General features: G+C 39.4%; 103 protein-coding genes, 1 pseudogene and 1 other annotated feature (2 of these 105 running past the window's edge). Of the genes and pseudogenes, 81 read left to right on the top strand and 23 right to left on the bottom strand.

Translation table 11 applies throughout. The annotated features are described in order from the left end of the window. The 3 genes from IGK53_RS02115 to IGK53_RS02125 all read right to left on the bottom strand — a co-directional run. Positions 1–317, bottom strand: the 5' portion of a protein-coding gene (locus tag IGK53_RS02115) for an S-ribosylhomocysteine lyase (RefSeq protein ID WP_002289439.1). The gene continues 142 nt to the left of window position 1, outside the view; only the first 317 of its 459 coding nucleotides appear in the window; it begins with the start codon at positions 315–317; its stop codon lies beyond the left edge, outside the window. A gap of 171 nt (positions 318–488) precedes the next feature. Next, a complete protein-coding gene (locus tag IGK53_RS02120; RefSeq protein WP_002292688.1) occupies positions 489–1,634 on the bottom strand; it encodes a cystathionine gamma-synthase in 1,146 nt (381 codons plus the stop codon). Positions 1,635–1,646: 12 nt separating this feature from the next. After that, positions 1,647–2,564 (bottom strand): PLP-dependent cysteine synthase family protein, encoded by a 918-nt coding sequence (locus IGK53_RS02125; RefSeq protein ID WP_002292689.1) that lies wholly within the window; start codon positions 2,562–2,564, stop codon positions 1,647–1,649. 426 nt (positions 2,565–2,990) lie between these two features. On the opposite strand from IGK53_RS02125, the gene efp reads away from it, so the two are divergent. From efp to IGK53_RS02200, 15 genes are all read left to right on the top strand, one after another. Next, on the top strand, positions 2,991–3,554 hold the full coding sequence (gene efp / locus IGK53_RS02130) for an elongation factor P (protein ID WP_002289434.1): 564 nt from the start codon (positions 2,991–2,993) through the stop codon (positions 3,552–3,554). Between the two features lie 197 nt (positions 3,555–3,751). Then, positions 3,752–4,519, top strand: coding sequence for a J domain-containing protein (locus IGK53_RS02135; RefSeq protein WP_002292693.1), 768 nt, complete (start codon positions 3,752–3,754; stop codon positions 4,517–4,519). Between the two features lie 127 nt (positions 4,520–4,646). Further along, positions 4,647–5,570, top strand: coding sequence for an MBL fold metallo-hydrolase (locus tag IGK53_RS02140; RefSeq protein ID WP_002329591.1), 924 nt, complete (start codon positions 4,647–4,649; stop codon positions 5,568–5,570). After that, entirely contained in the window at positions 5,548–6,543 is a 996-nt protein-coding gene (locus IGK53_RS02145) for an alkyl sulfatase dimerization domain-containing protein (protein WP_002329590.1), read from the top strand. The genes IGK53_RS02140 and IGK53_RS02145 overlap by 23 nt, the downstream gene beginning before the upstream one ends. A 287-nt stretch (positions 6,544–6,830) precedes the next feature. Then, positions 6,831–8,090 carry a diaminopimelate decarboxylase gene (gene lysA, locus IGK53_RS02150; RefSeq protein ID WP_002291394.1) on the top strand — a complete coding sequence of 420 codons (1,260 nt, stop codon included), beginning with the start codon at positions 6,831–6,833 and terminating at the stop codon, positions 8,088–8,090. Beyond that, positions 8,077–8,877, top strand: a complete 801-nt coding sequence (gene dapF, locus IGK53_RS02155; RefSeq protein ID WP_002291395.1) for a diaminopimelate epimerase — start codon at positions 8,077–8,079, stop codon at positions 8,875–8,877. The genes lysA and dapF overlap by 14 nt, the downstream gene beginning before the upstream one ends. 2 nt (positions 8,878–8,879) lie before the next feature. Next, positions 8,880–9,761: a 4-hydroxy-tetrahydrodipicolinate synthase gene (dapA, locus tag IGK53_RS02160; protein ID WP_002291396.1), complete on the top strand. Its 882-nt coding sequence runs from the start codon at positions 8,880–8,882 to the stop codon at positions 9,759–9,761. After that, positions 9,758–10,474: a 4-hydroxy-tetrahydrodipicolinate reductase gene (gene dapB / locus IGK53_RS02165; RefSeq protein ID WP_002291397.1), complete on the top strand. Its 717-nt coding sequence runs from the start codon at positions 9,758–9,760 to the stop codon at positions 10,472–10,474. Before dapA ends, dapB begins: the two co-directional genes overlap by 4 nt. A gap of 5 nt (positions 10,475–10,479) precedes the next feature. Beyond that, positions 10,480–11,175 (top strand): 2,3,4,5-tetrahydropyridine-2,6-dicarboxylate N-acetyltransferase, encoded by a 696-nt coding sequence (gene dapD / locus IGK53_RS02170; RefSeq protein WP_002314500.1) that lies wholly within the window; start codon positions 10,480–10,482, stop codon positions 11,173–11,175. 15 nt (positions 11,176–11,190) lie between these two features. Continuing rightward, the gene (locus tag IGK53_RS02175; protein ID WP_002291401.1) at positions 11,191–12,192 is read left to right on the top strand and encodes an aspartate-semialdehyde dehydrogenase; all 1,002 of its coding nucleotides are present in this window, start codon (positions 11,191–11,193) and stop codon (positions 12,190–12,192) included. Between the two features lie 8 nt (positions 12,193–12,200). Continuing rightward, complete coding sequence (locus IGK53_RS02180; RefSeq protein WP_002314502.1) at positions 12,201–13,550, top strand: aspartate kinase; 1,350 nt, start codon at positions 12,201–12,203, stop codon at positions 13,548–13,550. Next, positions 13,510–14,661, top strand: a complete 1,152-nt coding sequence (locus tag IGK53_RS02185) for a M20 family metallopeptidase (RefSeq protein WP_430604939.1) — start codon at positions 13,510–13,512, stop codon at positions 14,659–14,661. Before IGK53_RS02180 ends, IGK53_RS02185 begins: the two co-directional genes overlap by 41 nt. Beyond that, on the top strand, positions 14,636–15,805 hold the full coding sequence (locus IGK53_RS02190) for a pyridoxal phosphate-dependent aminotransferase (RefSeq protein WP_002291405.1): 1,170 nt from the start codon (positions 14,636–14,638) through the stop codon (positions 15,803–15,805). Before IGK53_RS02185 ends, IGK53_RS02190 begins: the two co-directional genes overlap by 26 nt. A gap of 173 nt (positions 15,806–15,978) precedes the next feature. Next, on the top strand, positions 15,979–17,358 hold the full coding sequence (locus tag IGK53_RS02195; protein ID WP_002291406.1) for an FAD-dependent oxidoreductase: 1,380 nt from the start codon (positions 15,979–15,981) through the stop codon (positions 17,356–17,358). Positions 17,359–17,879: 521 nt separating this feature from the next. After that, a complete protein-coding gene (locus IGK53_RS02200) occupies positions 17,880–18,548 on the top strand; it encodes a DUF421 domain-containing protein (protein ID WP_002291407.1) in 669 nt (222 codons plus the stop codon). A 121-nt stretch (positions 18,549–18,669) separates the two neighbouring features. Here IGK53_RS02200 and IGK53_RS02205 read toward each other — a convergent pair whose 3' ends face one another. From IGK53_RS02205 to IGK53_RS02225, 5 genes are all read right to left on the bottom strand, one after another. Continuing rightward, positions 18,670–19,056, bottom strand: coding sequence for a hypothetical protein (locus IGK53_RS02205; RefSeq protein ID WP_002291408.1), 387 nt, complete (start codon positions 19,054–19,056; stop codon positions 18,670–18,672). Beyond that, the gene (locus tag IGK53_RS02210) at positions 19,028–20,410 is read right to left on the bottom strand and encodes a Y-family DNA polymerase (RefSeq protein ID WP_002291409.1); all 1,383 of its coding nucleotides are present in this window, start codon (positions 20,408–20,410) and stop codon (positions 19,028–19,030) included. The genes IGK53_RS02205 and IGK53_RS02210 overlap by 29 nt, the downstream gene beginning before the upstream one ends. Positions 20,411–20,563: 153 nt before the next feature. After that, positions 20,564–21,751, bottom strand: a complete 1,188-nt coding sequence (locus IGK53_RS02215) for a galactokinase (protein WP_002291411.1) — start codon at positions 21,749–21,751, stop codon at positions 20,564–20,566. Positions 21,752–21,757: 6 nt separating this feature from the next. Next, entirely contained in the window at positions 21,758–22,789 is a 1,032-nt protein-coding gene (locus IGK53_RS02220; RefSeq protein ID WP_002291413.1) for an aldose epimerase family protein, read from the bottom strand. A gap of 15 nt (positions 22,790–22,804) precedes the next feature. Beyond that, on the bottom strand, positions 22,805–24,259 hold the full coding sequence (locus tag IGK53_RS02225; RefSeq protein ID WP_002291415.1) for a glycoside-pentoside-hexuronide (GPH):cation symporter: 1,455 nt from the start codon (positions 24,257–24,259) through the stop codon (positions 22,805–22,807). 174 nt (positions 24,260–24,433) lie between these two features. Here IGK53_RS02225 and IGK53_RS02230 point away from each other — a divergent pair, with 174 nt between their 5' ends. From IGK53_RS02230 to IGK53_RS02245, 4 genes are all read left to right on the top strand, one after another. After that, complete coding sequence (locus IGK53_RS02230) at positions 24,434–25,339, top strand: AraC family transcriptional regulator (RefSeq protein WP_002291417.1); 906 nt, start codon at positions 24,434–24,436, stop codon at positions 25,337–25,339. 91 nt (positions 25,340–25,430) lie between these two features. Further along, the gene (locus IGK53_RS02235; protein WP_002291422.1) at positions 25,431–26,108 is read left to right on the top strand and encodes an NAD(P)H-dependent oxidoreductase; all 678 of its coding nucleotides are present in this window, start codon (positions 25,431–25,433) and stop codon (positions 26,106–26,108) included. After that, the gene (locus IGK53_RS02240) at positions 26,105–26,275 is read left to right on the top strand and encodes a hypothetical protein (protein WP_002291423.1); all 171 of its coding nucleotides are present in this window, start codon (positions 26,105–26,107) and stop codon (positions 26,273–26,275) included. Before IGK53_RS02235 ends, IGK53_RS02240 begins: the two co-directional genes overlap by 4 nt. Before the next feature lie 113 nt (positions 26,276–26,388). Beyond that, complete coding sequence (locus IGK53_RS02245) at positions 26,389–27,285, top strand: LysM peptidoglycan-binding domain-containing protein (protein WP_430604941.1); 897 nt, start codon at positions 26,389–26,391, stop codon at positions 27,283–27,285. A gap of 50 nt (positions 27,286–27,335) precedes the next feature. On the opposite strand, the gene IGK53_RS02250 is transcribed toward IGK53_RS02245, so the two are convergent. Beyond that, the gene (locus IGK53_RS02250; RefSeq protein ID WP_002314512.1) at positions 27,336–28,706 is read right to left on the bottom strand and encodes an amino acid permease; all 1,371 of its coding nucleotides are present in this window, start codon (positions 28,704–28,706) and stop codon (positions 27,336–27,338) included. A 238-nt stretch (positions 28,707–28,944) separates the two neighbouring features. On the opposite strand from IGK53_RS02250, the gene IGK53_RS02255 reads away from it, so the two are divergent. From IGK53_RS02255 to IGK53_RS02285, 7 genes are all read left to right on the top strand, one after another. After that, positions 28,945–29,691 (top strand): metal ABC transporter ATP-binding protein, encoded by a 747-nt coding sequence (locus tag IGK53_RS02255; RefSeq protein WP_002329588.1) that lies wholly within the window; start codon positions 28,945–28,947, stop codon positions 29,689–29,691. Further along, complete coding sequence (locus IGK53_RS02260; protein ID WP_002308137.1) at positions 29,688–30,527, top strand: metal ABC transporter permease; 840 nt, start codon at positions 29,688–29,690, stop codon at positions 30,525–30,527. Before IGK53_RS02255 ends, IGK53_RS02260 begins: the two co-directional genes overlap by 4 nt. Then, positions 30,528–31,478 carry a metal ABC transporter substrate-binding protein gene (locus tag IGK53_RS02265; protein WP_002329587.1) on the top strand — a complete coding sequence of 317 codons (951 nt, stop codon included), beginning with the start codon at positions 30,528–30,530 and terminating at the stop codon, positions 31,476–31,478. It abuts the gene before it with no gap. A gap of 140 nt (positions 31,479–31,618) precedes the next feature. Further along, entirely contained in the window at positions 31,619–32,371 is a 753-nt protein-coding gene (locus IGK53_RS02270; protein WP_002286840.1) for a hypothetical protein, read from the top strand. Positions 32,372–32,389: 18 nt separating this feature from the next. After that, positions 32,390–33,541: a tRNA epoxyqueuosine(34) reductase QueG gene (gene queG / locus IGK53_RS02275; RefSeq protein WP_002329586.1), complete on the top strand. Its 1,152-nt coding sequence runs from the start codon at positions 32,390–32,392 to the stop codon at positions 33,539–33,541. Positions 33,542–33,923: 382 nt separating this feature from the next. Beyond that, positions 33,924–34,532, top strand: coding sequence for a LysM peptidoglycan-binding domain-containing protein (locus tag IGK53_RS02280; protein ID WP_002314516.1), 609 nt, complete (start codon positions 33,924–33,926; stop codon positions 34,530–34,532). A gap of 164 nt (positions 34,533–34,696) precedes the next feature. Beyond that, a complete protein-coding gene (locus tag IGK53_RS02285) occupies positions 34,697–36,334 on the top strand; it encodes a phosphoenolpyruvate carboxykinase (ATP) (RefSeq protein ID WP_002329585.1) in 1,638 nt (545 codons plus the stop codon). Positions 36,335–36,405: 71 nt separating this feature from the next. Here IGK53_RS02285 and IGK53_RS02290 read toward each other — a convergent pair whose 3' ends face one another. Both IGK53_RS02290 and IGK53_RS02295 read right to left on the bottom strand, forming a co-directional pair. Then, positions 36,406–37,518: an NAD(P)/FAD-dependent oxidoreductase gene (locus tag IGK53_RS02290; RefSeq protein ID WP_002314518.1), complete on the bottom strand. Its 1,113-nt coding sequence runs from the start codon at positions 37,516–37,518 to the stop codon at positions 36,406–36,408. 74 nt (positions 37,519–37,592) lie between these two features. Further along, on the bottom strand, positions 37,593–38,966 hold the full coding sequence (locus IGK53_RS02295; protein WP_002329584.1) for an MFS transporter: 1,374 nt from the start codon (positions 38,964–38,966) through the stop codon (positions 37,593–37,595). Positions 38,967–39,186: 220 nt separating this feature from the next. Here IGK53_RS02295 and IGK53_RS02300 point away from each other — a divergent pair. From IGK53_RS02300 to IGK53_RS02340, 9 genes and pseudogenes are all read left to right on the top strand, one after another. Beyond that, positions 39,187–39,806, top strand: a pseudogene (locus IGK53_RS02300) (GyrI-like domain-containing protein). 97 nt (positions 39,807–39,903) lie between these two features. Further along, the gene (locus IGK53_RS02305) at positions 39,904–40,359 is read left to right on the top strand and encodes an arginine repressor (protein WP_002314521.1); all 456 of its coding nucleotides are present in this window, start codon (positions 39,904–39,906) and stop codon (positions 40,357–40,359) included. 17 nt (positions 40,360–40,376) lie between these two features. Continuing rightward, positions 40,377–41,879, top strand: a complete 1,503-nt coding sequence (locus tag IGK53_RS02310) for a phosphoglucomutase/phosphomannomutase (RefSeq protein WP_002329582.1) — start codon at positions 40,377–40,379, stop codon at positions 41,877–41,879. Positions 41,880–41,973: 94 nt separating this feature from the next. After that, positions 41,974–42,180 carry a hypothetical protein gene (locus IGK53_RS02315; RefSeq protein WP_002308156.1) on the top strand — a complete coding sequence of 69 codons (207 nt, stop codon included), beginning with the start codon at positions 41,974–41,976 and terminating at the stop codon, positions 42,178–42,180. An 84-nt stretch (positions 42,181–42,264) separates the two neighbouring features. Continuing rightward, entirely contained in the window at positions 42,265–42,666 is a 402-nt protein-coding gene (locus tag IGK53_RS02320; RefSeq protein ID WP_002286825.1) for an organic hydroperoxide resistance protein, read from the top strand. A 156-nt stretch (positions 42,667–42,822) separates the two neighbouring features. Then, entirely contained in the window at positions 42,823–44,151 is a 1,329-nt protein-coding gene (locus IGK53_RS02325; protein ID WP_002341996.1) for an FAD-containing oxidoreductase, read from the top strand. 21 nt (positions 44,152–44,172) lie between these two features. Continuing rightward, entirely contained in the window at positions 44,173–44,799 is a 627-nt protein-coding gene (locus IGK53_RS02330) for a cysteine hydrolase (RefSeq protein WP_002329580.1), read from the top strand. Positions 44,800–44,982: 183 nt separating this feature from the next. After that, positions 44,983–45,564, top strand: coding sequence for a TetR/AcrR family transcriptional regulator (locus IGK53_RS02335; protein WP_002329579.1), 582 nt, complete (start codon positions 44,983–44,985; stop codon positions 45,562–45,564). A 724-nt stretch (positions 45,565–46,288) separates the two neighbouring features. Further along, on the top strand, positions 46,289–46,864 hold the full coding sequence (locus IGK53_RS02340) for an SOS response-associated peptidase (RefSeq protein WP_002291256.1): 576 nt from the start codon (positions 46,289–46,291) through the stop codon (positions 46,862–46,864). A gap of 205 nt (positions 46,865–47,069) precedes the next feature. Here IGK53_RS02340 and IGK53_RS02345 read toward each other — a convergent pair whose 3' ends face one another. After that, positions 47,070–47,672, bottom strand: coding sequence for a flavin reductase family protein (locus IGK53_RS02345; RefSeq protein ID WP_002291254.1), 603 nt, complete (start codon positions 47,670–47,672; stop codon positions 47,070–47,072). 73 nt (positions 47,673–47,745) lie between these two features. On the opposite strand from IGK53_RS02345, the gene IGK53_RS02350 reads away from it, so the two are divergent. Beyond that, a complete protein-coding gene (locus IGK53_RS02350) occupies positions 47,746–48,429 on the top strand; it encodes an ArsR/SmtB family transcription factor (protein WP_002291252.1) in 684 nt (227 codons plus the stop codon). 72 nt (positions 48,430–48,501) lie between these two features. Here IGK53_RS02350 and IGK53_RS02355 read toward each other — a convergent pair whose 3' ends face one another. Further along, on the bottom strand, positions 48,502–49,332 hold the full coding sequence (locus tag IGK53_RS02355; protein WP_002286789.1) for a manganese catalase family protein: 831 nt from the start codon (positions 49,330–49,332) through the stop codon (positions 48,502–48,504). A 207-nt stretch (positions 49,333–49,539) separates the two neighbouring features. Here IGK53_RS02355 and IGK53_RS02360 point away from each other — a divergent pair, with 207 nt between their 5' ends. The 13 genes from IGK53_RS02360 to IGK53_RS02420 all read left to right on the top strand — a co-directional run bounded on the left by IGK53_RS02360 (position 49,540) and on the right by IGK53_RS02420 (position 66,884). Continuing rightward, entirely contained in the window at positions 49,540–50,874 is a 1,335-nt protein-coding gene (locus tag IGK53_RS02360) for an ABC transporter substrate-binding protein (RefSeq protein WP_430604948.1), read from the top strand. Positions 50,875–50,914: 40 nt separating this feature from the next. Further along, the gene (locus IGK53_RS02365) at positions 50,915–51,826 is read left to right on the top strand and encodes a carbohydrate ABC transporter permease (RefSeq protein WP_002291248.1); all 912 of its coding nucleotides are present in this window, start codon (positions 50,915–50,917) and stop codon (positions 51,824–51,826) included. Beyond that, complete coding sequence (locus tag IGK53_RS02370; protein ID WP_002329578.1) at positions 51,823–52,677, top strand: carbohydrate ABC transporter permease; 855 nt, start codon at positions 51,823–51,825, stop codon at positions 52,675–52,677. Before IGK53_RS02365 ends, IGK53_RS02370 begins: the two co-directional genes overlap by 4 nt. After that, complete coding sequence (locus tag IGK53_RS02375) at positions 52,674–53,294, top strand: YesL family protein (RefSeq protein ID WP_002291244.1); 621 nt, start codon at positions 52,674–52,676, stop codon at positions 53,292–53,294. Before IGK53_RS02370 ends, IGK53_RS02375 begins: the two co-directional genes overlap by 4 nt. A gap of 1 nt (position 53,295) precedes the next feature. Then, on the top strand, positions 53,296–53,814 hold the full coding sequence (locus IGK53_RS02380; RefSeq protein WP_002291243.1) for a phosphatase PAP2 family protein: 519 nt from the start codon (positions 53,296–53,298) through the stop codon (positions 53,812–53,814). Between the two features lie 300 nt (positions 53,815–54,114). Further along, positions 54,115–58,623, top strand: coding sequence for a VWA domain-containing protein (locus IGK53_RS02385; protein WP_047928386.1), 4,509 nt, complete (start codon positions 54,115–54,117; stop codon positions 58,621–58,623). Continuing rightward, positions 58,623–59,936: a pilin N-terminal domain-containing protein gene (locus IGK53_RS02390; protein WP_002340984.1), complete on the top strand. Its 1,314-nt coding sequence runs from the start codon at positions 58,623–58,625 to the stop codon at positions 59,934–59,936. The genes IGK53_RS02385 and IGK53_RS02390 overlap by 1 nt, the downstream gene beginning before the upstream one ends. Beyond that, positions 59,929–61,647 (top strand): SpaH/EbpB family LPXTG-anchored major pilin, encoded by a 1,719-nt coding sequence (locus IGK53_RS02395; protein WP_002291236.1) that lies wholly within the window; start codon positions 59,929–59,931, stop codon positions 61,645–61,647. Before IGK53_RS02390 ends, IGK53_RS02395 begins: the two co-directional genes overlap by 8 nt. Before the next feature lie 74 nt (positions 61,648–61,721). Further along, entirely contained in the window at positions 61,722–62,615 is an 894-nt protein-coding gene (locus IGK53_RS02400) for a class C sortase (RefSeq protein WP_002291235.1), read from the top strand. A 183-nt stretch (positions 62,616–62,798) separates the two neighbouring features. Next, positions 62,799–63,473 (top strand): two-component system response regulator SapR, encoded by a 675-nt coding sequence (sapR, locus tag IGK53_RS02405; RefSeq protein ID WP_002291233.1) that lies wholly within the window; start codon positions 62,799–62,801, stop codon positions 63,471–63,473. A gap of 17 nt (positions 63,474–63,490) precedes the next feature. Further along, positions 63,491–64,516, top strand: a complete 1,026-nt coding sequence (sapS, locus tag IGK53_RS02410; RefSeq protein WP_002291231.1) for a two-component system sensor histidine kinase SapS — start codon at positions 63,491–63,493, stop codon at positions 64,514–64,516. 88 nt (positions 64,517–64,604) lie between these two features. After that, positions 64,605–65,471 carry a GRP family sugar transporter gene (locus IGK53_RS02415; RefSeq protein ID WP_002291228.1) on the top strand — a complete coding sequence of 289 codons (867 nt, stop codon included), beginning with the start codon at positions 64,605–64,607 and terminating at the stop codon, positions 65,469–65,471. Between the two features lie 36 nt (positions 65,472–65,507). Continuing rightward, entirely contained in the window at positions 65,508–66,884 is a 1,377-nt protein-coding gene (locus tag IGK53_RS02420; protein ID WP_002312044.1) for an amino acid permease, read from the top strand. 99 nt (positions 66,885–66,983) lie between these two features. Here IGK53_RS02420 and IGK53_RS02425 read toward each other — a convergent pair whose 3' ends face one another. Both IGK53_RS02425 and IGK53_RS02430 read right to left on the bottom strand, forming a co-directional pair. Next, positions 66,984–68,180 carry a toxic anion resistance protein gene (locus IGK53_RS02425; protein WP_002291224.1) on the bottom strand — a complete coding sequence of 399 codons (1,197 nt, stop codon included), beginning with the start codon at positions 68,178–68,180 and terminating at the stop codon, positions 66,984–66,986. Positions 68,181–68,302: 122 nt separating this feature from the next. Then, positions 68,303–68,965: a 5-bromo-4-chloroindolyl phosphate hydrolysis family protein gene (locus IGK53_RS02430; RefSeq protein WP_002329575.1), complete on the bottom strand. Its 663-nt coding sequence runs from the start codon at positions 68,963–68,965 to the stop codon at positions 68,303–68,305. Between the two features lie 227 nt (positions 68,966–69,192). Between IGK53_RS02430 and IGK53_RS02435 the strand changes: the two genes are divergently transcribed. The 5 genes from IGK53_RS02435 to IGK53_RS02455 all read left to right on the top strand — a co-directional run bounded on the left by IGK53_RS02435 (position 69,193) and on the right by IGK53_RS02455 (position 74,855). After that, positions 69,193–69,756, top strand: coding sequence for an NUDIX hydrolase (locus tag IGK53_RS02435; RefSeq protein ID WP_002329574.1), 564 nt, complete (start codon positions 69,193–69,195; stop codon positions 69,754–69,756). A gap of 12 nt (positions 69,757–69,768) precedes the next feature. Continuing rightward, positions 69,769–70,053 carry a cell wall synthase accessory phosphoprotein MacP gene (gene macP, locus IGK53_RS02440; RefSeq protein ID WP_002291219.1) on the top strand — a complete coding sequence of 95 codons (285 nt, stop codon included), beginning with the start codon at positions 69,769–69,771 and terminating at the stop codon, positions 70,051–70,053. Positions 70,054–70,071: 18 nt separating this feature from the next. Then, positions 70,072–70,764: a 5'-methylthioadenosine/adenosylhomocysteine nucleosidase gene (locus IGK53_RS02445; protein ID WP_002329573.1), complete on the top strand. Its 693-nt coding sequence runs from the start codon at positions 70,072–70,074 to the stop codon at positions 70,762–70,764. Between the two features lie 11 nt (positions 70,765–70,775). Beyond that, positions 70,776–71,321, top strand: coding sequence for a cysteine hydrolase family protein (locus IGK53_RS02450; protein WP_002314540.1), 546 nt, complete (start codon positions 70,776–70,778; stop codon positions 71,319–71,321). 270 nt (positions 71,322–71,591) lie between these two features. Beyond that, positions 71,592–74,855 carry a right-handed parallel beta-helix repeat-containing protein gene (locus IGK53_RS02455; RefSeq protein ID WP_207718864.1) on the top strand — a complete coding sequence of 1,088 codons (3,264 nt, stop codon included), beginning with the start codon at positions 71,592–71,594 and terminating at the stop codon, positions 74,853–74,855. 175 nt (positions 74,856–75,030) lie between these two features. Here IGK53_RS02455 and IGK53_RS02460 read toward each other — a convergent pair whose 3' ends face one another. After that, positions 75,031–76,938 carry a M13 family metallopeptidase gene (locus IGK53_RS02460; RefSeq protein ID WP_002329570.1) on the bottom strand — a complete coding sequence of 636 codons (1,908 nt, stop codon included), beginning with the start codon at positions 76,936–76,938 and terminating at the stop codon, positions 75,031–75,033. 131 nt (positions 76,939–77,069) lie between these two features. On the opposite strand from IGK53_RS02460, the gene IGK53_RS02465 reads away from it, so the two are divergent. The 4 genes from IGK53_RS02465 (at position 77,070) to IGK53_RS02480 (ending at position 81,049) form a co-directional block, all read left to right on the top strand. Continuing rightward, entirely contained in the window at positions 77,070–77,945 is an 876-nt protein-coding gene (locus tag IGK53_RS02465) for a hypothetical protein (RefSeq protein ID WP_002329569.1), read from the top strand. Positions 77,946–78,024: 79 nt separating this feature from the next. Beyond that, positions 78,025–78,999, top strand: coding sequence for a ribose-phosphate diphosphokinase (locus IGK53_RS02470; protein WP_002286741.1), 975 nt, complete (start codon positions 78,025–78,027; stop codon positions 78,997–78,999). 423 nt (positions 79,000–79,422) lie between these two features. Further along, positions 79,423–80,568 carry a cysteine desulfurase family protein gene (locus IGK53_RS02475; RefSeq protein WP_002344559.1) on the top strand — a complete coding sequence of 382 codons (1,146 nt, stop codon included), beginning with the start codon at positions 79,423–79,425 and terminating at the stop codon, positions 80,566–80,568. Between the two features lie 136 nt (positions 80,569–80,704). Further along, a complete protein-coding gene (locus IGK53_RS02480; RefSeq protein WP_002286736.1) occupies positions 80,705–81,049 on the top strand; it encodes a DUF1831 domain-containing protein in 345 nt (114 codons plus the stop codon). A gap of 108 nt (positions 81,050–81,157) precedes the next feature. On the opposite strand, the gene IGK53_RS02485 is transcribed toward IGK53_RS02480, so the two are convergent. After that, the gene (locus tag IGK53_RS02485) at positions 81,158–81,940 is read right to left on the bottom strand and encodes a hypothetical protein (protein WP_002329567.1); all 783 of its coding nucleotides are present in this window, start codon (positions 81,938–81,940) and stop codon (positions 81,158–81,160) included. A 190-nt stretch (positions 81,941–82,130) separates the two neighbouring features. Here IGK53_RS02485 and IGK53_RS02490 point away from each other — a divergent pair, with 190 nt between their 5' ends. Both IGK53_RS02490 and IGK53_RS02495 read left to right on the top strand, forming a co-directional pair. Then, the gene (locus IGK53_RS02490) at positions 82,131–83,408 is read left to right on the top strand and encodes an MFS transporter (protein ID WP_002308213.1); all 1,278 of its coding nucleotides are present in this window, start codon (positions 82,131–82,133) and stop codon (positions 83,406–83,408) included. Positions 83,409–83,537: 129 nt separating this feature from the next. Beyond that, positions 83,538–84,125: a metallophosphoesterase family protein gene (locus tag IGK53_RS02495; protein WP_002329566.1), complete on the top strand. Its 588-nt coding sequence runs from the start codon at positions 83,538–83,540 to the stop codon at positions 84,123–84,125. 269 nt (positions 84,126–84,394) lie between these two features. Here the strand turns inward: IGK53_RS02495 and IGK53_RS02500 are convergent, their stop codons facing one another. After that, a complete protein-coding gene (locus IGK53_RS02500) occupies positions 84,395–86,326 on the bottom strand; it encodes a YiiX/YebB-like N1pC/P60 family cysteine hydrolase (RefSeq protein ID WP_430604955.1) in 1,932 nt (643 codons plus the stop codon). Between the two features lie 1,038 nt (positions 86,327–87,364). On the opposite strand from IGK53_RS02500, the gene IGK53_RS02505 reads away from it, so the two are divergent. The 4 genes from IGK53_RS02505 (at position 87,365) to IGK53_RS02520 (ending at position 92,107) form a co-directional block, all read left to right on the top strand. Beyond that, positions 87,365–87,982, top strand: a complete 618-nt coding sequence (locus IGK53_RS02505; protein WP_002329562.1) for a hypothetical protein — start codon at positions 87,365–87,367, stop codon at positions 87,980–87,982. Positions 87,983–88,188: 206 nt separating this feature from the next. Further along, positions 88,189–89,310, top strand: coding sequence for a tRNA 2-thiouridine(34) synthase MnmA (gene mnmA / locus IGK53_RS02510; protein ID WP_002313365.1), 1,122 nt, complete (start codon positions 88,189–88,191; stop codon positions 89,308–89,310). A 243-nt stretch (positions 89,311–89,553) separates the two neighbouring features. Then, a complete protein-coding gene (arcD, locus tag IGK53_RS02515; RefSeq protein ID WP_002329561.1) occupies positions 89,554–90,975 on the top strand; it encodes an arginine-ornithine antiporter in 1,422 nt (473 codons plus the stop codon). A 13-nt stretch (positions 90,976–90,988) separates the two neighbouring features. Next, a complete protein-coding gene (locus IGK53_RS02520; RefSeq protein WP_430604957.1) occupies positions 90,989–92,107 on the top strand; it encodes an aminotransferase in 1,119 nt (372 codons plus the stop codon). Positions 92,108–92,166: 59 nt separating this feature from the next. Here the strand turns inward: IGK53_RS02520 and IGK53_RS02525 are convergent, their stop codons facing one another. Further along, on the bottom strand, positions 92,167–93,459 hold the full coding sequence (locus IGK53_RS02525; RefSeq protein WP_002329559.1) for a multidrug efflux MFS transporter: 1,293 nt from the start codon (positions 93,457–93,459) through the stop codon (positions 92,167–92,169). 149 nt (positions 93,460–93,608) lie between these two features. Here IGK53_RS02525 and IGK53_RS02530 point away from each other — a divergent pair, with 149 nt between their 5' ends. The 3 genes from IGK53_RS02530 to IGK53_RS02540 all read left to right on the top strand — a co-directional run bounded on the left by IGK53_RS02530 (position 93,609) and on the right by IGK53_RS02540 (position 96,680). Further along, the gene (locus IGK53_RS02530; RefSeq protein WP_002325115.1) at positions 93,609–94,169 is read left to right on the top strand and encodes a TetR/AcrR family transcriptional regulator; all 561 of its coding nucleotides are present in this window, start codon (positions 93,609–93,611) and stop codon (positions 94,167–94,169) included. Positions 94,170–94,297: 128 nt separating this feature from the next. After that, the gene (locus IGK53_RS02535; protein WP_002329558.1) at positions 94,298–94,675 is read left to right on the top strand and encodes a DUF1033 family protein; all 378 of its coding nucleotides are present in this window, start codon (positions 94,298–94,300) and stop codon (positions 94,673–94,675) included. Beyond that, positions 94,608–96,680, top strand: a complete 2,073-nt coding sequence (locus IGK53_RS02540; protein ID WP_080032454.1) for a DNA topoisomerase III — start codon at positions 94,608–94,610, stop codon at positions 96,678–96,680. The genes IGK53_RS02535 and IGK53_RS02540 overlap by 68 nt, the downstream gene beginning before the upstream one ends. 337 nt (positions 96,681–97,017) lie before the next feature. Here IGK53_RS02540 and IGK53_RS02545 read toward each other — a convergent pair whose 3' ends face one another. Next, the gene (locus tag IGK53_RS02545; protein WP_002329556.1) at positions 97,018–97,965 is read right to left on the bottom strand and encodes a glycosyltransferase family 2 protein; all 948 of its coding nucleotides are present in this window, start codon (positions 97,963–97,965) and stop codon (positions 97,018–97,020) included. Positions 97,966–98,210: 245 nt separating this feature from the next. Between IGK53_RS02545 and IGK53_RS02550 the strand changes: the two genes are divergently transcribed. Then, positions 98,211–98,675, top strand: a complete 465-nt coding sequence (locus IGK53_RS02550; protein WP_002291193.1) for a methylated-DNA--[protein]-cysteine S-methyltransferase — start codon at positions 98,211–98,213, stop codon at positions 98,673–98,675. 61 nt (positions 98,676–98,736) lie between these two features. Here IGK53_RS02550 and IGK53_RS02555 read toward each other — a convergent pair whose 3' ends face one another. Beyond that, positions 98,737–99,780 carry a YeiH family protein gene (locus tag IGK53_RS02555; RefSeq protein ID WP_002291191.1) on the bottom strand — a complete coding sequence of 348 codons (1,044 nt, stop codon included), beginning with the start codon at positions 99,778–99,780 and terminating at the stop codon, positions 98,737–98,739. 499 nt (positions 99,781–100,279) lie between these two features. Continuing rightward, positions 100,280–101,245: a TDT family transporter gene (locus IGK53_RS02560; protein WP_002291188.1), complete on the bottom strand. Its 966-nt coding sequence runs from the start codon at positions 101,243–101,245 to the stop codon at positions 100,280–100,282. 233 nt (positions 101,246–101,478) lie between these two features. Between IGK53_RS02560 and IGK53_RS02565 the strand changes: the two genes are divergently transcribed. The 12 genes from IGK53_RS02565 (at position 101,479) to sufB (ending at position 112,738) form a co-directional block, all read left to right on the top strand. Beyond that, positions 101,479–102,324 carry a LysR family transcriptional regulator gene (locus IGK53_RS02565; protein ID WP_002291186.1) on the top strand — a complete coding sequence of 282 codons (846 nt, stop codon included), beginning with the start codon at positions 101,479–101,481 and terminating at the stop codon, positions 102,322–102,324. Positions 102,325–102,514: 190 nt separating this feature from the next. Further along, the gene (locus tag IGK53_RS02570) at positions 102,515–103,702 is read left to right on the top strand and encodes an FtsW/RodA/SpoVE family cell cycle protein (protein WP_002291183.1); all 1,188 of its coding nucleotides are present in this window, start codon (positions 102,515–102,517) and stop codon (positions 103,700–103,702) included. A gap of 5 nt (positions 103,703–103,707) precedes the next feature. Next, positions 103,708–104,064 (top strand): arsenate reductase family protein, encoded by a 357-nt coding sequence (locus IGK53_RS02575; protein ID WP_002295166.1) that lies wholly within the window; start codon positions 103,708–103,710, stop codon positions 104,062–104,064. 1 nt (position 104,065) lies between these two features. Beyond that, entirely contained in the window at positions 104,066–104,404 is a 339-nt protein-coding gene (locus IGK53_RS02580) for a glycine cleavage system protein H (protein ID WP_002291179.1), read from the top strand. A 75-nt stretch (positions 104,405–104,479) separates the two neighbouring features. Continuing rightward, positions 104,480–104,736, top strand: a binding site (T-box leader). Between the two features lie 62 nt (positions 104,737–104,798). Next, complete coding sequence (locus IGK53_RS02585) at positions 104,799–105,833, top strand: methionine ABC transporter ATP-binding protein (RefSeq protein WP_002304234.1); 1,035 nt, start codon at positions 104,799–104,801, stop codon at positions 105,831–105,833. After that, a complete protein-coding gene (locus tag IGK53_RS02590; protein ID WP_002287674.1) occupies positions 105,826–106,512 on the top strand; it encodes a methionine ABC transporter permease in 687 nt (228 codons plus the stop codon). Before IGK53_RS02585 ends, IGK53_RS02590 begins: the two co-directional genes overlap by 8 nt. A gap of 23 nt (positions 106,513–106,535) precedes the next feature. Next, on the top strand, positions 106,536–107,384 hold the full coding sequence (locus tag IGK53_RS02595; RefSeq protein ID WP_002291174.1) for a MetQ/NlpA family ABC transporter substrate-binding protein: 849 nt from the start codon (positions 106,536–106,538) through the stop codon (positions 107,382–107,384). Between the two features lie 196 nt (positions 107,385–107,580). Beyond that, positions 107,581–108,354, top strand: a complete 774-nt coding sequence (gene sufC, locus IGK53_RS02600; RefSeq protein ID WP_002287679.1) for a Fe-S cluster assembly ATPase SufC — start codon at positions 107,581–107,583, stop codon at positions 108,352–108,354. A 12-nt stretch (positions 108,355–108,366) separates the two neighbouring features. Continuing rightward, a complete protein-coding gene (gene sufD, locus IGK53_RS02605; protein ID WP_002287681.1) occupies positions 108,367–109,653 on the top strand; it encodes a Fe-S cluster assembly protein SufD in 1,287 nt (428 codons plus the stop codon). Next, positions 109,650–110,885: a cysteine desulfurase gene (locus tag IGK53_RS02610; RefSeq protein ID WP_002325111.1), complete on the top strand. Its 1,236-nt coding sequence runs from the start codon at positions 109,650–109,652 to the stop codon at positions 110,883–110,885. Before sufD ends, IGK53_RS02610 begins: the two co-directional genes overlap by 4 nt. Further along, entirely contained in the window at positions 110,872–111,342 is a 471-nt protein-coding gene (sufU, locus tag IGK53_RS02615; RefSeq protein WP_002287684.1) for a Fe-S cluster assembly sulfur transfer protein SufU, read from the top strand. Before IGK53_RS02610 ends, sufU begins: the two co-directional genes overlap by 14 nt. Before the next feature lie 4 nt (positions 111,343–111,346). Then, a complete protein-coding gene (gene sufB / locus IGK53_RS02620) occupies positions 111,347–112,738 on the top strand; it encodes a Fe-S cluster assembly protein SufB (RefSeq protein ID WP_002287686.1) in 1,392 nt (463 codons plus the stop codon). Positions 112,739–114,123: 1,385 nt separating this feature from the next. Here the strand turns inward: sufB and IGK53_RS02625 are convergent. Beyond that, a complete protein-coding gene (locus IGK53_RS02625) occupies positions 114,124–114,789 on the bottom strand; it encodes a helix-turn-helix domain-containing protein (protein WP_002291169.1) in 666 nt (221 codons plus the stop codon). Between the two features lie 125 nt (positions 114,790–114,914). Here IGK53_RS02625 and IGK53_RS02630 point away from each other — a divergent pair, with 125 nt between their 5' ends. After that, positions 114,915–115,343, top strand: the 5' end (the start) of a protein-coding gene (locus IGK53_RS02630) for a DUF1430 domain-containing protein (RefSeq protein ID WP_002329542.1). Its footprint extends 1,608 nt past the window's final position; only the first 429 of its 2,037 coding nucleotides appear in the window; it begins with the start codon at positions 114,915–114,917; its stop codon lies off the right edge, out of view.

Consider the following 115,343-nt stretch of genomic DNA (forward strand, 5'->3'; position numbering starts at 1 on the left):
TTCATTGTTGCTTCCAGAACATCTAAAATATCTTCGTAACTTTCATGATTCAATACAGTCAAGTAAAATCCTGTTTGGCATCCCATTGGTGACCAGTCTACGATATAATCTGCATGATTACGGATTAGTTCAGCAGTCAAGTGTTCCAATGAATGCAGACTTGGCATATCCATGTGTTCTTTATTTGGTTGTTTAAAGCGGACGTCGTATTTAATGATGACATCGCCATGTGCACCTGTTTTTCGATCGGCTACACGTACATAAGGTGCTTTGACTTTTGTATGGTCAAGATTAAAACTTTCGACATTCATTCTCATTTGTAAGACTCCTATCTATTTGTTCATTTGTTTTGATGTTTTCCACTAAAGAATTATTTAGTGAAATTTACAAAAACGTCTTTCTACTTGATTCTAACACTTATCGTTTCCAAGGTGTAGCAATCTGAAATATTTTTTAGATTTTTCTGCTAAACCGTTTATGCGGACTTTCTAGTTCTTGATTGTGTCAAATGCCTGAGCTAAATCGTTTATGAGATCCTGACCATACTCAATTCCTACAGAAAGACGGATCAAGCCGTCCTTTATGCCAGCCTCTTCACGTTTTTCTTTTGGAATAGACGCATGAGTCATGACAGAGGGAATTTCTACTAAACTTTCTACGCCACCTAAACTTTCTGCTAAAGTAAATAGTTGGAGAGATTCAACAAAAGGAATAGCAGTTGCTTCATTTTTTAAAGTAAAAGAAACCATTCCGCTAAAGCCACTCATTTGTTGCTTAGCAATTCCATAAAGTTCATGATCGGGTAATCCTGGATAGTAGACCTTTTCTACTGCTGGATGAGAGAAAAGAAAATCAGCTACTGCAAAAGCATTTTTTTGATGTTCCTCCATACGAACACTTAGAGTCTTGATTCCACGCTGAAGTAACCAGCTATCTTGAGGACCAAGAACGGCACCGATAGCATTTTGATAAAATCCGATCTGCTCAGCCAGCTCTTTATGTCTAGTAGTCACTAGACCAGCTACTACATCGCTGTGTCCGCCTAGATATTTGGTGCCGCTGTGGACAACGATATCAGAACCAAGATCTAATGGTCTTTGAAAATAAGGAGTAGCAAATGTGTTGTCAGCAATAACTATCAATCCATGTCGATGAGCCAGAGTGGCACTTTTTTCTAAATCAGTAATCTTTAGAAGCGGATTGCTAGGTGTTTCAAGATAAAGTGCTTTTGTATTGGGTTGGATGGATTGTTCTATTTTATCAAGATTGCTCGTATCTATGATCGTGTACTCGAGACCATTTTTAGTAAGAACCTTGTCAAATAGACGGAATGTTCCTCCATAGACATCATCTCCTAATAAGATATGATCGCCAGCTTCAAAAAGAGAAAAAACGGCATGAATCCCAGAAAGACCAGAAGAAAAAGCGAATCCTCGAACACCCCCTTCCAAATCAGCAATCAGTTCTTCCAATGCAAAACGAGTAGGATTACCAGATCTTGAATATTCATATTGTTTAGGATGACCGACTCCATCTTGCCGATAAGTGGATGTTTGATAAATAGGTACACTGACAGCTCCTGTTGTGGAATCTTCACTGATGCCTCCGTGGATCAATTTTGTTTGAATGTGCATGTTTCTTTCCTCCTATAAGTAAATGTTTTTTGATAAATAGCGGTCTGCTGCGTCTGGAAAAATCGTAACGACACGATGACCAGGTGGTAAACGACGAATTTCTCTTAATGCTGCTGCAAAAGCCGCACCACTCGAACTTCCAACTAATAGTCCTTGTTCTCGTGCTAATTGCCTAGTATAGTTAAACCCTTCTATATCAGAGATTGTCTCGATCTGATCGATTGAAAGGGGAGAAAGAAACGGCGGAATGAATTCTACACCGATACCCTCAATTTCATGAGGGGCTGGATCTCCGCCATTTAACACAGAGCCCTCTGGTTCTACACCGATTATTCGAATGTCGGGATATTTTTCTTTCAAAAAGGTAGAAGTTCCAGCAAAGGTTCCACCGCTACCGATCCCCGCCACAAAACTATGGATATCTTCTTTGATTTCATGAAAGATTTCCGGTCCTAACGTATGATAGTAAGCAGCGGGGTTATCTTTATTTTCAAATTGAAGAGGCAGATAGCTGTTCGATATCTCTTCTGCAAGTTTTTTACTTTTGCTGATGGCACCGACGATTCCTTTCTCACTAGGAGAATGGATGATCTTTGCTCCCAATGCTTTCATCAATTGTTGTTTTTCTAAGCTGAACTTCTCTGGAACAACAAAAATCGTTCTTAACCGATGTGTGAGTGCGGCCAGAGCAATCCCAATCCCTGTGTTTCCGGCAGTCGGTTCGATGATCGTCGTTTTTTCATTGATTTTTCCTTGGGCAAGTCCTTCTTTGATCAAATAACTGCCCAATCGATCTTTGATACTTCCTCCTGGATTTAAATATTCCAGTTTTGCATAAATAGCAGAACCTTTAGGCATAGAATAGTGCTGATTGTCAAAGCGATAAAGCGGTGTAGAACCAATAGCTTCTGTAATTGTCGAGATAATCATATGGACCTCCTAAAAAAGATAATAAAAAAAGGAGCTGACTATTAAATCAGCTCCTTGAAAGACATAGAGAAAAATTGAGTAGACAAAAAGGTAAGTTACCTGGTACTCATTCTATGAAGGGCAATTAATAGACATGACAAATAGTATGCTGCTTTTACGCACCATACAACAGCAACGATTCCATTGTTTTTGGTTGCTGACTGTCATGTGTATCCCTCCAAGTAAAATTTTTATTAACGATAGCATGAAAAAAAATAAAAGTCAAATGCTTGAAAGGAAAAATTTTTTGATAGTATCGTTTACCCGTATTTACTTTTTTTGTCAAATAGTCATGAAACCTTAAAAGATAGAGAATACTCTAGTTTTCTGACCGGTTGTCTGATACAATAAAGTTGATTATGATAAAGAAAAGAAGGAGCAAAAATAATGATCTCAGCAAGTGATTTAAGAGCCGGTATGACATTCGTTCAAGACGGTAAATTGATTAAAGTTCTGGATGCAAGCCACCATAAACCTGGTAAAGGAAATACAGTTATGCGTATGAAACTGAAAGATGTCCGTTCAGGCGCAACATACGATACAACGTTCAGACCAGAAGAAAAATTTGAAAAAGCACATATCGACACAAAACCTGTGCAATATTTGTACACGATGGACGATACAGCTTTCTTCATGGATTTGGAAACATATGAACAATATGAAATTCCTGTAGAAACAGTAGAAGAAGAAATGAAATATATCCTAGAAAACATGGAAGTAAAAATCCAATTCTTCGGTAGCGAAGTTATCGGTGTTCAATTACCAACAACTGTCGTGTTGCGTGTCGTGGAAACACAACCTTCAATCAAAGGTGCAACAGTTACTGGTTCAGGTAAACCAGCGACAATGGAAACTGGCTTAGTGGTCAATGTTCCTGACTTCATCGAAACAGATGAATTATTGGAAATCAATACAGCAGAAGGTTCTTATGTAAAACGTGCGTCAAAATAATGAGCTGACGAATTGATAAGAAGTTGAAAAACATAGCTTGGCCTCTTGAAAAGTGGATCATCCGATCTGCCTTTCAAGAGGTTTTTTGTAGAATCAGCCGATTGAAAAATAAAAAAGTATTTGTTTTATTTACACTTTGAAATACAATTTAATTGAAAGATGTGATCTGTCGAATATTTTGAAAGAGAGGAATCTTTATGGGATTCATCCTATTACTGTTTTTTTATCTTTTGATTTTTTTGTTGTGGGCAATAATTGTAACGCTTGCATTTCCAGAAGTGGCTTTGTACATAATTGTTGTTTTGTTTTCGATGTTCCTTCCGAATGAAATAGGTGGGCGATATATTGAATTATTGGAATTTTTTCAGCCTATCATCCATTATTTTCAACGATTTACAGAAGCGCATCTATCTGTAAAATTATTTATTCTTTTAAGCATTCCACTGAGTTACCTGCTGTTGTCTAGTCTATTACAATTTTATGGTATTTATCCATTGCAGATCATAGGATCATGTATGACGATCATTACTGTTTTTTATTTATTAAATGTTATTTTTCAATTAGCTTTGATTTGGAATATTTTGTTGACAGTTCCGATCTCTCTCGTAGCAATTGGTATCCGTTTAGTTGTTTATCATTCTTTGAATAAGTATTTTCGTAAGTGTACGTATTTATTCACTTTTTTACTCAAAGAAAAAAATGAAAAGAAAGATACTTCTGATCATACGCAACAATCATCTGATCAAAATAGGAACAACGAAAAAACTTCTTTAGTAATCAACGAGCCTTTTGAACTGGAAGCTTATTTTAGGCTGATCTTAGGTGTAGATGAACAGGCAACAAAAGAAGAGATCAAACATGCCTATCGACAAAAAGTCATGAAGTATCATCCAGATAAATCCGTAGAAGAAAATGCGAAAGAAAAGTACGAAGAGATTATCGAAGCCTATAAATATTTGAAATAGTTTCAAATTGCCATGTTTCCTTTTATTTTCCTACTGCTTGTATAACCAAGACAGCGTTTTCTTTCTCTTTATATTAAAATAATATTATAATTAAATTAGTTTAAAAAGAGAAAACGGAGGCTGAATAATGGAGAAGCATACGACGAAAGAGACACAGAAAGAAAATAGCAACGTAAAAAAACAATTGAACTTTGCGGATAATCATGAATTTATGTTAGCTAGCCAGAATTGTGTCGCTCCCTTTAACCATTTAGAGATTATTCAAGACGGAAAAGTTATATGGAGCCAGAAAGCTTATGCATTTTTAGAAGAGGAATGTCCAAACTGTGCGAATCCAAGTCTTTGGGAAAATGCGCGATGTAACCATCAAACGGGTCTCTTTCGTGTCACTGAGCAAATCTTTCAGTTACGGGGATTTGATATGGCCAACCTCACACTGGTTCTTACTCCAAACAATAAATGGATTGTCTTTGATACATTGATGAGTATCGAATGTTCAAGAGCAGCGATTGAGTTTGCGGATCGCTGGTTTAATGAAAACGGGTATCCAGAAGTGGAGGGGAATCTTGCAGGAATCATTATCAGTCATTCCCATGTCGATCATTTTGGTGGCATACGCGGTTTGTTTAAAGACTTCAAAGTAGATCCTTCTGTTCCGATTTATGTACCTGAAGGATTTACGGAAGCTGCTATTTCTGAGAACCTTATGGTAGGGAAGGCCATGGGAAGAAGAGCAGTCTTTCAATATGGCTCTTCCTTAGAAAAAAGTCCATTTGGTTCCTTATCTGTTGGGATTGGACAAGGACAATCTACAGGCACGATCAGTTTTGAGCTTCCTACTTGTGAGATCACTGAAAATAAAATAATCGCTATCGATGGATTAGATCTGGATTTCCAATTGACCCCTGGCACAGAAGCCCCTGCCGAAATGAATACGTATATTCCAGCATATCAAGCGCTTTGGATGGCAGAAAACTGCACTTGTACGATGCATAATCTTTATACTCTGCGAGGGGCACAGATACGAGATGGAAAAAGCTGGTCGAGATAACCTTATCGAGGCACAACGGCGCTATGGACCAAAAGCAAAAGTATTGTTCCATGCGCATACTTGGCCGCGGTACGCCACTGAGGAGGAACCAGATGCTATTAACAGGTATTTACTAGACCAAGCACGGTTATATAAAGGAATTCATGATGAATCACTTAAAGCTGTCAATGCCGGGTATACCATAAACGAATTAGCAGAACAAGTCGCTTTGCCAGAAGAGCTGACAAACCAGTGGTATCTAAGACCATATTACGGAACGATTGCTCATAATAGCAAGGCGGTTTATCAAAAGTATATCGGTTGGTATGATTCAAATCCGGTGAATTTAAATCCGCTTCCTCCTGAACGGGAAGCGAAACAAATGGTAAAGTACATGGGTGGAGCAGAGGCCATCTTAGAAAAAGCACATGAAGATTATGAAAAAGGAAATTATCAATGGGCGGCAAAAGTTACGAATTTGGTCATTTACGCAGATCCTGAAAATAAAGAGGCAAGAGCGCTTTGCCGACGATCGTTGACACAATTGGGGTATCAATCGGAATCTGGGGCTTGGCGAAATGAGTACTTGACTGGAGCACTGGAATTAAAGGAAGATGTGGACTTGTTTTCAATTGAATCGGCTGATTCGTCAGAGTTATCGGCACAGATGAATGGAGAAATGTTGCTGGATTATTTAAGCATCCATACTATCTCGACCAAAAAACAACAGACGGGCATGGTAAAGTTCACAGATGATTGGCAACTTTCAAATGGTCAAATCCATTCATTGACAACGACTTATTTCATCGATTACTGGCAAGGAATTTTGACTTATTATCCTATTTCTTCAGACAAAGAGGAGGTCACGCTCATTTATGAAGGAAAAAGATTAGCATTCCTCCAGCAAATGCTTGATTCCTCGGGTGAACCACGAAACTGGTCCATGCTTTTTAAAGCAGATACAAACAACTATTTCAATATCATGGAACCGTGAAAATAGTTGAAATAACTCATAAATTTAAGATATCCGAACGATATGGAAGTAAAAAGGGTTTATCATCGCTAAACAGCGATAAACCTCTGCTGGTATGCAGGAATATTCTTCTGATAGTTCGGATATTTTATTTTTTGTACCCATTTTTATTTTTGTTTTAAAAAAATGTTTCGAAATATACTAGACAATTCAGAAAATTTTGTATAATATTATTCCAATAAAATTCAAATCTTTATCAAATGAAATTCCAATAAAAACGGAAAAAATGTGAAAAGAGGAATGAAAAAATGACAGAATTGATAATTGGCGGAGTCACAGCAAGCACATTAGCAGAAAAGTATCAGACACCTCTGTATGTGTATGACGAAGAAAAGATGAGACAAACGATGCTGTCATTCAAGCGAGGCTTTGTATCGAAGCATTTTGATACAAAAGTGCTTTACGCCTCTAAAGCATTCCAAACGATTGAGATGCTACGTTTAGTCCATGAATATGGATTTGGGCTGGATGTTGTCAGCGGTGGGGAAATCTATACCGCTTTGCAAGCTGATTTTCCTAGAGATGCTATTTATTTCCATGGTAATAACAAGACCCCAGAAGAACTGATCTATGCACTTGAAAATGAGTTGTTGCATGTTGTTGCCGATAATTTGATGGAAGTCGAGTTATTAGAAGAATTAAGCCAACGCTATTCTAAAAAAGTCGATGTCATGCTTCGGTTGAATGTCGGTGTAGAAGCCCATACTCATGAATATATCGTCACTGCACATATTGATTCAAAATTCGGCATGAGCTATGAAAGTAAAGAGTGTCAGCAAGCTCTCCAATTGATAAAAGAAAGCAGCTATCTAGAGTTAGAAGGTTTTCATGCCCATATTGGGTCACAAATTTTTGATGTTACTGCTTGGCTAGCTGAAATCGACAAATTGACGAGTTACTTAACCGATTTTGAGCAACCACTTTCCTTGAATCTCGGGGGAGGATTCGGGATTCGTTATACACAAAATGATCAGCCAATCCCAATCGAAGAGGCACTAAAAAAGCTGATTGAATATACGGAAGAAGCTTTGGACAAACGAAAACTGACGATTCGTCAACTACTGATCGAACCAGGAAGAAGTATTGTTGGGGAAGCTGGTACAACACTATACACGATTGGCTTCATCAAAAAGACACCACATAAAAAATATTACTTTGTAGATGGCGGGATGACAGATAATATCCGCCCAGCTCTGTATCAGGCAGCATACGATTGTGATTTAGCAGAAAAATTGTCGGAAGAAAAAACAGAAAAAGTGACGATTGCAGGAAAAATGTGTGAATCAGGAGATGTGGTAATCAAAGAAACTTATTTGCCGAAAGCAAAATCAGGTGATCTTTTAGCTGTTTATTCCACGGGGGCTTACGGATACTCAATGAGCAGCAACTACAATCGAGCGACACGACCAGCAGTTGTTTTTGTCAATAATGGTCAATCAAGACTGGTTGTTCGCAGACAAGCATTTTCTGATCTACTAAGGGGGGAAGTTTCTTATGATCCTTCATAAATATAATGGCTGTGGAAATGATTTTATCTTATTAGATTACACAGAGGATACGAATTATAGTCAATTAGCCGCTTCTTTATGCGCAAAAGAAAAATATGACACAGACGGATTGATCGCCGTAAAAACCGATCCGTTGGAAATGATCTATTACAACAAAGATGGTAGCCGTGCCCCTATGTGCGGAAATGGTATTCGCTGTTTTGCTCGATATGTGAATGATCAAAATAGGATGGATGAACAGGAATTCAACGTAGAGACGTTAGCAGGCACAAGAAAAATTACGGTGTTGGATCCCTCACCTTTTTATTGCAGCGTAGATATGGGAGTGCCAGATGATTCTCCAGAAAAAATCAAAGCTGCACAATCTTATCCAATAAAAAACCAGGAAATAGAAATTGGTGGCGAAAAAGTAACGATCACTAGTTTATTTTTAGGGACGATCCATACCGTTGTTTTTGTTGAAAATGCGCGTGAGGAAGTTTGGAAAAAAAGAGGCGAACTGATCTGTCATCATCCTTTATTCAAAGAAAAAACCAATGTCAACTTTGTAGAAGTAGTCAATGAACAAGAATTGACCGTCCGTACCTATGAAAGAGGAGTAGGTTGGACACTTGCTTGCGGTACAGGTTGCTGTGCCTCTTATGCGGTTGCGAAGGAAACTGGGAAGATTTCAGCAGATCAGGTAGTCGTTCACTTGGAACAAGGAGACTTGATGATCTCTGGTGAGGATACGATACAAATGGCTGGTCCAGCAGTTCATGAATGGACAAGAATATTGGAGGAATGAAGATGATAAAAGGTTCGATCGTGGCGCTGATCACGCCGATGAATGAAGAGGGATCAGTAGATTATGCTGGTTTGGAAAAATTGATCCAATTCCATTTAGATGAACAAACAGACGGATTATTAGTTTTGGGTACAACAGGAGAATCTTCTACACTCACACAATCTGAGGAGGAGAAGATCCTTCAACTGACAGTAAAGAAAGTGGCTGGCCGTGTGCCGGTGATTGCAGGAGCTGGAACGAATAATACGAAAGAAACGATTGAAAAAGCGAAGCATTTTGCTTCTTTGGGCGCAGATGCACTTTTGGTCATCACTCCTTACTACAACAAAACAAGTGATGCAGGATTAGCTGCTCATTTCACAGCAATTGCAGAAGCTTCACCAATTCCGCTTATTTTATATAATGTCCCTTCTAGAACAGGCATGTCGATTCCAATCCATGTACTAGTAGATTTAGCAGAACATCCTAATATCATTGGTTTGAAAGAAGCCTCAGGAGATATGGCTTATGTGATGGATGCCGCTCGATTGATTAGCGAAAAATTCAGCCTTTACAGCGGAAATGATGATTTGATCCTGCCAGTAATGAGTGTAGGAGGGAGCGGTGTAATCAGTGTATGGGCAAATATCCAGCCTAAAATAGTCCATGAGTTAGTAAAAGATATGATGGACGGAAGATGGCAGCAAGCAAAAGAAAAACAATTAAATGCACTTGAGCTGATCCATGCCTTGTTCAGTGAGACCAATCCTATTCCTGTCAAAGCAGCTATGTCATTATTAAATTTACCTTCAGGACCTCTACGCCTGCCTTTAGTGTCCCTTTCGGAAGAGAAAAAGAAACAATTAGCTCAGCTTTTGCTAAGGGAAAGGACGGTTGAAAAATGAAAATCGGACTGATTGGCAGTGGACAGATGGGGAATAGAGTCGAAGAAGTTGCACAAGAAAGAGAAGACACGGTCCTTCTTTTACGGACGGCACCTAAAGAAGCAACTACACTTGCTTTTACGGAACTGCCAGAACTGCTTATTGATTTTTCTCATCCAGATAATTTAGAGATGATCCTTTCGTATAGCTTGTCTTATCAACTTCCGTTAGTCATTGGCACGACAGGTTATACACAATCACAGTTCCAAGAAATGGAAGAACATGCCAAGCAGGTACCTGTGATGTATAGTGCTAATTTTTCGTTAGGCATCATGGTGATGAACCAACTGATCAAGCAAGCAGCTGCAATGTTGCAAGGCTGGCAGATCGAACTGATTGAAAAACATCATAGTCGTAAAAAAGATGCACCATCTGGTACCGCGAATATGCTTCTTCAAACAATCCAAGAAGTACAAAAGCTTCAGCCTGTATACAACTGGCAAGGACAAAAAAGAGAAGAAAATCAAATTGGTGTACACAGTATTCGTGCAGGTTCTTTACCTGGTGAACATGAGGTAATGTTTGCAGCTCCCGATGAAGTATTTACGGTCAAACATGAATCTTTTTCTAATCGAATCTTTGCTGCAGGTGCAGTAGAAGCAGCGGACTGGTTGAAAAATCAGCCACCAGGTTATTACAAATTAGAAGATTTATTAATGGATAAAGGGGTGTAAGAAACGTGGAAGCTCAAGAAATCATCCGCTACATTCAAACGGCATCTAAAAAGACGCCTGTGAAAGTCTATCTGAATGTAACCGAGCCAATCAAATTTAAAGACAGCAAAGTTTTTGGTGAAGGAAACAGCTTCGTTGTTTTTGGTGACTACGAGTCGATTGCTCCGGTTTTAGAAGCTGAAGCGGAAAAAATCATTGAAATCGAAATCGAAACTGCTGCAAGATACAGTGCAGTTCCTTTGCTGGATATCAAAAAAATTAATGCCCGTATCGAACCAGGTGCTATTATCAGAGATCAAGTGTCCATCGGCAACAATGCCGTGATCATGATGGGAGCGATTATCAATATCGGTGCAGTAATCGGTGAAAACACGATGATTGATATGGGTGCTGTCTTAGGTGGACGAGCGACAGTGGGCAAAAACTGCCATATTGGTGCAGGAGCTGTCTTAGCGGGTGTAATCGAACCCGCATCGGCTAAACCGGTTATCGTAGAAGATGGCGTGCTGGTAGGTGCGAATGCAGTGATTGTTGAAGGTGTCCATATCGGAAAAGATGCAGTCGTGGCAGCAGGAGCAGTGGTTTTAGAAGATGTGGCAGCAGGCACTGTTGTCGGTGGAATACCTGCACGTGTCTTGAAAATAAGTGATGATCAGACAAAAGAAAATACAGCATTGATTGCTGCGTTACGCGAATTATAGAGGAGATGGAGAAAAATGCGCGAAATAGATACCTGTATTGTGGGGGCAACCGGATTAGTCGGACAAACGATGCTCAAAGTGTTAGAAGAATATGATTTTCCAGTAGGACAATTGAAATTATTAGCGTCAAAACGTTCAGCTGGCAAAGTTTGTGTATTCAAGGGGAAGAAACACACTGTACAGGAATTGACAGAAACTTCATTTGAAGGATATGATTTAGCGCTATTTTCTGCAGGTGCTTCTGTATCCAAAGAGTTTGCGCCAATCGCAAGAAGTCAAGGATTATTTGTTATAGATAATTCCTCGGCATGGCGAGAAGATTCGGATATTCCATTGATCGTTCCAGAGGTCAATCTTGAAGACTATACATTGAATCGGCTGATTGCGAATCCAAATTGTTCAACCATTCAAGCGGTACTACCGCTTAAAGCTTTACAAGAAGCCTTTGGAATCCAACGAGTCAATTATTCGACCTATCAAGCAGTTTCTGGTTCTGGACAGAAAGGTATCCAAGATCTTTACCGCACGCAAAATGACGAGGAACCAGCTTTGTATCCTTATAATATTAGTCAAACGGTGATTCCAGAAATCGATCAGCCTTTGGAAAACGGCTATACCAAAGAAGAACAGAAAATGATAAATGAGACCCGTAAGATTCTGCATCAGCCTGATTTGCCAGTATCAGCAACCTGTGTACGTGTGCCAATCGAGAATGGACACGGAGTCTCGGTGGCCGTTCAGTTGCAAAAAGAGTTTACGATTGAAGAAGTTAAAGAGTGTCTCAGTCAGTTTCCAGGAATCCAATTAGAAGATGATCTAGCAGCACATAAATATCCAACGAGCATTCTTGCTAGAGGAACAGATACGGTTTATGCTGGGAGGATCAGAAAAGACACCTCTTTAGAGAACGGACTGTTGTTCTATACAACTGCCGATAACATACGCAAAGGAGCCGCTGCGAATGCCGTACAGATTGCTGCAGCTTTAATGCAGAAAATAGCGGAGGTGGCAAGATGAGTAATACGCTGAAAATAGCAAAATTCGGCGGAACATCGATGTCTCATGAAGAACAATTCAAAAAAGTCCGTACAATTGTTCTTTCAGATCCCAATCGTCAAGTGATCGTTGTTTCTGCTTTAGGCAAACGTACATCAGATGATGACAAAGTAACAGACTTACTTTATTTGATTTATGCCTACCTTCAGCATCATGTTGATTGGACACCCCTTTGGGAAAGGATCTGTGAACGTTTCATTCAAGTAAGAGACCTTCTTGACCTGCAGTTACCTATGGAAGAGGAACTGGCACGCATACAAAAACAACTGGAAGATGAAAAGATAACTGAAGATTATTTAGTAAGCAGAGGTGAATATCTGACTGCTCGACTGATGGCTGAGTATCTTGGTTACCAGTTCATTGATGCAAAGGACCTGCTGTTCTTTGACTATGATGGAAAAATCGATGAGGAAAAAACAGCACAGGAAATCACAAAAGCATTTAAAAGATATCCGAAAATGGTTGTTCCAGGATTTTACGGGGCAAACCCTGCAGGCAAAGAAAAATTATTGGGACGTGGGGGAAGCGACATTACTGGCGCGTTACTGGCGAAAATGCTACAAGCGGCGAGTTATGAGAATTGGACAGATGTTTCAGGAATCATGATGGCTGATCCGAGAATCATCGATCATCCTAAAATCATCGAGGAAATCTCTTTTAGAGAACTGAGAGAGATGGCTTATATGGGGGCTAATGTTCTTCATGAAGCAGCTGTTTTCCCAGTTCAAGAGGCGGATATCCCCATCCAAATAAAAAATACCAATGATCCTTTCGCTCAAGGAACAAAAATATCGAATCACGAAGTGGAAAAGGAAAATGGACTGACAGGAATAGCTGGACGCAAGGATTTTCTTTCGATCACTTTATTCAAACGTCATATGTCCGATGAAATCGGGTTTATCTGGAAAGCAATGAGCATTTTTGCTAAACATGAGATATCAATCGAACATATTCCTTCAGGGATCGACAATATCGGAGTGATCGTCTCAGCAGAAGCGATTGCCGATAAATTATTTCTCATCACGAAAGAATTAAAAGAAACACTTGGCGTGGAAGAAATCGTCGTGATCGAAGACTTAGCTTTGATCTCTGTCGTTGGCGGACCGCATAAAGAATTGATCGGTTTATCTGGAAAAGTGTTATCGATATTGAATAAATTAGAAATTCGCACATCGATCTTATCACAAGGAGCACAGGAGTTGAATCTAATCATCGGTGTACCGAATGATCAGTATGAAACCGTAGTGAAGGGTATCTATGAAGGGATGGTGAATACGGATGCTGAAAGAATATCGAATGGCACTCCATCAAATTCCTGAAATCGGATTTCATGAATTCAAAACAAAAAAATATTTATATGAACAAGTAAAAAATAGTGGAGCCGTTATCCATGAAATCGGCGAAACAGGACTGCTTCTTTATTTTGATAATCAACAAGAAGAAACGATTGCTTTTCGAACAGATATCGATGCACTGCCAGTCAAAGAAGAAACAAATCTCTCTTTTGCTTCTAAGCATGAAGGGTATATGCATGCATGTGGTCATGACGGACATGTGGCGATGCTTTTAGGGTTGACCGACTTTATAACTGAACACATCGAGGAGCTTATTTATAATGTAGTACTGATCTATCAGCCATCAGAAGAAATTTCCGGCGGCGCACAAAGTGTTATTCAGTCAGGATTGTTAGATAAATATGAAGTACAAGCAATATTTGGCTTTCATCTATGGCCTGGACTAGCGAAAGGAGAAGTTTTTTCTCGACCAGGACCTTTGATGGCACAAAGCAGTGAAACAGACATTATCATCAAGGGCCAGTCCGCGCATATTGCTTCTAGTGAAAAAGGAATCGATAGTCTGGAGGCAGCTGTACGATTTTTGAAAAATGTTTATGATTTTGATCGGCAATTACCGGCAGAGTGGAATCATCTAATGAAATTTGGTCAAATCCAAGGTGGAACGATCCGAAATGTTTTAGCTGGAGAAGTTATTGTATCCGGAAGTATCCGTTCTTACAGTTCAGATATGCAAAATTATTTGAAGAGGGGATTAGCCCATTTAGCAGAACAGTTTCACTCTGCAGCTACTATTTCTTTCCGCTATAATGACGGCTATCCAGCTGTAATCAATCATAGAGGCTTATACGCAGCATTGTCGGATTCAAACAAACTACATGAATTAGAGGATCCAGTTCTTCAAGCCGAAGATTTTGGCATATATACGCAACAATATCCATGTGTATTTTTCTTTTTAGGTGTCGGTGATACCCCTGCTTTACATGATCCGACGTTCGATTTTGATATGGATGTTTTAGAAAATGGTGTAGAATGGTACAAAACGATTCTTTTTACAGAAAATCTTCTTGAAGAAATCGATAGCAGTTCAAAAGAGGAGCGAGTAAATAATGATGAATTTATCCAATCGATTTAATCCTAGGCTTTCTAGAATAGAAGTATCTAAAATACGGCAATTCGATCAGCAAATATCGTCGATACCAGATGTGATCAAGCTCACCTTGGGAGAACCGGATTTTCCGACTCCCGAACATGTCAAACAAGCCGGAATAACAGCGATTGAAGAAGACTTTTCTCACTATACCGGAATGAGAGGACTGGAGGAACTGCGGGAAGCTGCTTGTATGTTTCAGCAGCAGCGTTATGGATTAACTTATGATCCGCAAACGGAAGTTTTGACGACGGTTGGTGCAACGGAAGCGATTGCTTCTGCATTGTTATCTGTTTTAGAAGAAGGAGACAAGGTTCTTATTCCAGCGCCTGCTTATTCAGGATATCAGCCATTAGTGGAACTAGCTGGTGCTGAATTGATCCCGATAGATACTTCTGACACAGGGTTTGTCTGTCAGCCGGAACAATTTGAACGAGCATTTGAACAATATGGATCAGCTATCAAAGCAGTCATTTTAAATTATCCTAACAATCCCACTGGGACGACATTGTCTGCAAGCCAGTTGGAAGCAATCGCTGAAGTTTTAAAAAAATATCCGGTATTTGTTATAAGTGATGAAGTATATGCTGAATTGACTTACAGTGGAACGCATATGTCCATAGCTGCTTATCTTCCGGAACAAACAATCGTGATAAGCGGGCTATCCAAGTCACATGCGATGACTGGTTGGCGAGTGGGGTTTATTTTTGCTCAAAAAGCCCTTATTGACGAACTAATTAAAGTCCATCAATATCTGGTGACTGCGGCTACAACGATGTCGCAAAAAGCTGCGGCTGAAGCGCTAATAAATGGAGTAAAAGATAGCGAGAACATGAAAGAGCAATATCAAACACGAAGAGACTATCTGGTCCAGCAATTGGCGCCTTTAGGATTTGAAGTGACTCAGCCAAACGGTGCATTTTATTTATTTTGCAAACTCCCAGTTGTCATTCAAACCGACTCTTGGCAGTTTTGTGTAGACTTAGCGGAACAGGCAAAAGTTGCGTGTATCCCTGGCATTGCATTTGGCCCAGAAGGAGAAGGCTATATACGAATTTCTTATGCTAGCAGTATGGAAAACTTACATGAAGCGTGCAAACGGATCAAAGACTTTTTAACAGAACGGTGATTCATGAATTTTCTCAAAAAACAATCGGCATCTTCGCGGTATATTCTGCAAGCTGCCGATTGTTTTTTAAATTTGGTTCAAATGAACGCGTTTCTTTTGATTCATAACTGATGTAATGTTAAGTTTAAATTGTTTAGAATGATTTTAAAAGAATATTCAAGGAGGTTTCATCAATGGAAAAAATCAAAGTTGTCATTGTAGGTGCATCTCATGGAGGGCATCAATCGATCTTGGAACTATTGACACGATACGGTGAAAATGTAGATATCACGCTATTTGAAGCAGGAGACTATGTTTCCTTCATGTCATGCGGTATGGAGCTGTATCTAGAAGACAAGGTAACAGATGTAAATGATGTACGTAATTTCAGACCAGAAAACTTTCCGCAATCCAATGTTCATATTTTAAATAATCACGAAGTAAAAACGATCGATGCAGATAAAAAAACAGTAACGGTTACTAGCGCATCAGATAACGAAACAAAAGAATATCCTTATGATAAATTGATCTTGAGTTCTGGTGTCAAACCAAACAATTTGCCAGTACCAGGGGCAGATTTAGAAAATGTCTACTTGATGCGTGGATACAATTGGGCAACCAAAATCAAAGAAAAATTAAATGATCCGGCTATTAAAAAAATCGCTGTCGTAGGTGCTGGTTACATTGGGATCGAAGCAGCAGAAGCAAGCCGAAAAGCTGGGAAAGAAGTCGTCTTGCTTGATGTGATCGACAGACCCTTAGGCACTTATTTAGATGCTGAGATGACAGACATTTTAGAACAACACCTAAATGAAAACGGTATTGAAGTTTTGACAAACGCCAAAATCGAAGCCTTTACCGGAAACGGAAAAGTGGAAGCAATCAAAACAAGTGAAAAAGAAATCCCAGCAGATTTAGTCATCCAAGCTGCTGGTGTGAAGGCAAATACTGAATGGTTAAAAGGGATCGTCGACTTAGATGAACGTGGCTGGATCCAAACGAATGAATACTTGCAAACAAATCTTCCAGATGTGTATGCAGTAGGAGATGCTACACTTGCTTATTCTATCCCAGCACGCAAAAAAATGCCGATCGCTTTAGCGACTGTTGCACGTAGAGAAGCACGTTATGTAGTAAAACATCTTTTTGAAGAAGTACCAAACAAACCGTTCGGCGGAGTCGTAGGTTCCTCCGCATTAAGTGTCTTCGACTACCATTTTGCAGCAAGCGGATTGAATAGCTTCACTGCAGCAAAAGCAGGAGTAGATGTACGAGTGTCTTATTATGAAGATACGTTACGACCAAAATATGTACCAGAAGAACAAGGAAATCCAAAAGTGTCCATCCAATTATTCTCAGATCCAATGACCCATCAATTGCTAGGAGGAGCAGTATTATCTACCTATGATGTTACAGGTCAAGGAAATGTGTTGGCACTAGCGATACAAAATAAACTGACTTTAGAAGAACTGGCAGAAGCCGACTTCTTCTTCCAACCAGGTTTTGACCGACAATGGAGCATGTTGAATCTAGCCGCTCAACAAGCACTAGGAGAAGAACCATTTGTAGAATAAGGAAACGAAATATTTGAAAAGAGGTTGTGACAGAAGTGGTCAGCTTCAAGAAATAAGAAGGAATTGACGGAAATTGCTTCTCAAATTTTTGTGAAATTTCGGCTTATTTCCGTAGAAGCTACTTCTGGAACACCGTGTATCAGAGGTTGTGAAAAAGCTGCCCTGCATCAAGTAATAAGAACAGTCAAGTAAAAACAGCTTCTTATGTTTTTAACTTGGTTGGACTTATTACCGCAGATGCAAGCTTTTGAACACCGTTTACCAAGAGGTTGTAAAATCAGTGTTTTGAACTGAGTATTAGAGAAACAAACGGCAAAATAGTTCCTCATATTTTGCCGTTTTTTGAGCGAATATCGAGGGGCAGTTGATTGAACACCCTTTGTTCGGAATAAGGAACTGTGACACGACTCGTGTCACAGTCCTTTTTTTAGTGAAAGGATACATTTCTTCCTTGTATATTCCATGCGTGTTTGAGAGAAAGCATATATAATTTAATTAACAGATAGTTAGGGGGAGAAAGAATGGTTTTTTCAATCACAATGAAACTGGTATTCGGATTGATCGGCTTGTTATTAGTGGTGCGTTTGCTTGGGAAGAAATCCATGTCGGAAGTCACACCATTTGATTTAGTCTATACGCTTGTTTTAGGGGGGATCTTAGAAGAATCAACCTATGATGACAATGTCCATGTAGGTCATGTCCTATTTGCCATTGCGCTTTGGGCAGTAATGATTTATGGCATCGAACGTATCGTCCAAAAAAATGAAAAAGTCAATCGCTGGGTTAAAGGCGAGCCCTCTGTTTTAATCAAAGACGGCGTCATCAACATGACAGAGTTGGCAAATAACCATATCGAGATGGAGCAGTTGCGAGCAATCTTAAGACAGCAGGAATGCTTTTCTCTTGAAAATGCCAAACATGTTATCCTAGAGAATGCCGGTCAAATGAGTGTATTGAAAAAATCAGATGATGACAAAGCTTTGTCGATCTTGCTAGTGGATGAAGGACAAATCCAGCATAAAGTACTTCAATCCAATCAACTAGATGAATCGTGGCTTCTGGAGAATTTGAAGAAAGAAGGCTATGCAGACGTAAAACAGCTGATTTATGTCGAATGGTCAGAAGAAAAAGGGTTCTACGTACTAAACAAAGAAGATGTGATGCATGAGTCTTACCGGATAGATGGATAGACAGAGGTTGTGAAATCAGCGCTTTGACTTGATACTCAAAACTAAGCGACTTTTTCGCAACCTCCACTAAACGGTGTTCAATCAGCTAATAATAAGATCAAAACGCTGATTGAACAGCCTCTCATGTCACAAACCATTTTTTTGTTTCTTTTAACTCAATATGCCGTACATCTTCCCAAACTATCGGCTGATGGTCGATCATAAAATAATCTTCATAGGCTTCACCAATGAAATGACCTTCAACCTCATCTAAGAGTCTTCCAAATTCATCTGTTAAATTGAGCTGGATGATTACTGCTTTACGAGATAAAAAAGCTTCTGTCAGTATACTATCGATTTCTTGTAATGTCATTTGTTGTTTAGGGAGAGGTTGTTTGCGTGCTTCTTCTTCATTTTTTTTGATACCGTTGACTAGTTCTTCCATCGCAAAAGCGGTCCCCCATTTTAATCCAAATGGACGATCTCGATACTCGTTATAGTCAATGAATTTTTTTGCTGTCCGTCTCATCTTTTCCACCTTCTAATCCACTCATACCACCTGCATGCCCACCAACGAGAGAGCTACGTGCGATGGCGCGTCCTCCTTGCAAGAGACTATGCGCATGGATGATTGATTTAAAGCCGTATTTTTTTCTGATCGTATCGACTACAAAATCAACTTTCGCTTCATTTATCTGCTTCTCAGGATCTTCAAAAAGGTTAAGCTGTAAACCTGTCGCGTATACGAGGTTGGAACAGTTCACACCTATACGCCGAATATCCTGACAGCGGTAATGCTGGTGGAAAATGGTCAATAAAGCCTCTGCTAGATCTCTGCTAGCATTTGTCGCTTCGATTTTTATTTGCTGGTGAAAACCGGTCTTACCATTTGGATCAAGATAACCTAAGGAGTATCCTACCCATAAGCTGACTACTTGTGCTTTTGCTGCAGATCGTCTCAAGCGGGTGCCGACTTGATCGGCCATTTCTTTGATAACAATCTCGATTTCTTCTTGCCTCGTATAATCTCTATCTAGAATTTGACTATTTCCGATACTTTTTGATTTCGGTATATATTCTTGCCCTAAAAAACTTCGATCGATTCCCCAAGCATGGGCATAAAGCTGAGTACCGATGATCCCTAACGTGCTTTTCAAGTGATAATAATCCGCGTGAGCTAAATCATAAACCGAATGTATACCCATTTGTTTCAGTCGTTTTGCTGTTCGTTTGCCGATTCCCCAAAAGTCAGTGATATCTGAGATTGTCCATAACTTTTCTGGGACATCTTCATAACGCCATTCAGCAATCATTTGTTTTCCGTCTTTTGAGCCATTATCTAAGGCTAGTTTAGCAAGTAGTGGGTTATCGCCTATTCCTATAGTCGTGTAGATTCCGGTCTGTTCAAATACATCTTTATGGATCAGTTTAGCCATGTCGTACGCATTCGTTTTACCAAAGAGTGCCATGCTATTTGTTACATCAAGGAAGCTTTCATCAACGGAATAGACATGATGGTTCGCTTCATCTGCATATTTTTTATAGATAGTATTGATTTCTCTGTTTTTTTCCATATAATAGGCCATCCTTGGAGCAACAATATATAAATCACTTGGATAGGGGAAGGGTAAATCTCTGGCACGACTGATATTGGTGATGCCGTACGCTTTTTTTGCTGCAGGACTGGAAGCCAAGATTAATCCGCTACCCCGTGTTTCTGTCGAATCAGACGGATAGGACATTACTACTAATTTAGTTGTAAGGGGATCAAGATCCTTTTCCACGCACTCTACGGAGGCGTAAAAAGATTTGCAGTCAATACATAAAATATCTCGTGAAGGTTCTTTTTCATAAACAAATACTGGATTTTGATTCGCCCACATAACAATCACCTCTTCTACATAATTAGAACATATGTTCCCTTTTTGTGTCAATAAAAAACAGCAATTTTCAAATGTGAGCCTTTTGCTCATGTTTGAAAATTGCTGAGAGGTTTTTTGTATCTGTTTATTTAGCTGTGTTCATTGATTTTTCTATCAAACATGAACGGCTTCTGGATCAATCTTTGTTGTCCCATTTCCAATGTGTGCAACATAAAATTCTGGAGCATAGCCGACAACTTTCATATATTCATCATAGACATTGTTTTTGAAGGCAGGTATATTTTCTTCTTTGACAAGAGCAATCGCACAGCCACCAAATCCAGCTCCTGTCATTCGTGCACCTAAGACACCTGCTTGTTTTTGAGCAGCGTCCACTAGTGTATCTAACTCGATCCCAGTCACTTCATAATCATAGCGAAGAGAGTGGTGAGAATCATTTAGCAGTTGTCCAAATGCTTCCAAGTTTCCAGCTTCTAATTCAGCTTTTGCTTTCAAAGTACGTTGATTTTCATAAACAGCATGACGAGCTCTGCGTATCAATGTATCATCACCGATTTGGTCAATAGTTGATTCAAATTCTTCTTCATCTAAGTCTCCTAAAGAAGAGATAGGTAAAGTTTTTTGCAAACGTGCCAAGGCTTCTTCGCATTCGCTGCGACGTTCATTGTATTTTGAATCTGCCAATTCCCGACGTTTATTCGTATTCATGATGACGATTGCATAACCATCTAGTTTCACTGGGACCATTTCATATTTCAGCGTATTTGTATCTAACAAAATCGCATGATCTAGCTCACCGAAGCCGATGGCAAACTGATCCATGATACCTGAATTGACACCGATGAATTCATTTTCTACTTTTTTACCCGTTTGGACTAGTTCCAAACGATCCGTTTTTAAATCAAACAGATCTTCTAATACAACACCTACCAATAATTCTAATGAAGCACTACTGGAAAGTCCTGCACCGTTAGGAATTGTTCCTTCCACCAACAACTCAAATCCATGATCAATTGGGTGTCCAGCTTCTTTTAATTTAAGGACCATTCCTTTTACGTAGTTTGCCCAATTTGCTTTTTTATCATATTCTAGCTCATCTAAAGTAAAACTGATGACGCCGATATCATCAAAGTTTGTGGAATAAACTAATATTTTATTATCGTCTCTAGGTGCGGCGACACCTTGCGTTCCATAAGTGATGGAAGCAGGGAAGACATGACCGCCATTGTAATCAGTGTGCTCACCAATCAAATTGATGCGACCTGGCGAGAAGTATTGTGTCGTTTTTTTAGGGCCGAATGTTTCGGCAAATTTTGTGTTTAAGCTTCTTTTGATTTCCATGATGAGTTATTCCTCTCTTGTTTTGATTTTGAATTCTGTCACTGTTTCAAATGTTGTTCCGGCTTTTAAATGAATCGAACCAAATGCTGAGAAGCGCTCTGCCCCTGGAGCTGTTTGAGTCTCAAATGTGATGCCGCCGTGATGTGCCAGTTTTCGACCACGCATTTCTGGTGTTTCTGGACCGAAATTTGCAGTGAAAATAACCATACTAGAAGCATCTGTAGCGATATCTACTTGGATTTTTTTATCCGGACTAGTCAAGCGAGCAGCTTCTTTATCCAAGCCAGATTCTTTTAAGAAAAATGGATGATCGATTCCGTCAACGAGTTCTTTTTGATCCAAATCACTAGCAAAAACGGACGCTAGTTTTTTAGGCGTTTGAAAATCGAAAGCATTTCCTGCAGTATTTTCTTTTACTCCTATAGGAATACTGTCTGCTCGTAAAGGAGCGTAAGCTTCACTATTGAGCCAAAGCTCATGTTGATCGATCGTTTGAGAAGCATCTCCCGTCAAGTTGAAGTAGACATGATTTGTCGGATTGAATAAAGTATCTTGATCACTGATGCCGCGAGTGGTCACCCGCCAGATATTATCTTGTGTCAAAGTATAACGGACTTCCACATCCAATGTACCTGGAAAACCATGTTCTCCGTCGGGACTTGTAGTAGTAAAAATGACAGAAGCTTCATTTTCGCCATTCAAAATGACATAAGACCATTTTTTTAATTCAAATCCAGGAGAACCACCATGCAGATTATGCCCAGTTTTTGGATCTATAGCTAATTGGTAAGTTTTTTCATTGAGAGAAAAGCGGCCATTTTCGATCCTCCCTGCGGTGCGACCGATAGATGCGCCGATATACGGGTCTTTTTCGATATATTCTTCAGCGGTGTCAAATCCCAAAACTAATTCTTGATCATTTGTTTTTAAACGAACGATCCTAGCACCTAAATCAGAGACAGAAAGTACTAGCTTGTTTTTATTCTCAAAGGTTATCAAATGATAACCTTGGCCGAAATCTTTTTCTGTAATCTTCATTTTCAAGATCCTTTCTTAATGTGAAGGAACTACTGCATCGTGAAGTTCATCTTCCATTGTATCAGCTGGAGCCAATTTGTTTTCTAATTCCTCAACGATTTGTGCATGTTTTTTCTCTGTCAATGTAATCTTCCAAGCAAAAATAATAGCGGAGAAAATCATCAAAGCAGCAGGAGCATAGAATGCATAAGCTTTGAAAGTCGTTACGCCATGAGCAGTGATATCAGCAGCAGTAGCATTACCAGTCATCCCAGAAGCGATAGCGACAAACCCTACGATCCCGTTAGACAAAGCACCAGCAATTTTATCTAGTAAAGGACGAATAGAGAGAGTAACAGCTTCATTACGGATACCATTTTTCCATTGACCATATTCAACAGAGTCTGTGATTGTCATCAAAGCGGATAAGAAAATCAATTGTTGAGGGAAGTAGAACAATACTAACCCGATGATAACGATTGGCAAACTTGAACCTGCGATCGTAAAGAAAAAGTAGGAAGAAATCATCATTGCAATCCCGCCAAGGTAAACATAGCGACGAGAGATGACGCGTGTAAGCATTGGGAATAATGGGACAGCTATTAAACCAAGTAAGGCAGCAACTAGACCAACGATCCAAAATTCAGTTGGTTGGCCAAGTACATATTTGAAGAAGTAGAACAATACGGCAGTCGTTGTTACATTAGCAATCGCATAAGCGATATAAGCAAGGGCAAGCCACATCAATTGATCGTTTTGAGCAACTGCTTTGAACACATCTTTGATTCCGGCTTTTTCATTTTGTTGACGGATCGCAGTATCGACTTCTTTTGTTCCCAAGGCAGTGATAATCGCAGTGCCGCCTGAAATAACAGCGGCAATCACACCGAACCAGAACCAACCTGAAGCGCCTTCAATATGTTTATGAGTAACAAGATAGGTAAAGAAAGTAACGATAGGGACAACGACTAGTGTAGTACCATTTGCACCTAGAGAAGAGCCGAAACGAGCAAACGTAGCAAATTTTTCACGTTCCTTTGTTTCCGTGCTCAAAGCAGGAATCATTGACCAAAAAGCGATATCCTTAAATGAATAAAAACTATCCAACAAGATGAAAACGATTGCAAATAATATGATAAATAAAGTCGTATTATGAGTAGCTAAGCCAAAGAAATTGGTAAAGATTGCTACCAAGAGTACAGAACTAACAATACCACCGATAACTAACCATGGTTTGAATTTGCCATATTTTGTACGGGTATTATCAATAACGCCACCAATTAAAGGATCAAAAATAATTTCAACTAAGCGAATACCTACAACTAAGCTTGTAACTGTAGCAATCATTTTTGCATTCGTTGCCTTATCTGTTCCTGCAAACATCTGGCTTGTCACGAATACCATAAAATAAGTGCTTAATGTAACATAGAATGTGTCGTGTCCAAAAGCGCCTAAAGCGTAGGACATACGTTGGATCATTTTGCTTTTCATAATCTGTATTCCTCTCCTGTTCAATATATAATACTAAGTAAACCGGTTACAACGAATAACAAAGATCTTTTAATGACTTAAACTTAACAAGAAATCGCTTCCTTTTTAATATATTTCTGTGACTTTTATTTAACTTTTTGTTGCATTATACTAAAGAAGTAAGGAGGGGAAGAAATGGAGCAATCGATTTTTTTAAAAAAGGAACATCAACAAGTAGAAAAAGAATTGTATTTTGATTTTTGCGGCTTCTCTAAAACGATGCCGTTTCATTCTTTTGGTCCTGCTATTCGCAATGATTACATCTTACACATCGTGATGGAAGGTAAAGGATCTTATCATGTGAAAAACCAACAGTTTCAATTGAAAAAAGGAGATCTATTCTTGATTCGTCCAGGAGACTCGACATTTTACTTATCAGATGGGGAAGATCCATGGATGTATTGCTGGCTTTCTTTCGGTGGACATGCGGCAGAAGAAATCATCCGGCAGTCGCTTTTCAGAGAAGACCAGTACACGATGGTCTCTTCCGATATACAAAAATATATCGACATTATTTTAGAATGCATGAAAGATACGGAAGAAACCTTGGAAAATGAATTACAGTTAACAGCACTAACCTACCGTTTTTTATCAGTCCTTTTAAAAGACGGCGGAAAGATCAGCGGTGGCATACAAAAAGTTCATTCCTCTTTAGCTGTTGAGACAGTCAAATACATCGAGGCACATTACGCGGAAAATTTATCTGTTGAGGAAATCGCCCAGCATTTAGCTGTCAACCGGAGTCACTTGTCACGAGTATTCAAAAATCATATGGGTACCAGTATCAAGGAATATTTGATTGGGGTACGGATTAATCGAGGGGCGTTTCTTCTTTCCCTGACGGATGAATCCGTGGAAAGCATTGCCTATCAAGTAGGGTTCAATAGTCTAGTCGTATTTAGCCGAATGTTCAAAAAAAGTACCGGAGAAACGGCTACGAACTATCGTAAACGGATGAAAAACGAAAATTTCAAGAATATTGCTTTGGATACTTTGAAAAAACAGTTGGAAAAACAAACTGCAGTCTCTTGGACGACCTAATTTGCTTGGACAAAAGGACAAGCATCGGCAAAAGAAACTTGTGGCGGTTATGCTACACTGTAAAACGAAGACTAAAAAAGGAGGAGAAGGGATGCGTACACTTATCATCATCAGCCATCCAACGATGGAGGAATCTCTGAATCAGCAATTTTTCAAAGAAGCTTCTTCCGGTTTATCCGTTACTTGGCATCATTTAGAATCAAGTTATCCAGATGGAAAGATAGATGTAAAGGCTGAGCTACAGCTTCTGGCACAGCATGATCGAATCATTTTCCAGTTTCCATTTTACTGGTATAGTTCCCCTGCTCATTTAAAAATTTGGCAAGATAATGTTTTGGAACAAGCAGCACATGTATTAGAAGGAAAAGAATTAGGAATCGTATTGACAACAGGTGTGGCGGAAAAGGAATACCAAGCTGGAGGGAAAGAAGAATATACGATCTCCGAATTTTTGAGACCATATCAGCGAATCGCAAACAAATTCCATATGACCTATCTTCCGCCATTCGTTTTAGCACAATTTATGTATTTATCCCAAGAAAAACGTTGGGAGAAGCTAATTGCTTATCAGCAGTATCTCTCATTGGAAGGGAAGCCATCGCTTACTCAACGGATTGACTGGTTTATTCAAAGAGTACAGGGAAATCAGAAAATGCAGGAAGAAGATTCGGAAAAACAAACATATATCATAGAAGCACTGACTGACGCAAAAGAGCAAATCGAAGACTTGACCTTTACACTGCAAGAAATGAAAGGAACTTCATTATGACAAATGAATGGTTGATCCAACAATTAGATGAATTAAGTGAAAAATCAGAATATCAAGACCGTGCACTCTTATATGAGATAAAGAAACTGATGGCTGAGATAGATGAACGAACAACACAGTTGCAAGGAGAAATCGACGGACGATCTTGGAATCATCTCAACTGGTGAAATTTTCTTATAAATAACAAGGATAAAAATGTGCACAATGACAATTATTTGCTACAATAAGAATATGAAGCGTTTGATAACGCTGTTATACATAAAAATTGGTGGTGAAAAAAATGTATGATGAAAATGAGTGGGGAGAAAATGTTCGGATGACCCGAAGAAGACAGCAAAAACAGGCAGCACGTAAGCGGATGATCATGATTGGGGCAGCAATTGCCGTTTTTTTGATCATAGTAGGAGGAATAGCGGGGCTGTATTTTCACGGGAAAAATTCGTCAGATGCAAAAAGCACGACCGTAACGGAAACAACGACAAAGAAAACAGATGCGAAACAAACAAGTGAGGCATCGACTGAAACAAAAGAAACACAAACTTCTGAAGAAAAAACAGCAGATGATTTGTCAGAGCAACTCCAAGCAATCGTCAATGATTATTCGAAAAAGATGGAAGAAAAGACGCCTGTGTTGATTGAAGAATACCAAACAGAAATCCAGGGAAATCAGGAGGGCATAGCTGGTTTATCCGCAGTTGCTAACCAAAAAGCACGTGAGCTCCAAGCTATCTCCGACGAAGGGATCGGAAAGTTACGTGCAGCGTATCAGTTAGCAGATAATAAAGACGGTGTAGCCTTAGATACCTTGATCAATCAGCTATCGGCTAACTATACGAATCATGTCGCTAAGATTTCCGACATATATTTGCAGACGAGCGCTTCTCTTCAAGCAGAGTCAACAAGCACACAAGAAACAGCATCTTCTGAGTCTGAGACGATAGAATCAACAGAAGCTTCTGGAATGCAAGCTCGAACAACGCAAGACACAACAGAAAACACTGAAACGACTACTAGCAGTACGACGTCACAGGCTGCGACAACTGTTGTTTTGGAAGGAGAAGGCCCAAATCAAATAGCCGAACGAACTGGCGTACCAGTAGAAACGATTTTGTCACTGAATGGGATGAGTATGGATGACTATTTCCTGACTCCCGGTGAGACACTAAAATTGAATTGATAAAAGCAATAAAAAGAACGAAGACTCCCTTGATGGAAGCTTCGTTCTTTTTATTTGGCGGTTCTTTTTTCACGTATAAAGTAATGGATCGTCATGTAAAGCAAGAAAACGAGACCAATGATCAAAGAAATTCTAGTTTCAGGATTGATAAACATGAAAATCAACACGATAGCTAAAAAAGCAAGTGTCGCATAATTCGTGTAAGGAGACAGCGGCATTTTAAAAGGATGATCATGCATTTTATCTGCGTGAGTCTTTTTGAAGCGAATCTCACTGATCAAAATCACCACCCAAGGAACCATACCAGGTAAAATACTTGAACTGTATACGAAGACAAAGATATTTTCGGACTGGTTAATGAACATTGGCAGAAGATAGTTTAAGATCAAACCAATCAAGATTCCGCCTGAGATGGCTACGACAGGGTAAAAAGGCGCACCATGACGAGATAATTTCAGAAACTTTTTAGACATCTTTCCATTCATCGCAAGTGTATAGACCATACGGCTTGCACTAAAAATGCCTGAATTGCAACCTGATAATGCCGCTGTAATCACGACAAAATTGATCAACCCTGCAGCAAATGTAATGCCGATTTTAGAAAAAGTTTGGACAAAAGGCGAGCCAATCTCACTCAATTGATTCCACGGATAAATACTCACGATGATAAAAATGGCACCAATATAAAAAATCAAGATTCGACCGATAGTGGATTGAACAGCTTCAATGATCGTCTTTTTAGGATTCTCTGCTTCGCCAGCAGTCATTCCGATCAGTTCGATCCCTTGATAGGAAGCAACGACGATCGATAATGCAAAGAAAAAGCCTTTGACACCGCCAGTGAAGAATCCACCGTTTTTCCAAAGATTTGAGATCCCTACCGCCTGGCCATGATTACCAAATCCAAATAAAATCACCCCAAGACCTGCAATGATCATCAAAATGATTGTTATGACTTTGATGATCGAAAACCAAAATTCTAATTCGCCAAACGCTTTGACAGAAATAAGATTTGCCAGCATAAGAAATAAGACGACAATGATGCCGGGAATAATTGCTGGCAGATTGGGCCACCAATAATTCATATAAGATCCTACAGCGATTACTTCACTTATCCCTACGACAATATATTGAAAAATATTACTCCAAGCGGTCAAGTAGCCAGCCACAGGATGGATGTACTCGCTCGCGTAGTTTGCAAAAGAACCAGTCGAAGGATCGACGTAAAGCATTTCGCCTAAAGCACGCATAATCAAATACAAAAAGAATCCTGCAATCGCATAAGCTCCCATCACTGAGGGCCCTGTCCAGCGTATGGTTGAGGAGGCACCCATAAACAGACCGACGCCGATCGTTCCACCTAGTGCGATCATTTGGATATGACGGGCACTAAGACTTCGAGTTAACTTTTCTTCTTCCATACAAAAACTCCTTTCGTTGTTGAGTCAACAGGAAAAATAATTAAACGTTTCAATAGATAGTTGTATTATTTTTAGGTTAGCCTTATTGAACTCTTGATGTGATTCTACAGAAAATTTTCATAAAATGCGAGGAAAATTCGAAAAAAACTTTTTCATCTTTCTACTTGTAAATGCTTTCCTTTTTAGTTAAACTATATTTAAATAAAAAGTTAGGGGAACCTAAAAAGGAGTGTAGGATTTGGAACGAACGGCCATTGCAATTCAAGACCTTTCAGCCGCTTATCAAGGGAAAACTGTTTTGAAAACCATCAATTTAACAATAAAGTCACAAAAAATCACTGGTATCATCGGACCAAATGGCGCAGGAAAATCAACATTCATGAAAGCATTGCTAGAGTTGATACCAGCTTCTACTGGTAAAGTCACTTTTTCAGGACAGCCAGTAAAATCAGTCCGTAAAAAAATAGCCTATGTGGAGCAGCGAAGCGAATTGGATCTTTCCTTTCCAATCGATGTGTTAGGCGTTGTACTTTTAGGGACATATCCATCTTTACGAATCGGACAGCGGCCCGGGAAAAAAGAAAAAGAACGAGCAAGACAAGCATTAAAAAAAGTAGGGATGGAAGACTATGCCAAAAGACAGATCAGCGAACTATCGGGTGGTCAGCTTCAGAGAGTTTTTATTGCACGAGCTCTAGCTCAAGATGCAGAGTGGATCTTTTTAGATGAACCATTCGTAGGAATCGATGCATTGAGTGAACGAAAAATCTTTGACATCTTGCAAGAGTTGAAGAATTCAGGAAAAACGATTCTGATCGTCCATCATGATCTTCATAAAGTAGAAGAATATTTCGATGAAGTTGTTCTTTTAAATAAACAGCTGATCGCTTCTGGTCCAGTACAAGAAGTCTTTACATCAAAGAATCTTCAACTGGCCTATGGTGAGATCATCGGACATTTAGTAAAAGGAGGAGAGAAAAAATGATCCAATCTTTTATTGATGGATTGATGAATTATCAATTTCTACAATATGCTTTGGTCACTTCCATGCTTGTAGGACTGGCTTCTGGAGTCATCGGTTCCTTTATTATTTTACGTGGGATGTCTTTGATGGGAGATGCTATCTCTCACGCAGTTCTTCCAGGTGTAGCCATTTCTTATATGTTTGGTTTTAGTTACATTTTTGGAGCCACTGCTTTTGGGATGTTGACAGCAGCGGTGATTGGTTTCGTGACACAGCGGAGCCGATTGAAAAATGATACAGCGATCGGGATTGTCTTTAGTTCGTTTTTTGCATTAGGAATCATCTTGATTTCATATGCTCAAAGTGCGACAGACTTGTATCATATTTTATTTGGGAATGTCTTAGCTGTTAGGGAGAGCGATCTGCTGCTGACAGCACTAGTCAGCGGAATCGTCTTGATATTTGTTTTTTTCTTTTATAAAGAATTGAAGATCACATCATTCGATCCAACAATGGCAAAAGCTTATGGGCTGAATACGTCACTGATCCATTATCTTTTAATGTTCTTTTTGACATTAGTCGCTGTAGTTAGTTTGCAGACGGTAGGAACGATCTTGGTGATTGCCATGTTGATCACACCAGCTGCCACAGCTTACTTGTTGACGAACCATTTATTGAAAATGATTATCACGGCTGCAGGGATCGGTATGTTCAGTGCCGTTGTCGGCGTATTTTTCAGTTATAGTTACAATTGGCCATCAGGAGCCACGATTGTTTTAGCATGTACCGCATTTTTTATCCTTGCTTTTTTATTCTCACCAACAAAAGGAATTTTATTTCAGAAAGGAAGCAGATAGATGAAAACAAAGAAATCACTCTTTTTGATCCTGGCAATTAGTTTATTAGCGTTAGTTGGCTGCGGAAAGCAAACTTCAGATCAAGCAGACGAAGTAAGTAAAGAAAAGCTGTCAGTCGTGGCAACCAATTCGATCTTGGCAGATATGGCAAAAGAGGTCGGAACAGATAAAATAGATATCCACAGTATCGTACCAGTCGGAACAGATCCGCATGAATATGAAGTACTACCAGAAGACATCAAAAAGGCAAGCGACGCAGATGTCATTTTATACAACGGATTGAATCTTGAAACAGGTAACAGCTGGTTCGATAACTTGATGGAAACAGCTAAGAAAGAAGAAGGAAAAGATTATTTTGCAGTTAGCAAAAATGTAGAACCTCTTTATTTAACTAGCGGGGAAGAACATACAAAAGCGGATCCTCATGCTTGGCTAGACCTATCTAACGGAATAAAATATGTGCAGGAAATCGCACGTATATTCTCTGAAAAAGATGCAGAAAATGCGACACATTATAAGCGAAATGCAGAAACATATGTGGAAAAACTAAAAGAATTAGATACACAAGCGAAGGAAAGTTTTGCTTCTATCGAAGAGAACAAAAAATTATTAGTAACAAGTGAAGGAGCATTCAAATATTTTTCAAGGGCTTATGATTTGCCAGCAGCATATATATGGGAAATCAATACAGAAAGCCAAGGCACGCCTGACCAAATGAAAGCAATTATTGATCAGGTAAGAGCAAAAGAAGTGCCAGTTTTATTCGTGGAAACCAGTGTAGATCCAAGAAGTATGGAGCGAGTAGCAAAAGAAACGGGTTTGGAAATTTATGATAAATTGTTCACTGATTCTATAGCCAAAGAAGGAGAACAAGGAGATTCTTACTATCAGATGATGAAATGGAACATCGAAACAATCCATGAAGGTTTATCCCAAACAAAAGAGAGCTGAAAAACGCAAGGTCTGGCTTAAGGAGCGGACCTTGCGTTTTTTTACAAGAAACCGGAAAAAAATTATGATGTTTTTCGGCGTACAGATACCCTTTTTGAGAAAATTCCGTTATAGTTAGAGTAAGGAAGGAAGGTGTGGCTATGAATTTTACACGTAAAGATAAATATACGATTAAAGAAGAAGTATTTCGATTGATTAGCCAGCAAGAAAATACCGACAAGGATCAAGACCTTCAATTTCTTGAAGCAGAATTAGCTAAATTATTCATAGCAAATCAAAACGAGACAACAGAACCAGATGAAGAGCTGTACATAGGCAAATGGTTGTTTGATGAATTTCAGCCTTTAGATGAAAATACCGGTATCGGTTATTTTGTGTTCCTTTCTCCAGTCGGCTTCACACCTGGCGTATTAGTTAAACAAAACGACGAAATAACCGTCAAAGCATGGCCTGCTTTGTTTTCAGTAATCAAAGCAGAAGGAGTAATCAAAAAGATCCAGTCGGCCTATTATAAAAGTCAATTTATTGCCAACAGCAAATTAATGAATATGTTTTATAACCGTCTAGTAGAAATTGCCAGACCCGGGAAGATCCCGCAAACATTCACGTATACGCAGCAAAAAAATCTCTATGAAGAAGTACTGTATTCCCGTGATCTGTCTGAGTTTTCACCTTGGGAAGAGGTAAGACTCCATGAATTGTTAAGTACAAAACCAGTTTCTTTGAATTTTTTCAACGCATTGGATAACAAAAGAAAATTGATTTCGACAAATTATTGGGAAGTATTTGCTGCAAGAAAAAAATGGATGGAAGAAAAGAAGATTGCTGATCAGCAGATCCAGTTTGTCCAACTGAAAAAAGAAAAACTATATTATGGATTATACAGCCGTTAACAGCAAGCGAGGAAGACCATGACATTAAAAGAAGAAATCATACAAGAAAGCAAACGATTAGGAATTGACAAGATCGGGTTTACGACGGCGGAGCCTTTTGATTCATTAAAAGAATCGTTGGAAGAGCAAAAAGCAGCCGGCCACACTTCTGGTTTCGAACACCCAAATATCGATGAGCGTCTTTATCCAGAAATGACATTTGATCAGCCAAAATCAATCATTTCCATTGCTCTTGCGTATCCTACTAGGATCCATGAAGAAGTACCTAGGGATGAAAAACGAGGGCAATTTGCTCGTGCCTCATGGGGGATCGACTATCATGATATACTGAGAGACCGATTAAATCGATTGATCGAATTCATCCAAACAAGAGCAGAAAAATGGCAAAAAGAAGAGGAATGGCGTCTAGCTCCGCAAGTAGACACTGGGGAACTGATCGATGTCGCTGTAGCACAGCGAGCTGGATTAGGATTTATCGGCCGAAACGGATTGTTGATCACCGAAGAGTTCGGTTCATTTGTCTATCTTGGTGAGATCGTCACTAATATCGTATTTGAGCCGGATAAACCAGGAGAGTTTGGTTGCGGTGACTGTATGCGTTGTGTGACTGCTTGTCCGACGAAAGCATTGCTTGGTGATGGCAGAATGAATGCACAGCGATGTTTATCTTATCAAACGCAGACAAAAGGGATGATGCCCGAAGAATATCGGAAAAAAATGCGAAATGTCATTTATGGATGCGATATCTGCCAGTTAGTCTGCCCTTACAATCAAGGAAAAGATTTTCATTTTCATGAAGAGATGGAACCAAAAATAGATGAAGTATATCCAAAATTAAAGCCGATGCTGTCGATGTCGAATAAAGACTTCAAGCAGCAATTTGGGCATTTAGCCGGTTCGTGGCGTGGAAAAAAACCTTTGCAGAGAAACGCATTGATCGCTTTAGCTAATCTAGGAGATCGAACGGCATTGCCTGAGATTTCAGAATGTTTAACGGATGTCCGCCCTGTCATCAGAGGAACAGCAGCTTGGGCTATTGGACGTCTAGGAACAAAAGAGCCAGAAAAATGGCTTGATGTATTAGATGAAACATTAGCTGAAGAATCGGAAGAAGTCGTCATAAATGAACTAGAACATGCACAAAAATTATTGCGGAGAAAGTTAAAATAAAAAAATAGTAAGCATTATTCATTGTTTTTGTCCAGTAATTGTTGTAACAATTACTGGTTTTTTTGTATTTTTTACGTTTTTTTAAGAGGATTTGATAAAAATCAAACATTTTTTTGCTTTTTTTTATGGATTATTGCAGTAAATATTACAGAAAAGATGTTTTTCATTCAAAAATAAAAAAACATAGAAAAACGATTACTTTGCTTATATAACAACGATTTGATGGTTTTACATCAAAAAAGTTTTTGTTCAAATGTTACAAATATTAAATAATTCGTCATTTTGTCATTAAATGTCATGATTCTTTTACCTATGAAATATTTCTAAATGATAAAGTTAATAGCGTCGAAAGAATAAAAAACGGAGAAAAAAGGAGTTTAATATGAATTCATTTAAGAAAATTGTTTTAGGTACAACTTTTGCTGCTGGTGCTACTGCAATGTTTGTAGGAACTACAAATGCTCACGCTGATGAAGTTTACACAGTAAAATCAGGTGATTCATTATCTAAGATTTCACAAAAATTTGCAGGAGACAACTCAATGATCGATGCAATTGCTGAAAAGAATTCAATTGCAGACATCAACCGCATTTATGTTGGTGAACAATTAACAATCCCAACTTCAAATGATTCTTCAGCAACAACAGAAAGCAACACAACAGAAAATACAGCATCTACAACTGAAACAGCAACGCAAGAACATACATACGTTGCACCTGTTGAAACAGTTGAAGTAGCTCCTGCTGCCCCAGCTGCTGCAACGGCGCCAACTTCAAGCTCTGCAAAAGAATGGATCGCACAAAAAGAATCAGGCGGTTCATACACAGCTACTAACGGACGTTACATTGGCCGTTACCAATTAGATGCTTCATACTTAAACGGCGACTATTCAGCTGCCAATCAAGAACGTGTAGCAGAACAATACGTAACATCTCGTTATGGTTCATGGGATGCTGCTAAAACATTCTGGTTAGCAAACGGTTGGTACTAAGCCGATAAAAGAAAAATGATGAAACCGAGAGTCTTGTTTATTCAAGTTCTCGGTTTTTTTTATGAAAAATAAATGATTTGTTTCCCTCTGCACAGCAGTACAAATAAAAACTCGGATAATGGATAATAAAGAAAACGCTTTTTTTGTTTAGGGGAGGAGGAGCGATGAGTACAAAAGAGAGTCTCGAATTAGAGGAAATCACAAGTGAAAATCCACTGTTATCCAGTATTCGATCCATTATTGAAACGGCATTCTACGGTAATAATGTTCAAGAAGTTTTTGACAGGAAGACAGCTTATCAACTAGCAAAAGGGAGTCCAGGAACGATTATCACAGATTTAACGGTCTCACATGCTGAAGAACTAGATTTACCAGCTGACGCTAGGACACTAGTATTCAATGATGGGAGTATTGTAGGAAGAACAGCAAGTGCTCGGCGTATCTTTGAGGACTTGGACAAGGAGCAAAGTAAATACGAGAAGATCTTGAGAGAAGCCGTGTATCAAAGTCGAAAGCGACAATTTTATCATACAAAAGTAATCGTTGGTCTATCTGAAGAATTTTCTGTACAAAGTCATTTGTTGATTCCAGAAGGATTTGAGAACAATCTGTATTCTTATATACTGAATTTTCAGCCAGCGAATGCGAAGACCCTGGCTACTTATCAAAAATCTGCGTCCTTTGATGAGGGAGATCTTTATATCTTTTGTGATCCCGAATGGACGCATGAAGCCTTTCCCAATGGACTCGTTTTATTTGATTCTCTCCATAATACAGCTGCTGTGCTAGGATTACGTTACTTTGGGGAATTAAAAAAAGCGACTTTGACGCTTGCTTGGGCATTGGGGAATCGCAATGGTTTTATTGCCTGCCATGGCGGGATGAAACAATATACCAGTAATGATCAAACTTATACGATGGCTGTATTTGGGTTGTCCGGTTCTGGAAAATCAACGATCACCTTAGCAAAACATTCGGAAGGGCATTCTGTTACGATCCTACATGACGATGCTTTTGTTATTTCTAGAAAAAATGGTTTTGCTACTGCCTTGGAACCTTCTTACTTTGATAAAACACAAGACTATCCGTCTGATGATCCGGCCATTTCTTCTTTCCTTACTTGTCAGAATGTAGGCGTGACATGTACGAGTAAGGGAGAAAAAGTCCTAGTGACAGGAGATAGACGAAACGGAAATGGGCGGACAGTCAAATCACGTTATGCGACACCAGACCGAGTCGATCATCTTAGCGAAAAGATCGATGCTGTTTTTTGGATCATGAAAGATGATTCACTTCCGCCAATTATCAAGATCAATGACCCGGTTTTAGCAGCGTCTTTTGGTGCAACATTAGCAACAAAACGATCAGACGCGGAAAATATCACTACAAAAAGACAGCTAGATGAGCTAGTCATTGAACCATTTGCTAATCCTTTCCGTGTCTATCCTCTTAGGGAAGACTATCAAGCTTTTCGAGAGTTGTTTGTGAAACAGCAAACAGCCTGCTATGTCTTGAATACTGGATATTTCGATGATAAAAAAATCAAACCTGAAACGACATTGTCAATCGTTGAAAGAATCGTGCAACAAACGGCAGAATTCAAGTCGTTTGGTCCGTTTGAAGACATCCACTATTTACCTATACCAGATTTTCCTGTTTCTTTTGAGGATACGTCCTATAAAAATCTGGTGAAACAACGACTTGATAGTCGTTTACGATTCATTGAAGCTCAGATAGGAAAAGATCTCTTGCCAGATGAAGCAAAAGAAAGTTTGGAGAATTTGATTCAGAAATTGAACTAAAATAACAGCTTTTTCAAGAAGTAATCCATGCGCAATATCGCTCGGGATCCTTACTTGAAAAAGCTGTTTTTCTATGATGGATTTTTCGTAATATAGGTGGAGATGTCCTTTTGATAATCTTCCGTAGGCCAATGACCAGTATTTAAGAAGTTAGCTAATAGATAGCCGATATAAGGGCCTGTCGTCAAACCAGAAGAGCCTAGACCGCTAGCAGCCAGTAGACTTGGGTCATCTGGCAATACGCCGAAGAATGGGGAAAAATCTGACGTATAAGCACGGGTGCCTACACGGAACTCGTAGGACCAATTTTTTATCTGATCTGGATCAGCCAAGAACTGTTCTGCACTCTTAGTCAATCCCTCATAAGCTTCGCTAGTAGGGGCCAAATCCCATCCTTGATCGTTCTCATGGGTAGCACCTAAAAGGATCTTTCCATCCATGAAAGGAATGAAATCAGCTTCTCCGTCAAGCATAGCAACAGGCCAGTCTTGACTCATCTTATAAGATGTCTGAAATGCTAAGAGCTGCCCTTTTTGCGGACGTATATCTGCAGAATAGCCTAATTTTTTCAATAGAGGCTTAAGTGCAGGACCAGGTGTCAAGATTACGCGGTCAGCTGTGTATTCTCCAAACGGTCCCTTGACGAGCCAAGAATCGTTCTTCTTATGCAAGGTGACTTTTGCCTGGATCTGCTCGATTTGTTTTTGTACTAAACGCTGACCAAGATGTTCTAAATATGCTTTTCCATCCAGACGACCACCACCACTGATGCGTAGTGAAACTGCTGGCTTCAATAACGGAAGAGCTTGGGACGTCTGTTCAGGTGAAAGCCATTCGATATTTCCAATTTCTGGCGCTTCTTCTTTTCGTTTCTCCGCAAGAATAGCTAATTCAGCTAAATCTTGTTCAGGTCGAAGCAAAAGTGTCCCTGATTGTGCATAAATCGTTTGATCAAGTTGGAAATCTTTTATGAGTTTAGGGAAAAAAGCAGCGCCGTCTTTAGCCAGACGATACCATTGTTTGTTTCTGCGTTTTGACAACCAAGGGGAGATGATCCCAGCGCTTGCTTTCGTTGCCTGTCCTGTCCCTTCATCAAACAAAGCAACATCGAATGTTGATGTATCCAAGTAATTGGCTAGAGTCATACCAATGATCCCGCCACCGATAATGGCAATTTTTTCCATAAAAAAGCCTCCTTTTACAAACAACCATTTTCACACAAAAAAACGGCAGATGCAACACCTGCCGTATATGGAAACTATGCTTTTTTAGCAAAAAACAGAGAATAGACGAATCGAGCAAAGCTGATAAGAAGTAACAGCAATAAGACGCCCAACGCCGCTTTTGATCCTAATGTAGTAGACACTTCGTAATTATGGGAAGTATGATGCTGAACATAATTGATGATAACCGCTACTAATGAAGTAGCCACAGCACCAGAAAACTGTTGCAAGGTATTGAACATTGCATTCCCGTCTCCTTGCAGTTCTTCATTCAGCGCATTCATTCCAGTCGTCATCATATTGCTGTAAGACAAACCGATACCGACCATATAAAAAACATGACAGGCAATCAATACACCCAATGAAGCGTGTCCGATAAGCAGGAATAATGCTAACCAACCAATCAAAGAAAGGATCAGTCCAGCAAAAATTGGCTTCTTCGGTCCATATTGATCCAGCATTTTACCAGAAAAAGGAGAAAGCAAAGCACCAACCGCTGCACCGGGAAGCATGGCTAATCCAGCGACAAAAGGACTGCTTCCTTGAACGATCTGAAGGAAATTCGGTAAGACAAAAGACACACCAAGTAATAAAAACTGATAAACCAAGAAGCCAATCAAAAACAAACGGAATGTTTTATTTGAAAGAATGGACAGCCGAATCAGCGGATGTTCCACTTTTTTACTTCGATAGTAAAATAGGAACCAGCCGATCCCGCCGATGATCAAAGCAATCCAACTAGAAAGTGTTCCCAACGTACTCAAAAATGTCAGACTTCCACTAAACAAAAGAAAGATTCCTAAAACGCTCCACCAATCCAAATAACCACTTTTTTGTACTGCCATCTCGGGAATAGCAAACCAGCCGATAATCAAAGAAAGGAGCAAAATGGGCACAAGAAACAGGAAAATATGATTCCATGTAAAATGTGAAGTCATAATGCCTCCGTAAGTGGGTCCAATCGCTGGAGCAATGGCCGTTGTCAAAGTACCGACGCCCATCATCGTGCCTCGTCGATTGAGGGGGGCAAATGTCAAGATAATATGGAACATCAACGGAAGAGCGATACCTGTTGCTGCCCCTTGGAGCAATCGACCAAACAATAGAACCATGAAGGTAGGAGAGAAGAAATCGATCATTATACCTGCCAAGAAAAGCAGATTTGAAGCTAAAAAGAGTTTTTTGAGACTAAAATTGCGATTCAAATAAGTAGACAGCGGAACAATGATCGAAATCATCAAAAGATAAATCGTTGTTACCCATTGGACTTGTGCGGTCGTTAAATCAAACTGTCTGATAAGAGTTGGGAAAGTTACATTCATGGCCGTCTCGATCAATACGCCCGCAAAAGACATCATCCCTGTTGCAATTACTGCAGGTACTAAAAGCAGCTGTTTTTGTTTTGTCATTTACATCACCTCTAAAAAATTTCGTAAAAAAAGAGAGTGATTTCTATTATAAAAATAGAAACCGCCTCTCTCTCGACACGCCGAAACGTGTTATCTGTACGATTTATTTACTTAACTTATTCTAGCACAAACTGAAAAATAGTGTCAACACGATTAGCCAAGTCACTCAAAAAGAGGTATGATAATAAATAACTAAATGGAATTTCGCGGAGGAAGAAAAATGGAAAAAATCGAATGGCGTAAAGACAAGAGCTATAGTATGAAAAAAAGCCCGCAAATACTAGAGGTTCCTAAAAAACCATTCTTTAGCATCAGAGGGATCGGCGACCCGAATCAGGAAGACTTTAAACGAAGAGTAGCCTGTCTATATGCAGTCAGCTATGCAATACGCATGTCGCCTAAAAAAAATTGGCTGATTCCTGATTATCAGATGTATACTGTCTATCCATTGGAAGGACAATGGGACTGCAAGAAAAGTATTTGCATGAACCAGTGATGAAAAAGGAACATTTTTCTTATCAATTGATGATCCGACAGCCTGACTTTGTTACAGAAGCGATAGCACAAGAAGCCATTCAGCGTTCTCTGAGCAAACTTCCGGAAGACTTGAGAGAACAAGTAGCATTCGGAAAGATGGAAGAAGGTCTTTGTGCCCAAATCTTACACATTGGTTCCTATGATGAAGAACCAGAATCCTTTGAGAAATTAGAAGCATTCATTGCAGAAGAAGGCTATCAAAGAACTTCTAAAGAACACAAAGAAATCTATATCAGCGATCCACGAAAATCTGCACCTGAAAAAATGAAGACGATTTTGCGTGTCAAAATAGAAAAAAGATAGCAACCTGAATAAAACCGAAAAATAAAAGTAAAAAATACCAAAATAAGAAGAAATATTACTTGTCTTTTGCTATAATCAATATTGAGAGGTGTCTAATATGAAAAAGAAACAGCGACAAGCATTGATCCGCCAAATGATTACAGAACAACCGATTGGGACACAGGAAGAGCTGCTTACACGGTTGCATGAAGCAGGTGCCGATGTGACTCAAGCTACGATTTCTCGAGACATCAGAGAAATGAAGTTAGTAAAAAGCCAAGATGAAAATAAAATAGTACGCTATACATTATTTAACCAACCATCTGTTTCTTTAAATGAAGAACGTTTGCGTACGGCAATTAGGCGTGAGGTTTTACGTATACAGTCTGTTCAATTCATGGTTATCGTATTGACTGAACGAAATGGCGCTGATGTGGTAACGAATTGGTTAGACGAAGTTGCTTATCCCGAAGTTGTTGGAACGATGGCAGGTGTAGATACATTCATTATTATTTGCCGCTCAGAAGAAGAAGCACAGCGATTTGCGGAAAAATTAGAAAAAATGAGGGAATAGATGAGGAGGACTTTTATATGGAAGATATGAAAGCGCTACAAAATGGATCGGATATTCGAGGGATTGCATTACCAGTTGAAGGTCATGAAGTCAATTTGACGACAGACAGGGTAGAAAAGATCGGCTGGGGACTAGCAAACTGGCTAAAGAAAAAGAAGAAATCAACTAATCCAACTAGAAAATGGACGATTGGGATTGGTCATGACAGCAGGATCAGCGGACCAGCACTAAAAGAGGCGTTGATCCAAAGTCTGAAAGAACAAGGGATACATGTCATTGATTTCGAATTAGCTACTACGCCAGCTATGTTTATGTCCACTCAATTTGAACAATTCTCATGCGACGCTGCGGTCATGCTGACTGCTAGCCATCTTCCCTATTATTACAACGGAATAAAATTTTTCACCTCAGAAGGAGGGGCAGAAAAAGAAGATATTGCTTATATCCTGTCACAGCAGCAAAAAATAAACAGTGAACAAGCAGGAAGTGTGGAAAAAGCAGACCTTTTGACACCTTATGCGCAAGATTTAGTCACAAAAATCAAAAAAGGGATGGGAACACAAGATGACAAACCACTAAAAGGTTGGAAAATCATCGTGGATGCTGGAAATGGTGCTGGAGGATTTTTTGCTGAAAAAGTATTGAATAGCTTAGGCGCTGATACAACAGGATCTCAATTTTTGGAACCAGATGGTCGATTTCCTAATCACATCCCCAACCCTGATAACAAAGAAGCGATGGAAAGTATCAAGCAGGCTGTTTTAGCAAATGAAGCAGATCTTGGAATCATTTTTGACACAGATGTGGATCGTTCAGCTGTGGTCAGTGCTTCTGGAACAGTCATCAATCGAAATAATTTGATCGCAGTATTAAGTACGATCGTATTAAAAGAGCATCCAGGGGCAAGGATCGTAACGAATTCGCCTACTTCTTCTCATCTACAAAAATTCATTGAAGAAAAAGGAGGTACCCAAATTCGTTATATTTCCGGCTATCGAAATGTAATCAATAAAGCATTAGAACTTAATCGTCTTGGGAAAGATACACAGCTAGCTATCGAAACAAGCGGTCACGCTGCATTCAAGGAAAATTATTTTCTGGATGATGGTGCATACGTCATCGCGAAGATCCTGATGCTTTTGCCAGAATTAAAAAGAAAAGGTATCACATTGGATGAACAAATCAAAGAGTTGAAACAGCCTGTAGAAGTACAAGAAATCCGACTAAAATTGTTCAGTGATGAACCACGCGAACAAGGAAACAAGATATTAGAAGAAATGAAGCGACTGTTGGAAGAAGAAAAAGGGATGAACTTCGACCCGACAAATGAAGAAGGTATTCGGTATAATCTGCAAGAACCTTATGGAAGCGGTTGGTTTTTGATTCGCTTAAGCTTACATGAGCCGTTGTTAGTATTGCAGATAGAAAATGACGAGAGCGGAAAGAACCAGCTAGTGTTAGAAAAACTAGCAAACTTATTCGGACATTTTTCTAATCTTGAATCATTATCAGCAGAATAAACCAATCTTCTTGAAAGGTAGTTGCTTGGACAACAAAAAAAGTGGTAAGGTTAAACCGAGTGCTGGTAGGGTGGCCAGCAAAAGGAGGAAAAAAATGGTAACGAATATGGTTATTTTTTTAACAGTATTGGTCTATGGGGTCAACTTTCTGGTATATATGTATCTCAAAATCAATCATATAAAAGATTATTTAGAAAAGATTGCTATTTATTTTGGAACGAATATGACCCTGTTGTTCACGAGTGGCATCTTTTTGTTTTTTGGAAAAATAGTAGAAGACGGTATTCTGGTATTTGAATAAGCAGAATTTTTGTAGAAAGCGCCTTACTTGTCATACACTATAATTATAGCAAATAGCAAATGGTCAATCGAAAGGAGCAGTACAATGAAAAAAGCATACGAAACAGCAATGATCAACCATGGCGGGCGCAATGGAGAGGTCGAGGCACCCAATGGCTCGATGCATATGAAAATCACTCCTCCGGGAATCCATGCAGAAGGAACAAATCCAGAACAATTATTTGCAGCAGGTTATGCTTCTTGTTTCAATGGGGCGGTACAACATATGATCAAAGAAGCAGGAATGACAGCAGAGTCCACAGTAAAAGCACGTGTCTCTCTTTATAATTTAGATGATGGCGGCTATCAGATCGGTGTAGTATTAGAAGTGCATATCGATGGCATCAGCGAAGAAGAAGCCCAAAAAATTGCAGAAGATGCGCATGAATTCTGCCCTTACTCCAAAGCAACTAGAGGAAATATCGATGTAGAAGTAACGATTGTTTAGAAGAATAAAGGAAATCGAACCAGACTAAAAACGTGAAAGGACCGCTTTTTGTCTGGTTTTTTTGACAAACAAAGCAGATGATTTGGAAAATAGACGATTATCGGTTATCATATTTTTGTACCAATCGGTAGGTAAAAAAGAAGTGAAGGAAAAAGGATGGAAAAATATCAAAATATTGTGATCGGTTTTGGAAAGGGCGGTAAGACTTTAGCGAAGGCGTTAGCTTCAAAAGGCGAATCGGTTTTAGTCGTTGAAAAGTCAACACGTATGTATGGCGGAACATGTATCAACATCGGCTGTATTCCTTCTAAATCATTGATTTTCAATGGAGAAAGAGGAATCGATTTTACAGAGGCTGTTGCTCGGAAAGAAAAATTGACGGGCATGCTTCGCGCCAAAAATTATCATATGATCAGCGATGAGGCGACTGGGACAGTGATGGACGGTACAGCACGTTTTCTTTCTAACCATCAAATCGAAGTGACGAATAATGGTGAAAAAGTAATTGTTGAAGGCGAACGGATTTTCATCAATACTGGTTCTGAACCAATCATTTTACCAATCAAAGGATTGAATACAAGTCGCTACTTGATTGATTCTACGCAAGCAATGGATCAGGAACAATTACCGGAAAAATTAGTGATCATTGGGGCTGGATATATTGGTCTGGAATTTGCATCAATGTTCAATGAATACGGATCTAAAGTTATCGTTCTTGATGCCCATCCTGAATTTCTTCCTCGTGAAGATGAAGACATCGCACAAATGATTTTAGAAGATTTGACGAATGCAGGGATCGAGTTCCACTTAGGTGTGACTGTCGATGAAGTAGCAGACCAAGAATCAACAGCTGCCGTTACCTTTACAGAAGATGGACAAGAAATAACAATCCAAGCGTCAAAAGTTTTGGCTGCAACTGGACGAAAAGCTAATACAGCTTCTCTTGGATTAGAAAATACAGATGTTAAACTGACCGATCGCGGAGCAATCGCTGTAGATGAATACCTTCGTACAGATGCGGAAAACATTTGGGCGATTGGAGACGTCAAAGGCGGACTGCAGTTCACTTATATCTCTTTAGATGATTATCGGATCATTATGGATCAGTTGAAAGGCGAAAATACACGAACAACGAATAATCGGAAAGCTGTGCCTTACAGTGTATTTATCACTCCAACTTTATCTAATGTAGGATTAACAGAAAAACAAGCCAAAGCACAAGGCGTCAATTACAAATTATTCAAGTATATGACAAGCGGCGTCCCTAAAGCACAAGTATTAGAAGATCCTAAAGGGATATTCAAAGTTTTAGTTGATCCTGAAACTGACTTGATTCTAGGCGCAAGTATTTATGCGGAAGATTCTCATGAAGTCATCAACTTGATTTCGCTAGCTATGAATGGAAAACTTCCTTATACGTTATTGAGAGATCAAATCTATTCTCATCCAACAATGAGTGAAGCTCTAAATGATGTATTAAAATAAATAACGAATGGAGAATTTATCATGTTCAACAACAAAAATACAGCAGTAGTTCTAACTGACCCGCAAGTCGAGTTCTTGAAACCAGCAGGCGGTGGCTTTGGTTTGACAAAAGATATCTTAGAAAAATACAATACGATCGAAAATATGATTGAAATGGTGAAACAATCAAAAGAAAAAGGATACAAACTCTTTATTTCTCCTCATTATTTTTATCCACATGACCATAAATGGCAATTTGGCGGTGCAGGAGAACATATGATGCTTGAGCAGCAGATGTTTGCTAGAAAAAGTCAATATGAACCAGTGGAAGAAGGTTCAGGAGCCGATTTTATCGAAGAATTGAAACCATATTTGGATGAAAATACGATTATCAGCTCTCCTCATAAAATCTTTGGACCAGAAAGCAACGACTTAGCGCTTCAATTGAGAAAAAATGGAATCGATACAGTAATTCTTGGTGGAATGAATGGAAACTTGTGTAGCGATTCCCATATGCGTGAATTGGTAGAGAGTGGATTCAATGTTGTGGTAGCGACAGATGCAATTGGTGCTCCTGGCCAAGAAGCAATGGATGCAGCGTTGACGAACTTTGGTTTTATTGCAGATCAAGTGATGACAACAGAGAAAGTATTAGAGCAACTATCATAAGATAGGAACTGCTTTTGTCCTCGCAGTTCTTGAATCAATGAACATCTAGCTACAAGAGAACAGTTTTATAGTGAGGGCTGTGTCAGATAATTTGGCACAGTCTTTTTTTAAACGATTAGGAAGATAAAATGATGAATTTATTGTATAATATAGGACTATGAGAGATGAAAAAGGAGAATATCATTGAAAACAAAGGAAAAGATCTTGGAAGCGACCAAAGATCTTATTTATAAAAAAGGCTATCATGAAACGTCAATCCGGGATATTCTAGCAGCTTCTGAGACGGGAAAAGGTCAATTTTATTATTACTTTTCTTCAAAAAAAGAAGTTTGTCTAGCGGTGATCCATGCGCATATGGACGTGTGGCAGACAGAATTGTTTGAAGACATCTTAAATGCTGGAAAACAGCCAGAAGAAGCACTAGAAGAAATGTTGGATTGGATTTTCGCTGATCATAAGGCACAAATCACTTATCATGGCTGTCCTGTGGGGAATTTGATTATTGAGTTGAGTACAGTGGATGAAGAATTCCGTCTATTGCTACTAGAATTAGTCAATCAATGGGTCAAGTATACGAAACAAAATATCTTGGCACTTTCTGAAGAAAAACTGTCCGATGCAGAGGCAGACCGTCAAGCCAAAGCGTTGATTGCTGAAATCCAGGGCAGTATCTTATTGTTGAAAGTCACACAAGATCTATCACTACTTAGACAGAATTTCCAATTGATCAAAGAAAGATTGTTAACTTCGCAAAAGGTTCTTTAATAATTAGAGGTTGTGACAGAAGTGGTCAGCTTCAAGAAATAAGAAGGAATTTACGAAAATTGCTTCTCAAATTTTTGTGAAATTTCGGCTTATTTTTCGAAGAAGCTACTTCTGGAACACCGTGAATCAGAGGTTGTGAAATCAGCGTTTTGACCTGAGTATTAGAGAAACAAACGGCAAAATAGTTCCTCATATTTTGCCATTTGTTGAGCTAATACCGAGGGTCAGCTGATTGAACACCGTTTAAGGAAGAGGTTGTGAAAAAGCTGCCCTGCATCAAGTAATAAGAACAGCCAAGTAAAAACAGCTTCTTATGTTTTTAAATTGGTTGGACTTATTACCGCAGATGCAAGCTTTTGAACACCGTTTAAGGAAGAGGTCGTGAAAAAGTCGCTTAGTTTCAAGTATTAAGAAAAATTTTGTGAAAATGGCTTTCTACATTTTTGCATAAATTTGGCTTAATACCGAGAAACTGGCTTTTGAACACCGTTTACCCAGAGGTCGTGAACTTGCCGTTTCACTCTGAGTCACAAGGAGCAATTTCAAAAAACAGCTTCTCATGTTTGTTGAATATTGTGACTTGTGACCGAGGAGTTGGCATGAGAAAAACGTTTACTGGAGAGTTTGTCGCAACTTTTTTAATTCTCTATTCATTGAAAGCGTTTTGTTGGTATGAACTTCTTGTTGCAGTGTATGATAGATAAAAAGAGGGGGAGGTATTAGGATGTGTGGTCGTTATTTTTTTGATCTAGAGTCGGAGCTCCTTCAGAATTATTATCGAGAAGCCCAGAAGAAACAACCGGAACAGGCAGCAAAATTAGCAGCTGGAGAAATTTTTCCGTCAAATCTTGTTGTGACATTAAGAAAAAAGGAAGAAAACAATCTCACTCCGGAAATCATGAAGTGGGGATTTACCGGATTTAAAAAAGGACAATTGATGATCAATGCCCGGGCAGAGACAGTAGAAGAAAAAAAGACCTTTCATCAACCATTTTTGCAAAATCGTTGTGTTTTCCCAATGGGCGGCTTTTATGAGTGGAATGAAGAAAAAGACAAATTTATGTTTTCAAATAAGGAAAAAATAGTGTATATTGGCGGCTTTTATCGTAGCCATCACGATGAAAAAACGGCAGAATCAATCATAATGACTACTGAACCTAATCGCACAGTCGCACCAATCCATGACCGAATGCCTCTTGTTTTGACTGAAGAACAAATCGAACCTTGGGTAACAGATATTTCTTTTGCGCGAAAAATCATTACTCAGCAGATGCCTGAATTAGTAATGGAGAAGGTATAACAGATTCGATTTTTTAAAGAAAGATCGGCAAAAAACAAAAAAGACTTCAGCACAGATCCCAAAAACAAAGAGAACAGAAGAAATGCTCATAAGCTGCATATACTGCATCTATAGAGTCACAGTCGACCTTTCTAAGGTATAGCTTCTATTTGTTTTTTACTCGTGCTGCGAGTCTTTTTTTGTTTATACCTAACGATGTTTATCATTACGACTCTTTGAATTCTTGGAATCTAAAATTCCAACTTAACGACTGGTTGGCAGTTGTATATTCTCTGAATTTATAGATAAGAGGTTGCCATTTATCCACATTGATATGAGTTGGATCATGTAAAATCCCTTCTTCTACAAAAATAGCTACGATCTCACATTCTACAATAGCAAAGTCTTCTCTAGTTGAAATTCGTTGAACCAACGTTTCTATTTGAATCGGGCATTCTTTGATCCGAACAGTTGCAACTTCTTCACCTGCTAGTTTCGTGAATTTTCCCAATTGAAATTTGTCAGAGCAAAAGGAATAGCCAGCTTTTTGTTTATAATCGGGCATGATAGGATGGCCTGTCGTCTTTGCGATTTTCTCGATTTTTTCCCAAAGTGTTTGATCTGCAAGATTGAAGGTAACGGCATGTCCCACTTTTAAATTTGTATACCCTTTACTGTGCATACTGATTCCAATGACAATCGTTTTGCCAAGTGTCCAAGTGGAGCTGATTGGCGTGAGGTTGTCATTACCAGTCATTTCATCCTTAGTCGTCATCAGCACGACGGGAAATCCGTAATAGAAACTTTCTTTTTCCATTTTTTTAAACATAATCCTCACCTCTGAATATAGTATACTAAGCTTATTCCTCGATGCTCATCGATGTGTGAAAGGAGAGAAAAAAATGGCTGGATTTCCTCATCTTCAGCAAACGACTAAACTCTTAGCAGATCATTCGCGACTTGAGATCCTTACTTTATTGATGGATGGAAGATTCCATACCGTGCATGAACTAGCAAAGAAAGCAAAAATAAAAGATCACACAGCATCTTATCATATAAAAAAACTTCATTCTCTTGATTGGGTGATGTCTTATAAACAGGGAAGAAATGTCTATTATCGATTATCATCTCTGGAAATCGCTGATTTGTTAGAAAATCTTATGGTAGTTAGTCCGGTTAAACCGATCAAATCATTTAATGAAAACAAAGAATATAGTGAATTAAAAGCAGGAAGATCTTGTTATCGGCATTTAGCCGGTGTGATAGGTGTAGTTTTTTTCAACTTTCTCCTTCACAACAACTATCTTGTGATGGAAAACCATCATGTGGAACTTACAGAAGAAGGCGTTTGTTATTTCAAAGACTTAGGAATAGATATTGACGCACTGAAAAAACAATCTGGAGTACTTGTGAAGCCTTGCTTAGATTGGACAGAACGAACATTTCATTTAGGAGGAAATCTCGGGAACGCGTTTTTCCGATGGTGTAAAGAGAAAGAATATATCACATTGAATCCAGAAAACAGAGGTGTTCGCTTAATTGCTGAAGGGAATTTATTTTTCCAAAAATTTGAATCGAGCCAATAGGAAAGTCGTTTCTAATACAATAAAAAGGTTGTGACAAAAATCTTGTCGCAACCTTTTTCCTACGTATGTTTTTTATTTCTTGAATGGAGGTGTCCCATACATTTTTGGTGTTACTGGTTCTAATTTTGGTGCAGCGCCTTCGATCTTAGGTTCTTTCAACCATTGATATTCGCCTTCGCCGTCCAATGCTTTGCCGCTAGCCCAAGAACCTTCACTACTTTGGTCTCCCTCTGAGAAGTTATAGAAGTCATAAGCAATGTCTTTTCGTTCTTTGTCACGCGGGAAAGTACTTGGGACTAAGATTGAACCTTCTTTTTCTTCTAATTCTTTCACTGCACATTCCCATAGGTTTTGATGATAGCTATCTCTTGCAAGGAGAACAGACAGCATATCTTTTACGCCACGATCATCGATCATTTCGTAAATACGTGCTACTTGAAGTCTTCCTTGTGATTCGGCATTTAAATTAGCTCTAAAATCTGCTAACAAGTTGCCACTCGCAATGATATAGGCACCGCTCCATGGATTGCCCACGCTGTCAGCAGGACGAGGTCCTAAGCCAGCTACGATCGCGTGCTGTGGATTCATTCCAGAGATAATGGCACCGATTGTTGGATCTTTTTGCATCGCTGCTTCTTGATCTTCAACAGGCGCACCCTCTAATAAACGAGCAACCATTGTCGCCAACATTTCTACGTGGCCGATTTCTTCTGTTGCAATGTCCATCAGCATATCTTTATATTTTTCTTCTCCTCGGCAGCTCCAACCTTGGAACAGGTACTGCATAGCTACACTCATCTCGCCATATTGGCCGCCGATCAGCTCCTGCAGATATTTCGCGATTAATGGATTCGGACGATCTGGTTTTGCCTCAAACTGCAATTCTTTCTGGTGTCTAAACATCAAAATTCCTCCTAATCTTTTTTTAATACATTCTCATTCTGCTACGAAAGATTAAAAAATCCAAAGAAAACGCTCGCTAATTATATAAAGTGTTGGTATCATTAATAATTTTTCGATAATCACACCTTATAAATTGTTATTTTCAGAACAAAATGATATCGTTATATTAAAACCGACATCGGTTACATTAAAATTTGGAGGTAAAATATGAAAAATTTATTGTTTACAGGATTGTTGGCAAGTTCAGCATTGTTTTTATTAGGAGGATGCGGATCAAGTAATACAAGCGATGCCAGCTCAAGTGTAGCAAATTCTTCTGAAAAAACAAGTGATGGAAGAAAAAATATTGATTTCTGGTCCTTTTGGGGGTCGGGCGCACGAAAAGAAGCCATCGAAGAAATCATTGAGGATTTCAACCAATCACAAGACGAGATCCATGTAAATTATAAGTATCAGCCATGGGGGGATATTTGGACCAAATCTTTATCTGCAATAACGGCTGGAAATGCACCTGATGTTATTGTACAGGACATAAATTCCGTTGCGCAAAGAGCAGAAGCACAGCAAGCAACCAATCTCTCCGAGTATGTAGATAAAGATACTTCTAAGGATTTTTATCCCCAGCTTTGGGACACAGTAGAATATAAGGGTGATCCTTATGCCATCCCATTCAATACAGATACACAAGTCATTTTTTATAATAAAAAGTTATTTAAAGAAGCTGGGATCAGCGAACAAGATCTACCGACAACTTGGGATGAATTAGAAGAAACAGCACGTAAACTAGATAAAAAAGAAGGAAAAGAGTTTACGCGTATCGGTTTTTATCCATTATGGAATTTAGGTGCTGATGTATGGGCATTAAACGCAGACAACGGGACTAGTTGGTTTGATAAGGACGAAAAGGTCAAGATTGATACTAAAAACAAAGTGGAAGCCTTAGAATGGATTCAAGACTGGCAAGATTATTATGGAAAAAATACAATCAACAAATTAGAAGCAGAATTTGGTTCTGGTGTGTCTGATCCATTTATTTCTGGATTAGTAGCCATGCGCGCCCAAAACATTAATTATTACTCTAGCTTGATGGAAAACGCACCGGATGATTTTGATTTTGGCGTGATGCAGCTTCCAGAAAAAGAGGAAGGTTCAGGTCATTGGTCATGGGGTGGCGGATTCGTCTTGGAAGTACCATACGGAGCAAAAGATCCTGAAGCCTCTTATGAATTCATCAAATATCTTTCTTCTCCAGAAGTACAAGAAAAATTCGGCGAAAAAAGTTTTGATATCATGGCAAGTAAAACAGCCAACGAGAATTTAGTGAATAATGACAACCTAACGGACAAAGGGAAAATGATCTATCAAATGGCGGACGAAAACTTTAAAAATACGGTGATCACACCAGTTCCTTTAGATGCACCGGATTATACGACATTAGTGAATGAACAGATCGACCAGATTCTTTTAGGAACAAAATCAGCAAAAGAAGGATTGGCAGATGCACAAAAAGCAGTAGAGAACTTAGTCAAGCAAAATCAATAATCCGTTTTTGACTGTCTAGGTACAGAGGAGGCAAGAAAATTTGAAGCGTTTATCTATCCGAAAGAAAAAAGAAGCAAGATGGGCCTATTTATTTATCTCGCCTTTTATTATCGGTTTTTTAATCTTTATGCTAGGGCCTATGCTTTTTTCAGTTATTGGTAGTTTCACCGATTATAATTTGACATCCAAGATGAATTTCATTGGTCTAGCAAATTTCAAAAGAATGTTCGTTCATGATGATTTATTTTGGAAATCGTTATACAACACCGTTTATTTCGTCATCTTCAATGTACCGCTGACGACGATTTTCAGTGTGTTTTTAGCCACAGTACTCAATCAAAAAATCAAAGGAATCAGTGTATTCCGTACAGTTTTCTATTTACCGGCAGTCTTATCAGGAGTAGCAGTCTACATCTTATGGATGCAGCTGCTTTCTCCATCTGCAGGATTGATCAACACATTTCTGGGCTGGTTCCATATCCCTGGACCAGCTTGGTTGTTTGATCCACAATGGACGAAACCTGCGTTGATTTTGATGAAAATATGGAGCTCTGGAGGAGCAATGCTACTTTACTTAGCTACATTACAAAATGTTCCTAGATCTTTATATGAATCAGCAGAAATCGATGGAGCAGGCGTTTGGGGAAAGTTCAAAAGTATTACTTTGCCATTAATCACTCCTATTATTTTTTACGATGTGATCACCTCTACGATCGGTTCTTTCCAAATTTTTCAAGAAGCTTATGTCATGACGAAAAATGGAACAGGTGGACCTGCAAATTCCTTGCTTTTTTATAATCTGCATATGTGGAACAAGGCGTTCGTCGCTTTTGATATGGGATATGCGATGGCTATGTCGATGATCCTATTTCTGATCGTTTTGGTTCTGACCTTCGTCAATTTGAAGCTTGCACCTAAATGGGTCTATTATTCTGGAGGTGACGGCAAATGATGGATTATTTTAAAAAAACCAGTGTGAATCGGCAATCAAAAAAGATGCTAAGCTATGTGCTTATGACGATAATAGGAATTATTTTGCTCATTCCATTGCTTTGGATGGTATTTACTTCATTGAAACCGATGGAAGAAATCGTTCGTTATCCTCCGACCTTTTTCCCAGAAAAAATCGTATGGGAAAACTATCTGGATACGATTGCCGCATTTCCTTTTTGGCGCTATGCAAGAAATACGTTATTCATCACTGTGCTAGTAGTGATCGGTAATGTCCTTTCGAATTCTTTTATTGCTTATGGATTTGCGAAGCTTGATTTTCCTGGGAAAAAGCTGATGTTTGCTTTGGTTCTTTCTACGATGATGATCCCGGGGTTTGTAACGATGATTCCTCAATATGTATTATTCTCCAAGATCGGCTGGGTAGGTACTTATTTGCCCCTGATCGTTCCATCGTTCTTCGGCAATGCGTTCAATATATTTCTGATGCGTCAATTTTACTTATCGATCAATAATGAATTGATCGAAGCTGCTGAAATCGACGGAGCGAATCATTTGTATATTTGGAGTCATTTGATGCTTCCATTGACGAAACCTGCTTTAATCACGATTGCAATCAATTCCTTCAACGCGGCTTGGAATGATTTCTTAGGTCCTCTGTTATATATCCAAGATCAAGAAAAATACACGTTGCAGATTGGCTTGCAAGTTTTTCAGAACCAAGCGACGACACAATGGAATTATCTGATGGCAGGAGCAACACTTGTCTTGATTCCGACGATCTTGCTGTTCTTTTTTGCACAACGTTATTTCATTGAAGGAATGGATTTGACAGGAGGATCAAAAGGATGATGAATCGGTCGATTGGTAAAAGAGCCAATGATTATTTTTTAGAAATCATTGAATGGATTCCGCGTCTTATCCAGTTACAGCTACTGTGGTTCCTGTGCGTCTTGCCTGTTTTCACATTAGGAACGGCAAGTCGAACAGTTCTCTATATGATTTATTATTACAAAAAAAATGAAGAGAAAAAGCTCAGTTCATTATACTGGAAGAAGTTTCGTGAGAATCTTTCTCTTTATGGAAAGCAAGATAGTTTAGCAAGTAGTTATTTTCTTCTTTTATTCATCGATTATCGGATTTTCCATTATTTGGGTGGGAGAATTGGCTATACATTGATGTATACTACGTTGTTTTTGCTTCTATTAAGTGCTGTTCTTTTTAGTTACAAAATCTTGCTTCAACTGGAAAATCAAAAAGAAGTCTCTTGGATTGCAGCATTTTTCTTGTTTTTTAATGATTTTAAAAGTGCACTTTTCTATTTAGCAGGCACGTCGATACTTCTGATTGCATTATGGTTTGCAGGACCAGTCTACCTTGCTTTATTAGGTTTCAGCTTCTTGTTTTATTTTCAAGTCCTGCTTTTTATCCATCGTACGCAAGAAAAGGGTCTTAAAAAGGAGGAATAACATGCTGCGTTTGATTGCTAAAATCGATGATAGTATTATCAATAAGTTTGCTAAACAACGAGAAACGGACAATCGGAAAATCAATTTTTTGAAATTTATCAGTAATATCTCTAATGGCGGTTTTATTTGGCTGCTCCTTGCTACGGTTTTAGTTTTGATACCTGATACAAGAGAATATGGTCTAGCTATTCTTATAGGCAGTCTAATCTATTTTTTTGTTGGTCTACTTCTCATTAAAAAAACGACAAAACGGAAAAGACCTTATGAAAAAAATCGTCGGCTTGTCCTTTATACAAGTAAACCGAAGACTTCTTCTTTTCCTTCAGGGCATACGGCACTTGCTTTTTTATCTGTAGCAGCGTTGTTCGAGTTAAGTCGTATTGCAGGAATACTAGCTTTTCTATTTGCTTGTTTGATCGCTTATTCAAGAATTTTTTTACTTTTACATTATCCTACTGATGTTTTAGGAGGAGCTATTTTAGGAAGTGTTATCGGTATCTTGTGTGCTGCCGTTATCTGAATCAATTGCATGAATAAAGCATGAGTGCGTAAATACGCATTCGTGCTTTATTTTTTTGTTTTTCAAGGAAATAGTCGGAGATTATTTACCTGTCTTAATAACTTGAGTTCTGTTAAATGAGATTGTTATAAAATTTTATAATCTAATTTTAATAATAAGTGTTGTATAATTGGTGTTTTTTAACTAAAATGGATATTGTTTGATTTAAAGTTAAAATTAAATTAGATTATAATTAGATAGATGTTGTTTTTGGTGTTTGTTGTGAAAGAAGACACATGTTTTAGAAAAGAGTATAAGAATGTGAAAGGGGTAAAATTGAAGCTTTTGCAGTTAGCAGCTGTCAGTCTGCTATTTGGACCGTATTTCCAGTCTGTCTATCATATGACAGCATTGGATGTAGCTGCTGAGTCAACAGAAGTGAAGGAGGATGAGGTATTTCTAGATGAGGATTATGCAAAAATCGAAGGGAGGTATATCGAAAAAGAAGAAACGTTTGAATGGCATCTGGCTTTTGAAAAGAAAGAGAGTGCGAACGAAGGTAGGATACGTTTAGCAATCGATACAGCTGCTGCCGGCATTGGTACTGTAAAAAACGTTCGGGGAACAGGTCTTTCCTCTTACGATGAAGATGGAGAAGACTTAAAAGTCGAGACAATCGATGGTCAAGAATGGTATGTCGGAAAATTTTATTCGAAAGAAGCTGAGACCGGCACATTGGTTTTTGAAACAGAAAAGATTCCAGATGTGAATGAAGGGGAACTACCTCTTCAAGTGGTGGTCGATGAAAGAATAGCTAGTCAAGAATTACAAGAAAATGAAACAGATACAGAGGATTCCGCTGAAAATCAACGTAGCGAAGAAAATGAAACGGAAGAGCTGGACGCACCAATCGTGCCCAGAGGTCAAGCACTCCAACGCATTCAACGCCGGTTATTCAACGGTATTTTAGAGCGTCTTGGACCAACAGCTACGCAAGATCCATATGAATATATCTATCCTAGCGGAATAGCTGAAAACGATCAGCACCGCTATCCACGATTTACAACGAATGACTATACGAAAGTATTAGGAAATTGGTCACAAAGCAATGAACACTATCAGGGAGAAAAAGGCTCACCATATGATGGAGAGAACTTAATCGATGATAGTGATTACACAATCGGGGGAGCGAACTGGCGAAATTACGACTATGCGGCTGATAATGGATCAGCTGCAAGCGAAGAAGATGTAAATGTGCCAGCGCAAACTGTTCAGCTTTGGGGAGATGAACGGAATTTTGAAAACAGTTACTTGGATTATAACGGGGCATATATCAAAAAATGGGTAGAACCAGTTCCCTCTAACAATCCAACGGCTGACTTACATCCTGAAGATGCAACGACACTTTATAACGTTTATCTAGATGTGATCGGAAGTGAGAAACAAGAAATCAGTCCAATCGATATCGTTTTTGTTCTAGATAAATCAGCCAGTATGAATGAAGGGACACTGGAAGGCGGAGGACAAAGTAAAAATGCGGCACTGATAGAAGCGGTAAATGAAATTAGTGAAAATCTGCTATCCGACCCAAATATGGATATTCGGATCGGTATGGTGAATTTTTATCATAATAGTACAGTCATCAATAACCAGGAACAAATCAGTTCGGACATCTTTCCGTTGACAAATGACATCAATCGTCTAACAGGTAGTGAGAATACAGCACTGAATCGTACACCCATCGGAGGAACGCCGCTTACACTAGGACTTAAAAATGGTTATGAAACATTGTATGCGGATAACGGCGGAGAAAATAGAAATCCAGAAAAGATCCTGATCGTCGTAGGAGACGGAACACCCACCTTCAGTTATGCACCGATCCAAACAAGATCTCGCACAAGTATTTGGGGAGCTTGGAGCAGTTGGAGTGTCATGGGGGATAAGATTGCCATAGATCGTGGTGATTTGTTCAAAAACTTTGAAACCTTTTCTGGGAATACTTCTAATGCAGGATTTACTTATCCAGTTACCTATGCATCTGACTTTGACCGTCCTGTTAATGGAACAAATGTGCAATATCGTTACGGAGAAGTAAAAGAAGGTGATGATAAAGCAACTCACTGGGTTGGTACAGGAAGCGCAAGCAATGATACTAACGGTAGTCCAACTTCACAAGAAAAGTCGTCAGCCATCAATACTGTTGCATATCATCATTGGCTGAAAAACAAGTACCAAGAGAACCCGCCAAGTATTTTCTCCATTGGGTTAGGAATTGACGGAAGTATTGCCGGTAGACAGCGGCTCGATGCAATCGGACGAAATGTATTAAAAAACATTGCTGATTTAAACGATGATGGCACAACACCGCGTTATTACGATGCGAATAACAAGAATGACATCATTACAGCCTTGGAGGATATCTCCTCTACCTTCAAGAAAACGATCCAGCAAGCCACACTTTATGATGAAACTGGATTTAATGTTTCACCGTTTGGAGCTGGCAGATCGGCGGATATTCAGTTTTACCATCTAGATCCAGGAGAAAACGGCATGAAGTACCAAGAGCCAGAAATATGGGATGAAGCGCGTCATGGACAAGCGCCACCAGAAGTAGTAGCGACACCAACAACGTATGTTGGGCGAGAAAACCAAGCCTATAAATTTTCTCCAATCTCGTTAGGTGAAGGAGAAATGGTCAGAATCAAGTATCAAGTAAAATTGGATGCAGGAGCTCAAGACGGGAACTTCTATGCAGTGAACAATATGGCCTATATCCAAAACTTGGAGGATTATGAAAACGATGTTATGAACGGGCGAATGTATTTTCCAACGTCATCTATACGTTATGAGCATAAGGACCGGAATTTCCAAATAAGCAAGACGGGGCAAGATGGGGAACCTTCAGCAGGAATCGAATTTGCATTATACGATCAAAATCCGGATGCTGGAGAGGTCGAACCAATCGAAACAAGTAGAACTACAGCGGATGGAATGGCAATCTTCGAAACGAAGATCCCTGTGCTGGGGGATGAAACAGGTGCTGTCAGTGATATTTTCTGGATCAGAGAGATCGCTGGACCGGCACGTTATCAGTTAGTGGATGAGACGTATCAATTCCAAATCAAAAAATATAGTTCCAGCGGAGATACAGCGCTTGGTCACTATGAGTTGGTAGCAGCAAATACTTCAGGAGTAAGAGTTGGTGGAGAAGAAGGTAGCGATCCTGATTCTTATTATGAAGGCGAATACCACAAACTTTCAATTGTTCAAAATGTCAATGAGGACGAAACGGATTATGAAGACTTGTATGTCAAATTGGAAATGCGGAATGAATTCAAGCCAGTCCACATGAACATCAATAAATTAATTGAAGGAAGCACTACGCCAATCAATGGGGCAGAGTTTGAACTTTATCAAACCGATGGAAGCGGACTTGAAATTGGAACGCCGGTAGCTAAAGGAATCTCTGGTGCGAATGAAGCAGACGAAGAGAAAGGAATGCTCACATTCTATTCAGTAAATGAAAATGGAGAATATTTGCTCGTGGAGGGTGAGAAAGTCATTCATCCTATTGGAGAACCAGATTCATTTATTCATATAGACAATGAAGAAAATGCCAACTATGCAGAATACAAAATCGTTGAAAGTCAAAGCCCAGAAGGTTTCAAAGAACCTGACGAAAACGACACATGGATCTTGCGACTGTACGATAATGAGGCAGGTACCATCCAGCTTAGACAAACAGGTGAAGCAAATTGGCAATATCTCACCCATTCAACAGACGAAGAGGGCCGATTATGGGTAGAATTTACTGCTTACAATATGTTTGATTATCGGGAGATCCGAGTTAGAAAATTAGATCATGAAGGCAATCCTTTAGATGGTGCAGGTTTTGATATCAGGAAAATAGGGGATTCTTCCTTCCCGCTGTATCGAGCATACACAGGCAACCCGTTAGAACCCGAAGAATCGAAACGTTTGTCTGAAATCGGTTACTTCTATCTTTATACAGTCGGTGTAGAGAAATATGTCGATTTAGAATACAGCCAGCCGCTGCGTTTATCTATCGGCGAATATGAGGTCTCAGAATCTGTTGCACCAAACGGGTATCAATTGTCTGATCAAGTATTCCAGTTTGCACTGAATGAAGAAGGGAAATTTGTCATTGGAGAGACAGTCATCGAAGACGAAACTGATCCGTTACCGGAGGGTTATGACATCATCGATGGTGTATTACAAGTAACCTTAGAAGATGAACTAGCACCAATCGATCTGGAACTTTTGAAAGTTGACAGTATAAGTAGTCGACGTCTTGAAGGCGCAGAATTTTCAATTGAGAAACAAAATAGTGCAGGAGACTATGAACTCATCGTCGGAGGCTTGGCACCAGATCCAAACGATTCTTCCCTATTCAATGCTTTGGATTTGACGGAAGGATTCTATCGGATCAAGGAAGTGAAGTCGCCGGACGGCTACAGGAAACTTCCAGGCTACTTTATTTTAGAAATTAGTTATCGTGAAGAACCAGAAGTGGAAAATGATCGGGTCGTTCCAGGAAAAGAAGCCGGGACACTAAAAGTTGAGGTTTCTTATTATCCAAACGAAGAAGCAGAGACTCCTGATCTGCAGCAAGAATTAGAGTATGAACTTTTGGATACGAACCGAATCAGGCTACGGCTTAGTGTCGGGAACGATTCTGAAAATCCATTGCCTGCTACAGGGGGATCCGGACGATTGTTCTATATCCTGCTTGCTGCATTCTTCGTGGCACTTGCCGGTGCAGCCTATGGTTTGCATGTCAGACAATCTAAAAAGGAGGGGGCAAGGTAATGAAAAAGCTGTTGTGTTTGATGCTTCAATTACTTGTTTTACTGCCATTTGTAGCAGTCCTTCTTCCTCAAACGATGTCGGCAGAAGAATTAGGGGAAGACGTTGTGGAATTTGTATTGCATAAACGGATGATTCGAGATATCGATTATAACGACCAATTTGAATTCCATGAAAATGACGGTCTGGCTATCTCTGAGGAAGCGGGAAAAACAGCAGATATCATTTCGCAGACGGTCCCGCTAAATGGAGCGACATTCGCCGTTTACGATATGACCGATTATTATCATGACAAAAAAGCTGCTGAGAACATGACCTCTAGAGAATTCGTCCAGCAAATCGCTGAAACGAGCAGAAACAATATCCGTCAGTTGATCACAGAAGAAAGACTTGCCCAGGTTGGGGAGTCGGTAACGACTGGAAAAGATACGGTTGGTGGATTAGGAGATGGGATTGCACGCATCCAAGTACCTAAGAAAAACCAAGATCGAGATGCAGTTTATTTGATTTTTGAAGAATCAATTGATCCGGAAATCGGGTTGAATGTGGATATTGATCAAACAGCAATCCCGATTGCTGCTGTTTTGCCAATCTATCATCCAACAGAACCAACCGAGGAACTGCAAGAGATCCATATCTATCCTAAAAATGTCGGTTATTTAAGAGATCCATACTTTTTCAAGTATGGACGACAAAGAGGAACAACCGAAAAAGGACGCCCATTAGAAGGTGCTGTTTTTGCTCTGTATCAGATGATAGAAGGAGAAAAATATTATTTAGACATGGCTCCTGCGAATGACTTGAAAAATCAATGGATCAAACCAGCAAACAACGATCCTTTGAATGATAAAAATGTAAGCAAATTCATTTCAGATAAAGACGGTCTAGTCACGACAGGTCAACGATTTTTGCCCTCTGGTACCTATTATTTTGAGGAATTGAAAAGTGTAGAAGGGTACGAAATGGACGAAGCAAGTAAGCAAATCGAGGTCATTGTCCCTGAATCTTGGGTGGATGCAGAAGGACAGCCGCAATATGTAATGGTCAATGGGCAGAAGATGGCTGAATTGGAATCCGGAAAAGTTCCAGCCTCTGCCTATGAATCAGCAACACCACGCGTGTATAACGAGACCATAAAAGAAACAACGGACAAACCGAAAGAACCAAGTGGACCAAGCAATCCAAATCAACCTGTGAAAGGGTCCGTATTTCCACAAACCAATGAAGCAAGAACATTGATTTCTTTGTTAGGAATCCTTTTGTTGTTAGGTGCTGTTTTATTAATAAAAAAAGAACGGGGAGAAAAAAATGAATAAAAAAATGATGACCATGGGGATGAGTGCACTGTTGCTCGCAGCTGTAGGATTAGGAAGTTTTGGAAATGGAAAATTAGTTCACGCTGAAGAAGTCACGGAAAAACCAAGTGAAGTGACGATCACATTACACAAAAAAGCATTCACGACTGTGCCTGAAGAACGACCGAATAGCGGGTTGATATCAGATGATTTTGGTAATGAGAATCTTCCAGGCGTCGATTTTGAAATGTTTGATGTTACAGATGTCTATTATAATTTGCTGAAAGATGACCCTAGAACAACTGACATAGATGATGATGGGTTAGAACCTGCCGCTGCGATTGCTTTGATCCAATCAGATCACACAGCAGCATGGTTTGTATCTTATGGTATCGAAAGTATAGATAAGCAGACGACTGGCGAAAATGGTGAATCTGTTTTCAAAAATGTCCAAGTGACGGAAGAGGCACCTTCTTCGAGAGATAAAGTCTATCTCTTCTTAGAAACATATTCACCAGCTCATATTTCAAGAATCGCGTCTCCAATGGTTGTCATGATGCCAGTTATGATACCAGATATTATTGGCGGTGTATGGGATGGAACCTCTTGGAAAGATACGTACAACACCGATGTACACTTATATCCTAAAAATGAAATCCAAGATTCTTCCAAAGAAATGAATGTAGATGAAGCAGACGTTAGAACTGTGACGATTCGCAATGAAAATGGTGAAGAAGAAACGATCCGATATGTTGACTTGGAAAAAGGAAAAACAGTTTCTTATACAATAACTGCACCGATTCCTTACTTTATTGATGAAATCAATGAGGACAATACAACAGTCATCACGGATTTCGCGATCACAGATACGCCAACAGAAGGTTTGAGTTATTTTGATCAGGAACTCCTTGTACAAGCAGGAGATACAACACTGATAAAAGATACTGATTATACAGTAACAAAAGCGGGTAACGGTTTTGCCGTGGAGATCATTCTTGAAACAGGAGGTATACCGAACACAGCAACGCTTGAAAAATTAGGGAATCATCGTGGCGGGGAATTAACTGTTACCTATGACTTGCAAGTCAACGCAATCATCAATGCAGATGAATTCCATAACAATACAGCATTGATCGAAATCGGTAGAGGTGACGAGTATGACTACAACGAACGTCGCGTGCCACCAGAAGAAGTAACGACTGGCGGGAGAAGATTTGAAAAGTTTGATGCTTCAAGCAATGCTTTACTAGACGGTGCAAGATTTGAATTGTGGAACGAAGAGAAAACTGCTTATGCTGTTTTCTATAAAGATGGCGTACGTCTATCTGTTTATGAGTCAGGTGCTGATGCAGAAGAAATCACAATCGATTGGGTAAGTGATAATAGTGTAGAGGCAACAGAATTTGTCTCAAATGACCAAGGATACTTCGAAGTTGTTGGATTAGATTACGGAACATACTTCATGAAAGAAACAGTAGCACCAGAAGGATATGTTTTACCAACAGGTGAAGCAGCTTTCACAGAGTTCAATGTAGAATATGGTAGCTATGATGATGAACTTGTGATTGTGGACTATGAGTATCCAGGAGCAGCACGCGTACCAAACGTAAGACAAGGATTTCTTCCTTCTACTGGAGGAAACGGGATCTTAGCATTCTTGCTGATCGGTCTAAGTTTGATGATTGGGGCTTACAGCTGGTACCGTAAATCTAAAATGAAGTCTGAAGTATAAGCAACAAAAATAAGCTGCAGCAATCGGTTTTTATAAAGGTTGCTGCAGTTTTTTTAAATAAGAAGGTGAAGAAAATGAAAAAGAAAACAGAGAAAAGACCTCAAACAAAAATCAGTATGTTATTACAATTATTCATGGCAGTGATGTTTCTTACAGGAGCTGCAGTTTTTACATATCCATTTTTAGCTGATGCTCTCAGCAATTATTTGGACCAAAGAAGGATCGAGAATTATCAAAAACAGCTTGCACGAGAGAAAGAAGAAAAACATGAGCAACGATTAGCAGTACAAGAAAAGAAAAATCAGGCGCTTGCTCGTACGGCAGCCATCCCAGGAATGGGTCAAGTCAAAGATCCTTTTGAACAAGCGGTTAGAGATGTCCGAAATCCAGGAAAAGAATACTACGAACAACATATGATCGGAGCAATCTATATTCCGAAAATCAATGTTAGCTTGCCTTTATTCGATGAAACAAATGATCTTTTATTAGATAGAGGAGCGACAGTTCTACAAGGTACCTCTTTTCCAATTGGAGGAGAAAATACACATTCCGTCATTACCGCCCATAGCGGTGTTGCTGAGAAAAAATTGTTTACAGATCTTGAAAAAATGGAGAAAAATGACCGTTTCTATCTTGAAGTATATGGTCAGATGCTCGCTTATGAAGTCGTTGAGAAAATCGTTGTCCTTCCAACAAAAACAGATACATTAGCAATCAGAGAAAAACAGGATCTGGTCACACTTATTACTTGCACACCTTATACTGTGAACACCCACAGGTTACTAGTGACAGGAAAGCGAGTCCCCTTTACAGAAGAAGCCTCTTCGAAGATGGAAAAGACAAAAAGATACCATCTTTATCGATTACTTGCGCTCTTATTAGGTGTATTGCTAATACTTACTCTTTTCGGTTATTGGGGTTATCGAAAATTTAAAAGACAAAAACAACCAAAGAAAAATAACAGATGATAGACCAATTATTAAGAATAACATAATAAATTTAAGCTGCTTGGAAGAGACAAAAGCGATTAAATCGCCTATTTCCAGTTTTTTTGAACGTTTTCTAAAATGACATTTTACAGGTAAGCCAACTTGTTTCACAAAGGCTTCTTTGATATTGTAGAAGCAAGAAGAAAGATGGAGGGATTTTTTATGGCAAAAATCATGGTAGTCGAGGATGAAGAAATCATTCGACAATTGATTATGGAAGAACTTGAGAAATGGCAATTCGAAACCTTTGGAACGACCGATTTCAACCAAGTATTTTCAGACTTTGAAAGAGAAGAACCACAGCTTGTATTGCTAGACATCAATCTTCCTGTTTTGGATGGGTATTATTGGTGTCAAAAAATACGTGAAGTATCGAAAGTACCAATTATTTTTATCTCCAGCAGGAATACGAATATGGATATGATCATGGCCATGAACATGGGAGCAGATGATTTTGTGACAAAGCCTTTCCAAATCGATGTACTGATTGCCAAAATCAATGCGTTGCTTCGCCGTTCTTATAATTACACAGAATTATCCAGTGAGATGATGAGCCATAATGGTATTACGTTGAATGTCGACAACGGAAGTATGGAGATCAATGGAGAGATCATTGATTTGAGCAAAAATGAATACCGCCTGCTATTTATTTTGATGAAACACAACGGAAAGATCTTAAGCCGTGAAAAATTGCTGCGAGCACTTTGGGATGACGAGCGGTTTGTAGATGACAATACATTGACAGTGAATATCAATCGGTTACGCCGAAAAATCGAACAGGCAGGTATCCAAGGATATATCGAAACAAAAGTAGGACAGGGATATATCGTTCCCTGAAAGGATGAGCGGTTAAGATGAATTTCTTTAAATATTTGAAAGATCAGTGGACATTGATCTTGGGATGGCTGTTTTTTATTGCCTTAACGATCTTTGTGATGTGGCTAGCCCCAAATATCAAAGTGGATTTGAGCACGATTGCTTATTTAGCTTTGATCGAGGGCATCTTTCTGATTTTTTATCTGCTAGGCGGCTACTTGAGCAAAAGAAGATGGTGGGGGAAGTTAGCTGACATACAAAAAACATCTCCTTTGCAAAATTATTTGAGTGGCGGGCGGACAGAAGAAGAAAAACTGGTAGAAGAATATATCAATCAGCTGATCCGCGAACATCAAGAAGTGATGCAATCAGCAATCAGCAATCAACAAGACCAAAAAGATTATATTGACTCATGGGTCCATGAGATCAAAGTACCACTTTCCGCTTCCAAGTTACTGGTTCGTTCGATCGAGTTCGATATTGACGATCAAAAGTATACCTTACTCGAAAATGAATTATCAAAAATCGACGAATACGTAGAGCAAGTCTTGTATTATGCAAGACTCGACAGTTTCTCGCGGGACTATCTCATCCAAGAGTATGGATTGAAAGGAATCATCCAGCCTGTGATACGCAGTCAGGCCAATTATTTTATCCAAAAAAATCTTCGCTACGAAATCATTGGTGAGGATCATACTGTTTTGACTGATGCTAAATGGGTCGCTTTTATCTTCAACCAACTGCTTAGCAATGCCATCAAATATACGCCGGACCACGGAAATATCATGGTGAGCATAAAAAAGGAAGCGCAAGGAGTCAGTCTTTCTGTTAAAGATTCAGGAATCGGTATTCCGGAGGAAGATTTGAAACGAATCTTTGATAAGGGATTTACTGGAAGAAATGGACGACTTAGCAAAACGCATTCAACAGGATTAGGCCTGTATTTGGCAAAAAATCTGGCAGAAAAATTAGGTATCCAATTGACGGCTGAATCAACTGAAGGAAAAGGGACGACAATGACTTTATTTTTCCCAATCTTAAATTTTTATAATGAAAAACGTTAGAAAATCGTTAGAAACGAAAAAAAACGCTTGTGTTGTTAACGTTTTCGCTGATAAGTTTCTTATCATGTGAAATAAAAGGAGATTGGTTATGGAAATTTTAATAGCATTAGTCCCTATGTTGGCATGGGGTAGTATTGGTTTAGTAAGTGGTAAAATTGGTGGCGATGCCAATCAACAAACACTAGGAATGACGATTGGTGCATTTCTGTTTTCTTTAGTTGTCTTTTTCGTTGTTAGTCCTGTAATCACCCCTTGGATTTTCTTGATCGGATTTTTATCTGGCTTAGCTTGGAGTGTTGGACAAAATGGACAATTCCATGGAATGAAGTACATGGGTGTTTCTGTAGGGTTACCATTGTCTACTGGTTTTCAATTAATTTTGAATACGATTGCGGGAGCCGTTTTCTTCCAAGAATGGACACAAACGAAAGATTATGTATACGGTATTATTGCTTTAGCTCTTCTTGTAAGCGGTGCGTATTTGACGGCACGACAAGATGACGAAGGAAAAATAGATACAGATAATAAAATGCTTGATTTTGGTAAGGGTTTTAGAGCATTGATCTTCTCTACGATTGGTTATGGCGTATATACGATCATTGTCAACTGGGCGAATTTGGATGCGATGTCAATTATCTTACCTCAAAGTATCGGAATGATCTTAGGTGCAAGCTTCTTTGCTTTCCGTAAAGTTAAAGTAGATCAATTTGTATGGAAAAACATGATCTGTGGATTATTATGGGGCTTAGGTAATATCTGTATGCTTCTTACAGTCAAATCCCTTGGTTTAGCGGTTGGATTCTCACTTTCACAAATGGGGATCATTATCTCTACTTTAGGCGGGATTTTCATCCTTGGCGAAAGAAAAACGAAAAAAGAGCTCATTTATGTTATTGTTGGTTGCCTTTTAGTCATTTTAGGTGGTATCCTTTTAGGGTACATGAAAACAGTTTAATCACTGTTTTCCAACCTAAAATGGGGAGGAACTTCAATGGATTTGTTTCGTAAGAAAGAGATCAATCTCAATCATACGAGTGAGATGAAAAAAGAACTAAAAACGTCTGATTTGATCATGCTTGGAATTGGCGCGATCATCGGTACGGGAATATTTGTGGTGACAGGGGTTGCGGCCAATCAAAATGCTGGTCCAGCACTGTCACTTTCATTTGTTTTAGCTGCAATCGTTGTCATTTTGTCTGGACTGAGTTTCGCAGAGTTTGCTTCGCGAGTGCCAGTGATCGGTGGGCCATATGCCTATCTGTATGTTGTCTTTGGTGAATTTGCTGCCTGGTTGACAGGGTGGTTGTTGATCGGGGAATTTTTGCTAGCAGTTTCCTCTGTGGCTTCCGGCTGGTCTGGCTATATGCAAGGTTTCTTGAAAAGCTTAGGGGCCGAACTTCCACAAGCATTAACTGGCGGGTACAATCCGGAAAATGGTACATACATTGACTTGATTGCGGTGCTCGTAGTGATATTCGTCACTTACATCGTGTCGCTTGAAGCCAAGAAAGCATTACGTTTGAATAATGTCATGGTATATGTCAAATTTGGTATCATCGCGTTGTTTATCATTGTAGGGATATTTTTCGTTAAGCCTGATAATTGGCAGCCATTCATGCCTTTTGGTTTTTCCGGTGTGCTAGATGGTGCAGCTCTTGTTTTTTTTGCTTTCTTGGGATTTGATGCTGTTGCAATGGCAGCTGAGGAAGTCAAAAACCCACAAAAAGATGTACCAAGAGGGATCATTGGTTCGATACTAATCGCTACGGTCCTTTATATCATCGTGACGTTGATCTTGACAGGAATCGTTCCTTATACTGAACTAGGCGTTAATGATCCAGTGGCCTTTGCCATGAGGTATGTAGGACATGGGACAGTTGGTGCAGTGATCGCTGTAGGGGCAATCTTGACGTTGCTGACGGTGACGATCTCGATGATGTATTCACTCGCTCGTTTGTTGTTTGCTGTCAGCAAGGATGGTTTGCTGCCTAAATTTATGACAGAAATCGATCAAAAGCATCGTACACCGAAAAAAGCGACTTATGCCGCTGGTGTGGCAGCCATATTCTTTGCCGGATTTTTCCCATTGAATGTATTAGCGGAACTAACGAATATCATGGCGCTTGCCTATTTGATGCTAGTTAGTCTAGGCTTACTGAAGTTAAGAAAAATGTTTGGCAAACCAAAAGCAGGAGAATTCAAAGTGCCATTCGTTCCGATCTTGCCAATCGTCTCGATCTTGACTTGTATCGTCTTGATGCTTCGTCTGCAGACGGTGACTTGGATCGTGTTCGGTATCGTAATGGTTATTGGACTGATTATTTATTTTGGCTATGGCTATGGACACAGCAAGATGAACGAGAAATAGATTCCAATGGAGAAGTTAGAAGAAAGATAAGGAAAACGCCCGTCAACAGTTTATTGAACTGTTGATGGGCGTTTGTTTTAGTAACAAGCAAAAAATGGTCTATTGGGTTAAATCCAAAAGTTTTTGTTTCAGATCTTCTTCCATGTGTCCAAGTTCTACTTCTGCATGACGACGTTTTTCTTTTCCTTCTTTTTGGATACGCAAAGTTTCTTGGATCGTTTCGATCAAATCGTTTTGTGTAGTTTGCAGGGTCTCAATATCCACGATTCCGCGTTCGTTTTCTTTCGCTGTTTCGATGGCTGAGATTTTCAGCATTTCTGAATTTTTCTTCAATAAGTCGTTTGTTGTTTCAGAGACTTGGCGTTGAGCGGTCACTGCATCTTTTTGACGAAGCAAGGTCAATGCGATCACGACTTGGTTTTTCCACAGCGGAATGGCTGTAGCGATAGATGCTTGGATCTTTTCAGCTAAGGCCTGATTTGTATTTTGAATCAAGCGGATTTGTGGGGCTTGCTGAATCGTGATCTGTCTAGCTAAGCGAAGGTCATGTGTACGTTTATCCAGACGATCTAGGAATTGTGTATAATCGTTGGCGATTTGGACATCCATCTGATCACCAGTTTCTTCTGCTTTTTTCATTGCTTCTGGAATGATCGTTGTTTGAAGTTCTTCCATTTTCAATTCTCCAGCAGCAATATAAATATTCAATGCATCAAAGTAGTCTTTGTTTTTTTGGTAAAGCTGTTCTAACATCAGATTATCTTTTAATAGTCCGTCTTTTTCTTTATCTAATTTCACTGAGATCTTGTCGATTTGTGCACCAATTTTTTGATATTTTGCTGTCACTTCATAAATCGATTGTTTGACCTTACCGAAGACACGTTGGAAGATATTTCCTTCTCCGGCACGCAGTTCATCAGGGTTGGCTTCTTGGAGACGGTACATCAGTTCAGTCAACGAATCTCCGACTGGGCCAATATCTTGAGCTTGTACGTGATTCAACATTGATTGTGAGAACTCACTTAATTTCGCTTGAGCAGCTGAGCCATAGCTGATGACAGACTGTGCATCATTGGCATCGATTTTTGCTGCCAGCTGTTTTGCTTGTTCTTGGCGTTCCGCCGGTAGTTTGTCAATTAAGCGAGCAGCTGTCTGTTGCTCTTGGAGCTGATCAATCTCCGCTTGTTGTGAAGTGGTCAGCGTGTCTGTTGGGGTTGAAAACGGGTTGTTCAATAAGTCTTCAAGTGTATCATTAACTGGTGTGATATCTTTTGTTTCAGTCGGTTTATGATCCATAAAAAATTCCTCCTTGTCGTATCTGTTCTCGATTCTTACATGAATGTCTCTACTTTAGAAAAAGTACTCGAAACAACCAGACATCATCTGAATGTTCCGAGTCTTTTTTATGAACAAAAGAGTTACTCTTTTTGTTCTGGTTCATGTTTATTATCACGCTTTAAGCTTTGTTTCGCAACAGATATCTCTACGTCGATGTCGTCTAGGTCATCAGCGACGAATTTTTGATAATCTTGTGCGATCAAAGCGGATAGCTGATCGATGATTTGCGCGCTTTCTTCTAGTTTTTCATAGGTTTGCTTGTTTTTGATCTCATGGTCATTGATCTCATTATACTTATTTGTCAAATCAACTAGATTCGGCAGATGCGTATAAAGAAATTGACTTGCTTCATGCAGTCGATTTGGTTCCTTCACTAATTCTTTGAATAAAGCTTTTGCCGCTTTGACTGGGTCATGACGGAGATCGATTGCTTTAAGTTTGGCTGTCTGCTGCATGTTCACTTGCAACTGATTGATCTCATTTTTTGTTTGATTCATCGTTTGTCGGAAAAATGAGATTTCATTCGCTGTCATACCGCTTTTTTCATAGTGAGTCTCAAGTTCGTCAGTCAGTGCAGGGATTTCTTCTTGTTTGCCTTTTTTCCTGCGCGAACCGAAGAGCCCCCACAAAACTAAAACCACGCCTATCAATAAAAGTCCTAGAACAAAAGAAAAACCATTGTTTCGGACAAAGAGAAACAGCAAGACCAGTGCTAGAAGCCACGGCCAATTTCGTTTTATCATAATAAGCCCTCCAAGTCATTTATCGTTGAGTATTGAATTCTTTCCGTTATTCGATTACATTCTTATTTTAGCATACTGACTACTAGAAAGAGTATCGGACTAAAGATGGATTTTCTATATTTAGAGAAAATCTAAGGTTTATCTATGGTAAACTAATAGGGAATTTTCGAGAAAAATTGAAAAATGAAAAAAAAGCAGTTATGATTACAAAGAAAGCAGGAGAAGATATGCTGAACAATGAGCAATTTGAAGAAAAAACAATCAGTCGCAAAGAAATCTATAGCGGGAAAATTATCGATGTTGCTGTAGATGAAGTTCGTTTACCAGACGGAGGAACTTCGAAGAGGGAACTGGTATTTCATCCTGGCGGTGTTGGGATCATTGCTTTTGATGAACATGACCGCCTGCTCCTTGTCAAACAGTTTCGAAAGCCTTTAGAAAAAGTGATCTTGGAGATTCCAGCTGGAAAAATCGATCCAGGAGAAGGAAAAAATCCTGAAATGACTGCAGCCAGAGAATTAGAAGAAGAAACCGGCTATCGTGCGAAGTCGCTGAGCCATCTTACTTCGATGTATCTTTCACCAGGTTTTGCAAATGAAGTCCTTCATATTTATCATGCACAAGGAGTAGAGAAGGTCGAGAATCCTTTAGCTCAAGATGAAGACGAAGTACTGGAGCTGTATCATCTAACTCTTGAAGAGGCACAACAAGCGATGAAAGATCAGTTGATTTGTGATGCAAAGACGATTTATGCGATTCAATACTGGGAATTATTGACCAAAGGAAAGTAGAGGGATCGGCTTATGGCCAAAGGACCGCTTATTACGCGAAGCGAACTTCGCAAGCGACAACAAGCACAAGCAAGCGAGTCATTAAAAAAACAGCGAAAAGCAGAAACAGCTTATCGGCAAGAAGAAAAAAAGATTGCCAGCTTTTATCGTAAAGAAAGCAAAAAGAATAAACCAATCACGAAAACAAGGATCAGTGAACGAGAAAAGACGACCAAATGGAACTCTTTTTTGATGAAATCTCTTATTATTGTTATCCTAATGTTATGTGTGGTTTTTTTAGCAATCGCATTTATATAGAAAGAAGGAATTAAAAAGATGAAGATCGGTATTATCGGCGCAATGGAAGAAGAAGTAAAAATTTTGAGAGAGAACCTAAGCGAACCATTATCATGGGAACGCGCAGGCGCTTTATTTATTTCAGGTTCATTAGGTAACCACGAAGTGATTGTCGTACGTTCCGGTATAGGAAAAGTCTTAGCATCTATTACCACAAGTCTGTTGATCCAACAATACGGCGTGAACATGGTGATCAATACAGGTTCAGCTGGAGGGATCGGTGAAGGCTTACAAGTAGGCGACATTGTTATATCAGATAAAGTAGCTTACTTTGATGCAGATGCAACAGGATTTGGCTACAAACCAGGTCAATTACCAGGTATGCCTCTATATTATGAAGCAAGCACATATTTGCGCAGTGAAATGGCTAAAGCAGCAAAAGCAACGGATTTGAATGCAAAAGAAGGATTGATCGTTACAGGCGATACATTTGTCAATTCTCCAGATAAAATCAAAGAAATCTTAACGAATTTCCCTGAAGCTTTAGCTTGTGAAATGGAAGGAGCCGCTGTTGGACAAACGGCCCGTCAGTTCAATATCCCATTTTTGATCGTACGTGCAATGAGTGACACAGCGGATCACTCGGCGACACAAAGCTTTGACGAATTTATCGAAGACGCAGGCAAGCGATCAGCAGAAATGGTGATCGAATTTGTCAAACATCTCGTATAAGGAGGACTAAGATGAACGCATTGATTTCGATTGACTATACCTATGATTTTGTTGCAGAGGATGGAAAGCTGACGACTGGTGCAGCAGGACAAGCAATTGAAAAAAAGCTGACTGCCCACACAAAAAAGTTTATGGAGCAAAAGGATTTTGTCGTTTTTGCCATTGATGCACATGATCCAAAAGATTCTTTCCATCCAGAGAACCGCTTATTTCCTCCGCATAATGTGATAGGAACGAGTGGACGGGAATTGTACGGCTCTTTAAAAAATTTGTACCAAGAGCATGAGCAGCAGGAAAATGTTTATTGGATAGACAAACGGCATTATTCCGCTTTTAGTGGAACAGATCTAGACATTCGTTTGCGAGAACGTCAGATTACAGATGTTTATTTGACCGGCGTGTGTACAGATATTTGTGTGTTGCATACAGCAGTCGATGCGTATAATCTAGGATACAAACTCCATATTTTCAAAGATGCCGTGGCAAGTTTTGATCCTGTCGGACACGAATGGGCATTGAGACATTTTAAATCCACGTTAGGTGCAGAGATTCTATAAAAAAACAAAACTTTTTTAAAATAAAAATCAAAAAATAATAAAAGAAGAGCGTAAAACGAATCACATTGTTTTTTGCTCTTCTTTTATTTGTTATTTTTTATCAAACATATCATTTACACTCTAATAAATCCCTTTATTATTAACAACTAAAGTTATATTTTTCTTTTTATAAAATATCACTTGTTATAATTTTGTTTTTTATTGACAGCAAAAATAAATTAGGTAATACTTTAAGTAAACGCTTTCTAATTTGTTTCAGGAGGGATGGACTTGATAAAAAAACGAATAAAATACAGTGCACTAATGATGAATCTCCTCATGCTCAGTACTCCGATTTTGACTTCTGTCGTTGAAGTTGCTGCTAACGAACAGACTGTGAACGAAGAAAATGCACACGTGAACAGCGAAGAAACGTCAATATTGGAGGAAGAATCAACGGCTAGTGAAGAGAAGGATGTGGAAGAAGGAAATGATCCTATGATAAAAGAATCAGAAAATGAAAAGACAGAAAAGCAATCTGATGAAGTTCCTGAAGAGTGGAAAGGGGTAGTTTTCGGAGAAAGCACAAGTGCCAGCAGATATGCGATTGAACCATTAGAAGACGGCGTGCGGATCTCTTCCACGAATAACGGCGGGAAATTCCAGTCAAGCGGATCAGATGGAATGACCTATTATTGTCAAGCCATTCCGAAAGATACCAATTTTAGGATGCGGACGACGATTGAAATAGAATCTTGGACCTATACGAATGCTCAAGAAGGATTTGCATTGATGGTGAGAGACACAGTACCAAAAGATCATTTGTTTGGGCAAGCATTTTATTCGAATTCATTTGCCATACTGGGCAGTCGGATCGAATATGTCTGGGACTCGGATAGACAAGAAGTGGTCAGCACGAACGGCAGCAAATATACGATGCGACTTGGATTGGGGACACGGGCAATCACAGGAATATCATCTGAAGATCCTCAAGCCGCGCCTGCTCCTGGGAGTGTCTCAGTGGAAACAACGCCTTTAGAGACTTCAGCAGGGCTCTTAGAAAAAGAAGCAGGTTCTTATAATATATTCGGAAACGGTCATGGGAATCTGTTTCCGGCTACGGATTCGATTACTAAACTAGATGTAGAGATGAAAAAAACGAACACTGGTTTAGAGGCATATTATTACGATCCTGAAACAGGGGAAGAGCTAGCTTCTGACATCATGTATGACTGGGAAAAGCTATATGCTTCCGATGAATCGGTTATCTATGCAGGATTTGCTGCAGCAAGGAATATGACGATCAAGGTAGAAGGAATCGAAGTGGCTTACTCAGATCCTGCGACAGATCCTCCTGGACAAGAAAGGCCCATTCGCTTGATTGATCCGATTTACACTGTGACCTCTAGTAATCATTCAGGAAACCAAGACCATACTATGTCCTTTAGAGCAAATGCTGACGGATTATTAACAATCAAAAATCAAGCAACAGGAGAGGTACTTGAGAATGCGAAAGACTTGGCAATCACTGCAAATCGGGAATTTGATTATCAGACAAAATTGATGGAAGGAACGAACGAATTTACTTTCAGTTTTACACCAGATAAAAACTATCCGCCAGAAGAATACGTAGAGATGGCTAGTTATGAAACAAAAGAGATCCTGCATACAGTTGATTACCGTAAACCTAAATACTCGACAGTTTATGTAACACCGGAAGGGTCAGATACAGGAAACGGAAGCAGACAAAATCCGTTATCTCTGACGCAAGCATTGAGATACGCATATGCTGGGCAGACAATCGTCCTGGCTCCTGGAACTTATTCCTTTGAAAGAGGATTGACGATTCCAAAAGGAGTTAACGGGACAAGAGAAAACCCGATTCAATTGATTGCAGAGAAAAATCCAGAAAACAAGCGACCTGTACTTGATTTTAAAGGAACTGGAAATGGGATGACACTGTTTAGTCACTACTGGGTTTTACGTGGGTTTGACGTTACAAATAGTGCTGCTATGCAAAAAGGATTGCAGATTTCTGGAAACCATAATTTGATTGAAGAGATCCATGCTTATCGGAATGGAAATACAGGAATCCAAATCAGTGGTAGCTCAAATGATCCTTTCGAAGCATGGCCAGCGCATAACTTAGTCAAGAACTGTACATCTTTTGAAAATGCCGACCCGGGATTTGAAGATGCCGATGGATTTGCGGCCAAACTGACAATAGGAGAAGGGAATGTATTTGACGGTTGTATCGCTTATCATAATGCAGATGATGGTTGGGATCTTTTTGCTAAAAACGAAACAGGTTCGATCGGGAAAGTAGTCATCAAAAACTCAGTTGCTTATCGAAACGGTTGGGTACCGGGAGTTGAAGGAGAAGGGAACGGTAATGGATTCAAAATGGGTGGTTCCTCTTTATCGGGCCCTCATGAATTGATCAATAGTTTGTCTTTCGAAAATCTTGCGAAAGGAATCGATTCCAATAGCGGAACAGATATTATCGTCAATAGCAGTACAAGCTTCAACAATGGTTCCTATAATGTGGCTCTTTATACCTCTTCGGCAGGAAACACAGACTTCCATGCTTCTGGTATCTTATCTTTCCGAACAGAAAATCTTGAGATGAGAGAGCAGATCCGCCCATTGAATCAAAACGAAGATCAAATCTATCACTCGTTGAACTACTATTGGAATGAACGAGAGAAACAATCAGAAAATACTCTTGGACATACCGTATCAAAAGATTGGATCGAATCTCTAAATACACATTCGCAAGAAGGGCAGCAGCCTGTTACGCGCTATGCGAATGGAAGCATCCATGTCCATGGATTGATGCAAATCAAACCGGAGAATCGTCAAACAAAAAAGGGAAGAGTAGATGGTCTTCCACTATCTGTAGGTGCTACTTTTGACGGAGAAACCTCACCGTCTTCGGAGTATCCAGAATATGCAATCGTACAAGAACCAAATCAGACAAAACCAAACGAACAAAATAATCCAATCATTATCCAAGAGGCAAATGGTGTGACGGAGAATGCAGAAGGAAATATCATCGAACTGAAGCCTTTTACAGTATCTGTGTCAGCATTCACACCAAATCAAGGAACGCCTGTCTTTGAAGATATGCGTTATTTCCCAGAAAAGATCCAAATCGTTGAAACACAGTCAAGTGCTCAATTTTCTAATCATACCGCTATTTTTTCAGCACCCTCAAAAGGAGAATATACGCTAGAAGTCACTTATCGTTCGGAAACATTTGATGGTGAAAAATGGGTTGCTCATACAGAACCTGTTACCCAGCAAAAAGCGATCACAGTGCGAGAAGCTGTCAGTGTGCCGCCGGGAACTGATGAACCAGAAGGGGAAAATCCAGGGAATGGATCGCCAAATGAAAAACCTTCTGATCCAGATGGGACAGCAAAAGAAAGGGAAAAAGATGGCGCTCAAGGACTTCCACAAACAGGAGAGTCTAATAGCCCGTTGTTAGCAGTAGCTGGAGGAATTTTGTTGATCGGTGTAGCTGCTTATGTCATGAAACAGCGAAAAAAATAAACGCACGGTATCCTTTTGATAAGGTAGAACAATTAGTTGAGGAAAGTAAAAAAAGAAGGAAGTGAGACGTCAATTCGTCCCGCTTCCTTCTATCATTTTTATAGATGAGATCCCACTTGCTGTGTTTGTTTGGCTGTTCTTATTACTTGATGCAGGACAGCTTTTTCACAACCTTTTACCAGATTCGCACTCTTTTTTCTGGCGCTAGATACATAGCATCTTGTTCCGTGATACCAAATGTTTCATAGAATTCGTCAAGGTTTTTTGGTTGCACATTTGCTCGAAGTTTAGCAGGGGCATGAACATCGATTTGCAGTAAAAGTTGTTGGTATTCTTTTTTTGCTTTTGTACGCCAAATCGTTGCCCAATTGACAAAGAATTCTTCGATAGAAAGATCTGATTCTGTTTTTGCTGCTTCCAATGCACAGCTTAGACCGCCTGCATCCGCAATGTTTTCTGAAACAGTTAATTTTCCGTTTACTTTTCCGTCAGCAAAAGGCAGACCATCGAATTCTTCGATCATTGCTTGTGCTTTGTTTTGGAATTGTGCAAGATCTTCTTCTGTCCACCAATTGTTCAAGTTGCCATATTCATCAAACAAAGCGCCGTTATTGTCAAATGCATGGGAAATCTCATGAGCGATAACAGCTCCGATTCCCCCGTAATTAGCAGAGCTTGATTGTTCTAGACTGTAAAACGGCGCTTGAAGGATGGCTGCCGGAAAGACGATCACATTCCGGAATGGATGATAATAAGCATTGACTGTATCAGCGCTCATTTCCCATTCTGAACGATCTACCGGTTTGTTCCATTTGCTGAAACGATCTTTTAATGTGAGTTTGCTGAAAGCAAGAGTGTTTGAAAGCAAAGTACCACCTTGATCTGCAGGCACTGTTTTGAATTGGTCGAATAGTGCTGGGATCTTATCGGGGTAACCGACTTGGATACCTAAGTTATTTAATTTTATGACGGCTTTTTCTTTTGTTGCATCCCCAAGCCAGTCATTTTCTTCTAGCCGTTTTTTATAAACGGCAATCATTTTTTTCACCATTTGCTCTACATCTTTTTTAGCAGCTTCGCCGAAATATTTTTTCCCGTAGTAATCACCAACGACTTGATCAAATTGACCAGAGGCAAGATAATACGCTGCTTTTTTCTGAGGCATTGCTTCGTCTGTTCCAGACAATACGCGAGAATAGATTCCGCTGACTTGGCGGAATTCTTCTGATAGATACCCACTAAGAGAACGTACTGTTTTAATGATCATCCAGCTTTTGAATAAGGGGAAATGAGCTTCTGTCAGGATGTCATTCAAATGATCAAAGTACACTGGATCAGTGACGATCACTTTATCTGGGGTTGTCCCAATCAAACCAGTGACAAGTTTTTTCAAGTCAAGTTTATCTGTGTATTGAATAAATGTGTCAAAAGATTGCGGATTATACATTTTGCTGTAATCTGCGTTTTCTTCTGCACTTTTTACATGAGGAGCAATCAATTTATCAAATTGCACTGCTTGTTCTGTGATTGCTTCTGCCTGACTTTTTTCTTTGCCAGCAAGCTCCAATAATTGAACCGCCATATCAAAGAAAACGCCCATTAGTTGTGCACCGTTAGGATGTTCTGGTGCATAATACGTCTTATCTGGAAGAAATAAAGAAGGCGGATAAGCAAAGAAAGCATTCGTCTGTGCATTCTTCATATCAGCATCTACATCTAGATTAAATGGCAATGGTAGTGTATCCAACAACCATTCCGGGAATTGCTCATTCAATTCGTCGAAAGACTGCAATGATTCAACTTTCTCGATTACAGGCTGAAGTGGTTGAGCATGCAACTCATTTCTTCGGTCATAATCGTTTGCCAGTTGATAATAAGCAAGGAAATGTTTCATTTTTTCTGAAGATACTTTTTCTGGATGGGCAAGCAGATCGTCTGTTTCTCCCATCAAAAGTTGGTCGATCCCGTCAACTAAGTCTTGGAAACCGCCTGTAGCTGGTTTATCTGCAGGGATTTTTGCTGTTTTTTGCCATTCTTCATTGACTGCTTCATAGAAATCTTGTTTCAATCGTTCTTTGTTCATTCATCGATCGCTCCTTTTTTGTTTCGTGTGCCCATTATCTTACAAAATGAAGGAATTAACAAATAGAACATAAAAAAATTTGAAAATTCGGACAATCAAACTGATTTGTTTTTTTCAATCGTTCACTTATAATGAAAAAAAGGAGGCGATCCCAACTGAAACAAGTAGTGGATAAACCTTTCTATTTTAAAATAGATAAAAAAATCAAAAAATTAGCCAGCACCCAGCAACTACAATCAAAAAAAAGCGAACGGCTTTTTTTAGCACTGATTTTTGAAGATCAAAGTTATGTGATCATCGATCAATCAGGACATCCGATAGAATACTCTCCAGCAGAATATACCTATCAAGAGGGTATTTCTCGTAGCCAATGGAGACTGATCAATGAAGCACCAATCGAGTTCTCTCAATGGATCCACAGAAAAGAAGAGGTGCCTGTTTTGATCGAAGAAAAAAGGTCAGGAAAAGAACTCACAAATTGTTGGGTGGGATTGCCAGAAGAACGTTTTTTAAGGTATAAGAAATGGGCTACTCCTTCAGGTTATCTTTGCGGGACTTATGCGGCGGCGGTTTTACTTGCCTACTATCAAGACTATCGTGAAGAGTGGATGCTTCCCCTAGAGATCCGCAAGAAAAACACGTCTAACTTGATGGCATTGACAAAGGCGTTGCGTAGCCAAATCCAACCACTAGGCCTTCCTACGATTCCTTTTCAAGTCAGTACAGGGATTTCTAGTTTTTTAAAGAAGAATGGCAATCACGAGCGTGCACGAGCAACTCTTCTAGGTTCATGGCAGCGAGCCACAAAACGTATACGTGAAGGCAAGCCTGTGATGATTGGAATCTTGAAAGTACTTGGTAGTACTTACGGCAATCATTGGGTGACGGCGTATGCTTATTTTGAAACTGAAACAGGAGAACGTTATTACAAAGTACACGACAACTGGGGGGACTATCATAAAGTTATTCCTGCCAGTTGGAGTAACGGAACAGTTTCACTTCCTTAAGAATTTGCTGAAATTAACAGAAAATCTTGGGAAAATATGTTAAACTATCGAAGAATAGAGAAGTTTTGGGGAGGACTACATGAGTAATAAGTATCAGGATGACACGTTGAAGATTTTTAGTTTGAATGGGAATCGTCCATTAGCTGAAAAAATCGCGAAAGTGTTTGGAACAGAATTAGGTAAAAGCGTCGTGAAGCAATTTAGTGATGGGGAGATTTCCATCAATATTGAAGAAAGTATCCGTGGGGATCATGTGTACATCGTTCAATCAACGAATGCACCTGTCAATGACTACTACATGGAACTGCTGATTATGATTGATGCAATGAAGCGAGCAAGTGCGAAAACGATCAATGTCGTATTGCCTTACTATGGGTATGCTAGACAAGACCGCACGGCGAAACCTCATGAACCGATCACTGCGAAATTGATTGCTAACTTAATCGAAGAAGCAGGAGCAACTCGAGTACTGACTTTAGATTTGCACACGGTTCAAGTACAAGGATTCTTTGATATTCCTGTAGATAATTTATTTACGATGCCATTGTTTGCTCATTATTACCGTCAATTAGGTCTGACGGGAGATGACATCGTAGTTGTGTCGCCAAAAAACAGCGGCGTTCAGCGTGCACGTAGTCTTTCAGAATATTTGAACAGTACATTAGCCATCGTAGACCATGCAGATGATGCTTCAACGGAGGGTGGTTATGTGATTGGTGATGTTCAAGGAAAGACATGTATCATGGTAGATGATATCTTGAACACCGGAGCAACGCTTGCACGAGCAGCAAATGTATTAAAAGAAAACGGCGCAAAAGAAGTATATGCCTGTGCGTCACATGGGTTATTGTCCGATCATGCGAAAAGCATTTTAGACAATGCACCAATCAAAGATATTTGTATCACTGATTCTGTTTTCACAGAAGAAAATCGTCATCCGGAAAACTTAACGATCGTTACATGCTCAGAATTAATGGGTGAAGCGGTCAAACGCATCCATGAAAATACACCGATGAGTCCGTTATTCCGTCTGGAAGAAAAAGAATTCGAATAAGAAAAAAGACAAAAAACGAGAAGATCAATTAGCAATGAGAAGAGGGACTGTGACAAAAGTTGTGTCACAGTCCCTTTTTCCGAATAAACGGTGTTCTCCTGCCAACTCCTCGGTCACAAGTCACAATATTCAACAAACATGAGAAGCTGTTTTTTGAAATTGCTCCTTGTGACTCAAAGTTAAACGGCAGGCGCACGACCTCTTGGTAAACGGTGTTCAAAAGCTTGCATCTGCGGTAATAAGTCCAACCAAACGAAAAATATGAGAAGCTATTTTTGTTTGGCTGTTCTTATTACTTGATGCAGGACAGCTTTTTCACAATCTCTTTTTCGCTACACTAAGTGCCTTTTAGGTAAAAGTAATCTCTTCTTTGGTATGTTCGCTGTTTTATGCTAGAATGTGCCTAGCGATAAATTGGAAGGGATGAATGAAGTGAAAACTATTTATTTGGATCATGCGGCAACTACCCCCATGCATCCGCAAGTAATTGAAGCGATGACGGCGATCATGCAAGAAACCTTTGGTAATCCTTCAAGCATACATGGGTTTGGCCGCCACGCGCATGAAAAATTGGAAACAGCAAGACAAATCATTGCAGATAGTCTGCAAGCAAAACCTCATGAGATCATCTTTAATAGTGGGGGAACAGAAGGGGATAATACAGCTATCTTAGAAACAGCGTTCTCGCGTCAAAAAGAAGGCAGACATCTAATCACTACAGCTATCGAACATCCTGCTGTTCTTAATACCATGAAATATTTAGAGACAAAGGGGTTTGACGTTACATATCTGCCTGTAGATGAAAAAGGGAATCTGTCGATCGAAGAGGTCAAAAAAGCGTTACGAGAAGATACGATCTTGGTCTCTGTGATGTACGGAAACAATGAAATCGGAAATTTGATGCCAATCAAAGAAATCGGTGAACTTTTAGCAGATCATCCAGCTTATTTCCATACAGATGCGGTACAAGCTTATGGAAACCAAACGATCCATCCAGAAGAATTAGGAATCGATTTATTAAGTATCTCTGCTCATAAAATCAATGGACCAAAAGGCGTCGGTTTCTTATATAAACGAGACGGAGTAAATATCCCTGCCTTGCTTTTAGGTGGCGAGCAGGAAGAAAAGCGGCGTGCAGGTACAGAAAACTTGGCAGGAATCTGGGGAATGGCAAAAGCAGTTGAACTGCTGTCACCTGAAGAACGTGAAGCACGTAACAACAAATATCAAGGATTCCAACAATTGATTCTTGATACATTAGAAGCAAACGACATCCCTTATCAAGTAAATGGTGATTTAACGAATAAACTCCCTCATGTGTTGAATCTTCGCTTGATTGGCGAAGCAAATGATTTGCTACTGATGAAGCTTGATCTGAACGGAATCGCTATTTCTACTGGTTCGGCTTGTACAGCAGGGAACATCGAACCTTCTCACGTATTAGAAGCGATGTATGGAGAAGATACGCCGATACTAAAAGAATCCATTCGTATCAGCTTTGGATTGGGAAATACTGAAGAAGACATCCATTATTTCCTTGATCAATTAGTTCGTGCTGTCAAAAAATAACTAATAAAGTCATTCTGATGTGGACAGATGTCTGAGAGAACGCCTTCATTTTTTAGGGAACTTAACTGAAAAACCTAGTAAAAATCAGGATAAACTTTTATAATAAAGAGAAACTAATTTTATCGAGGTGAAAATCATGGCATTTGAAACAACAGCAACTGTACTTGGCGCACCGATCAGCTATCGTTTGCATCCTGATGCAAAAAGATATACATTGCGCGATAATGGGTTTACAGAAACAAACGGAGGCAATTATCAATTGATCCGACCATTAGATGCAACGCCGCAAAGCAAAGAAGGCTTCAAACTGAAAATCACTGTATCAAAAGATATCCAAACATTGAAAATGTCGATTACTACAGCAAACGGACTGAAAGCAGTCAATATTTTCAAAGATCCGAAACAGAAAATGAGTCAAGATAAATTCTATTTTTTGATGGATGGGATGATCAGCCGAGGATTATTCGAAAAAGTCGAATAACCTGTGGATATAAAAAGACAACTAGTTTTGAAACGGCCTAATCGTTAGATCTCTAACTTTGAAAGGACGACACAAAATAGTTGTCTTTTTTATTTTTTCTGCTGTAAATCAGACTCTCGTCCACTCATCAATTGATTTTCCATGTTCATCCACTATTTCCAACCAACTATTTGTTCCGGCAAAGTACAACAGCAAGCTTGCCTCATTCACACTTTTTACGATGATATCTTCGATCGTGGTTGTGCCTGAAATCTTGTCTTTATAATCATCTCGTAGCTTTTGCCCATATTTTGCAGCATAACCTAATGAGCCGTCTTTATTTAAAGGAGGATCTTTGACGAGCGTCGCGCCTGCTTTGATCAGCAATTCATTTCGTTTGATCCAGTAAAGCGTTGCTTGACTTCCCCTGAAATCGACGGTAAAAGGAATCTCGCTGACTTCTTTTGACCAGCGATGACGAGCTTTTGCTGGTTTTTTCTTCGTATCTTCAGCGGCAGATGGCACGGAAGAATCGATTGGATAACCAAATGTACTTAGTATAGCAGCAATCTTCTCTTGGTGTTCTGCCATTTTCTTTCTAGCCGTTTCAGGAATCGAAGGAAACGATTCTTTGGCTATTGTAAGACCAGCTTTTTCTGCTTGTTCGGTGAGCATGTAGATCATATAATCGGCTTCTATATCCCAAGGAAGCTGGATCATGATGACGGTATCGATTGTTTCTGGTTGGACTGTTTTCCCAATTGCTGTACACACCTTTTGATGATAAAAGAGATAAAAAGCATTTTCTGGAAGCTTAGGCAGCTTGCGGCTGATCCAGATTGTACCCTGTGCCTGTTCAAGTACGATTTTGATTTCTTCAGGGGTAAGAGTGGTCTGAAAGTTGATTTTCATGACTGATGCCCTCCTAGTTTTTTCTTAGTTTAGCATGCTTGCTGATTTTTTTCTGCTAATTTTACTTTTTTAACAAAACTGAAAATATATAACGATGGTATTTGAACAAACAGCTAGGTTTCAAGGAAATAATCAAGTATAATTCTAGCTACGTAAGGACGATAAGTCTTAGAGGAAGTGGGGAAAGGATATGGGAGAAGAAAAGGAGCCGGTTTTACATTGGCGTAAAAATATCAACTTGTTTTTGACAGGTCAATTTTTATCTGGAATCACGAGTATGATCGTGCAATATGCAATCATTTGGTATCTGACGAAAGAGACAGGTTCAGCAACGATCTTGAGCTTTGCTACGTTATTAGGTATGATCCCGATGGTTTTGCTGAGTCCGTTTGCTGGTCCGTTGGTGGATCGTTGGGACAAAAAGCGATTGTTGATTTTGACAGATATCATTGTCGCATTATTTGCGATGGTCTTGGTAGTAGTCGGCACGATTTCTGACACATTTCCGTTGTGGTTAGTGTTTGTATCGTTGTTCATTCGTGCAATTGCTCAAACTTTCCAGATGCCGACGATCCAATCGATCCTTCCTACGATGGTCCCAGAAGAAGAGCTGACACGTATCAATGGACAGCTAGGCATGGTCCAGTCAGCGAATTTTATCATTGCGCCTGCAATAGGTGCGTTTTTATTTACAGTGATACCTATCAACTGGCTGATTTTGCTTGATGTGCTAGGCGCGGTATTTGGTGTGGGATTACTTGTTTTTGTGACGATCCCTAAGGTTATTTCGCAAGGCGAAACCATTCATTTGTTGACAGATACAAAATTTGGTGTGAAAAAATTGTACGAGAATAAAGGTCTTTGGCATATCATGCTCAACGGTGCTGTGTTCACGTTATTGTTTATGCCGGCTGCCAGTCTGTATCCGTTGATGACGATGGGCTATTTTGGTCAAAATGTAGGACAGGCGGGTCTTGTCGAAGTAGTCTATTCAGTAGGGATGCTTGCAGGTGGGGCGGTGATTGGCTTTTTTGGAAAATGGAAAGACCGGATGAAGCCGATTTTCATGGCTTATGTAGTCGTAGGTACCACGATTGGTGCTAGTGGATTGTTGCCGGGGACAACACAGGGATTCTTTTATTTTCTTTTACTGAATGCCGGGGCAGGTTTTGCCACACCTTATTTCAATACCTTACTGATGGCGATCATCCAACAGAGTTATGAACCGAACGTTTTAGGACGAGTCTTAGGTGTATTCAACTCATTAATGACTTTGCCAGGGCCGATTGGCTTAATATTTGCGGGCCCCTTGACAGATAAGATTGGTGTAGAAAAGATGTTTCTGATTGCGGGAATTGGTACGCTTTTATGCGGGATCGTTTTATTTTTGACACCCGTTGCTCGAAATTATGATAAAGAATTACAGAAAAAACTGGTGAAAGAACACCGTGAACAAGAAAACGAATAGAAAAGGAGCGGTGATAAAAATTTTCTTCCTACTTGAAATCAAGTGGTTTTTTCACAGCTTTTTTAGATGTTATGAGTTGCTCCGATCAGCAATTTTGTTTACTCTAAGGAAAAGGGAGGCAGGAGAAACATGAATTATTTTACGAGTGATATGCACTTTTTTCATGAGCGTTTACTAGGAGAAAATGACTTTGCTCCGCGACTCTTTGCAAATGTAGATGAGATGAACCAACAGTTGATCACTAGCTGGAATGCAGTAGTAAAAGAAACGGATCACGTCTATCATCTAGGTGATCTTGCCATGCATCCGCAATATGAAAAAGCAAATGCAGAAATTTTAGAATTAGTCAGTCAACTGCAAGGAACGATCCACTTGATCAAAGGGAATCATGACAGTCGTGCGTTCTTCCGTTATTTAGAAAAAAACGATCCTGGACTTTCTGATGGCAGTCCCAAATTTTATTTTTATGACGTAGGTGCTATCGTGAAGTTCGACCATCAGCAATATTACTTGACGCATTATCCAATGTTACTCGGACCTAACGACACCATTCGAAACCTTCACGGGCATATCCATCATTATAGTGTACCCATCGAAAACGTCGTCAATGTAGGCGTAGACGCACCAGAAAGAGACCTTCTAAAAGAAAAACTGCCATTCGGTACGCCATTATCCGAACAGCAAATCAAAGAAATATATGAAGCAAAGAGGTCGTGAAAAAGCTGACTTGCATCAAGTGATAAGAACAGGCAACCAAAAACAGCTTCTCGTGTTTTTGATTTGGCAGGACTTGTCCCCACAAATGCAAGCTTTTGAGCCTGCTGCCCAATTCTGTGTCACAAGGAACAAAATGGAAAAGCAGTTCGCTGCATGTTATAAAAGAATTGAAGTACCTGATTTTCAAAAATAGGATAAAAAGTCGTCCCTTTTTGGCGCGACTTTTTATCCTATTTTTTAGTAATACAGTCATATGTTGTAAGGAGGAACTACAAAATACAGTACACGAATTTCCCTTGATCATTAACTGCTTTTCTGACCGTGGCAGTACCATCATTCAATTTCCTAACATCATTATCTATATTATTGGAATAGACGATCAGGGTGTTTTCTTTTGTGTATCGGTTTAGCCAGTCAATCGCATAATCCACTGACTGATTCACGCCGATATGATAGAAATAATTCCCATAAATCGCTTTTGCTTCGTCCGTCATCGTGAAATCATGATTGAAGCCATAACCATTCCTGACAGAAGCAGCAGTTGTGAATGAACCATGGATCCTTAGATAAGAGGCGTGGCGATAGGTACCATTCTCTAATTTTATCAACGCATGATAATTATTGTAAAAATAATACCAGCTTGGTGTAGCTCGATTATAAGAAACATCTGCATTGAAAGGATTCGGTCGCGTCATTTCATATTTGTCATAGATACTGAGGTTCTCTGTATAGTCAAATCTTTGCTGAGTGAAGGCAGGCGGTGTATGGACGACTTGGTTGATCTGATAAGGATTGACTGGATGTTTTTTCTTCGTGATTTTTGTAAAAGAAGGATTATATCTTAAGTGATTGTTGTCAGTAGAGATATTGTTAGAATAAACGATCTCCAACGAACATTGGGTATAGGTATTGATCCAGTTCAGCACATGGTTCGGAACATCATGATCTTCAATCGTCTCTGGAATAAGCGGGATATTCCTGTCAGAAAATTTGGCTCTTGCTTCGTCTGTTAAAAGAAAACGGGTGAACATATCGAATTCTACGATGATTGTTCCAGAATGATTGCGCCCGAAAGTAAGACGTGTACTTGCATAAGGTCTCCCGTTATTTTTGTACATGGCGATGAAATGATAATCATTCCTTAAGGTGTATGAGTTGGAACCGCGGCTAAAAATGAAATCTTCGTCGTTGATGATTGTCCCAGCGTTTGACCATTGAATATTCTCCAGATAGTCTTTGTAGTTTGCAAAAAAGGGATTGATTTTGTCGACTTTTTGAGAACGAAAAATATCATTAGGTGTGATTCCTGGTTCAGTAAGCCAATTTTCTACCTCTAAATTAATTCCTAGGAAATCAGGATCGTTTTTATCAGTTAATTCATCGATTCTACCATCAGGTGTTGCGTTCATATAAGCTGCCCACACAAGAAGAGAGCAATACCAATCTATTCTAGCTGAAGTCCGATCAGGTTCTACGAATAAATCTCTTACTTTATATCCCTTTCCTAATTGCCCATGCATAAATGAGATAGCTGCTTTTCTTTGTGTCGCTGTCGCTTCTGGAACTCTTAAGATAGTTGATTGAGTATAATCGAAACGCTCATCATCCAAGACACCGTAAACAACGCCTCCAGCTTTTGTCTCAAGTATAGGACTATAATCAGTTGCTTCGATAGTTCGGATATATGTGAAGGTCTCTGGTTTTCCATTGATGAGATGAGTTTCTTCATAGATACCTTCTACGATCATCACATGATGAAGAAATACTGGAGTGATTCCAGCCCTTTTCCGTTCGAAAATGATATCTCCTGGTTGAACGATATTCATCAGATCATATTTATGATAAGTCGGTACTTTTTCAAAAGTGATATTCTCCAAAGCATTTCCGATATTGAATGACCAGAGAGGCGGGTCTTTGGATAATTGTTCGGCTTCTTTACGAATATAGTGCTCATTGACGGTGTTTAGGTAATCACGCAAGTGGTCTTCTTCGGAAATCGCGGAATTGAATGGTTGGTTGTAATAATTCGAGGTGAACTCTTCAAATGCCTGATAGAAGGAAGCGTATTCATTTTTGAATTCTTCATAATACTCCTCCAATATCTGCTGGGTATCTGTATCAGCATGTACAGTAGTGATTGGGATGGCAAATGCGACGGCGAGTAAACAGGTAGTCAGAAACAATTTAATTTTTGATTTCAATGTAATCCCTCCTTGTTTTATGCTAGAATAATAACATATGAATCGGCGTGATGATAGCTTAAAAATAAAATATATCAGTTATTTAATATAGGCGTATATTGCACATAACACCAAAGAGTAAAATCAGCTATATCAATAATTGAGAACTGTTATCTTTAATGGAATAATTAGCGTTTAACTTAGGTTTTTTACGAATGAAATCAAAGGTGTTATATTTTATTTGGGGTTAGATAGTCTACAGAAGATACAATTTCTTGGTAGGGATGAGTATTGAATAGGCGTGTTGATTTGTATATCTATTTATTTTACTGCGTTATTATATTTTTTATTTGTTTATTTTTAAATAACAAATTGTGAGATTTTTTGTTTGGAGTTTTTTTGAAGATAGACAAGTATCAATCAATTAGAAAGGAGATGTGTAAATGTTACCACTAAAAAGTAAGACGTGTACGATCATTTCAATAATTTTGTTGTCAATTTGTTTCATTTCAGCTAGTTTTTATTTTCATCCTTCTATAGAAAATAATTTTCAGTTCTTAGTGTTCATAACATTTTGTTGTTGGAGTACTGGCGGTTTGAGTTTGGTTTTTTCGACAAAAATCAATTCTCAAATATTAAAAATGCTAGTCATCCTGCTTGATTTGATTGGTATTTATGGTTGGCTGATTTTTGCTAGATAAACTGTTCTGTTTTAGTTTGTTGTTTCAATAAAAAACGAAAATGAGGGAAAATAAATGAAACTAAATGTCAATTTAATCGGTTTATGTGTATCTATGTTAGTGTCGGTATGGTTTCTGATTGTGGGTCATTTATATTATGGATGGTCCCATGGTGTAGTATTAATGATTCTAATGCTTTTCCCCGGCTTAGCAGGTCTTTATTTTTCGACAAAGATCAAATCTGCGAAGTTAAAATGGCTGTTGTTAGTTATCAATTATCTATTTGCTACATATTTTAATGTTCTCCAATTTCTATTTATTTTGTTTCAAACTTTTTGAAGTCAGCAACGAAGCAAACAATTAAAAAGGAGCGAGTTGAATGTTATCAATAGAAAGTAAGAAAAGTAAGCGGGTATCGGTGGTTCTGTTAGTCTTCTGTATGATTTTGCTCAGCAGTCATCTATATATTCGTCATGAAGTGACAGGGTTTCTAATTGTCCAGTATTCATGCTGGATTTTAAGTGGTATCAGTCTAGCTTTTACAAGAAGAATGGATTCCATAAAAGTAAAATGGCTAGTGATTGCTCTCCATTTTCTTTTGACTTGCGGAGTAGGGCTTATTTACATCATTGGGTGGATCATCGGGTGGATAAGTTTACCTAGGTGGGAGTTGTTGTTAGTATGTGTGTTGTATTTTGGAGCAGTCGTAACATTAGACTATCAAAAAAAGAAAAAAACATTCTACCTGTTCGGTCTAGGTCTACCGATGCTGATATCGATCAGTTCGCTTATTGGGATCCATTACTTGTTGGCTTTCCATTCAAATACTATTAAATCTTGGCTTGTTATCCCTTTGTTGCTTTTCATGATGATTTCCGGCTTGATTGGTCTCTATTTCTCTACAAAACTTGAAGATAATCGAATGAAGTGGCTGCTATTAGGGATGAATTACTTATTTGCTACTTATTACAATATTGTTCTTTTGTTTTTCTTATGAATCGAAACTGCCGTTCCTCTTTTGATCATGAGAATCACTGGAGTATGAAGATAGCGCTGTTTTTTCCCTATGATAGGTTATGTATTCGAACGCTGATAATTAAGGGATGAAATTTTCAGAAATATGACGTATAATGTAAAATACTGAAAAGTTGCGACCTTCAACTCGTAGATGTTTCAGAATCTAATTGAAATGATGGTGATATCATGACAGACAACAGCCAAACACGCGTTGTCGTAGGGATGAGCGGCGGTGTCGACTCATCTGTAACAGCACTTTTATTAAAGGAACAAGGATATGACGTGATCGGAATCTTCATGAAAAATTGGGATGATACGGACGAAAACGGCGTATGTACGGCCACGGAAGATTATAAGGATGTAGCGAAAGTAGCTGCTCAAATCGGGATTCCTTATTATTCTGTGAATTTCGAAAAAGAATATTGGGACCGTGTATTTGAATATTTCCTAGCCGAATACCGCGCAGGACGTACACCTAACCCAGATGTGATGTGTAACAAAGAAATCAAATTCAAAGCATTCTTGGACTATGCAATGGATCTTGGTGCTGATTATGTAGCTACGGGACATTATGCGCAAGTCACTCGCGATGAAAACGGTGTGGTCCATATGCTTCGCGGAGTAGACAACAATAAAGATCAAACTTACTTCCTTAGTCAATTATCACAAGAACAGCTTTCAAAAACGATGTTCCCTCTAGGCGGTATGGAAAAATCAGAAGTGCGGGCAATTGCTGAACGCGCAGGCCTTGCGACTGCTAAGAAAAAAGATTCAACAGGAATCTGCTTTATTGGTGAAAAGAACTTCAAACAATTTTTGAGCAACTACCTACCAGCGAAAAAAGGCAATATGGTCACTCTTGACGGTGAAGTTAAAGGGCAACATGCTGGCTTGATGTACTATACGATCGGTCAACGTCAAGGCCTAGGAATCGGTGGCGGAGGAGATTCGCAAGAACCTTGGTTTGTCGTAGGGAAAGATTTAGCGACGAACACATTATACGTGGGTCAAGGGTTCCACCATCCTGCACTGTACGCCACAAGCTTGGATGCAAGTGAAATCCACTTTACGACGAATGAACCAATGCCAAAAGAATTCAAGTGCACAGCGAAATTCCGCTACCGTCAACAAGATGTTCCTGTGACAGTTCGCTTATTGGATGATAACCGTGCAGAAGTCGTATTCGACGAACCTGTACGTGCCATCACTCCTGGACAAGCAGTTGTATTTTATGACGGAATGGAATGTCTAGGTGGCGGTTTGATCGACCATGCATACCAAGAAACAAAAGTTTTACAATACGTTTAAGCAATATGAAATGAATCAAAACAGCTATGACTAACAAAAGAAACACCTTTTCTTTTGGACAGCATAGCTGTTTTTTGCAATAAAATTAATTTTTATTCATTTTGTACTTGTAATTTCAGCGGAAACAGTCCATAATATCCGATAATATGAATAAAGTTGCTTTTTGGTAAGCAAGAGCAGTTGCAAAATAAAGGAAATATTTTGCAGGTGGTTTGTTCAATTTTATAAGTGAAGGTGATGGAAATGGAAAAGAAATCGACAGGTATTAGTAAGTGGGGACTGGTTGCTCTCGTTGTCAGTTCGTCAATCGGAAGCGGTGTGTTTGGAATCACGAGTGATCTGGCTAGTTCTGCCGCCCCTGGGCCAGCAATCCTTTCATGGATAATCGTCGGGATTGGTATTTTAGCTTTGGTATTATCGCTGAATCATTTAGGAGAAAAACGCCCAGATCTGGATGGCGGGATTTTTGGGTATGCAGAAGCTTCATTTGGGAAGTTAGGTGGCTTCATTAGTGGCTGGGGCTATTGGTTGTCTGCGTGGCTAGGAAATGTTGCTTTTGCGACGATGCTAATGAGTGCCATGGGAGAATTTTTTCCGATATTCAAAGGGGGACAAAATGTTCCTTCTATTTTATTTGCAAGTCTTTTTATTTGGGGTCTGACTTTATTAGTAAACAATGGGATTGAAGGAGCGAGCGTGATCAATACGATCGTGACGATCTGTAAATTAGTGCCATTATTCCTATTTTTAATATTTGTATTTATCGCATTTAAAGTGAATATATTCACTACTGATTTTTGGGGCAACGTATCTGTTAATCTAGTGAATGGATCAGGACAGCAAGGAACGATCTGGTTGCAGATCAAAGGTTGTTTGATGGTCATGATGTGGGTCTTTGTAGGGATCGAAGGTGCAAGTGTTTTAGCTAACCGCGCGAAGAAACGTTCAGAAGCCCAGCAAGCCTCAATCATTGGGCTGCTTTGTTTATTGTTTATCTATATCCTTGCTTCGATCTTGCCATACGGTGTCTTATCTCAAGAAGAGTTAGCAACTATTTCACAACCTGCTATGGCAAATATTTTAAAAGGAATCGTGGGAAATTGGGGAGCGGCACTGATCAATATCGGCTTGATCATTTCGATCATCGGTTCTTGGCTGTCTTGGACGATGCTCCCAGCAGAAACAACGATGTTGATGGCTCGAGACGGTCTGTTGCCGAAAGCTTGGGGAAAAACGAATAAAAAAAATGCCCCAACTTATTCGTTAGTTGTTACTGCCATCTTGACTAATCTATTCTTATTGACTTTCTTAGTTACTGATTATGCCTATCAATTTGCCTATTCTTTATGTACAGCGGCAATCTTGATTTGTTATCTGCTTGTCGGGATCTATCAAGTCCAGTTTTCTTTAAAAGAAGGAATCAAAAAACAAGTAGTGATCGGTGGGATTGCTGTAGTTTTTGAATTGATGGGAATCATTTTAGCAGGATTTTCTTATGTCCTTTTATGTAGTATTGCTTATCTTCCTGGTTTTTGCTTCTACTGGATCGCTTGTCGGGAAACCAACCATCAAATCACGGGAAAAGAAAAAGTAATGATTGGGCTGATTTGTGTGGCCGCACTGCTTTCAATCGGGTTGCTTGCTGTAGGCTGGATCAAGATATAAGGGGGAAAGAAACATGGAAATCGCAAATTTCGGTGTAGAAGAATGGCTAAATAAATGGGAGAAGAAAGCGGTATATGATATTGCACAAAGTTCGATCGAAGCATTGACATTAGACGAACTCGTTGGCTTAGACGGGACTAGCGTAAGTGAATTTTTCGAAAACCGCAAAAATGAACCATTGGACTATGGCTGGATCGAAGGATCAGATGCGTTCAAAGAAGAAGTCGCTTCTCTTTATCAAACCGTCGATCCAGAAAACATCTTACAAACGAACGGAGCGACTGGTGCTAATCTTTTAGCTCTATACGCGTTAGTGGAAGCAGGAGACCATGTTGTTTCGATGCTTCCCACTTATCAGCAATTATATGACATCCCCAAATCTTTAGGTGCCACTGTTGACTTTGTTCATTTGAAGGAAGAAGAAGATTGGCAGTTTGATTTAGAACAGCTGGAAGACTTAGTCAAACCTGAAACAAAGATCATCTGTTTGAATAGTGCAAACAATCCTACAGGCACATTGCTAGATCGGAAAATTTTAGAAAAAATCGCAGAAATTGCTCGTACAGTAGATGCATATGTATTGATAGATGAAGTATATGCGCCTTTAACAGATAATGGTGAATTCTTGTCGATCGTAGATGTCTATGAGAAAGGTATAGCAACCAATTCCCTATCCAAAACCTACTCCATTCCAGGTATCCGTATTGGCTGGACAGCTACTGGACCTGAGTTGGCAGAGGTTTTTCGAAAATATCGAGACTACACGATGATTTGCGGCGGAGTCCTGTCAGATGATCTTGCTGTACATTCATTGAAGAACAAAGAAAAAATCTTGGAGCGAAACAAAAAGATCATTACAGAGAACCTTGCGATTTTAAAACAATGGGTAGCAAATGAACCGAAAGTTGAACTTGTCGCTCCCAATTACGTCTCTACTTCTTTCATCAAATTAGCCATCGAAGAAGATGACCAGACATTTTGTATCAATTTATTAGAAGAAACAGGAGTACTATTAGTACCAGGAAGTGCCTTTGATTTGCCGAAGCATGCCCGACTAGGTTACTGTTGTAAAAAAGAAACCTTGGAAAAGGGATTATCCCTCTTATCTGAGTTCTTGAAAAAACAGGCCTAAACAAAAACACTGCAAGGACAGTCTGTGACAACTGTTCAAGCAGTGTTTTTCATTTACGCTTATTGTCTATGAGAAGGAGAGTGCTCTGAAGATATGGAGACTCCTGAAGCTTTTTCTTCTGCAGTTTCTTGCTGATGGATTTCTTGTGTATTGTGTCGTACAAGCAAGAAGTTGACTAAAACAAGAAGAGAAGTCGAAAGAAAGACGCCACGATAACCAAATGCACTGGAAACACTGGAGCCGATCATAGGTCCTACTACGTTACCAGTTGCTTGGAAAGATTGGTTATAACTGAAGATCCGTCCAGCAGCTTGATGAGGCGAATATTTTGTGATCAATGCTTGGACAGCAGGGAGCAGACAAGCATCAGAGATACCAATCAAAAAACGTAAGGCAGCTAATTGCCAAACATTCGTGACGAATGCCATTGGGATATAAACCAAAATCGCAAAACCCAAACCAATCGCAAGTATTCTTTCACTCCCAATCTTGTCACCTAAGCGACCAAATCTTGGAGCGGCTATCAAAGTAGCAATTCCAGGTATCGAAGCGATGATTCCGCTGATCAACGTAACATTCCCATGTCCATGCAGCAATTGACGAATGTACAGACTGATGATCGGACTGATGGAATTGTTGGATGCTTGAATGATCATCGTTGTGACGAACATACCGATGACGACGTGTGGATATTTCAAGTCTTTGAAAATCTGTTTGGCAGAAACCATGTTTTCTTTTTTCACTGGGACAAATTTTTCATGGACAAAAAACAGACTCAACAAGAAGACGAAAAATAAGATGATCCCTGTAATGAAAAAGGTAGGGCGATAGCCAAACGCTGAAGCAGAGATCCCGCCAAGAAGCGGTCCAAGTAATGTTCCTGTAACAGAACCAGTTGCTAAGGTTCCAAGAACTTGACCACTTTTTTCTTTTGGCGTCCCAGTTGCGACAAGGGCAGTGGCATTACTGATATAACCAGAAAAAATCCCTTGAAGCAGACGCAATGCGACTAATTGATACACACTAGTCACGCAGCCCATCAAAGAAATGACGATTGCCATTCCTAATGAAGCACGCAGCAGCATCAATTTTCTTCCTTTTTGGTCGGCTAATTTCCCCCACCAAGGAGAGATCAGCGTAGTCACCAAGAAAGTAGATGAAAAAGTCAATCCGCTCCAAAAGTTCAATTGTGCCGTACTATAATTACCTAACGTATCTATGTAAAGTGACATAAAAGGCATGACTAAACTAAATCCGATACCAGCCATAAATGTTCCAAACCATAAGACAAACAAGTTTTGTTCCCAAGTTTCTCTTTTCCTAAATAATTTTTCCTTTATTCTTGCAGCCAATTAGACTCCTTCTTTCTGAAAATTTTCATCTACGACTCTTTATTATAAACTACAATATGTAGTTTATCAATGAAAGTCTCTTTTTTCTCGTTCTTTTTCGTGGTAAACTGAAAGAGTGAAGGATTTATTTTATGAGAGGAAACATGGAAATGAAAAAAAGAAATCTGTCTCAAGAGAAAATCATCGACTGCTTTCGAGAACTAGCAGAAGAGATGGATGTTCAGCAAATAACCTTTCAGCATTTAGCAAAACGCTTGGATATCAAGGCTCCCTCGCTGTATAACCATTTTAAAAATATTCGTGATGTCAAAACAGCGTTAACAGCAAAACTTCTGCAGGAACTTAATGACCAGCTGCGTCGGGCTCTTGTGGGAAAAAGTGGTCAGGAAGCACTGCAGATCTATGCAGAAACTTATCGATCCTTTGCTTTTTCAAATCAAGCAGTGTATGAGTTGCTGATCAGTGTGCCCCACACCAATGAAGCAGTTTTATTAGAGGGAATCCATGAAACGAACCAGATCATTTTGCAGATCTTTGAGGCTTTTCAATTAACGAAAGAAGAAAAAGTCCACCGAAGCAGAGAATTACGTAGTATGATCCACGGCTATCTTTCCTTGCGTTTTTTAGGATACTTTACAAAAGAACCGACAATCGATCCAGAGGACAGCTATTTTTGGATGATCAATGACTTTATCGCTACTTTGCCTTAAACAATCAGATTCATTGGTATCATTTTCAAGATGTTCATTAAATGATCTTTTTATAAGAGAAAATTCTTGCAACTTTCTTGAAAAGTGACTAAGATGAGTCTAGAAAAGCTGAAAGAAGGAGCACGAGTATGTATCAAGTAATTACCATGTTCGGGGACAATGAGCCTTGGTGGTTTTTTGAAGACTGGGAAGAAGATATTGAAGCAGAAGAAACATTCGAGTCTTTTGAAGAAGCACGACAAGCGTACGAAAAACAATGGATCGCGATCCATCAAAATTATGAATATATCAATGCAAAAAGCAACTTTCTCAGCGCCTTTTGGAATGACGGAGATGAGCGCTGGTGTGAAGAGTGTGACGATGATTTACAGCAATACAAGGGACTTGCGTTGTTGAAAAATCATCAGCCCATCACAGTAGAAAGCAGAAAGGAATTTTATGAAACAACTAATACTAGCGGAAAAACCAAGCGTTGCGAAAGACCTAAGCAAGGTGCTTGGTGCTAATCAAAAGCACAAAAATTATTATGAAGGACCCAAGGTGATCGTTACTTGGGCCCTTGGTCATTTATTAGGATTGAAAATGCCGGAAGATCTGAATAAGGAATGGCAGAGCTGGCAAATGGACACGTTGCCGATGATCCCTAAAAAACTAGGAATCAAACCACTTCCTAAAACAGGACATCAATTAAAAGCAATCAAGCAGCTGGCTCAACGAAAAGATGTCTCAGAAGCAGTCATTGCGACAGATGCCGGAAGGGAAGGAGAACTTGTTGCTCGCTGGATCTTAGAGTATGTGCATTTCAATAAACCAGTGAAGCGGTTATGGATCTCTTCTCAAACAGATAAAGCAATCAAAACAGGATTCAAGCAACTAAGACCTGCAAAAGAATATGATGCATTGTATGAATCTGCTCTTGCCCGGGCAAAAGCGGACTGGCTGGTAGGATTGAATGTGACCAGAGCCTTAACTGTGAAGTATGCGGACAATTTATCAGCAGGCCGTGTGCAGACACCGACACTAGCATTAGTGAGAGATCAAGAAAAGAAAATCGAACAGTTCCGTCCACAAACGTATTTCACGATCACGTTGCACGCTGGAAAAGAACAAGCCAAAATGGTTCAAAAAAATCAATTTGCTTTAAAAACACAAGAAGAAGCACAAAAACTTGTTCAATTGATCAGTACAAGCAAAGGAACTGTCACAGAAGTCCAAGAAAAATTAAAAACGGAATCTGCGCCGCTGCCTTATGATTTAACAGAGATCCAAAGAGAAGCCAATCAACGCTATGGCTATTCTGCAAAGAAAACATTAAGTCTTGTACAAAGTTTATATGAGACCCATAAAATCGTTACTTATCCGCGTACAGACAGCAAATATCTGACAAACGACATGAAAAGTACGATGAACGAACGACTGCAAGCAGTCAGCGACTTTGCTCCTGAGGTCAAGCAGTATTTGAAAAACGGAGCCATCGTCCAACAGACAAAAGTATTCCAAGACAATAAAGTGACCGATCACCATGCGCTTTTGCCAACTGAAAACCGAGCACGTTATGAAAAACTAAGTAATGAAGAGCAAAAAATCTATCAGATGATCGTCTCTCGTTTCTTAGGCTTATTTGCTCAACCACACAAAGTCAGTCAGACAAAAGTCACGGTTGAATTTGGTAAAGAACAATTCATTTTCCGACAAAATCGTGTCGTCCAAGCAGGGTGGAAAGGCGAAACGGAATCTGAAACGGAAACAGTCAAATGGGAAAAAGGAATGCGGATCAATCCTGATTTCACCATCAAAAAAGAATTATCTGTACCGCCTAAACCATTGACAGAAGCAAGCTTGCTTGGACAAATGAAAAAATACAGTCTGGGAACCCCGGCTACTCGTGCAGAGATCATTGAGAAACTGATCAAATCAGAGTTGATGGAACGTACCCCTCAAGGACTGCAAGCATCCCCTAAAGGTAAACAATTATTAGTATTAGTCAACCCATCTTTAGTGACACCGGATCTGACAGAGAGCTGGGAAAAAGACCTTGAAGCGATTGCTGCAGGAAAGAAACAAGCAGGAACCTTCTTGAATGGGATCGAAAAAGAAACAAAACGCTTGGTGAATGAAATCAAATCAAGCAAACAAGAATATCAAGATTTCTCGATCACCCAAAAGAAATGTCCAGAATGTGGGGCCAATCTGCGTGAGAAAAACACACGAGACGGCAAAATTTATGTCTGCACCAATTCAGATTGCAGCTACCGCAGAAGAAAAGATCCTAAAGTCTCCAACCATCGCTGCCCACAATGTCACCGGAAAATGGAAATCATCGAAGGCAAAAATGGTGCTTATTTCCGTTGTAAATACGACGGAACGACAGAAAAAATGCTTGATAAAAAAGAGCAGAAGAAGAAAATGACCAAACATGAAGAACGTCGCTTGCTGAAAAAATATGCACAGGCAGAAGAACCAGAAGAAAGCCCATTAGCAGCAGCACTAAAAGCGGCAATGAAGAAGTAAGAAGATGGAGGTTGTGACAGAAGTGGTCAGCTTCAAGAAATAAGAAGGAATTCACGAAAATTGCTTTTCAAATTTTTGTAACATTTCGGCTTATTTTTCGAAGAAGCTACTTCTGGAACACCGTATATCAGAGATTGTGAAAAAGCTGTTCTGCATCATCCTGCATCAAGTAATAAGAACAGCCAAGCAAAAACAGCTTATCATGTTTTTGAATTGGCTGGATTTATTACCGCAGATGCAAGCTTTTGAACACCGTTTGTTCGGAAAGAGGGACTGTGACAAGATTTTTGTCACAGTCCCTCTTCATTAAAAAAATGTTTACTTCATTTGACGTATATTATTGGTGAGGCTTCAATTCATTTGGCTTCACTTTTTCTGTTTCTCTAATAATATAAACAGGACGTTGTTTCGTTTCTAAGAAGATTTTTCCGATATATTTCCCGATGATTCCAAGACATAACAGTTGGATTCCTCCGATGAATAGGAAGATCGAGACCATGGAAGGCCATCCTGATGTAGGATCACCAAACAGCAATGCCCGCAAAATAATGAACAAGATCGCAATACCAGAACCGACACAAGACAAAGCGCCGATAAATGAAGCAATCGTCAATGGCGCATCGGAGAAGTTCACGATACCATCAATCGAGTAGTTGAACAATTTCCAGAAGGACCAAGATGTTTCACCAGCTACACGTTCGCGGTTTTCATAAGAAATATATTCTGTTTTGAATCCGACCCAACTGAATAATCCTTTTGAAAACCGGTTGTATTCTGTTAGTTCTAGGACAGCATCCACCATTTGTCGGGTCATCAAACGGAAATCACGAGCGCCATCGACCATTTCTGTATCGCTGATTTTATTGATCAACTGGTAGAATTTTTTCGCAAAGAAACTGCGGATTGCAGGCTCACCTTCACGAGTCGAACGCCGGGTGCCGACACAATCGATATCAGAAGTAGTGATTCGTTCAATCATCTCAGGAAGCAGTTCAGGCGGATCTTGCAAGTCAACATCCATAACAGTCACTAAATCTCCTGTAGAAGCTTGTAATCCTGCGTATAGAGCCGCTTCTTTCCCGAAATTTCTGGAAAATGAGACAAAGCGGACATAAGGATAAGCTGAGGCTAGCTTCTTGATTGCTGCTAACGTACCGTCTTTTGATCCGTCGTCAATAAACAAATATTCGAACTCATGGGCACCTTTGAATTTTTCAACCTCATCAAAAAAAAGAGGAACAGTTTTTTCTTCATTAAAACATGGGACAACAATTGATACTTTCATCGTTTCTATCCTTTCAATCGTATGTTTATATATGGTTTACATTCAAAATTTAATAAACCTTAAATAACACCTTTAAAATTTGATTTTACGTAAAAGAACAGGTATTCTTTTTGTAAACTAACGTATTTAGTTTACCATGTTTCCTCGGTTTATCAAACTTTTAAGAACAATTTTTATTAGTTGGCAAGTAGTTTTGGATAGAGAAAAAGGAGGAAGTTCCAGTCTATTGACCAGGAGCAAACAAAATGAAAATACACACACCTATCGGCTTTTTATGGTTAGATGCAGATGAATCCGGATTGACTGCTGTATCTTTTCAGCCAATTTCAGAAAGCGAATCAGCGAATCAGCAAATTTTAACGCGCACACAAGAACAGTTTGAAGAATATTTTGCGGGAAAAAGAAAAGAATTTGATGTTCCTTTATCTATAAAGAGAGGTACGCCTTTTCAGCAAAATGTCTGGAAAGCTTTGTCGACCATTCCTTATGGAGAAATCCGAACGTATAAAGAAGTAGCCGTTGCTGTTGATAGTCCGAAAGCTGTGCGAGCGATTGGGCAGGCAAATCGAACCAATCCATTGCCAATCGTTATTCCTTGTCATCGAGTGATCGGGCAAAATGGAAAACTGACAGGATATATGGGAAACGCAATAGATGGGGTTGAAGTCAAACGCCAATTGTTGTTGTTAGAAGGATATCTGCAAAATTAAAAACAGTTGTGATTCGGACATTGTTCCATGCGAGAATCACAACTGTTTTTTCATGTTCATTCTAAACTTTGATCAGCCAAATAAATAGTAAAGCCATCACTGTTTGGAGAAGCCCGACAGCTAATCCATAAGATAAGAAGCGTGTACCTTCTTTCATGAATTTTGCAAAGTCTAAACGCAGACCAATTGCCGCTAAAGCAGTGATCTCAAACCAGCTGCTGATAAAATGTGCCGATTGGTCAATAACTACAGGTAAAGAAAACAAGCTGTTGACCAAACAAAAGATCACAAACCCTAATACATACCAAGGAAGCGGTAATTTTCGTTTTTTCTGCGTATCAGTTGGCGTTTCAAACAGAGCTGGTTGTTTCTTGTGCATGAATTTTTCAAACAGATAGACAACAACAACGAGCATCATAATACGTAGAATCTTAAATAGCATGGCGAATTCGACAACAGAATTGTCAAGTAAGCTTGCCCCAGCGACTACTTGACCAACAGATTGGAGTGTACCACCCAAAAGTGCACTTTTTTCAATGAGATTTCCACCAAACAACTGTAATCCAAGAAAAGGGAGAGTCAACATCATCACAGTACCCAGTAGATTGACTAGTGTGATGATCTGTCCTTTTTCTTCCTCTTTCGCATGGATGGAAGGGGCAATCGAAGCAATAGCAGAAGAACCACAAACAGCGTTTCCTCCAGCCATCATCAAAGAAGAAGTATCGCTGAATTGCAGTTTTTTACCAATCAAGTAAGCACCGATGATAGTGACTGACATTTGCAGTAACACAAAAACAATTCCTTTTATACCAATTTGAGCAATCGTTTGAGCTGTGACAGTTGCACCTAGTAAAAAAACAGAGAATTCTAATAGTTTGCTTTCAGCAAATTTTGTGCCGATTGCTAGAACAGGCTGTTTAAAAAAAGTATTTCCTAATAAAATACCCAATAAAATAGCAATAGTCGCTCCACCTAACTGTGGCAGATAAATAGCAAGAAGCCTGCTGAAGGCAGCGATGGCAAAAGAAAGCAGTAAACCGGGTAAGATTTCGCGGACCGCTGAATCCTTTACAGATTTTATTGGATGTGACAATGATTTCATTTGATCGGTTCCTTTCGTCAATAAATACTAAAAGCATACTCGAACATAGTAGCACTAAACCAGTATTTTGACAAAAGAACAAGAGGTCGTGACAAAAGTCTTGTCACGACCTCTTGTTTCGAATAAACGGTGTTCAAAAGCCAGTTTCTCGGTATTAAGCCAAATTTATGAAAAAATGTGGAAAGCCATTTTCACAAAATTTTTCTTAATACTCGAAACTAAGCGGCTTTTTCACGACCTCTTGGTAAACGGTGTTCCAGAAGTAGCTTCTTCGGAAATAAGCCGAAATTTCACAAAAATTTGAGAAGCAATTTTCGTAAATTCCTTCTTATTTCTTGAAGCTGACCACTTCTTTTACGACCTCTTGGTAAACGGTGTTCAAAAGCTTGCATCTGCGGTAATAAGCCCAACCAGTACAAAAACATGAACAGCTGTTTTTGTTTGGCCGTTCTTATTACTTGATGCAGAACAGCTTTTTCACAACCTATTGAATCGATTATTAAGCGATTTTTTTAGAAACAAATTTTCCATGTTTGCTATGTTCTTTAATTAAGAAACGTACGTAATGAGCAAGAACGTAGAAGACAACTACACTTGCAAACAGACATTCCGCAACTTTTAAGAAATCCAATACGCTACTATAGATACCTAAACTGTTGAAGTAATGAACAGTAGTAAATATAGCTGTTGCAGAGATAACAAGCGGGAATGTAAAGGCTGCATAGCTTGGATAAAAACGAAGCTTGAACAAACGTGGAAGCATAGACAGCACAACGAAATACAATACTTGAGATAAAGCGAACAATGCTACGACAAGATAAAAATTAGGTTCAGCAAAGTTTTTAAGATAACCTGTTAGGCAAAGAGAACCAGGTGCTGCAACGATCGTAATCAGCGGACGTGTCGGATGAGCCATATTTCTTACGAAAAAGACACGTTTGATGATGATCGGCAATAAGAACGCATAGCAGATCAATGAAATCCAAAAGAAAATTTTTCCAATAAGCGGGAAGAAGTTCCCGGCAGTTACAGTGATGACCCCAAATCCAACGTAAATGATAAACCAGCTTGGATAAATTGCTTCAATTGAAAGATCAGCTTTGATAACATGGTGATAATTGAAATAAAAGACAAGGATCACTTGGAAGATAACAGCGCACAGCCAAATGAATTTGACAATTGGTGCAATACTTTCATATGAAACAAAATAAGTACAAATAACCATGAGTGACATCGTAAAAGTTGGTGAAACGGAGGCGATGATTGGATCATGCAACGTTTGTTTCGTGTGTTCGAATAAGATAAACAATTTAACAAAAATGAATATCATAAGAATCATAGAGATACCGCCAGTTAGATTGCCTAAAGCAACATGGTGATAGTCTTTAAACAGATTTCCAAGGGAAGCTAACCCAAGGATCAACCCGCAGATCGGGATCGGAATAATTTTCAAAAAGTTCTTCATATATAATATTCTCCTTTTTATTTAATAGATTTTAGTACCAAGATGAACGAATACATTGTAAAATGAATAGGAATGTATGATTACGAGCAAGCAGACAGCTGATTGTCTTCATCTAAGTTACTAGTTGGATCAGCAACTGTTTTGTTGTACATTTCTATTATAGATGGTTTTTTGTATATTTAAATCAAATAGTTTTTATAGTAATTATCATAAAAAGTTATGGAAGTGGTGCCATGTTTAAGTTATTAACGACTTTTCGAGCAGTATATGAAACAAGAAATTTTTCCAGAGCAGCAGAAGTACTGTTTTTATCTCAACCAGCAGTCTCGAATCAAATCAAACAGTTGGAGCGGGAATTGAATATCGATCTTTTTCAACGTAACGGAAGAAAAGAGATGCTTCCAACTAAGCAAGCCGACTTATTATATGAACGGACACTGGTTTTGTTAGAAGAATGGGAAGAAACTCAGCAAAAATTGCTCAATGAACAAAATGAAGAAGAAGTATGTCGGATCGTTGCTTCCCACACCTTTGCTGTCTATCTTTTGCCTCAGTTGATGAAACATCTGATCAAAAGGTTTCCTAAAGTGCATTTTGAGATCGAAATCGCGAATTCTCATGAATCATTAGAACAAGTAGCGAAACATGAATCCGATTTTGGTTTTATCGAAAAGCCATTAGAGACTTCCGGCGTACAAAGATACTCTTTGATGGAAGACCAGCTAGTCATCGCTGGGGACCCAAAAAGCAAATTGTGGCTTGTAAGAGAAGCAAACTCTGGTGTTTTTCATTACACGCAGCGTTATTTTGAAGAGATGAATATCCAAGATAAGAAGATGATCGTGAAAAGTAACGATGTAATTGTTGCGTTGCTGAAGGAAGGAATCGGTCGCTCGATTTTGTCTAAGCGCTCTGTTCCAGAAAATGTGCCAATGACTCCGTTGAATTTCCATCGATATTTTTATTTCATCCAACGAACCAATCTGGTTTCTGATCAGCTGCTAGAGATTGCCGAAGAGATCCTTCGATACAATGAAAGCACAGAAACTTCTCACAGCGAGGAGAATCTCAGTTGGTAGATAATTGCATGTATCAAAAAAAGTTCTATGATACACTAAAGATAAGCAGTAGGCTTTTGTACTGCATTTGCTCAAGCAACTGCACAAACGGAAAGTTAATTTTTCCCAAATGTCTATGGAAAGACTTTCCATTATCTAACTGGACCGCTATAATAATCAGCAGTATGGTTTTTAAGAAAAGGGATGAAACATGGAAAAAAAATTAAAAGCTTCGAACGATAATCGTATTGATTATGGCGTGATTTTACCAGTCTTTCTGTTATGTTTGATTGGTCTGCTCTCATTATATGTAGCACTTAGCCATGATCCGAACAATCCAGCAGTCTTGAAAGGCGTAGGGATGCAAGTTGTGTGGTATTTAGTTGGAGCGGCAGCAATCGTTGTCATCATGCATTTGAATTCCAAATGGATCTGGAAACTGACTCCTTACCTTTATGGTTTGGGGTTAGTGGTAATGGGACTCTTGCTCAAATTCTATGATCAGAATTTAGCTGCTTCAACAGGGTCTAAAAACTGGTTTCGATTCGGTGCGTTTACTTTCCAGCCAGCAGAGTTGATGAAGATTGCGTACATCTTGATGATGGCACTGATCGTAACTAAACATAATACGCAAGTAAAAGAACGGACGATGAAATCGGACTTTTGGCTGATTGGGAAGCTCTTGATCGTGACAATACCGGTTTTAGCATTGATCATGGCCCAAGATGACTTTGGAACGATGCTTGTCTTTCTTGCGATCTTTGGCGGGATTTTCTTGATGTCTGGAATCTCTTGGCGCATCATCGCACCTGTAGTAATCTTGGCAGTAGTCGTTGGAGCAGGAACGATCTTCTTGGTTACGACTGAAGGCGGAAGAGACTTGCTTTACAAAGTTGGCTTCAAATCTTATCAGTTTGCACGTATTGATTCATGGCTGGACCCTTTCCATGATACGTCAGGAATGAGTTATCAGCCGGCCCAAGGACTTTTGGCAATTGGTACCGGTGGCTTGTTTGGTAAAGGATTCAACGTAAGCAATATTTATGTGCCTGTTCGTGAGTCCGATATGATTTTTACCGTTATCGGTGAAAACTTCGGCTTTATCGGTGGTGCATTCGTCATTTTCTTGTATTTTATTTTAATCTATCGTATGATTCGGGTGTGTTTCGATACGAATAATGAATTTTACGCCTATATCGCAAGCGGTTTGATCATGATGCTGCTGTTCCATGTCTTTGAGAATATTGGAGCAAATATCGGATTACTTCCTTTAACAGGGATCCCATTGCCTTTCATTAGTCAGGGAGGATCTTCGATTTTAGGGAACATGATCGGTATCGGGTTGATATTATCGATGAGATACCAAAATGAAGCACCTGCAAGATCTTCAAGGAGGTAAGAAAATTGTACACCTTTTACTGGTACCCGAAATGTTCAACATGCAAAAAAGCCAAAGCGTGGTTAGACCAGCATGGCGTTAGTTATCAAACTGTTGATATGATCAAAGAAGTACCGAAGGCCTCAACGATTGAGACTTGGCTAGAAACGAGTCAAGTACCAATCCGTCGCCTGTTCAACACAAGCGGGATGAAATATCGGGAACTTGGACTGAAAGATCAAGTAGGCGAGTTTACGGCTTCAAAAGCGAGCCAAGTCTTATCGACAGATGGTATGCTGATCAAGCGACCACTGATCTTACGAGAGGACCAGCTTGTTGCAATTGGATTCAATGAAAAAATTTATGAAGGAGAACTGATATAAAATGGCAGGCAAGCATTTGAAGAAAAAGGACAACCTTTGGATCTTATTTAATGGAAAGGAATACTGTGTTGGTTTGACAAATGAAGCGCAAGAAGAACTTGGAGACATCACGTTTGCCAATCTGCCAAAAGCAGGACAATCGCTAAAAAAAGATGAACCTCTGATCGAAGTTGAAGCGGAAAAAGCGGTCAATGAATTTGCCAGCCCGCTAACGGGTACAGTTTCTTCTGTTAATGATAAAATCGGTGAAGATATCAATATCTTGAATGATTCAGATGAAATGAATGCGTGGATCTTAAGTTTCAAAGATGTTGATCCAAAAGAATTTGACGAATTATAAAATCAGAAAATCACTTGAAAAAAGTTGACACTGATTCTTCCAGTTGCTATAATCATAAGCAATCCTATATGAAACGAGAAAGCTTTGAAAAGAAGAGTACATGTCACGGACGTTTGAAGAGAGCCCTGTTTGCTGAAAATGGGTAACGAAAATGAGATGGAAGATGGTCTTAGAGCAGAGTAAGCGAGCGTAAGCAAACTTACTACGGGAGTGCCCGTTACAGCGCGACAGTATACGGAAAGAAGCTAAGTCCAAGTACTGGAAGAGGCTGTTATTGCGAAGTAACGGTAAATCAAGGTGGTAACACGGAAGTTCAAGCTTTCGTCCTTTTGCTTAAGGCAAGAGGGCGAAGGCTTTTTTGTTTGAAAAATCATAAGAGAAAGATGTGAATGGCATGTCATTAATCCAACTAACGAATGTCAAAAAGACATTCAATGGGAAAAACGGAAACATCCAAGCCGTCAATGACGTTTCACTAAACGTTGAAAAAGGGGATATTTATGGAATCGTCGGCTATTCTGGCGCAGGAAAAAGTACATTAGTCCGTCTCCTGAATGGACTTGAGCTTCCCACGAGCGGCGAAGTGATCGTAAACGATCAAGATATTACAAAATTAAAAAACAAAGAATTACGTACATTCCGAAAGAAAATCGGTATGATCTTCCAGCATTTCAACCTGTTATGGTCAAGAACTGTACTTGAAAATATCCAGCTGCCGCTGGAATTAGCTGGCGTACCAAAGAGCAAACGTAAAGAACGGGCAGAAGAACTGTTGCGTTTAGTCGGGTTAGAAGGACGCGGACAAGCATATCCTTCACAACTTTCCGGCGGACAGAAACAACGCGTCGGTATCGCACGAGCATTGGCAAATGATCCTGAGATCCTGCTTTGTGATGAGGCTACTAGCGCATTGGACCCGCAAACAACAGAAGAAGTATTAGACTTATTGTTAGCGATCAATAAGAAATTGAATTTGACCATCGTCTTGATCACACATGAAATGAATGTGATCCGCAAAATCTGCAACAAAGTCGCTGTGATGGAGTTGGGGAAAGTCGTAGAAGAAGGAGACGTATTGACTGTCTTCAGACAACCGAAAAAAGAAGTAACCAAACGCTTTGTACAACAAGACATCGAACCAGAAGCTGATTCGACAGAACTATTAGCTGAACTCATCAAAGAAAATCCAAGCGGCCGTTTGGCAACTTTGACCTTTAGCGAAAGAAATGCCAACGAGCCAGTCATTTCCCAAGCGATTCGACGCTATAACATCGATGTCAACGTTGTGTATGGAAAGATCAAACAAGTGAAAGAAGGTTCCTTTGGTTCATTGACTGTCTTGATGACTGGTGAAACCAAAGAATTAGATCAAGCAGAAGTGTTCATCAAAGAACAAGGAGTAGGAATTGAGGTGATCCATCGTGGATAAAAGCTTTTCAGAGACATATCTAGATTTTAAACAAATCAACCCGGAAACGATGAATCAGGCTATCCTTGATACACTATATATGACATTAATCTCAATGGTCTTAGTGACGATCATCGGATTAGTTTTGGGATTGATCCTTTACTCTATTGGACGCAAAAACAAACCGTATGCTCGAATCATTTATGGAATCGTATCGATCATCAGTAATATTTTCCGGTCAACGCCATTTATGATCCTGATGGTTTTGATCATTCCATTTACTAAAGCAATCGTAGGCACTATGCTAGGTGCGCAAGCAGCCATTCCAGCTCTTGTTTTATCCGCAGCACCATTTTATGCCCGTCTAGTAGAGATTGCTTTTCGTGAAGTCAGCCCTGGTGTACTGGAAGCAGCAGATGCAATGGGAGCAAGTTACTGGGAAATCATCTGGAAGGTCTTGATACCTGAAAGTATTCCCGCATTGATTTCTGGATTAACAGTTACAACGATCTCGATGATCGGATTTACTGCGATGGCCGGCGCGATCGGCGCAGGTGGACTTGGAGGTCTTGCTTGGCAGGAAGGCTACCAGCGTGGTAATCTGACAGTGACATTCGTTGCGACTTTAATTATTTTACTAATCGTATTTATCGTTCAAGGAATCGGTGATTTCTTAACTAAGAAAACAGACAAAAGATAATAGGATATAGGGGGATGTAGGATATGAAAAAGAAAATTTTTGGATTAGCAGCAGCGCTTTTGCTGACTGTAGGATTAGCAGCATGCGGTAACAACAGCGACAGCAAAGATTCAGCAAATAAAGCAGACGACACGACATTGAAAGTCGGCGCTTCACCGACACCGCACGCAGAGATTTTGGAACATGTGAAACCATTATTGAAAGATGAAGGAATCGATCTTGAAATCGTCAAATTCGATGACTATGTATTACCGAACCAATCTTTGGAAGAAGGCGACATTGATGCCAATTACTTCCAGCATATTCCTTATTTGAACAAAGAAATCAAAGAAAAAGGATATGACTTTGTCAATGCCGGTGCTGTCCACATCGAACCAATGGGCTTGTACTCTAAAAAAGTCAAAGATGTTTCCGAATTAAAAGATGGTGCAACAATCATTACTTCAAATTCTGAATCAGACTGGGGACGCATCATCACAATTCTACAAGATGCTGGCTTAGTCAAAGTCAAAGATGGAGTAGATCTGGAAACAGCAACATTCGATGATATTGAAGAAAACCCTAAGAACTTGAAGTTCAACCATACGATCGACCCATCACTTTTAGCTTCTACGTACCAAAATGATGAAGGTGACCTAGTTGCAATCAACGCAAACTTCGCTTACGGCGCAGGGTTGAATCCATTAGAAGATGCCGTATTGCTTGAAAAGGACAACTCTCCTTACGTGAATATTATTGCGACTCGTAAAGGTGATGAAGACAGTGACAAAATCAAAAAACTGATTGAAGTGCTTCACCGCAAAGAAGTCCAAGAATGGATCACAGACAAATGGGGCGGCTCTGTTAAACCAGTAAAGGCTGATGCAAAATAAGGTATGGAACAAAAAAGATGAGAAATAAGTCTGTAATGGCTTATTTCTCATCTTTTTTATACCTGTTCTAATTTAGAAATCAAAATTGTTTAATAATAAATAAAAGATATTTGATTTTAGTAAGGAAGGTCATTGCGCTTCATTCTCAATTAGTCTAAAATGAGTGAGAACGAAAGAGAATTTGGGGGTATAATGCATGTCTGTCTTAGAAATAAAAAATCTACATGTGTCGATCGAGGAAAAAGAAATCCTTAAAGGCGTAAACCTAACAATGAAAACCGGAGAAATCCATGCCATCATGGGACCTAACGGCACAGGAAAATCTACCTTATCTGCCGCTATCATGGGCAATCCAAACTATGAAGTAACAGAAGGCGAAATTTTGTTTGACGGGAAAAATGTTTTAGACTTGGAAGTAGATGAACGTGCGCGACTTGGCTTATTTTTAGCTATGCAATATCCAAGTGAGATACCAGGTATCACGAATGCGGAATTCATGCGTGCAGCGATCAATGCGAAACGTGATGAAAACGACAAAATTTCTGTTATGGCATTTTTGAAAAAGTTAGATGAAAAAATGGCTTTACTAAATATGCCAGAAGAAATGGCTGAACGTTATCTGAACGAAGGTTTTTCTGGCGGAGAAAAGAAACGGAATGAGATCCTGCAATTGTTGATGTTAGAACCAACATTTGCAATTTTAGACGAAATCGATTCAGGTCTGGATATCGATGCTTTGAAAGTCGTTGCTAAAGGAGTAAATGAAATGCGCGGAGACAATTTCGGTGCATTGATCATCACCCACTATCAACGATTATTGAACTATATCACACCTGATGTCGTTCACATCATGATGGAAGGCCGAGTAGTCATGACAGGGAATGCTGACCTAGCTAAACGTCTGGAAGCAGAAGGCTACGCTGGTATCAGTAAAGAATTAGGAATCGACTATAAAGAAGAAGAAGCGTAAGGGGGAGCAAGAATGAAAGAAAAAAACTGGCTCGATTATCTTGACGCGGTAAATGATTTTTCTTTAAGTAAAGGCGAACCTGATTGGATGAGAACCTTCCGTCAAGACGCACTAGCGAAAGCAGATGAACTGCCATTGCCGCATATCGATCGGGTGAAATTCCATCGCTGGTCGTTATTTGATGTGAAAGAAACACAAACCATCAGTGAAACAGGCACGATTCCGGCATTTGATGCAATGAAAGACAATCCTGTGCTTGTCCAACAAGGTTCATGGACGATTTTTGAACAACTGCCTGTGGAATTAGCAGAAAAAGGAGTCATTTTTACCGACTTGTTCACTGCAATGATCGAATATCCAGAACTAGTCCAAGAATATTATATGAAAAAAGCAGTAAACATGAACGAAGACCAATTGACTGCACTCCATGTAGCTTTTATGAACAGCGGTATTTTCCTGTATGTGCCTAAAAATGTCGTGATCGATGAACCACTCGAGTCCTTATTCATTCAAGATGGCGCATCCGATGAGCACTTCTTCAAGCATGTGTTGATCGTGGCAGATGAACATAGTGAATTTTCTTATCTGGAACGTTTCCAGACAACCAAAGAACAAGTAGCAAAATCATCAGGTAATATCATCGTGGAAGTCATCGCTAAAGCTGGTTCAAAAATCAAATATTCAGCCGTAGATCAATTAGGAGAAAATATTACTTCTTATATGAATCGCCGTGGGCACATTTTACGAGATGCTTCTGTCGACTGGGCAATTGGTGTCATGAATGACGGTCATGTGATCGCTGACTTTGACTCAGATTTAGCAGGAGAAGGTGCACACGCAGAAGTCAAAATCGTGGCAATCAGCTCGGGCAGACAAATCCAAGGAATCGATACGCGAGTAACCAATAAAGCCCCTCATACGATCGGGCATATTTTGCAACACGGAGTGATCCGAGAAAAAGGAACATTGACCTTTAATGGTATCGGCCACATCTTGAAAGGGGCAAAAGGTGCAGATGCCCAACAAGAAAGTCGTGTCTTGATGCTTTCTGATAAAGCACGTGGTGATGCGAATCCTATTCTTTTGATCGATGAAAACGAAGTAACTGCTGGACATGCTGCCAGTGTAGGACGAGTTGATCCAGAAGAAATGTACTATCTGATGAGTCGAGGATTGCATAAAGAAGAAGCAGAGCGCTTAGTGATTCGAGGATTCCTCGGTTCTGTCTTAACAGCAATCCCTGTAGAACAAGTTCGGAAAGAATTAGTCGAAGTAATCGAAGGGAAGTTGAATGGATGATCGATGCTAAAAAGCTACGCAATGATTTTCCTATCTTATTTCAAGACGTCAATGATGAACCTTTAGTTTATCTGGATAATGCAGCGACGACCCAAAAGCCAAAACAAGTACTCCAGGCATTAGCGCACTATTACGAACACGATAACGCCAATGTTCATCGCGGTGTCCATACGTTAGCAGAACGCGCGACCCATGATTATGAACAAGCAAGAGAAAAAGTACGGGCGTTCATCCATGCAAAAGAAACAGCAGAAGTGCTGTTTACTCGTGGTACGACGACAAGCTTGAATTGGGTAGCCAGAAGCTTCGGCGACCGCTATATCAAAGCAGGAGACGAGATAGTGCTCTCTTACATGGAACATCATTCTAATGTTATCCCGTGGCAGCAGTTGGCAAAACGAACAGGTGCTGTCTTGAAATATATCGAACTAACAGAAGAAGGCTTCCTGGATATGGAGGATGCAGCGAAAAAGATTACGGACAAAACCAAAATCGTCTCCATTGCTCATGTATCCAATGTCTTAGGTGTCATCAATCCTGTTCAAGAATTAGCTGAACTTGTCCATGAAAACGGCGGGGTCATCGTAGTAGATGGTGCTCAATCTGCCCCGCACATGACCATTGATGTTCAAGCACTAGACTGTGATTTCTTTGCTTTCAGCGGACACAAAATGTGCGGACCAACAGGTATCGGTGTTTTATATGGTAAACGAAAATGGTTAGAAGAAATGGAACCTGTTGAATTTGGTGGCGAAATGATCGATTTTGTCGAATTATACGACAGTACATGGAAAGAACTACCTTGGAAATTCGAAGCAGGGACACCAAATATCGCTGGCGCTATCGCATTAGGTCATGCAATCGATTATTTGCAAGAACTCGGCATGGACAATATCCATCGATATGAAGAAGAACTAGCCGCTTATGTGTTGCCAAAATTACAAGCAATCGATGGATTGACTGTTTATGGTCCGCAAGACCCGAATTTTCGGACAGGAGTCATTGCGTTCAATTTGGATGGGTTACATCCCCATGATGTCGCGACAGCTTTAGACATGGAAGGGGTAGCCGTTAGAGCAGGTCATCATTGTGCGCAACCGCTATTGAAGTACCTTGAAGTATCAGCGACTGCTCGCGCCAGCTTTTATTTCTACAACACAACGCAAGACGCCGACCGTTTAGTTGAAGCAATCATGGCAACAAAGGAGTTTTTCCAACATGGGACTATCTAAATTAGACAATTTATACCGTCAAGTGATCTTGGATCATTCTTCCCATCCACATCATCGTGGAAGCTTGACTGACTCGACAAGCAAGATCGAATTGAACAACCCCACATGTGGAGATGTGATCGAATTGCAAGTTGATGTAAAAGATGGAATCATCAAAAATATCGCCTTTGACGGCAGCGGCTGTTCCATCAGTACAGCAAGTGCCTCGATGATGACAGATGCCGTCATTGGAAAATCAATAGAAGAAGCAGAACATTTAACTGTAGACTTTCTACAGCTTGTCCAAGGAAAAGAAGTCAAAGATCCCGACCAATTAGGCGATGCTGCTATGCTTGGTGGTGTAGCTAAATTTCCCGCTCGGATCAAATGTGCGACACTTGCCTGGAAAGCACTAGGAAAAGCAATGGAAAACGATGGTACCGCAGCTTTCCATCATTACCACAAGGAAGAGGAGTGAGAACATGGGCGTACCAGAATTAGAAGAATATAAATTCGGGTTTCACGATGATGTCGAACCGGTTTTCAGTACAGGAGAAGGCTTGACAGAAGAAGTGATCCGTGAGATGTCAAGAATCAAAGGCGAACCAGAATGGATGCTTGAATTCCGTCTGAAATCTCTAGAAACATTCAATAAAATGCCAATGCAAACATGGGGGCCCGACCTTTCAGACATCGATTTCGATGCCATCAAATATTACCAAAAACCAAGTGACAAACCCGCTCGTGACTGGGAAGACGTACCAGAAAAAATCAAAGATACATTTGAAAAGATTGGTATACCAGAAGCTGAACGAGCTTATCTAGCCGGTGCTTCCGCACAATATGAATCAGAAGTCGTGTACCATAATATGAAAGATGAATTCGAAAAGTTAGGAATCGTCTTTACTGACACTGACTCTGCTTTGAAAGAATACCCTGAATTATTCAAAGAGTACTTTTCAAAACTTGTACCGCCAACCGACAACAAATTAGCAGCGCTGAATTCAGCCGTATGGTCAGGTGGCACCTTTATTTACGTGCCAAAAGGCGTCAAAGTCGATGTTCCATTACAAACGTACTTCCGGATCAATGCGGAAAACACGGGGCAATTCGAACGTACGCTGATCATTGTTGACGAAGGAGCAAGCATCCACTATGTCGAAGGTTGTACGGCACCTACTTATTCAAGTAATAGTCTGCATGCTGCCATCGTAGAAATCTTTACAAGAAAAGATGCGTATTGCCGTTACACCACGATCCAAAACTGGTCAGACAATGTGTACAACTTAGTAACCAAACGAGCAAAAGCATACGAAGGCGCAACCGTTGAATGGATCGACGGAAACTTAGGTGCAAAAACAACGATGAAATACCCAAGTGTTTACTTAGATGGAAAAGGTGCACGAGGCACCATGCTCTCCATCGCCTTTGCAGGAGCAAACCAAATCCAAGATACGGGTGCAAAAATGATCCATAATGCACCAAATACATCTAGCTCTATCGTCTCTAAATCAATTTCAAAAGACGGCGGAGAAGTAAACTATCGAGGACAAGTAACCTTTGCCAAAAACAGTGCGGGTTCGATCTCTCATATCGAATGTGACACGATCATCATGGACGAATGGTCGAAATCCGATACGATCCCATTCAATGAGATCCACAACAGCCAAGTCTCTTTAGAACACGAAGCCAAAGTCTCAAAAATCTCAGAAGAACAACTCTACTATCTGATGAGCCGAGGCCTGACCGAATCTGAAGCAACTGAAATGATCGTCATGGGCTTTGTTGAACCATTCACCAAAGAACTTCCAATGGAATATGCAGTCGAACTCAACCGATTGATCAGTTATGAGATGGAAGGTAGTGTGGGTTAACAACTATTTCATTGCTCGAAACGTTGATATTAAAGCGTTTCGAGCATTTTTTTATTCATCAGTATATTAACTTAAAACAACGATCGTCTAGAAATAATGAACTGAACAGCTAATAGTATCTATTTGTCTGATGAATCTAAAGACTTGAATGTTTACTACTAGATTGTTCAAATTCTAGTAGTAGCTCAAGCAACATTTTTTAATCACTACTTTGAGTGCGAACGACAATAATAAAATGTATGAAAGGGGATGGGAATAATTCTCTTCCCTTTTTACTAAATACATTCTTTTCCGTTATTAGAGAGGACTGAGCACACAATATAATCCTATTCGTTGATATGATGCCAAACAAACTTGCGAAGGCTGAGCTTGCTGGTGAGTAACCTTTTTAGAAATGGAGCGAGATAAATTCACTTCTTCCATTTGTTCGAACTAATTGGGCCGTCGGTAATGAGTATCACGATTAGAATGAACGATTGGATTCACTTTGACTTGGCGGGTAGCGAGTCTAGCACTTAACATATTATTTACTGATCCTGCATTAAGCTTGAATTTAATGGACTAACTAATGATAGCAATATCGCGATAATCAACAAGTAGTAATAAATGAATTTTCTCTGCGGGAATTCTAAACTCAAAATTATCTGTCAGCCAATTTCAGTTGGCTTTTTTCTGCTTATTTGGAGATAAAGAATTTTTCAACATATCCTCTTTATAATTTTTTGGTTAATTTTTCCGTATTTTTCCAAAGTTTTCTAGCCTTGGTTGCTGCTATTTCTTCACGCCATTGCGTCAGGTATCACTATTTGGATTTGGAACTGTACCCCCAGAATTAATGGGTACCTTTAATTTGATTTTTTATCAAACGCCGGAAGATGCTGTCTTTAAAGCCCTTGGGGTAGAATAGACAACTTTTTATTAAGCTAATATCTTCAGAAAATTAATCAATGAACTTAACTTCATAGTTTAAACAGAAAAAATTAATTGCTTAAATAACTTTTCCATTTGCTGGTTTGACCACGTACCAATCTATATTACTTACTAGATTAGTCGTTAATCTATTCGGATCGAATGGGCAAAATATTTTTGTGTATGTTCGTCCTTGATTATGATTCCAAAAAGAATCATTGGGAGGCTGTGGCGTAAATATTATACTATAAGCCAGAAATACCTATATTTAGTTATTTCTGGATTTTTTGATAGAAAAATAACAGAAGAATAATACAAATAGCCTAATACTAGAATAGTTAGTCATTTTTTTTTACCTATCATTCTGAACTTTTTTATTTAGGAACTTTCATCTCAAAGCTTTTTCAATTAATTTGTACCCTTGTTTTTTTTGATAAGATCATGTGCATTGTTCTATCTCTACGTTCATCTCCTACTTAATGCCTATCTGGCTCCTGAGGGGTTCTTTTTAAGGCGTCGTCATAGTCTTGGATGAGGATTTCTTGGTAATCTGAGGGAATGGCTTCCCAAGAGAGCAGGCGAACGTTCATGACGTGTTTTCCTTTGTGTTTGATTACAGCATGATTCTTACCTTTTTCTACCTCTCCAGCGTGAAAAGACAGCCATGTACCATGGCCAAAGATATCATTACATACCCAATGTTCGATGGAATTGTCCACGTATCCTACAGGGAGTGTGGTATAGCCGATTTGTGGTTTCAAAAAAGGATTGAATCGATCAATCGTTTCATTTTTGTATTGATAATTGATAAGAAAAAGATAGACCAAACAAAAGACGAGCAGAAAGAAAGATAGTGTCTTTTTGAGTGAGAAGGGTTGTTTTGATGAATAAGATTTCTTGATAACAAGAGGTTCATCCGGCAATGTTGGTTCTATTGATTCGGTAGCTGATTCAATAGAAGGAAAATCAATCGGCAGACCTAAAGTCTGATGTAAAAGTGACAGCATTTCAAGGTCTGGCATTGTACGAGAATTTTCCCAACTAGAAATCGTTTTATCGGAAACACCGATTTTTTCGCCTAATTCTTTTTGCGTAAGCTTACAATTTCTGCGGTAAGTTCGTATTTTTTCTCCGATGTTCATCTTCTTCTCCTTTCGATTCTACAGTATATAGATTTATTCTACATGACCTATACACTTGATAGATACGTTTTTTTGATGAAAAACGGTATGATTTTATCGAAGAATCATTTAAGTAAGGGAGAGTGGTGATAATCAAAAAAAAGTTCACAGTTTTACTCACAATCATAGTAATCGGTATCATGAGTGGTTTTGCCTTGGTTAGTGTAAATAAACAGGTACTCTATCGGACAAATGAATTTTTCCATCAAACAGATACTTATACTCCGATTCGATTGCCACAACATTTTATTGGGCAAGAAGAATATGAGCAGCTAATCATGGTATTTGAAAATGTCTCATCAGAAACTGAGCTTTCTTATATGAAAAAAACAGTAAATGAATCCAATGAAGTAGATACATCTTTGAACTTCAAGATACAGCCAAAGCTTGAAATGACATTGTATTATCAAGGGGATGTCAAAGCTTCTCACGAGAAGGTACCCTATTCTAATACCTCCTTTCGCGTAACGTCCATTGAAGAATCGATCAAAATAAAAGATTTTGAAGGTGAATTT

The sequence above is a fragment of the Enterococcus sp. DIV1224 genome, from assembly GCF_050555455.1.
GTDB classification, from domain to species: Bacteria; Bacillota; Bacilli; order Lactobacillales; family Enterococcaceae; genus Enterococcus_B; species Enterococcus_B lactis.

What these genes read in the sequence shown, in the direction of transcription:
- IGK53_RS02135 (WP_002292693.1), top strand. Translation starts at nt 3,752, where the DNA reads ATGGGATTCATCCTATTACTGTTTTTTTATCTTTTGATTTTTTTGTTG.
- IGK53_RS02350 (WP_002291252.1), top strand. Translation starts at nt 47,746, where the DNA reads ATGGCTGGATTTCCTCATCTTCAGCAAACGACTAAACTCTTAGCAGAT.
- IGK53_RS02125 (WP_002292689.1), bottom strand. Translation starts at nt 2,564, where the DNA reads ATGATTATCTCGACAATTACAGAAGCTATTGGTTCTACACCGCTTTAT.
- IGK53_RS02570 (WP_002291183.1), top strand. Translation starts at nt 102,515, where the DNA reads ATGGAAAAAAAATTAAAAGCTTCGAACGATAATCGTATTGATTATGGC.
- IGK53_RS02540 (WP_080032454.1), top strand. Translation starts at nt 94,608, where the DNA reads ATGAAACAACTAATACTAGCGGAAAAACCAAGCGTTGCGAAAGACCTA.
- sufB (WP_002287686.1), top strand. Translation starts at nt 111,347, where the DNA reads ATGGGCGTACCAGAATTAGAAGAATATAAATTCGGGTTTCACGATGAT.
- IGK53_RS02545 (WP_002329556.1), bottom strand. Translation starts at nt 97,965, where the DNA reads ATGAAAGTATCAATTGTTGTCCCATGTTTTAATGAAGAAAAAACTGTT.
- queG (WP_002329586.1), top strand. Translation starts at nt 32,390, where the DNA reads ATGACATTAAAAGAAGAAATCATACAAGAAAGCAAACGATTAGGAATT.
- IGK53_RS02400 (WP_002291235.1), top strand. Translation starts at nt 61,722, where the DNA reads ATGAAAAAGAAAACAGAGAAAAGACCTCAAACAAAAATCAGTATGTTA.
- IGK53_RS02390 (WP_002340984.1), top strand. Translation starts at nt 58,623, where the DNA reads ATGAAAAAGCTGTTGTGTTTGATGCTTCAATTACTTGTTTTACTGCCA.
- IGK53_RS02595 (WP_002291174.1), top strand. Translation starts at nt 106,536, where the DNA reads ATGAAAAAGAAAATTTTTGGATTAGCAGCAGCGCTTTTGCTGACTGTA.
- IGK53_RS02450 (WP_002314540.1), top strand. Translation starts at nt 70,776, where the DNA reads ATGAACGCATTGATTTCGATTGACTATACCTATGATTTTGTTGCAGAG.
- IGK53_RS02495 (WP_002329566.1), top strand. Translation starts at nt 83,538, where the DNA reads ATGAATTATTTTACGAGTGATATGCACTTTTTTCATGAGCGTTTACTA.
- IGK53_RS02260 (WP_002308137.1), top strand. Translation starts at nt 29,688, where the DNA reads ATGATCCAATCTTTTATTGATGGATTGATGAATTATCAATTTCTACAA.
- IGK53_RS02270 (WP_002286840.1), top strand. Translation starts at nt 31,619, where the DNA reads ATGAATTTTACACGTAAAGATAAATATACGATTAAAGAAGAAGTATTT.
- sapS (WP_002291231.1), top strand. Translation starts at nt 63,491, where the DNA reads ATGAATTTCTTTAAATATTTGAAAGATCAGTGGACATTGATCTTGGGA.
- IGK53_RS02490 (WP_002308213.1), top strand. Translation starts at nt 82,131, where the DNA reads ATGGGAGAAGAAAAGGAGCCGGTTTTACATTGGCGTAAAAATATCAAC.
- dapF (WP_002291395.1), top strand. Translation starts at nt 8,077, where the DNA reads ATGATCCTTCATAAATATAATGGCTGTGGAAATGATTTTATCTTATTA.
- IGK53_RS02520 (WP_430604957.1), top strand. Translation starts at nt 90,989, where the DNA reads ATGGAAATCGCAAATTTCGGTGTAGAAGAATGGCTAAATAAATGGGAG.
- IGK53_RS02625 (WP_002291169.1), bottom strand. Translation starts at nt 114,789, where the DNA reads ATGAACATCGGAGAAAAAATACGAACTTACCGCAGAAATTGTAAGCTT.
- IGK53_RS02205 (WP_002291408.1), bottom strand. Translation starts at nt 19,056, where the DNA reads ATGAGACGGACAGCAAAAAAATTCATTGACTATAACGAGTATCGAGAT.
- macP (WP_002291219.1), top strand. Translation starts at nt 69,769, where the DNA reads ATGGCCAAAGGACCGCTTATTACGCGAAGCGAACTTCGCAAGCGACAA.
- IGK53_RS02250 (WP_002314512.1), bottom strand. Translation starts at nt 28,706, where the DNA reads ATGGAAGAAGAAAAGTTAACTCGAAGTCTTAGTGCCCGTCATATCCAA.
- IGK53_RS02460 (WP_002329570.1), bottom strand. Translation starts at nt 76,938, where the DNA reads ATGAACAAAGAACGATTGAAACAAGATTTCTATGAAGCAGTCAATGAA.
- IGK53_RS02420 (WP_002312044.1), top strand. Translation starts at nt 65,508, where the DNA reads ATGGATTTGTTTCGTAAGAAAGAGATCAATCTCAATCATACGAGTGAG.
- IGK53_RS02230 (WP_002291417.1), top strand. Translation starts at nt 24,434, where the DNA reads ATGGAGCAATCGATTTTTTTAAAAAAGGAACATCAACAAGTAGAAAAA.
- sufC (WP_002287679.1), top strand. Translation starts at nt 107,581, where the DNA reads ATGTCTGTCTTAGAAATAAAAAATCTACATGTGTCGATCGAGGAAAAA.
- IGK53_RS02555 (WP_002291191.1), bottom strand. Translation starts at nt 99,780, where the DNA reads ATGAAATCATTGTCACATCCAATAAAATCTGTAAAGGATTCAGCGGTC.
- IGK53_RS02265 (WP_002329587.1), top strand. Translation starts at nt 30,528, where the DNA reads ATGAAAACAAAGAAATCACTCTTTTTGATCCTGGCAATTAGTTTATTA.
- IGK53_RS02505 (WP_002329562.1), top strand. Translation starts at nt 87,365, where the DNA reads ATGTTATCAATAGAAAGTAAGAAAAGTAAGCGGGTATCGGTGGTTCTG.
- IGK53_RS02435 (WP_002329574.1), top strand. Translation starts at nt 69,193, where the DNA reads ATGCTGAACAATGAGCAATTTGAAGAAAAAACAATCAGTCGCAAAGAA.
- IGK53_RS02530 (WP_002325115.1), top strand. Translation starts at nt 93,609, where the DNA reads ATGAAAAAAAGAAATCTGTCTCAAGAGAAAATCATCGACTGCTTTCGA.
- lysA (WP_002291394.1), top strand. Translation starts at nt 6,831, where the DNA reads ATGACAGAATTGATAATTGGCGGAGTCACAGCAAGCACATTAGCAGAA.
- IGK53_RS02210 (WP_002291409.1), bottom strand. Translation starts at nt 20,410, where the DNA reads ATGTGGGCGAATCAAAATCCAGTATTTGTTTATGAAAAAGAACCTTCA.
- IGK53_RS02235 (WP_002291422.1), top strand. Translation starts at nt 25,431, where the DNA reads ATGCGTACACTTATCATCATCAGCCATCCAACGATGGAGGAATCTCTG.
- IGK53_RS02550 (WP_002291193.1), top strand. Translation starts at nt 98,211, where the DNA reads ATGAAAATACACACACCTATCGGCTTTTTATGGTTAGATGCAGATGAA.
- IGK53_RS02295 (WP_002329584.1), bottom strand. Translation starts at nt 38,966, where the DNA reads ATGACAAAACAAAAACAGCTGCTTTTAGTACCTGCAGTAATTGCAACA.
- efp (WP_002289434.1), top strand. Translation starts at nt 2,991, where the DNA reads ATGATCTCAGCAAGTGATTTAAGAGCCGGTATGACATTCGTTCAAGAC.
- IGK53_RS02325 (WP_002341996.1), top strand. Translation starts at nt 42,823, where the DNA reads ATGGAAAAATATCAAAATATTGTGATCGGTTTTGGAAAGGGCGGTAAG.
- dapA (WP_002291396.1), top strand. Translation starts at nt 8,880, where the DNA reads ATGATAAAAGGTTCGATCGTGGCGCTGATCACGCCGATGAATGAAGAG.
- IGK53_RS02380 (WP_002291243.1), top strand. Translation starts at nt 53,296, where the DNA reads ATGCTGCGTTTGATTGCTAAAATCGATGATAGTATTATCAATAAGTTT.
- IGK53_RS02585 (WP_002304234.1), top strand. Translation starts at nt 104,799, where the DNA reads ATGTCATTAATCCAACTAACGAATGTCAAAAAGACATTCAATGGGAAA.
- arcD (WP_002329561.1), top strand. Translation starts at nt 89,554, where the DNA reads ATGGAAAAGAAATCGACAGGTATTAGTAAGTGGGGACTGGTTGCTCTC.
- IGK53_RS02285 (WP_002329585.1), top strand. Translation starts at nt 34,697, where the DNA reads ATGAGTACAAAAGAGAGTCTCGAATTAGAGGAAATCACAAGTGAAAAT.
- IGK53_RS02120 (WP_002292688.1), bottom strand. Translation starts at nt 1,634, where the DNA reads ATGCACATTCAAACAAAATTGATCCACGGAGGCATCAGTGAAGATTCC.
- IGK53_RS02340 (WP_002291256.1), top strand. Translation starts at nt 46,289, where the DNA reads ATGTGTGGTCGTTATTTTTTTGATCTAGAGTCGGAGCTCCTTCAGAAT.
- IGK53_RS02345 (WP_002291254.1), bottom strand. Translation starts at nt 47,672, where the DNA reads ATGTTTAAAAAAATGGAAAAAGAAAGTTTCTATTACGGATTTCCCGTC.
- IGK53_RS02535 (WP_002329558.1), top strand. Translation starts at nt 94,298, where the DNA reads ATGTATCAAGTAATTACCATGTTCGGGGACAATGAGCCTTGGTGGTTT.
- IGK53_RS02315 (WP_002308156.1), top strand. Translation starts at nt 41,974, where the DNA reads ATGGTAACGAATATGGTTATTTTTTTAACAGTATTGGTCTATGGGGTC.
- IGK53_RS02425 (WP_002291224.1), bottom strand. Translation starts at nt 68,180, where the DNA reads ATGGATCATAAACCGACTGAAACAAAAGATATCACACCAGTTAATGAT.
- IGK53_RS02610 (WP_002325111.1), top strand. Translation starts at nt 109,650, where the DNA reads ATGATCGATGCTAAAAAGCTACGCAATGATTTTCCTATCTTATTTCAA.
- IGK53_RS02140 (WP_002329591.1), top strand. Translation starts at nt 4,647, where the DNA reads ATGGAGAAGCATACGACGAAAGAGACACAGAAAGAAAATAGCAACGTA.
- IGK53_RS02330 (WP_002329580.1), top strand. Translation starts at nt 44,173, where the DNA reads ATGTTCAACAACAAAAATACAGCAGTAGTTCTAACTGACCCGCAAGTC.
- IGK53_RS02185 (WP_430604939.1), top strand. Translation starts at nt 13,510, where the DNA reads ATGCTGAAAGAATATCGAATGGCACTCCATCAAATTCCTGAAATCGGA.
- IGK53_RS02355 (WP_002286789.1), bottom strand. Translation starts at nt 49,332, where the DNA reads ATGTTTAGACACCAGAAAGAATTGCAGTTTGAGGCAAAACCAGATCGT.
- IGK53_RS02475 (WP_002344559.1), top strand. Translation starts at nt 79,423, where the DNA reads ATGAATGAAGTGAAAACTATTTATTTGGATCATGCGGCAACTACCCCC.
- IGK53_RS02395 (WP_002291236.1), top strand. Translation starts at nt 59,929, where the DNA reads ATGAATAAAAAAATGATGACCATGGGGATGAGTGCACTGTTGCTCGCA.
- dapB (WP_002291397.1), top strand. Translation starts at nt 9,758, where the DNA reads ATGAAAATCGGACTGATTGGCAGTGGACAGATGGGGAATAGAGTCGAA.
- IGK53_RS02280 (WP_002314516.1), top strand. Translation starts at nt 33,924, where the DNA reads ATGAATTCATTTAAGAAAATTGTTTTAGGTACAACTTTTGCTGCTGGT.
- IGK53_RS02375 (WP_002291244.1), top strand. Translation starts at nt 52,674, where the DNA reads ATGATGAATCGGTCGATTGGTAAAAGAGCCAATGATTATTTTTTAGAA.
- IGK53_RS02320 (WP_002286825.1), top strand. Translation starts at nt 42,265, where the DNA reads ATGAAAAAAGCATACGAAACAGCAATGATCAACCATGGCGGGCGCAAT.
- IGK53_RS02430 (WP_002329575.1), bottom strand. Translation starts at nt 68,965, where the DNA reads ATGATAAAACGAAATTGGCCGTGGCTTCTAGCACTGGTCTTGCTGTTT.
- IGK53_RS02485 (WP_002329567.1), bottom strand. Translation starts at nt 81,940, where the DNA reads ATGAAAATCAACTTTCAGACCACTCTTACCCCTGAAGAAATCAAAATC.
- IGK53_RS02225 (WP_002291415.1), bottom strand. Translation starts at nt 24,259, where the DNA reads ATGAAAAGCAAAATGATCCAACGTATGTCCTACGCTTTAGGCGCTTTT.
- IGK53_RS02370 (WP_002329578.1), top strand. Translation starts at nt 51,823, where the DNA reads ATGATGGATTATTTTAAAAAAACCAGTGTGAATCGGCAATCAAAAAAG.
- IGK53_RS02465 (WP_002329569.1), top strand. Translation starts at nt 77,070, where the DNA reads ATGAAAAAAAGGAGGCGATCCCAACTGAAACAAGTAGTGGATAAACCT.
- IGK53_RS02565 (WP_002291186.1), top strand. Translation starts at nt 101,479, where the DNA reads ATGTTTAAGTTATTAACGACTTTTCGAGCAGTATATGAAACAAGAAAT.
- IGK53_RS02245 (WP_430604941.1), top strand. Translation starts at nt 26,389, where the DNA reads ATGTATGATGAAAATGAGTGGGGAGAAAATGTTCGGATGACCCGAAGA.
- IGK53_RS02560 (WP_002291188.1), bottom strand. Translation starts at nt 101,245, where the DNA reads ATGAAGAACTTTTTGAAAATTATTCCGATCCCGATCTGCGGGTTGATC.
- sufU (WP_002287684.1), top strand. Translation starts at nt 110,872, where the DNA reads ATGGGACTATCTAAATTAGACAATTTATACCGTCAAGTGATCTTGGAT.
- IGK53_RS02200 (WP_002291407.1), top strand. Translation starts at nt 17,880, where the DNA reads ATGGTTTTTTCAATCACAATGAAACTGGTATTCGGATTGATCGGCTTG.
- IGK53_RS02580 (WP_002291179.1), top strand. Translation starts at nt 104,066, where the DNA reads ATGGCAGGCAAGCATTTGAAGAAAAAGGACAACCTTTGGATCTTATTT.
- sapR (WP_002291233.1), top strand. Translation starts at nt 62,799, where the DNA reads ATGGCAAAAATCATGGTAGTCGAGGATGAAGAAATCATTCGACAATTG.
- IGK53_RS02215 (WP_002291411.1), bottom strand. Translation starts at nt 21,751, where the DNA reads ATGGAAATCAAAAGAAGCTTAAACACAAAATTTGCCGAAACATTCGGC.
- IGK53_RS02175 (WP_002291401.1), top strand. Translation starts at nt 11,191, where the DNA reads ATGCGCGAAATAGATACCTGTATTGTGGGGGCAACCGGATTAGTCGGA.
- sufD (WP_002287681.1), top strand. Translation starts at nt 108,367, where the DNA reads ATGAAAGAAAAAAACTGGCTCGATTATCTTGACGCGGTAAATGATTTT.
- IGK53_RS02220 (WP_002291413.1), bottom strand. Translation starts at nt 22,789, where the DNA reads ATGAAGATTACAGAAAAAGATTTCGGCCAAGGTTATCATTTGATAACC.
- IGK53_RS02470 (WP_002286741.1), top strand. Translation starts at nt 78,025, where the DNA reads ATGAGTAATAAGTATCAGGATGACACGTTGAAGATTTTTAGTTTGAAT.
- IGK53_RS02190 (WP_002291405.1), top strand. Translation starts at nt 14,636, where the DNA reads ATGATGAATTTATCCAATCGATTTAATCCTAGGCTTTCTAGAATAGAA.
- IGK53_RS02305 (WP_002314521.1), top strand. Translation starts at nt 39,904, where the DNA reads ATGAAAAAGAAACAGCGACAAGCATTGATCCGCCAAATGATTACAGAA.
- IGK53_RS02480 (WP_002286736.1), top strand. Translation starts at nt 80,705, where the DNA reads ATGGCATTTGAAACAACAGCAACTGTACTTGGCGCACCGATCAGCTAT.
- IGK53_RS02195 (WP_002291406.1), top strand. Translation starts at nt 15,979, where the DNA reads ATGGAAAAAATCAAAGTTGTCATTGTAGGTGCATCTCATGGAGGGCAT.
- IGK53_RS02240 (WP_002291423.1), top strand. Translation starts at nt 26,105, where the DNA reads ATGACAAATGAATGGTTGATCCAACAATTAGATGAATTAAGTGAAAAA.
- IGK53_RS02445 (WP_002329573.1), top strand. Translation starts at nt 70,072, where the DNA reads ATGAAGATCGGTATTATCGGCGCAATGGAAGAAGAAGTAAAAATTTTG.
- IGK53_RS02310 (WP_002329582.1), top strand. Translation starts at nt 40,377, where the DNA reads ATGGAAGATATGAAAGCGCTACAAAATGGATCGGATATTCGAGGGATT.
- IGK53_RS02415 (WP_002291228.1), top strand. Translation starts at nt 64,605, where the DNA reads ATGGAAATTTTAATAGCATTAGTCCCTATGTTGGCATGGGGTAGTATT.
- IGK53_RS02290 (WP_002314518.1), bottom strand. Translation starts at nt 37,518, where the DNA reads ATGGAAAAAATTGCCATTATCGGTGGCGGGATCATTGGTATGACTCTA.
- IGK53_RS02145 (WP_002329590.1), top strand. Translation starts at nt 5,548, where the DNA reads ATGGAAAAAGCTGGTCGAGATAACCTTATCGAGGCACAACGGCGCTAT.
- mnmA (WP_002313365.1), top strand. Translation starts at nt 88,189, where the DNA reads ATGACAGACAACAGCCAAACACGCGTTGTCGTAGGGATGAGCGGCGGT.
- IGK53_RS02360 (WP_430604948.1), top strand. Translation starts at nt 49,540, where the DNA reads ATGAAAAATTTATTGTTTACAGGATTGTTGGCAAGTTCAGCATTGTTT.